Raw genomic sequence first — 113,183 nt, forward strand, 5'->3', positions numbered from 1 at the left:
GGGGGGGCAGGAGTAGTGCCACCCCCCCACACCCCCCCCCCCCCCCCCCCCCCCCCCCGCCCCCCCCCCCCCCCCCCCCCCCCCCCCACGCCGGCGGGTCAGAGCGTGCCGGGCCGGACCAGGCCGCTCTCGTACGCGTACACCGCAGCCTGGACCCGGTCACGCAGCTGGAGCTTGGTCAGCACATGGCCGACGTGGGTCTTCACGGTGGTCTCGCTGACGAACAGCTCGCCGGCGATCTCCGCGTTGGACAGTCCCCGGGCGACCAGCTTGAGCACCTCCACCTCGCGCTCGGTCAGCGCGGTCAGCGCCTGCGGCGGCGCCTCGTCGCCGGACGGCAGCTTGGTGGCGTACATGTCCAGCAGCCGGCGGGTGATGCTCGGGGCCAGCATCGCGGCACCGTCCGCGACCACCCGGATCGCCTGCACCAGCTCCTCGGCCGGGACGTCCTTGAGCAGGAAGCCGCTGGCCCCCGCGCGCAGTGCCTCGACCACGTACTCGTCCAGGTCGAAGGTGGTCAGCACCAGCACCTTGACCGGGCCGTCCCGGCCGGGGCCGGCGATCCGGCGGGTGGCCTCCACCCCGTCCATCCGGGGCATCCGGATGTCCATCAGCACCACGTCGGGCTGGAGCGCCCGTACCTGCTCCAGCGCCTGCTGACCGTCCCCCGCCTCGCCGACCACCACCAGGTCGGACTCGGCCTCCAGAATCATCCGGAAGCCGGTGCGCAGCAGCGGCTGGTCGTCCACCAGCAGGACTCGGATCGTCACCTACGACTCCTTGTTGCTTTCGTCGCTCTTGAGCTCGTTCGGTCTTGCCGGCTCGCCAGGGCCGGCCGGGTCCTCGGGGCCCGCCAGGACCGGCAGGGGGTACGGCGGGGGAGTGCCGCCGAACTCCGGGCAGCTTGCCCGATGGTCACACCAGTCGCACAGTCGATTTCGGGTGGCAGGGAAGCGGCCGGTGGCCACCGCGCTGGAGATCGCCTCCCAGAGCGCCTCCAACTTCCGTTCCACCGCCAGCAGATCGGCCTCGTCCGGGTCGTACGTGACCACGTCGCCCCCGCCGCCCAGGTACACCAGCTGGAGCCGCCTGGGGATGACGCCCTTCCAGCGCCACACCACCAGGGCGTAGAACTTCATCTGGAACATGGCCTTGCCCTCGAAGTCCCGCGAGGGCGCCCGGCCGGTCTTGTAGTCCACCAGTCGGACCTCGCCGGTCGGTGCCACGTCGACCCGGTCGATGTAGCCGCGCAGCAGCAGACCGGACCCCAGTACCGTCTCCACGTACAGCTCGCGCTCCACGGGGTGCAGCCGGGTCGGGTCCTCCAGTCGGAACCACTGGGTCAGCAGCTTCTCCGCGTCGCCCAGCCAGCGGGCCACCGCGTTGCCGTCCTCGTCCGGGAACAGCCCGGCGAGTTCCGGGCGCTCGGACAGCAGCCGCTGCCACTGCGGGCGCAGCAGACCCAGCGCACGCTCCGGGGTCCGCTCGGTCGGGGGGTGGTCGAAGAGGCGCTCGAGCACCGCGTGCACCACCGTGCCCCGGGTCGCCGCCGCGCTCGGCGGCTCGGGCAGGCGGTCGATCACCCGCAGCCGGTAGAGCAGCGGGCAGGTCATGAAGTCGCCCGCCCGGGACGGGGACAGCCCGGTCGGCGCCACGGCCTGCCGGGGCACGCCGGGCGCGGTGAGCTGAGCGGTGTCGGTCTGGTGCATGCCCCCGACCCTATTGCCCCGCGCTCACATCTCGCTGCCAAGCCGCTGACACGGGGCTCCCGCCCGGATGCCGGCGCTGCCGCGCCCGCCGCACCTCGTGCCCCGCACACCCGGCCGGTCGGGCGCGGCCCCGCGCCGCCGGGCGGTGCAAGCTTGCTGTGTGAGCAGGAGCGCCGACGGCGGGGTATGACCCTGGTAGCGAGGGGCGCACGGGGATTTCCGACGGAGATCACGTAGCGTGGGCGCACAGTGGGGGGACTCGAACGACCGACGAAGGGGCCACGGTGAGTGACATCAGGGGGCAGCAGACCTCCGCGCAACCGCCGACCGACGGGAAGGGGACGCCCGGCGGCCCCGGGCGGCCCGGCGGGATCCGGATGGGCCGTCCCTTCGGCGTGCCGATCTACGTCACGCCGTCCTGGTTCGTCATCGCCGCGCTGATCACCTGGATCTTCGGCAGCCAGCTGTCCACCGTCCTGCCCGAACTGGGTCGTGCCCGCTACCTGGTGTCGCTGTCCTTCGCGATCGCCTTCTACGGCTCGGTACTGGTCCACGAGTTGGCGCACACCCTGGTCGCGCTGCGGTACCGGCTCGGTGTCCGCCGGATCCAGCTCCAGTTCTTCGGCGGGGTCTCAGAGATCGAGAAGGAGGCCGAGACCCCGGCCCGCGAGTTCTGGCTGGCCTTCGTCGGACCGCTGCTCTCGCTGGCGCTCGGCGGGGTGTTCTACCTCGCCCTGCTCGCGGTCGAACCCGGCACCGTACCCAGCGTGCTGCTGGCGGGGCTGATGGTGAGCAACCTGGTGGTGGCCGCCTTCAACCTGCTGCCCGGGCTGCCGCTGGACGGCGGCCGGATGCTGCGCGCCGTGGTCTGGGGCATCACCGGCCGCCCGATGGCCGGGACGGTGGCCGCCGCCTGGGTCGGCCGGGGACTCGCCCTGCTGGTGCTCTTCGGCCTGCCGATGGTCGCCGCCTCGCGCGGGGTGGACCGCACCGCGACCGACAGCCTGATCGACGGCGCGCTCTCCGCCCTCCTCGCGGTGATCATCTGGAACGGTGCCAGCGGTGCCCTCCGCAACGCCCGGCTCAAGGAGGTGCTGCCGGGACTGCGGGTCAGCGAGCTGGCCCGCCGCGCGGTCGAGGTCGCCGCCGACACCCCGCTGGGCGAGGCGCTGCGCCGGGCCCGGGAGGTCGAGGCCGGCGCGGTCGTGGTGGTGGACGGCCGGGGCGAGCCCACCGCACTGGTCAAGGAGTCCGCGGTGCAGGCCGTCCCGGAGCACCGCCGCCCCTGGGTCGCGGTCGGCCCGCTCGCCCGCACCCTGGAGCCCGGCCTGTGCCTGAGCCTGGACCTGACCGGCGAGGAGCTGCTGGCCGCGCTGCGCCGCACCCCCGCCAGCGAGTACCTGGTGGTCCGCCCGGACGGCAGCCCGTACGGGGTGCTCGCCCTCGCCGACATCGAACGCCGCCTCACCGCCGCCGTCGCGGGGCGGCCGCTCTCTCCCTGAACCGACAGCCGGGAGCGCTCCCGAGGACGGCGGACGATCACGTGGTCGGCGGAGCGTTCCGATTCCCTTAGGATTGTCCGCATGTCCGAACCGACCGGTGCCACCCGCCGACGCGGGCCCTTCCAGGTCGGGGACCAGGTTCAGCTGACCGACCCCAAGGGTCGCCACTACACGTTCACGCTCCAGGCCGGGAACCAGTTCCACACCCACAAGGGTGCGTTCCCCCACGACGAGCTGATCGGCGCCCCCGAGGGCACTGTCGTGCGCACCACGGGCAACGTCCCGTACCTCGCGCTGCGCCCCCTGCTCCCCGACTACGTCCTGTCCATGCCGCGCGGCGCCGCCGTGATCTACCCCAAGGACGCGGGGCAGATCCTGGCGATGGCCGACATCTTCGCGGGAGCCCGCGTGGTCGAGGCCGGCGTCGGCTCCGGCGCGCTCTCCACGTACCTGCTGCGCGCGGTCGGCGACACCGGCATGCTCGCCTCCTACGAGCGCCGCCAGGACTTCGCCGACATCGCGCGCGGCAACGTCGAGCGCTACTTCGGCGGGCCGCACCCGGCCTGGAAGCTGACCGTCGGCGACCTCCAGGACAGCCTGGTGGAGACCGACGTCGACCGGGTCATCCTCGACATGCTCGCCCCCTGGGAGTGCCTGGACGTCGCCTCCAAGGCGCTCGTCCCCGGCGGTCTGATCTGCTGCTACGTGGCCACTACCACGCAGATGTCCAAGACCGTCGAGGCACTGCGCGAACACGGCACCTTCACCGAGCCGCAGGCCTGGGAGACCATGGTCCGCACCTGGCACCTGGAGGGCCTGGCCGTCCGCCCGGACCACCGGATGATCGGCCACACCGGCTTCCTGCTCACCGCTCGCCGGCTCGCGGACGGCGTCGAGCCGCCGCTACGCCGCCGCCGCCCGGCCAAGGGCGCCTACGGCGAGGACTACGACAGCGGGTCCCCGGAGCCGACCCTGCAGGAACGTGCCGCCGCCCGCCGAGCCACCCGCAACGCGGCCGAGGAGCCCGATCTCGGCTGAGAAGTGCTCCGACAGGGGCGCGGAGGAGTTTTCCAGGGGCGCGGGAAACCGCGCGAAATCGGAAGAAAACGGTCCGGTGCTTTTCCACCGGAAAGCAAGGTGCACCACCCGCCGAGAGGCCGGGGGTGCACCTTGCTCGTCTGTCCCGGCTGAACCGGGTCGTCCTCCGTAACGCGCGGTTCCCCGCGCCCCCGCGCCCCTCGTGCCCCTCGCGCTTCCCCGATTGCGACGGAGTGCGCCGGATGTGGGACGATGCTGCCTCACACCACCACCGTGGAGGGGACTGCCCGGTGCAGGAAGCGGACGAGACGGTGCACCAGATCCCGGCGAAGAATCAGTTCGACCAGAACGCGCAGGCCAGGCCCCGGCATTGGGCGCTGGTGGCCGTGGCCTGCGCCGTCGTCGTGGGCGGCACACTGGTCGCCACCCCGGCCCAGGGTCGGCCGACCCCGAGCCCGGCCGGCCAGTCGGCCGAGGCGCTGGCGGCGGCCGCGGCACCGGATCCGGCCAAGGCCCAACTGCCGCTGGACTGCGGCCCGTTCCCGGTCACCATCGCGCTGAGCTTCGGCGCCAGGTTGAACGGCGTGCCGAGCACGGTGGCCGCCGCCCACTGTGCGGCACCGAACGGCACCCCGAGCGATGCCGTCTTCCTGCTCACGGCGGGCCCCGACGGCCGCCCGACCGTCCGGGCGAGCCTGCTCACCGAGGCGGACCGGCTCACCGTCACCGCCCTCAAGGTGCGCAGTGACGGCACCATAACGGGCCACGCCAAGGGCTATTCCAGCGACGAGGTCCCGCGCTTCGCCCCCGACCTGGTCCTCAGCCTCAGCTGGACCCGGCACGGCACCGAGTGGACCCGTACCGAGACCAAGGCCCCCGCGAGCCAGGCCTGACGCTGCCCAGCCGCCAACCGGCCACGGCCGGTTGGCGGCTTCCAGGTGCAACTCCCGCCGCGATCGCGCCTGCTGGACGCCACGGCGGCGCCGACTACTCGGCGTCGGGCCCGTAGACCTCGACCCGGTCGGCGGTGCGGCGGACGTGGATGCAGTCACCGGGGCAGTCGCGGACGGAGTCGATCACGTCCTGAAGCAGCGTCAGCGGCACCGGAGCGCTCTCGCCCGGCTGTTGGCGGAGTTCGTCGTCCTCACCCTTCACATAGGCGAGACCGTCGATGTCCAGCTCGAAGACCTCCGGTGCGTACTGCGCGCAGATACCGTCGCCGGTGCACAGATCCTGATCGATCCAGACCTCTAGCGCTTCGCCGGTGCCCGACATGTCCCCTGCCGTTTCTGTCGCTGGTCGCCCTTGACGGGGCATTCCTGCCATTCGTACACCGATCCGAGCTCCGCCATGGGTCACGATCGGATATTGACCTGACCGACGATACATCTGGTCCGCTTTGGGCGGTGCGCGGTGGGTATCTCCCTAGCAGAGGGGAAGCGTGCAAGGGCGGAGATCGGACACGCCCGTTCCATCTTTCTGATCTAGGGGTTTAGGGACCCCTGGGTGCAGGTAGGGTCTGGAAGCGTCCAGCTCCCCCCGGAGGAGGTGAGGACCGTGGCAGCCCACGATGACGATTACAACCGCAGCGCCGGCCGTCCCGCTCGTGGTTCCGACGAGGCCGCTCAGGTCTCGTACCTCGAGCAGGAGATTGCCGTCCTGCGTCGCAAGCTCGCCGACTCGCCGCGCAACTCGAGAATCCTCGAGGAACGCATCGTCGAGCTCCAGACCAATCTGGCCGGAGTAACCGCCCAGAACGAACGGCTCGCTTCCACGCTGCGCGAGGCCCGCGACCAGATCGTGGCCCTCAAGGAGGAAGTCGACCGGCTCGCCCAGCCGCCCGCCGGATTCGGCACCTTCCTCGGCGCCAACGAGGACGCTACCGCCGACATCTTCACCGGTGGGCGCAAGCTCCGTGTCAACGTCAGCCCGAGTGTCGAGCTCGACGAGCTGCGGCGCGGCCAGGAAGTGATGCTGAACGAGGCCCTCAACATCGTGGACGCGATGGCCTTCGAGCGCATCGGCGACATCGTCACCCTCAAGGAGGTCCTGGAGGACGGCGAGCGCGCCCTGGTCATCGGCCACACCGACGAGGAGCGGGTGGTCCGGCTCGCCGAGCCGCTGCACGAGCTCACCCTGCGGGCCGGCGACGCCCTCCTGCTGGAGCCCCGCTCCGGCTACGTCTACGAGGTCGTTCCCAAGGCCGAGGTCGAGGAGCTCGTCCTCGAAGAGGTGCCGGACATCGACTACCGGCAGATCGGCGGTCTGGCCAACCAGATCGAACAGATCCGGGACGCGGTCGAGCTGCCCTACCTGCACGCCGACCTGTTCAAGGAGTACGAGCTGCGCCCGCCCAAGGGCGTGCTGCTCTACGGCCCGCCCGGCTGCGGCAAGACGCTGATCGCCAAGGCGGTGGCCAACTCCCTGGCCAAGAAGGTGGCGGAGGCCACCGGTCGCCCGCAGGGCAAGAGCTACTTCCTCAACATCAAGGGCCCCGAGCTGCTCAACAAGTACGTCGGCGAGACCGAGCGGCAGATCCGCCTGGTCTTCCAGCGGGCCCGGGAGAAGGCGAGCGAGGGCACGCCCGTCATCGTCTTCTTCGACGAGATGGAGTCGCTCTTCCGCACCCGCGGCTCGGGCGTCAGCTCGGACGTGGAGAACACCATCGTCCCGCAGCTGCTGGCCGAGATCGACGGTGTCGAGGGCCTGGAGAACGTCATCGTGATCGGCGCCTCCAACCGGGAGGACATGATCGACCCGGCCATCCTGCGACCGGGACGACTGGACGTGAAGATCAAGATCGAGCGTCCGGACGCCGAGGCGGCCAAGGACATCTTCTCCAAGTACCTCAAGGACTCGCTGCCGTTCCACCCGGACGACCTCAGGGAGCACGACGACTCGGTCCCGGCGACGGTGGCCGCGATGATCCAGTCGGTCGTGGAGCGGATGTACTCGGAGACCGAGGAGAACCGCTTCCTGGAGGTCACCTACGCCAACGGCGACAAAGAAGTCCTCTACTTCAAGGACTTCAACTCCGGCGCCATGATCCAGAACATCGTGGACCGGGCGAAGAAGATGGCGATCAAGGACTTCCTCGAGAACGGCCAGCGCGGACTTCGCGTCTCCCACCTGCTCGCCGCCTGCGTCGACGAGTTCAAGGAGAACGAGGACCTGCCCAACACCACCAACCCGGACGACTGGGCCAGGATCTCCGGAAAGAAGGGCGAGCGGATCGTCTTCATCCGCACCCTGGTCACCGGGAAGCAGGGCGCCGAGTCCGGCCGCTCCATCGACACTGTCGCCAACACGGGGCAGTACCTGTAACGGCTCGAACCCACCGTCCGGCTGCACCGCTTCGAACGGTCGCAGCCGGACGGTTCGTCTCAGGACTAGGCTCGACCCATCATCGGCGGGGGGTCCGCCGCGGGTGGTGTGTAGGCGGTACGTCAGTGCCAGGCCCGGCCGGGCAGGGCACCGGGCAAGGAGGGCCGCATGACCGTACGGCGCGTGATGGGGATCGAGACCGAGTACGGCATCTCGGTGCCGGGGCACCCCAACGCCAACGCCATGCTCACCTCGTCCCAGATCGTCAACGCGTACGCGGCGGCGATGCACCGGGCGCGGCGGGCTCGCTGGGACTTCGAGGAAGAGAATCCGCTGCGCGACGCCCGGGGCTTCGACCTCGCGCGGGAGGTCGCGGACGCCAGCCAGCTCACCGACGAGGACATCGGCCTCGCCAACGTCATCCTCACCAACGGCGCGCGGTTCTACGTCGACCACGCCCACCCCGAGTACAGCTCACCCGAAGTGACCAATCCGCGCGACGCGGTGCTCTGGGACAAGGCCGGGGAACGGATCATGGCCGCGGCCGCGCAGCGCGCCCTGGAACTGCCCAACGGGCAGAAGATCCACCTGTACAAGAACAACACGGACAACAAGGGCGCCTCCTACGGCACCCACGAGAACTACCTGATGAAGCGGGCGACCCCGTTCGCCGACATCGTCCGTCACCTCACCCCGTTCTTCGTCTCCCGCCAGGTGATCAGCGGCTCCGGCCGGGTGGGCCTGGGCCAGGACGGCTCGGCCGACGGCTTCCAGATCACCCAGCGGGCGGACTACTTCGAGGTGGAGGTCGGCCTGGAGACCACCCTCAAGCGTCCGATCATCAACACCAGGGACGAACCACACGCCGACGCGGAGAAGTACCGCCGGCTGCACGTGATCATCGGGGACGCCAACCTCTCCGAGATCTCCACCTACCTCAAGCTGGGCACCACCTCGCTGGTGCTGGCGATGATCGAGGATGCCTTCATCGCCGTCGACCTTGCGGTCGACCAGCCGGTCCGCACCCTGCACCGGGTCTCCCACGACCCCTCGCTGACCCACCTGATCACGCTGCGCAGCGGCCGGAAGCTCACCGCGGTCCAGCTCCAGATGGAGTACTGCGAGCTGGCCCGGAAGTACGTCGAGGACCGCTACGGCCAGGACGTCGACGAGCAGACCAAGGACGTCCTGGCCCGCTGGGAGGACGTGCTGGGCCGCCTGGAGCGCGATCCGATGAGCCTGTCGCGGCAGCTCGACTGGATCGCCAAGAAGGAGCTGCTGGAGGGCTATCGCCAGCGGGACGGCCTGGACTGGGACAGTCCCCGGCTGCACCTGGTCGACCTCCAGTACAGCGACGTGCGCCCCGACAAGGGCCTCTACAACCGCCTGGTGGCCCGCGGCCGGTTCGAGCGGCTGCTGACCGACGAGGAGATCGCCGAGGCCGTCACCAAGCCGCCGGAGGACACCCGGGCGTACTTCCGCGGCCGGTGTCTGGAGCAGTACGCCGAGCACGTGGCGGCGGCCTCCTGGGACTCGGTCATCTTCGACCTGCCGGGGCGCGACTCGCTCCAGCGGGTGCCCACCCTGGAGCCGCTGCGGGGCACCCGCAACCACGTCAAGGAACTGCTCGACCGCTGCCGCACCGCCGAGGACCTGCTCCGGGTGCTGGCGGGCGGCTGAGACGTCCGGTGACCTCCCGGCCACTACGGGTGAATGCTCCCCGGATGGGAATCATCCGGGGGAGCGCGGAGCGTTGAAGTAGCACCGGGCGCGGCACCCGCACCCGGTGGATAGGGTCTGACCAGCAACACCACAGACCAGCCGTGCGAGACGAATCGAGCGGGGTGAGGGAAATGGCGAGCAAGGACACCGGCGGCGGCCAGCAGCGGGCGAACCGCTCCTCCGAGGAGGTCGAGGAGCAGGCCGCCGAAGCGCAGCAGTCCGAGGACCTCAAGGAACGCCAGGAAAAGCTGAGCGATGACGTCGACGCGGTTCTGGACGAAATCGACGACGTCCTGGAGTCGAATGCCGAGGATTTCGTGCGGCAGTTTGTCCAGAAGGGTGGCCAGTGACGTCAAGGTCCGTCGTCGAATGGCGGGCCTGACGCGGTTTACCTGAGAGAGTCCGCATTCGCGCGTAATGGGCCACCGAGGCCCGTTGCGCGCGAATGCGCTGATAATCGGACGCACCCGGGATGTGGTTCGGCGCCACGGAACGGGTAAGGTCCGGGGCATCCGAAACGATCTACTTGGAAGGAATCGAGTGGAAGCCAACAGTGGTGGCACCGGGCGTCTACCGGCCGCCTTCCTCACCCCCGGGTCCTCGTCGTTCCTCGACTTCCTGGCACAGCACCAGCCCGAACTGCTCCCCGGGCGCCGAAACCTGCCCGAGGGCATCGTGGAAGCGCCGCACGGCACCACCATCGTCGCCGCGGTCTTCGAGGGCGGTGTGGTGATCGCCGGCGACCGCCGGGCCACCATGGGCAACGTGATCGCGCAGCGGGACATCGAGAAGGTCTTCCCGGCGGACGAGTACAGCGCGGTCGGCATCGCCGGCACCGCGGGCCTCGCGGTGGAGATGGTCCGGCTGTTCCAGCTGGAGCTGGAGCACTACGAGAAGATCGAGGGCACCGGCCTGTCCCTGGAGGGCAAGGCCAACCGCCTCACCACGATGATCCGGGGCAACCTCGGGATGGCCATGCAGGGCCTGGCCGTGGTCCCGATGTTCGCCGGCTACGACCTCGACCTCGGCCGGGGCCGGATCTTCAGCTACGACGTCACCGGCGGCCGCTCCGAGGAGCGCGGGTTCGCCGCCACGGGCTCGGGTTCGATGTTCGCCCGCGGCTCGATGAAGAAGCTCTACCGCGACGGAATGACGGCCGATCAGGCCGCCATCCTGGTGGTCCAGGCGCTGTACGACGCGGCCGACGACGACTCCGCGACCGGTGGCCCCGACCTCGCCCGCAAGATCTTCCCGATCGTCTCGCTGATCACCGAGGGCGGCTTCCGCAGGCTGTCCGAGGAGGAGGTCGCCGAGATCGCGGTCTCCATCACCGACCAGCGCCTGGAGCACCCCAACGGCCCGCAGGCCCCGCTCCTCTAGTCCGCCGAACCCTCCCTCCGGTCCGCCACGGGCCGGAGGGGCACACACCGAGAAGGGACGACCGCCGGTGTCAACGCCGTTCTACGTCTCCCCCCAGCAGGCCATGGCGGACCGCGCGGAGTACGCCCGCAAGGGCATCGCGCGCGGCCGCAGCGTGGTCGTGCTCACTTACGCCGACGGCATCCTCTTCGTCGCCGAGAACACCTCCCGGGCCCTGCACAAGGTCTCCGAGATCTACGACCAGATCGCCTTCGCCGCGGTCGGCCGCTACAACGAGTTCGAGAACCTGCGCATCGGCGGCGTCCGCTACGCCGACCTGCGCGGCTACTCCTACGACCGGGCCGACGTCACCGCGCGCGGTCTGGCCAACGTCTACGCCCAGACGCTGGGCACCATCTTCTCCTCGGTGGGCGAGAAGCCCTACGAGGTCGAGCTGATCGTCGCGGAGGTCGGCCGCACCGCCGACGAGGACCAGATCTACCGGCTCACCCCGGACGGCTCGGTGGTCGACGAGAAGAACTCCGTGGTGGTCGGCGGCAACGCCGACTCCATCGGCAACTACATCGGCCAGCGCCACCGCACCGGGATGACCCTCGCCGAGGCCCTCAAGGTGGCCGTCGAGGGCCTCGCCAGGGACCCCAACGGGGGCACCCCGCGCACCCTCACCACCGAGCAGCTGGAGGTCGCCGTGCTCGACCGCCAGCGCTTCCAGAAGCGCAAGTTCAAGCGCATCCTCGGCGGCCAGCTCAGCCGGCTGCTGAACGGCGACGAGAGCGCCGCCATGGAGGAGGACGCCGCCGGCGAAACGGCGGAGTGATCCGGCAGCGGGAGTCCCGTGCGGTCCGACGGCCGTGCGGGACTCCCGTGTGCCTGCGGCCAGTTGAAGGCTCCTCGTGGTCGGATCGCCGTCCCCGGCCTCCGGCCGGGGACGCCCCCTGTCCCGCAAGGGTTTCGGATGGCTCCCGGAAGAGAAAAGATGCCTCATGGACCGCCGAATTTTCGGGCTGGAGAACGAGTACGGTGTCACGTGTACGTTCCGGGGACAACGACGACTGTCTCCGGACGAGGTGGCCAGGTACCTCTTCCGCCGCGTAGTCTCCTGGGGCCGCAGCAGCAACGTCTTCCTGCGCAACGGCGCCCGCCTCTACCTCGACGTGGGATCGCATCCCGAGTACGCCACACCCGAGTGCGACGACGTCGTCGAGCTGGTCACCCATGACAAGGCGGGCGAACGCATCCTCGAAGGTCTCCTCGTGGACGCCGAGCGGCGGCTGCACGAGGAGGGCATCGCCGGGGACGTCTACCTCTTCAAGAACAACACCGACTCGGCCGGCAACTCCTACGGCTGCCACGAGAACTACCTGGTGGCCCGGCACGGCGAGTTCTCCCGGCTGGCCGACATCCTGATCCCGTTCCTGGTCACCCGCCAGCTGGTGTGCGGCGCGGGCAAGGTACTGCAGACCCCGCGCGGTGCGGTGTTCTGCGTCAGCCAGCGGGCCGAGCACATCTGGGAGGGCGTCAGCTCGGCGACCACCCGGTCCCGTCCGATCATCAACACCCGCGACGAGCCGCACGCCGACGCCGAGCGCTACCGCCGCCTGCACGTCATCGTCGGCGACTCCAACATGTCGGAGACCACCACCCTGCTCAAGGTCGGCGCCACCGATCTGGTGCTGCGCCTGATCGAGGCCGGGGTGGTGATGCGCGATCTGACCCTGGAGAACCCGATCCGGGCGATCCGCGAGGTCAGCCACGACCTCACCGGCACCCACCAGGTCCGGCTCGCCAACGGCCGGGAGGCCAGCGCGCTGGACATCCAGGAGGAGTACTTCACCAAGGCGCTGGACTTCGCCGACCGCAAGGGCATCAACACCGGCACGGTGGCCCGGGTGCTGGACCTGTGGGGCCGGACCCTGGAGGCGGTGCGCACCGAGGACCTGGCCAGGGTCTCCACCGAGATCGACTGGATCATGAAGTACAAGCTCATCGAGCGCTACCGCGAGAAGCACCAGATGACCATGTCCCACCCGAGGGTGGCCCAGATCGATCTGGCGTACCACGACATCCACCGCCGGCGCGGCCTGTTCTACCTGCTCCAGAACAAGGGGCAGGCGCAGCGGGTCACCAACGACCTGAAGACCTTCGAGGCCAAGTCGGTGCCGCCGCAGACCACCCGGGCCCGCCTGCGCGGCGACTTCATCCGGCGGGCGCAGGAGCAGCGCCGGGACTTCACGGTGGACTGGGTGCACCTGAAGCTGAACGACCAGGCGCAGCGCACGGTCCTGTGCAAGGACCCGTTCCGGTCGGTGGACGAGCGGGTGGAGAAGCTGATCGCGGGGATGTGAGCCGCGGCCTGCTGATGGCGGATCAGGGTGGCGACCGGACGGCCGGTCCGATCGCCATCCCCGAGTCAGTGCGCTGTGTCTGCGCGGTGCCGGACGGATCGGGCCATAGTCTGACCGTTATGCGTCGAATCGCCGGTTTGCTGGTAGTCCTTCCCCTTGCGCTGCTCGCCGCCTGCAGCGGTGGGACCTCCTCGTCGGGGGCCTCGCCCAGTGCCTCGGCCTCGGTGACCCCGGTGCCGAGCCCGGTCGCCTCCGCCTCCCCGATGCCGACGGTGGCCGGGGACTTCGGGAGCAAGGCGAACATCACCATCCCGCCGGGCCAGCCGAGCGGGCAGTTCGTGGTGAACACGCTGAGCGAGGGCGAGGGCGCGACGGTCGCCAAGGGCGACTGGGTGACGATCAACTACACCGCCAAGGACTGGACCTCCGGCAAGGACGTCGGCAGCTCCTACGACGCCAACCAGAAGCCGCAGCTGTTCCAGGCCGCCAGCGGCCAGCTGGTGCCGGCCTTCGACCAGGGGGTGCTCGGGCACAAGGTGGGCAGCCGGGTCCTGGTGGTGGCCCCGCCGGCGGCGGGGTTCGGGGCCAAGGGCAACCCGACGCTCGGGGTGAACGCCGGGGACACGGTGGTCTTCGTGCTGGACGTCATGCAGGCGGTCCCGCAGGACTCCACCATCACCGGGGCGATCACCGAGCCGCCGGCCGGCATGCCACAGGTCAAGGACAACGGGAAGGCCGCGCCGACGATCACGGTGCCGGCCGGCCAGGCGCCGCCGGCCGATCTGCAGAAGGCCGTCCTGGTCAAGGGCGACGGCAAGCAGGTCCAGGCCGGGCAGACCATCGTGGTCCAGTACACCGGGGTGCTGTGGAGCAACGGCCAGCAGTTCGACTCCTCGTGGAGCCACGGCGGTGCCCAGGCGCTGCAGGTGGGCACCGGGAGTCTGATCAAGGGCTGGGACCAGGGCCTGGTCGGGCAGGCGGTGGGCAGCCGGGTGCTGCTGGTGGTGCCCCCGGCGCTCGGCTACCAGAGCCAGTCGCAGGCCGCGGTGCCGCCGAACTCGACGCTGGTCTTCGTGATCGACATCCTGGAGGCGGTCTAGACCGCACTGGGCCCGTCAACCCGATGGCCGTAGCCTCGACGGGAGTGGGCAGCGGAACCACCCGACCTCATGGTCACCTGACATACTGCTGCCCTTCCGCATGTGGTGTGAGTCGTCAGGCCCTGGTGAGGGGGCGGCGCTGGGATGGACGGGGAGTCATGACTGAGAACACTTCGGGCCAGGGCACGGGCACGGCGAGCGGCGGTGCGGCCGGCGACCCGACCGCCTCGCGGCCCGGTGGACCGCTGCCGGGCAACGGTGAGTCGATCGTGGTGCCGCCGTCGGTCCTGGCGCAGCAGGCGGGCTGGGGCCAGGACGCGCCACGGCAGGCCCCGGGCGGGGGGCAGGGTGAGCAGGCGCCGCAGGTGTTCGCCTCCACCGTGCGCAAGAAGGAGATCGACGAGTCCGGGTACGACGAGAACCCGGGCTCGGCCGGCAAGCTCGGGGTGATCCTCGGCACGGTGCTCGCGGTGCTGCTGGTCGGCAGTGGTGTGACGCTGTACCTGACCGACAAGTCGGGCTCGTCCAGCAGCTCCAAGGCGGCCGACTCCACGCCCACCTCCGCCGCGCCGACGACCGACCCCGTCCCGCCGATCAAGGACAGCGCCAAGGTGCTGCCGACCGTCTCGGGCGACTTCGGCAAGAAGGCCACCATCGACCTGCCCACGGAGGCGGCCGACGGCAGCTTCGTGGCCAAGCAGCTCACCGAGGGCGACGGCCCGAAGGTCGAGAAGGGCAACTGGGTCTCGGTCGACTTCACGGCCAAGGACTGGACGACCGGCAAGGACATCCAGGGCACCTACGAGAAGGGCAAGCCGCAGCTCTACCAGGCCGGTGCGGGCCAGCTGATCCCGGCGCTGGACAGCGTGGTGGCCGGGCACAAGGTGGGCAGCCGGGTGCTGGTGGTGGCCCCGCCGGCCGCCGCGTTCGGCGCCCAGGGCAACAGCTCGATGGGTGTCGGCGCCAAGGACAACCTGGTCTTCGTACTGGACATCCGGCAGGCGAACGCCCCGGACGCCACGCTGAGCGGCGACATGGCCGAGCCGCCGGCCGGGATGCCCAAGGTGAAGGACAACGGCAAGAAGGCCGCCGACATCACCCCGGTGCCCGGCGTGCCGGACCCGACCGAGCTCAAGTCGGCGGTGCTGATCCAGGGCAAGGGCCACAAGATCGAGGCCGGTGAGAAGGTCCTGGTCCAGTACACCGGCGTGCTGTACAAGGACGGCAAGAAGTTCGACTCCTCGCTGGACCACGGCCAGGCGTTCAGCTTCGTCACCGGTGGCGGCAACGTCATCGAGGGCTGGGACAAGGGTGTGATCGGCCAGAACGTCGGCAGCCGGATCGAGCTGGTGATCCCGGCCTCGCTCGGCTACAAGGACAAGGCCATGCCCTCCATCCCGGCCAATTCGACACTGGTCTTCGTGATCGACATCCTGGATGCGGGTGTCGGCGCGGCCGACAACTAGACGACAATGGTCCGGTGACCCGCGCGGGGCGATCCGCCGCGGGTCCTGACCTTAGTGGGCGGTGGGAGCTCGTACGGTGGGTCCGTACGAGCGACTGCCGCTCATTCACGTACAGCACCGAACGAGAAGAGTCTGTTGTGAGCAAGCTCGAAAAGCCGGAGATCGACTTCCCGGGCGGCGAGGCGCCGACCGAACTGCAGATCCGGGACATCAAGGTCGGTGACGGCGCCGAGGCCAAGGCGGGCGCTATGGTCGAGGTCCACTACGTTGGTGTCACCTTCGAGACCGGCGAGGAGTTCGACGCCTCGTGGAACCGTAACCAGACCTTCCGCTTCCCGCTGGGTGCGGGCCGCGTCATCAAGGGCTGGGACCTCGGCGTCCAGGGCATGAAGGTCGGCGGCCGCCGCGAGCTGGTCATCCCGGCTCACCTGGCCTACGGCAACCAGTCGCCGAGCCCGCTCATCCCGGCGGGTTCGACCCTGATCTTCGTCGTCGACCTGCTCGGCGTCTGATCAGCTGAATCAGGGCCGCACCCCGGTTCGCGGGGTGCGGCCCTGAGCCGTTTTCGCGACCGGCTTTTGCGGTGAGTGCCCGGACCGGTACGGTCGGGTCGGCCAGATCTTGAATGTCGCCCAGGAAGGGTCAGCGATGGCGATCGCCAAGGCAGAGCGGCTGATGAACCTAGCCCTGTGCCTGATGAACACCAGACGTCCGCTCTCCAAGAAGGAGCTGCGGGAGTCCATCGAGGCCTACCGCGAAGCCTGGCATCAGGGCAGCGAGGACGCCTTCAACCGGATGTTCGAGCGGGACAAGGACGATCTGCGCGAGCTCGGCCTGGTCATCGACGTGGACGAGAGCGCCCTGGACGGCGAGATCGGCTACCTGGCCCGCCGCGACCGCAACCGGCTGCCCGAGATCGCGCTGGACGCCGAGGAGGCCGCCGCGCTGACGGTCGCCGCCCGGGTCTGGCAGCAGGCCAAGATGTCCGGCGCGGCCAGCGGTGCGCTGCAGAAGCTCCGCGCGGCCGGGGTGCCCTTCACCGAGGACACCGAGCCCGACACCCTGCAGCCGCGAATCCCGGCCCGCGAGGCGGCCTTCGAACCGCTGCTGGTCGCCGCACGCGACCGGCGGCCGGTGGTCTTCGAGTACCGCAAGGCCGGCGCGGCCGCCGCCGAGCAGCGCTCGGTCGAGCCCTGGGCGCTGGAGTGCTGGCGCGGCCACTGGTACCTGGCCGGCTGGGACCGGGACCGCGGCGCCGCCCGGGTCTTCCGGCTCAGCCGGATCACCGGCAAGGTCCGCTCCCGGGCGGGCTCCTTCACCGGCGCCGTCCCCGAGCACGTGGACGTCCGCGCCGTGGTCGCCTCCTTCGCAGGCGAGGGCGCCACCGCCACCGCCACCGTACGGCTGCGCCGCGGCGCGGGCTTCCCGCTGCGCACCAAGGCGCTGAACACCCGCCAGGTGGACGACGGCTGGGACGAGCTGGAGATCCCGTACGGCAATGGCCTGGGGGCCGACCTGGCTGAGTTCGGGCCCGACCTGGTGGTGCTCGGGCCGGAGGAGCTGCGGGCGGATGTAGTCGACCGGCTGCTGGCGGTGGCCGGTCTGAAGAGCCTCGACGAGGCGGGAGCGCACGCATGAGCGGGCGAGTCGGAGTGAGGTGCGCATTGAGCGAGGCGAGCGCCGGGTACGGCGAGGTGGACGTATGAGCAACGCGATCGACCAGACCCGGCGGATGCTCTCGCTGGTCACCTACCTGCGCGAGCGTCCCGGGGCCGAGGTGGCCGAGGTCGCCCGGGCCTTCGGGATCACCGAGCGCGAGCTGATCAACGACCTCAACGTGCTGCCGATGTGCGGCACCAGCTTCCGCGGCGGCGACCTGCTCGACATCGACACCGACGGCGAGCGGATCTGGTGGCACAACGTCGACGACGTCGCCCAGCCGCTGCGGCTGGCTGCCGACGAGGCGACCGCCCTGCTGGTCGCCGCCCGCGCGGTGGCCGGGCTGCCCGGACTGCGCGAGCGCGACCGGCAGGCCCTCACCAGGGCGGTGGCCAAGATCGAGGACGCCGCCGGGGAGAGTGCCGAGTCCAGCGCGCGGGTCGGCGTCACCTTCGAGGCCGAGGGCCGGGTCTTCGCCGACATCGACCGGGCGCTGAGCGAGGGTCGGCTGATCTGGCTGCGCTACTGGTCGCACGGCCGCGGCGGGATGACCGAGCGCGAGGTCGACCCTATCCGGCTCGTCACCGAGGGCCACACCTACCTGGAAGGCTGGTGCCGCACCTCCGAGGACCGGCGGGTCTTCCGGCTCGACCGGATCGCCGAGATCAGGGTCCTGGACGAGCCCGCGGACCCGCCCCGGCTGGAGCCCCGCGACCTGTCCGCCGGCCTGGTCAACCCCGCCGCCGACGACCCCGAGGTGGTGGTCGAGGTCGGCCCCGGCGGCCGCTGGGTCGCCGAGTACTACCCCCACGACGCCGCCGAGGAACTCGCGGACGGCGGGCTGCGGATCACCCTGCGCAGCGCCGACCCGGCCGGGCTGCGGCCGCTCGCCCTGCGACTGGGCCGCGAGGGCCGGATCGTCTCGCCGCCCGAGCTGGCCGAGCAGGCCAGGGGCGCGGCGCTGGCCGCGCTGAAGCTCTACCGGGAGGGGCAGGGCTGAGCGGTGGCGGACGGAGCGGTGGGAAACGCCGGCACCAGGTTCAAGGTCTACTGCTCGCACTGCCGGGAGAAGGTGGAGCTTCCGGCGGCGGATTTCCGGCTGGCGCTGGGTGCCAGCAAGGAGCGCACCTTCTACAGCTTCACCTGTCCCGAGTGCGGGACGGCGGTGCGGAAGCCCGCAGGGGAGAAGATCGTGGCCGCGCTGATGGGGGCCGGGGTCAGCACCATGCGGCTGCTCACGGTCGAGGGCTGAGGCTCGCAGGGGCACCCGGCCGGCCCTCCGTACGGCCGCCCGCTCGGGCGTACGGGACCCCGGAGCGCGGGGAGCCGCGTGGCGGCCCTCCGCACAGGCGTGGGGAGCGCGGCGCGGTTCCCCCGCGCCGCTTCCGGTGACACCGAGCGGGTAGAGTCGATCGGCGTGTCATGGACCATCGTCGCCGCCGTTTTCCTGGCCACCGCAGGCCTGCTCGTCCTCGGGGTGCTCGCCTCCCGGCTCTGGCTGGACGTACGGGCGCTCGCCCGGGAGGTGGACACCGCCTCGCGGACGCTGGCAGCGGCGGCCGGCGAGCTGGGCGGGCTGCCGCTCGGGGCGCCGGACGGGGCCGTGCAGCCCGCCGGGGAGCGGGGCTAGCCCGGGTTGCGGGTGGCCCGGACCGCGGTCGACACCGGACGGGTGGCGGGGTTTGTCCGGGCGACATCCGCAGGAGCTACCATCGCCCGGAGTGGGGGAGCGCTGCCCCCGCGGGAGAGGTGGTCGCACACATGAGGATCTCGCCGGTCGCGTTCCTGCTGCTCGTGGTCTTCGCCTTCGCCCTGTTCGGTGGCAAGCGGCTGCCGGACCTGGCGCGTGCGCTCGGCAGGTCGATGCGGATCCTGAAGAGCGAGACCAAGGCGATGTACCGGGAGGGCCAGGAGGCGCCGGCCGCGCAGCCCGCGGTGGAAGCGCCCCGGACGATCAAGGCCGCCCCGGGCGACTCCGTCGGCTCCCGGCCGGTCACCGGGCAGGGCCCCGACCGCCAGGACTGAGTGGACGGCACACTTAAGTAACCGGAGCCCGTCGCCCGGCGGGCTCCGTCGCACGAGTTGAGGACCGGGGTTGAGCAAGTCTTCGAAACCGCCCAAGGACCCCGAGGGCCGGATGGCCCTCGCCGATCACCTCCGTGAACTGCGGAACCGGGTGGTCAAGTCGGCCCTGGCCATCGTGCTGTTCACGATCATCGCCGCGATCTACCACCGGCAGCTCGAGTCGTTCCTGATGGAGCCGCTCCCGAGGTGCAACACCCCGGAGGAGGTGGCGCACTTCCACGGCAAGTGCGCCCAGATCTCCACCATCGGTCTGACCACGCCCATCGGCCTGGTCATCAAGGTCGCGCTCACCGCCGGTGTGGTGGCCGCCGTCCCGGTCTGGCTGTACCAGCTGTGGGCGTTCGTGGCTCCCGGCCTGCACCGGCACGAGCGGCGGTACGCGATCGGCTTCATGGCCGGTGGCGCCCCGCTGTTCCTCTCCGGTGTCGTCGTCGCCTACCTGCTGCTGCCGACCACCGTGCAGGTGCTGATCTCGTTCAGCCCCAACGGCACCACCCCGATCCTGCCACCGGAGAACTACTTCGACATCGCGCTGCGGATGGTGCTGGTCTTCGGTCTCGCCTTCGAGTTCCCGCTGCTGCTGGTGATGCTCAACTTCGGTGGTGTGGTCAGCGGCAAGCGCCTGCTCGGCTGGTGGCGCGGCATGGTGATGGCCATCACCGTCTTCGCCGCCTTCGCCACCCCCAGTGCCGACCCGGTCAGCATGCTGGTGCTGGCCGCGCCGATCTGGGGCCTGTACTTCCTGGCGGTGGGCATCGCCCTGCTCAACGACCGCCGCCGGGCCCGCCGCAACCCCGACGCCGACCTGGACGACGACGAGGCCGCGCAGCTGGACCTGACGGTCGCCCCGGTCGAGGTCGCGGAGTCGGTCGCCGCCTCGGCCACGCCCGCTCCGCCCGCACCCCTCCCCGCCGCGCGCGAGGAGCAGATGGACGACATCACCTGATCCCCGCGCCAACCGGGCACGCGTTTCAAGGCCCCGGACCGCCCACCTCGGCGGTCCGGGGCCTTCCGCTTGCCGCCGTGCCCGGCGGCCCGTCGTCCTTGCGCACCCTTGGCAGGGCGTACGCCATGTGACATATTACTGGCGTGCTCACCAGACACCCCCACGACGTCGTGGTGGTCGGCGCCGGAGTGGTCGGCGCCGCCTGCGCGTACTACGCCACGCTGGCCGGACTCTCCGTCGCCGTGGTCGACCGCGGCCCGGTCGCGGGCGGCACCACCGGCGCGGGCGAGGGCAATCTGCTGGTCTCCGACAAGGAGCCCGGGCCCGAACTCGACCTCGCTCTGCTCTCCGTCCGGCTCTGGCGCGAGCTCGCCGAGTCCGGGGACGGGCCGGGCGGGCCCGCCGGGAAGGACGGGACCCTGGGGGAGCGGATCGAGTACGAGCCCAAGGGCGGTCTCGTGGTCGCCTCGAACGAGTCCGGGATGGAGGCGCTGCGTGCCTTCGCCGCCGGGCAGCGGAAGGCCGGGGTGACGGCCGTCGAGATCGTGGGTGGGGAAGTGCGAGAGCTGGAGCCGCACCTGGCTCCCGGGCTGGCGGGCGGCTTCCACTACCCGCAGGACGCCCAGCTCCAACCCGCCCTGGCGGCGGCCCGGCTGCTGCGGGCGGCCCGGCGGGCCGGGGCCGAGGTGCGTCTGGGGGAGACGGTGACGGCCGTCCGGGCCGGCCGGGACGGATCGGTCCGCGGTGTCACCACCGACCGGGGCCGGATCGACGCCCCCGCCGTGGTGAACGCCGCCGGGACGTGGGGCGGCGAGGTCGCCGCGCTGGCCGGGGTGGCCCTCCCCGTCCTGCCCAGGCGCGGCTTCGTGCTGGTGACCGAGCCGCTGCCGAGGATCGTGCGGCACAAGGTGTACGCCGCCGACTACGTCGCGGACGTCGCCAGCGCGTCGGCCGCGCTGCAGACCTCCGCCGTGGTCGAGGGGACACCGGCCGGACCGGTGCTGATCGGCGCCAGCCGGGAGCGGGTGGGCTTCGACCGGACCCTCTCCGTCGAGGTGCTGCGGAGGCTGGCCGGCCAGGCCGCCGCGCTGTTCCCGGTGCTCGCCGGGGTCATGGTGCAGCGGGCCTACCGGGGCTTCCGCCCGTACCTGCCGGACCACCTTCCGGCGATCGGGGCCGACCCGAGGGTGCCCGGCCTCTACCACGCCTGCGGCCACGAGGGTGCGGGGATCGGGCTCGCGCCCGCCACCGGCCTGCTGATCAGTCGACAACTTGCCCAGGAGGAACCGGAGTTGGACATGAAGCCGTTCCGAGCCGACCGCTTCGCCGGGGAGTCCGGGGAGTCCGGGGAGTCCGGCGGGTCGGGGGCCTCCCATGGCTGAACCGGACCGCTCACCGAGGATCGGAGACAGCATGCGCCGGACCCCTGCCCGGCAGGCCGGGGCGCGGCCCGAGGCCGCGTACAGCATCGAGTTCGACGGCCGGGAGCTGCCCGCGCTGCCCGGCCAGAGCATCGCCGCCGTGCTCTGGGCGCAGAACATCCTGGCCTGGCGCACCACCAGGGCCGGCGGCCGCCCGCGGGGCGCGTTCTGCGGGATCGGGGTCTGCTTCGACTGCCTGGCCACCGTCAACGGCCGGCCCAACCAGCGGACCTGCCTGCTGCCCGCGCGGCCCGGCGACACCGTCACCACCCAGGAGGGCCACGGCCGTGCCGACCTCGCCGTCTGAGCCCCCGCACCCCCGGCGCCCGAGGTCCGAGGCGGCCGGCCGCGCCGGGGGCGAGGTCTACGACCTGGCCGTGATCGGGGCCGGGCCGGCCGGACTCGCCGCCGCCGTGACCGCCGCCGAGCTGGGGTTGCGCTGCGCGCTGGTGGACGCGGGCCCCCGGCCGGGCGGCCAGTACTACCGGCACCCGGCGCCCGGGCTCGGTGCCGCGCACCCCGAGCGGATGCACCACGGCTGGCCGGCCTTCGCCCGGCTGTCCGGCCGCCTGGCGGCGCACACCCGAGCCGGGCGCCTCGACTACCTGACGAACCATCAGATCTGGTTGCTCGAACGCGGTGAGACCTGGCGCCTGCACGCCACCCTCGGCCCCGAGCGGGTCGGGGCCGAGGGCCGGCCCGTGGTCGCGGCGCGTTCGGTGTTGCTCGCCACCGGTGCGTACGAGCGCCAACTGCCCTTCCCCGGATGGACGTTGCCGGGTGTGGTGACGGCGGGTGGTGCGCAGGCGATGCTGAAGTCCTCCCTGGTGCTGCCCGGCCGCCGGATCGTGGTGGCGGGCAGCGGTCCGCTGCTGCTCGCCGCCGCGTCCTCGCTGGTGAGTGCGGGAGCCGAAGTCCCCGCCGTGGTCGAGGCCACCGACTACCTGCACTACGCCCGAGGCCTGCGCACCCTCACCGCCAACCCGGCCAAGCTGGCCGAGGGCGCCGGGCACGGTGCGGCCCTGCTCCGGCACGGGGTACGGCTGCGGCGCGGCAGCGCGGTCGTCGAGGCGCACGGCACGGACCGGCTGACGGCCGTGACGGTGGCCCGGCTGGACCGCGACTGGCGGCCGATCCCCGGCACCGGTCGACGGATCCGCTGCGACGCGCTGGCGGTCGGCCACGGCCTGGTACCGCAGATCGAGCTCGCCACCGAACTCGGCGCCCGGACCCGGCTGGCCCCCGACGGCACCCTCGCGCTGGCCGTGGACGACGGGCTGCGTACCAGCCTGCCGGGGCTGTGGGCGGCCGGTGAGACCTGCGGTGTCGGCGGTGCCGATCTCGCCATCGCCGAGGGCGAGTCGGCGGCCCGGATGATCGCCGGCCGGCCGGTGCCGTCCGCGCTGCGGGCGTTCCGGCGGCGCCGGCGCGCCTTCGCGGAGCTGATGGCCGCGGCACACCGGCCGGGCCCCGGCTGGCCGGAGTGGCTGAGCCCGCAGACCGAGGTGTGCCGCTGCGAGGAGGTCCCGGCAGCGCGGATCCGGGAGGCGGTCGCGGAACTCGGCGCGGCGGACGCCCGTACCGTCAAGCTGCTCACCAGGGCCGGGATGGGGTGGTGCCAGGGGCGGATGTGCGGACCCGCGGTCGCCTGTCTGGCCGGGGGCGGTCCGGTGCGGGCCGACAGCCGACCGCTGGCCTGTCCGGTGCCGCTCGCCCGACTGGCCGAGCCCGACCCGCCCGGGTAGCGGTACGCACGTGCGGGGGCGGCGCCGCGGTGACCGAGCGGAGCCCCCGCACCCCAGGGCCTGACTGATCCTGCCTTGAAATGTCACATCTCACAAAGGGAGCTGTTGCCCCGTGTCCCTCACCACACACGAGCCCGCCCGTCCCTGGCGCGGCATCATGGTCGCCACCGCCCTGCCGCTGCGCGAAGACCTCTCGGTGGACTACGACGCGTACGCCGAGCACGTCCGCTGGCTGATCGACTCCGGCTGCGACGGCGTCGTCCCCAACGGCTCGCTCGGCGAGTACCAGACCCTCACCGACGAGGAGCGCGCCCGGGTGGTCACCACCGCCGTCGAGGCGGCGGGCGGCGGCGCGCGGGTGATGCCCGGGGTCGCCGCGTACGGCAGCGCCGAGTCGCGCCGCTGGGCGGAGCAGGCCGCCGAGGCGGGGGCAGGGTCGGTGCTGCTGCTGCCGCCGAACGCCTTCCGGGCCGACGCGGACGCCGTGAGCGCCCACTACGCCGAGGTGGCGCGGGTCGGGGTGCCGGTCGTCGCGTACAACAACCCGTACGACACCAAGGTGGACCTGGTGCCCGAGCTGCTCGCCCGGCTGCACGGGGAGGGGTCGATCGTGGCGGTCAAGGAGTTCAGCGGCGACGTCCGGCGAGCCTACGAGATCGCCGAACTGGCGCCCGGCCTGGACCTGTTGATCGGCGCCGACGACGTGCTGCTGGAGCTGGCGCTGGCGGGTGCCGTCGGCTGGATCGCCGGATACCCGAACGCGCTGCCGCAGGCTAGCGTCCGGCTGTTCAGGGCCGCCGTCGCCGGTGACCTGGAGACGGCCCGGCCGCTCTACCGGGTGCTGCACCCGCTGCTGCGCTGGGACTCCAGAACCGAGTTCGTCCAGGCCATCAAGTTGTCGATGGAGATCGTGGGACGTCCCGGCGGCCCGACCCGTCCGCCCCGGCTGCCGCTTGCGCCGAAGGCCGAGGCGGCGGTGCGGGCCGCGACCGAGAAAGCCGTCGCCGAGGGCCTGGACTGACCGGACGCCGATTCGAGCCAGAGGGGGTTGCATGCGCAGCCGTCATGTCTTCCACGCCGTCGACTCACACACCGAGGGCATGCCGACCAGGGTGATCACCGGTGGGTTCGGCACCATCCCGGGCGCCACCATGGCCGAGCGCCGGCTGCACTTCCAGCAGCACCTGGACCACTTCCGGACCCTGCTGATGTACGAACCGCGCGGCCACGCCGCGATGAGCGGGGCGATCCTGCAGCCGCCCACCCGTCCCGACGCCGACTTCGGGGTCCTCTACATCGAGGTCTCCGGACTGCTGCCGATGTGCGGGCACGGCACCATCGGAGTGGCCACCGTGCTGGTGGAGACCGGCATGGTGCCGGTGGTGGAGCCGGTCACCACGGTCCGGCTCGACACCCCGGCCGGTCTGGTGGTGGCCGAGGTGCGGGTGCGGGACGGCGCGGCGACGGCGGTCACCATCCGCAACGTGCCGTCGTTCTCGGTCGCGCTGGACCGGAAGGCGGAGGTGCCCGGCCACGGCACGGTGACGTACGACCTCGCGTACGGCGGCAACTTCTACGCGATCCTGCCGCTCGCCGAGTTCGGGCTGCCGTTCGAGCGGGCGCGAAAGCAGGAGATCCTGGAGGCCGGGCTGGCCCTGATGGCGGCGGTCAACGCGAGCGAGGACCGGCCGGTGCACCCCGAGGACCCGCGGATCCACGGCTGCCACCACGTCCAACTGCTCGCGCCCGGCTCCACCGCCGAGCGGTCGCGGCACGCGATGGCCATCCACCCCGGCTGGTTCGACCGGTCGCCCTGCGGCACGGGGACCTCCGCGCGGATGGCCCAGCTGCACTCGCGTGGCGAACTGCCGCTGGGGCGGGACTTCGTGAACGAGTCCTTCATCGGGACCGGCTTCACCGGACGGCTGGTCGAGGAGACCGAGGTGGCGGGGCTGCCCGCCGTCGTGCCCACGGTCACCGGGCGGGCCTGGATCACCGGGACGGCACAGTACTTCCTCGACCCGAGTGATCCGTTCCCGGCGGGCTTCCTGCTCTGACCCACCGCCCGGCGCTCCGACCTGGCGCCCGGCGACCGCGCGAGAGGCCCGCCGGCCCTCGCGCCGCCGGGCCGGCCACTACCGAAAGGCTGTTCTGTGACTGTCAGTTCGTACAACCCCGCCGACCCGGCCGACCTGGTGGCCTCCGTCGAGACCCCGGGTGCCGCGGGTGCGGCCGCCGCGGTGGGACGGGCGCGCGCCGCGCAGCCCGCGTGGTCGGCGGCCGGCGCCGCCGCGCGGTCCGCCGCCCTCACCCGCGCCGCCGAGGCGGTCGAGGCGCATGCCGGCGAGCTGGCCGCGCTGGCCGTACGGGAGGTGGGCAAGCCGCTGGCCGAGGCCCGCAGCGAGGTCGCCAGGACGGCCGCGATCTGGCGGTACTACGCGCAGGCTCCGTACGCGCCCTCGGGGGCCGTGCACGAACCGGCCGCCGGGGAGGGGCTGTTGCTCACCAGGCGCCGGCCGTACGGGGTCGCCGGGCTGATCACCCCGTGGAACTTCCCGCTGGCCGTTCCCAGTTGGAAGGCCGCGCCGGCGCTGGCCGTCGGCAACACGGTGGTGCTCAAGCCCGCGCCGGAGGGCACGGCCTGCGCGCTGCGGCTGGCCGAGCTGGCGGGCCTGCCGGAGGACGTCCTGACGGTGGTGCCCGGCGGTGCGGCGGAGGGCGCCGCGCTGGTCGGGGCGGCCGACGTGGTCTCCTTCACCGGATCGACCGCCGTCGGGCAGGCCGTGATCGCGGCCGGCGCCGCGCGAGGGGTGCCCGTCCAGGCCGAGCTGGGCGGGCTGAACGCGGCCATCGTGCTGCCCGACGCGGACTTCGGCCGAGCGGCGGCCGACCTCGCCGCCGCGATCGCCGGGTACGCGGGCCAGAAGTGCACCGCCACCAGCCGGGTGATCGCGGTCGGTGACGCGTACGGGCCACTGGTCGAGGCGCTGGTCAAGGCGCTGGCCGCCACGGTGGCCGGAGACCCGGGCGACCCGGGTACGGTCTGCGGGCCGGTGGTGAACGCCGCCGCGCTGGTCAGGCTGACCGGTGCGATCGACTCCGCGCGGGCGGCCGGGGCCGAGGTGCTCACCGGCGGCGGCCGGGTGGACCGGCCAGGATGGTTCGTCGAACCGACCCTGCTGGCCCAAGTGCCCGCCGGGCACCCGCTGTTGAGCGAGGAGTTCTTCGGGCCGGTGGCCGTCGTGCTGCCCGCCGCCGACCTGGACGAGGCGCTCGCCATCGCCAACAGCACCCCGCACACCCTGGCCGCCTCGGTGCACACCGGCGACCTGGACGCCGCCCTCGCCGCCGCCGACCGGCTGGACGCGGGCATGATCCGGGTCAACGCGCCGTCCACCGGGGTGGACTTCCATCTGCCGTTCGGCGGGACGAAGTCGGCCGGTTACGGGGCGCGGGAGCAGGGGCAGGCGGTGCTCGACTTCTTCACCGCGAGCCGGACGGTGACCCTCCTGCAGGCGGGGCCGGCGCGATGAGCACGCCGCACGGTCAGCCGGCACCCGGGGAGCGGGAAGCAGCCGGGCGGCGCCCCGGGGGTGCGGGGCTCCGCCGAGTCGAGGCCGTCGACTACCACACGGCCGGGGAGCCGTTCCGGATCGTCAGCAGCGGGCTGCCGCCCGTGCCCGGGGATTCGGTGGCCGAGCGGCGGGCGGTGCTGATCGGGGGAGGCGGTACGACCGCGCCTCGCCCGGGCGAGCTGGAGCGGATCAGGCAGCTGCTGAGCCGGGAACCGCGCGGCCACGCCGGGATGTACGGCGGCTTCGTGGTCCCGCCCGACGACGACGGGGCCCAGCTCGGGGTGCTGTTCTGGCACAAGGACGGCTATTCGACGGCCTGCGGCCACGGGACCATCGCGCTGGGCGCCTGGGCGGTGGACTCCGGGCTGGTCCCGGCACCCGAGGACGGCACGGCCCGGGTACGGATCGACGTCCCGTCCGGGCGGGTCGGCGCGGCAGTTCACCGCAGCGGCGGCCGGACCACCGCCGTGACCTTCCGCAACGTGCCGACCCGGATCACCGCCCGCGGCCTGCCGGTCGACACCTCGCGCGGCCGGGTCGCGGTCGACCTCGCGCACTCGGGCGCCTGCTACGCCTCCGTGCGCGTCGCCGACCTCGGGCTGGAGGTCGCCGCCGCCCGCCTGCCCGAACTCACCGCGATCGGACGGGAGATCCGCGCCGCCCTCGCCGAGGAGCCCGCCGCCCGGCACCCGGTGGACCCCAGGCTCTCGGGCGTCTACGGGGTGATCCTCCACGAGGAACTCGCCGACACCCCGGCGGGCCCGAGCCAGCGCAACGTCACCGTCTTCACCGACGGCCAGATCGACCGCTCCCCGTGCGGCTCCGGCACCTCGGCCCGGCTCGCGCTGCTCGCCGCCGAGGGACGGCTGGCGCACGGCGAGGAACTGCGCCACGAGTCGGTGATCGGCACGGTCTTCACCGGCCGCCTCGCGGGCAGTTGCCCGGACGGTGTGCTCACCGAGATCACCGGAACCGCCCACCGCACCGGCGAGCACCGCTTCCTGCTGGCGCCGGACGACGAACTCGGGACGGGATTCCTGCTGTGACCCGGCTGCTCCCCGTCGACCTGGCCCCCGTACAGGCCGTCGCCGCCCTGGAACGCGTCCTGCTGGACGGGGTGGATCCCGAGCGCTGCCCGCCCAGGTCCCATGTCCCGCTCCCGGCAGGCGAGTTGCTGTTGATGCCCGCCGCCGACGGCAGGTACGCGGGCGTGAAGATCGCCGGTGTCGCCCCGGCCAACCCCGGGCGCGGACTGCCCCGGATCACCGGCGGCTACCTGCTGCTGGACGGACCCACGCTGCAGCCGCTGGCGTACTTCGACGGCGCCGCCCTGACCGCCCTGCGGACGCCCGCCGTCACCGCGCTGGCCGTGCGGCGCCTCGCGGTACCGGACGCCGAGCACCTGGTGCTGTTCGGCGCCGGGCCGCAGGCGTACGGGCACCTGGACGCGCTGTGCGCCGTCCGCCCGCTGACCCGGCTCACCGTGGTCACCCGCAGCGCGGACTCGGCCGTGCCACTGGTCGGCCACGCCCGTGCTCTCGGGCTGGCCGCCGAGGCGGGGACTCCTGCTGCGGTGGCCGCGGCCGATCTGGTGGTCTGCTGCACCAGTGCGCGCGGCCCGCTCTTCGACGGGCGGCTGGTGCCCCCGCACGCGGCCGTGGCGGCCATCGGCTCGCACCAGCCCGACGCCCGTGAGGTGGACACCGCGCTCGTCGTCCGCTCCGCACGGTACGTGGAGGCGCGGGCCGTCGCGCTGCGCGCAGCGGGGGACCTGGTGATCCCGTTCGGCGAAGGCGCCATCGCGGCCGACGAGCCGCTTGCTAACCTGTCAGAACTGGTGTGCGGCAAGGCAGTTGTGCCGGAGGGGCGGCCGAGGTTCTTCAAGAGCATCGGGATGGCCTGGCAGGACCTGGCGGTCGCGGCGGCGCAGTACGAAGCGGTGCGGGCGCGGGAGACGGTTCCGCCGCCACCGTAACGTGACATTGTACAATGGTGTCCTGTTGAACCACCGGAGGAACACCATGGCCGACCTCAAGCCCCGCACCCTCATCTCCGTCCAGGAGCGGCTGCGCGACCAGGTCGCCCATGCGCTGCGGGCCGCGCTGATCTCCGGTGAGCTGCGTCCCGGCGTGGTCTACTCGGCCCCCGCGCTGGCCGCCGACTTCGGGGTCTCGGCGACGCCGGTCCGCGAGGCGATGCTGGACCTCGCGCGCGAGGGGCTGGTCGAGGCCGTCCGCAACAAGGGCTTCCGGGTCACCGAGCTGACCGAGCGCGACCTGGACGACTTCACCGAGATCCGCGCCCTGATCGAGGTCCCGACCGTGGGCCGGGTCACCCGCACCGCCACCGCCGAACAGCTGAAGGCCCTGCGGCCCGAGGCCGAGGCCATCGTCGCGGCGGCCCGGGCGCACGACCTGATCGGCTACCTGGAGGCCGACCGCCGCTTCCACCTCGGCCTGCTGGGTCTGGCCGGCAACGCCCGGCTGGTCGAGACGGTCGGCGAGCTGCGCAAGCGCTCCCGCCTCTACGGCCTCACCCGGCTCGACCAGCGCGGCGAGCTGGTCTCCTCCGCCGAGGAGCACCTGGAACTCCTCGACCTGATGATCTCCGGCGACGCCGAGGCCGCCGAGCAGTGCATGGCCCGCCACCTCGGCCACGTCCGGTCCCTGTGGGCGTCCGGCCAGGCGGAGGCGGCCGAGGAGCGCCCGGCGCTGCGGCTCGGGGCGCGCTGAGCCGGATCGGGTGAACCGTCGGGGATCGGGCCGGTCGGCCGGCCGCGGCCTACGATGATGGCACTCGACACAGGCAGCCAGGAGGAATCCCATGTCCGCCGCAGCAGTGGAGGAGCCGATCGAGCAACCGAGCCTGCTCGAAGTCGCCGACATGATCTCCGATCAGCTGGTGGGTCACCGAGTCGAGATCATCGGGAGCGAGATCACAGTGACGCCACCGGCCGACGGACCTCACGGCGACGCCCTGACCAACATCATGATCCCGTTCCTGGCGGCGGGGCTTCATGGCGAGCGAACCAGAGTGATCCAGGCCATCGGCATCTGGCTCCCGGACGGTCCGTCCGACTTCGCGATCCCTGATCTGGCCGTGGTCGATGCCGACTACCGTGACCACAAGGTCGAGTTCAACTGCTACGACCCCGCGGTCTTCCGGCTGGTGCTGGAGGTCACGTCCTCGAACCTGAGCAACGACCTCAAGAAGAAGCCCGCGGCGTATGCGCAGGCCGGCGTACCGGTGTACGTGATCGCGGATCGTAAGAACCGCAGGGTGCTGGTGCTCACCGATCCACGTGACGGCGAGTACCAGCTCCCGGCGATCTACCATCCAGGGCAGTCGTTCGAACTGCCCGAGTCGGTCGGGGCCAAGGTGACCCTGTCCGTGGACAGCGTCCTCGGCCCCGAGAAGTAGCCGCCCCTCAGCGCAGCCGCCCGTCCTGCATTTCCAGCACCCGGTCCACCCGGCCCAGCAGGTCGCGGTCGTGGGTGACCATCACGGTCGCGGTGCCGTGGGTACGGGTGACCTCGGCCAGCAGGTTGACGATCTGGGCGCCGCGCTCGTGGTCGAGTGCCGAGGTGGGCTCGTCCACCAGCAGGACGGACGGGCTGCCGAACAGGGCCCGGGCGATGTTGACGCGCTGGCGTTCGCCGCCGGAGAGCTGGTGCGGGCGGCGCCGCTGCTTGGCGCCGTCCAGGCCGACCGAGGCGAGTAGCTCCTCGGCGCGCCGGCGGGCGGCGCGCACCCGGCCGCCGCGTACCGACTCCAGGACCAGCAGCTGCTCCACCGCCGTCAGCGAGGCCAGCAGATTGGACTGCTGGAAGACGATGCCCAGCCGTTCGCGGCGCAGCGCCGTACGCGCGCCCGGGCTGAGCGCGCCCGCGTCCTGGCCGTCGACCAGGACCTGCCCGCTGTCCGGGCGCAGCAGGGTCGCCGCGACCGCCAGCAGGCTGGACTTGCCCGAGCCCGAGGGCCCGGCGATGGCGGTGAACTCGCCCGGGGCGACCTCGAGGTTCACCCGGTCGAGCGCGGTCAGGCGATTCTCGCCGTCGGGGTAGGTCAGGGTCACCTCGTGCAGGGCGAGGCCGGTGCGGGTCTTGACTTCGGAGACGGTCATCTCGGTTGGACTCCAGGGAAGTTGGGGTGGCTGGGCGTGCGGTGGGTTCGGCGCCGGCGGTTCAGCGGCTGGCACCGAGGGCGGCCAGCGGGTCGACGGCGGTGATCCGGCGGACGGCCAGGACCGCACCGAGGAGGCCGAGCAGCACCATCACCGCCACCGGTACGGCCACGCTCAGCACACCCACGTCGAACGGCACCGCCGAGGCCGCGAACACCCCGCCCACCGCTCCGGCGAGCCCGCCCAGCAGCGCCCCGCCGAACAGAACGGCCGCCGCCTGCGCCAGCGCGTCCCGGACCAGGTAGGCGCTGCTCGCGCCGACCGCCTTGAGCACGGCGATGTCCGGCTTGCGCTGCACCGTCCAGACCGTGAAGAAGGCCCCCACCACCAGTGCGCTCACCACGAACAGGAAGCCCTGGATCATCTGCAGGCTGCCCTGCTCGGCGTCGAAGCCGTTGATCCCGGAGAGCGAGTCCGCGAGGGGCACCGTCTTCGTCCCCTGGGCGGCGTCCAGTGCGCCGAGCCCTGCGCCGGAGGCGGTGCTCAGGGCGAGCGCGGTCGGCTGGTTCTGGCCGCTCAGCTGCTCCCAGGTGGACAGGGTGGTCCAGACCGTCGGCGCGTGCGAGAACGAGCGTTGCTCGGTGATGCCGGAGACGGTCAGCTTCTCCGGGCCGACCTGCACCTGCGCGCCGGGCGCCAGGTGGTACGCCGCCGCCGTGTCGCTGCCCACGGCCAGCTGGCCCGCAGCCGGGGCGCTGCCGGACTTCAGCGGCGGCAGCAGCGCGGCGTCCGTCCCCACCACGCTCACCGAGGTGGCGGCCTCGCTCGCCGTCAGCCTGGTCAGCGACAGCCCGAGCGGCTTGGCCGAGGACACGCCGGGTGCGCCGGCGAACGCGGCGGCCTGGGTGGGGGAGACGGTGCTGTTGCTGAACGAGACGGTGGGGGAGGCGCCGGCCGGGGCGCCGAACACGATCCGGTCGGCCCGCAGGCCGGTGATGGTGGAGGACGCGGCGGAGGCGAGGCCGCCGGTCAGTCCGTAGAGGAAGACGACCAGGGTGGTTATCAGGGTGACTACCGCGCCCATCAGGGCGAAGCGGCCCTTGGCGAAGCGGATGTCTCGCAGTGCGACGAACACGGGGACCTTCCCGGCTGGAGGTGAGTACTCCTCCACCTTGTCGGCGCGCCCCGCCCTTTCCATCAGGGAGAGGGACGGGAGTCAACCCCTGCGGGCGATGCATGCCGAAATACATCGAACGGTTGATGCCGTACCGGAAGGAGCACCGCGTCCGCGCCCGTACCCTCGGAAGGCGTGACCAGAGAAGCACCACCACCGGCACCCCAGGAGAGCGGCCACGCCGCCGTCACCCCCGCCCTGCGGCTGACGAACCTCGCCCTGCACGGTCTGTTCCTCGCCCTGCTGGGTGTCCTGGCCGTCCGGGGCGTGCTGACCGGCGGTCTCGGCACCGCAGGCCTGGCCACAGCCGTCCTGCTCACCGCGGTGTACCTGAGCGGCGGCGCCCTCGAACGCATCCGGCGGAGCCGGTGGTGGGCGACCGCCTGGATGGCCGCCGTGCTGGCGCTCTGGGTGGCGCTGACCCTGCTGCACCCCGAGTTCTGCTACCTGGCGTTCCCGCTCTACTTCGTCTGCCTGCACCTGATGCCCACGCGCTGGGGCCTGGCGGCCGTCGCCGCGCTCACCGGCATCGTGATCGGCGCCCAGGCCACCACGGAGGGCGGGCTGACCACCGCCAAGGTGCTCGGACCGCTCGCGGGCGCGGCCGTCGCGCTGCTCACCGCGTACGGGTACGCCGCGCTGTACCGGGAGAGCCGGGAGCGGCAGCGGCTGATCGACGACCTGGTCAGGGCCAGGGACGAACTCGCCGCCAGCCAGCGGGAGGCCGGGCGGCTCGCCGAGCGGCAGCGACTGGCCCGGGAGATCCACGACACCCTGGCCCAGGGCCTGTCCAGCATCGTGCTGCTGGCCCGTTCGGCGGAGTCGGCGCTGCCGCAGGACCCGGCCACGGCGGCGGAGCGGATCCGCGAGGTCGGGCAGACCGCCTCCGCCAACCTCTCCGAGGCCCGCCGGTTCGTCCACGCGCTCACCCCGCCCGCGCTGGACGACGCCACCCTCACCGAGGCGCTGCGCCGGCTGGCCGGCGGCGCCGGTGCGGAACTGCTGCTCGACGGCGATCCGTACCCGCTGCCGGTCGAGGCCGAGGTGGCGCTGCTGCGGCTCACCCAGGAGGCGCTGGCGAACGCCGTCCGGCACGCCCGGGCGGGGCGGATCGCGGTGACCCTCAGCTATCTCGACGACGAGGTGACCTTGGACGTCTTCGACGACGGTGTCGGCTTCGACCCGTACGCCCGGCCGGACTCCGGACGGCCGACCTTCGGCCTGCACGGCATGCGCGAGCGGATCGCGGCGCTCGGCGGCCGCCTCACGGTGGAGTCGGCGCCCGGAGAGGGCACCGCCGTCGCGGTCTCGCTTCCGCTGCGGGCGATCGGGACGGCGGAGAGCGTGCTGACGGAGGTGGCGCGGTGATCCGGGTCCTGCTGGTGGACGACCACCCGGTGGTCCGGCGCGGGCTGCGCGCCATGGTGGACGACCTGCCCGAGGTGACCGCCGTGGGCGAGGCGGCGGAGGGCGCGGAGGCGCTGCGGCTGCTGGAGTCGCTGCCGGTCCGTCCGGACGTGGTGCTGATGGACCTGCAGATGGGCAGCGGGATGCACGGCGTCGAGGCGACCCGGCGGATCACGGCGCTGCCCGATCCGCCGGCGGTGCTGATCCTCACCACCTACAGCACCGACGCCGACATCCTCGCCGCCGTCGAGGCAGGGGCGACCGGCTATCTGCTCAAGGACGCCCCGCCCGAGGAGGTGGCCGCCGCCGTGCACGCCGCCGCCCGGGGCGAGACCGTGCTCGCCCCGCCGGTCGCGGCCCGGCTGCTGGGTCGGGTCAGGGCGGGCCGGCCGACCCTCTCCCCGCGCGAGGCGGAGATCCTGCAACTGCTCGCCGAGGGCCTGGCCAACCGCCAGATCTCCAGGCGGCTGTTCATCAGCGAGGCCACGGTCAAGACGCATCTGGTGCACATCTACGACAAGTTGGGCGTCGACAGTCGGACGGGCGCGATCGCGGCCGGACTGGCGAGCGGACTGATCCGCCCGGCGTGAGCGGGGGCGGAGCGCGGACCGGCCGTGGCCCGGGGCAGCGGCGGGGGCCGTGCAGAGGCTCCGACAGTCCATCAGAAACAACGGGGATTAATGCTGCGAATGGTCGGATCGATGGACTGCGTCAGCGCGGTCGTCGTTGAGGATCACTGGATCCCGCTGAAGGTCGGGTGGGGCCCCGAGCCCCGGGGAATGCCTCTGTACCTCAGGATCTCCGGATCGCGTGGTGGCGAGGTGGAGATGAAGATCGATCCGCGCACCGGGATGCTGACGGCGGTGATCGTCATCCTTGCCCCGCCGCAGATCGAAGCAGCCGGGTTCGCCGTGCCGCTCGGGTCGGAGCGGACTCGGGCGCCGGTCGTCGACCGTTCCCCGTGGGCGGCGTACGGCCCGCTGGACGAGTTCGCCCCGGACCGGCCGGTCGTATCCGTGGTCGAGGACCTGGCGTTCGTACGGGAGCCCGATCGGATCGGACTCGTCGTACCCGGCCGTGAGCCGACCGAGTACGTCTGCTGCGGAGACGTGACGGTGGCTGTTTCCGGTGACGGTTGTCTGGCTGGGGTGTCTGTCGCGCTGTAGCCGTCCCGGGCCCTGTGCCCGGTGTCGCCGCAAGCGCGGTGGTAGCCGGCGCCGCGCCGCTCGGACGCCGGTTCACCGGGTCGGTCGAACCGCCGGAACCTGACGGTCCGCCAGCCCGCCCGGACATAGGGTGAGGTGGACCGAGATCGGGGGAGGGAGGCATGGCGGTGGCGGATGTGCTGAGGCGGCTCACGTTTTTTCCGGTGGTGGCCGCGCCGATGGCCGGCGGGGCGTCCACGCCCGCGCTGGTGGCTTCGGTGAACGGCGCGGGTGGTCTGGGGTTCCTGGCGGCCGGCTATCTGACGTCCCGTGCGATGACCGAACAGATCGCCCAGCTGCGGGAGTTGAGCGACCGGCCGTTCGGGCTGAACCTGTTCGTGCCCGCCGAGCCGTCCGACCAGGCGGAGGTGGCCGCCTACCGGGAGCGGCTGCGTCCGGAGGCCGAGCGGCTCGGTGTCGAGTTGCCCGAGCGGATCGCACCGGACCGGGACGACTGGGACGCCAAGGTCGAGGCGCTGCTGGTCGACCCGGTCCCGGTGGTCTCGTACACCTTCGGTCTGCCGAGTGCGGCGGAGGCGGCGGCGCTGCGGGCGGTGGGCAGTTGGCAGATCGGGACGGTGACCTCGGTCGAAGAGGCCCGCGCGGCAGCCGGGTTGGGGCTGGATGCGCTGGCGGTGCAGGGGCCGGAGGCGGGCGGCCACCGGGGCACCCACCGGGCCCAGGACCGACCGGGGGAGACGCCGCTGCTCGAACTGCTGGCGCAGGTGGGGAAGGAGACCTCGCTGCCGCTGATCGCGGCCGGCGGCCTGGGCGAGGGCGCGGCGATCGCCGCCGCACTGGCGGCCGGTGCGGCGGCGGTGCAACTGGGCACGGCGTTCCTGCGCAGCGAAGAGTCGGGCGCCAATGCGGCCTACCGGGCGGCGCTGGTGGACGAGCGCTTCGCCGAGACGGTGGTGACCAGGGCGTTCACCGGCCGTCCGGCACGCGGGCTGCGCAACGCCTTCATCGACCGCTACGAGTCGTACGCGCCTGCCGCCTACCCCGAGGTGCACCACCTGACCCGTCCGCTGCGGGCCGCGGCCGCGGCGCGGGGCGATGCGGACGGGATGCACCTGTGGGCCGGTACCGCCCACGCGCTGGCCCGGAGCGGCCCGGCGGCGGAGATCACCCGGCAGCTGTGGGCGGAGGCGGAGGCGGCCCGGTAGGGCCGGGGGGTGCCGCGCGGCAGCGCGGCGCGGTGGTGAAGGCCGGACGACGACCGGGCGGCCGGCGGACCGGTGGTCCGGCGGTCCGGCGGTCCGTCAGGAGAGCAGGGTGCCCATCCACTCCTCGATCGCGGGGACGGTGCGCGGCAGCGCTCCCGACATCAGACGGGCGCCGTCGGCGGTGATGACGAGGTCGTCCTCGATCCGCACGCCCATGCCGCGGAGTTCCAGGGGCAGGGTCTCGTCGTCCGGCTGGAGGTAGAGACCCGGCTCGACGGTGAGGACCATGCCCTCCTCCAGTACGCCGTCGAGGTAGGTCTCCCGCCGCGCCCTGGCGCAGTCGTGCACGTCCAGGCCGAGCATGTGGCCGCTGCTGCAGAGGGTGTAGCGGCGGTAGAGGCCGGAGTCCTCGCGCAGCGCCTCCTCGGCGGACACCCGCAGCACGCCCCACTCGGCCAGCCCCTCGGCGATCACCCGCATGCCGGCCCGGTGGAAGTCGCGGAAGCTCGCACCGGGCTTCAGGGTCGCGATCGCGGCGTCCTGGGCGGCCAGCACCAGCTGGTAGACGTCCCGTTGGACGGGCGAGAAGGTGCCGCCGAGCGGGAGGGTCCGGGTGATGTCGGCGGTGTACAGGGTGTCGGTCTCCACGCCCGCGTCCAGCAGCAGGAGTTGGGTGGGGTCGAGTGGGCCGTCGTTGCGGATCCAGTGCAGTACGCAGGCGTGCGCGCCGGAGGCGACGATGGTCTCGTAGCCGGTGCCGTTGCCCTCGGCGCGGGCGCGCAGGTTGAACGTACCCTCCAGCCAGCGTTCGCCGCGCCCGTGGCGCAGTGCGGTGGGCAGGGCGCGGACCACGTCCTCGAAGCCGGTAGTGGTGTGGTCGACGGAGAGCTGGAGCTGCTCCACCTCCCAATGCTCCTTGACCAGGCGCAGTTCGGAGAGGGTGGCGGCGAGGGCGGCGTCCTCGGGTCCGGTGGGCCGGCCGAGTGCGGAGTCCATTCGCGGGTCGACCCCGGCGAGCAGCCGGGTCGGCGGCTGATGCCCCGTCAGCAGATCTGCCAGGTCGTCCAGATGGACGGTGCGGATGCCGGCGAGCTGCTCGGTCTCGGCCAGGTCCGGCCGGCGGCCGACCCAGAACTCGCCGTAGCGGCGGTCGCGGTAGAACTCGTCCGCGTACCGGCCCGGGCCGCCGCGCGGTGAGCGCGGGCGGACATGGAGCACGGCCTCCCCGTCGGGTTCGATCACCAGGACGTGCCCGACCTGGTCCTCGCCGGTCAGCCCGGTGAGGTGGGCGTAGGCGCTGTGCGGGCGGAAGCGGTGGTCGCAGTCGTTGCTGCGGACCTTCAACTGCCCGGCCGGGATGACGAGTCGCTCGCCGGGGAAGGCGGCGGTGAGTCTGGCCCGGCGGGCCGGGGTGAACCGGTACGCCGCCGCCCGCTGGCCCGGTGGCAGGGGAGTGGCGGCCCAGTCGGTGCCCATGAAGGCGCTCAGGGCGGGGCTGACGGGAAGGTCATGGCTGCCGGTGTTGAGCCCGGGGTCGGTGGTCACCTCGGAGGTCCCTTCTGAGCTGCGGCTGTTTACCTTGCGTGAAAGGTGAGTTGACGACTTGTCAGGACACGGCTCGATAACGAGCCGGCCGCCCACTTGTCTGTGCAATTTCACATTACTATGTTACGGGTCACATCCCAGGGCGCCAGCCCCCCACAGGACCGGACTCTCCCGCCGCCGCACCGCCGCTGTGATCCCCTCTCCGACCGCGGCGCGGCCCCGGGTGTGTCCGACGGCGCACCGACGAACAGCCGCACCGCTCCATCCCCCACTACCTCCACTCCCACAGGAGCACAGGTGTCAACTACGCACACCACGCGTCGGGTTCTGCTCGCGGCGGCCATCGCGGCGTCCCTGACGCTGCCGGCCGTCCAGACCGCGCAGGCCCTCACCCCGGCGCCGACCGCCTCCACCACACACACGGCCGCCTCCGCCGCACGCACGGCCGCCTCCGCCGCACACACCGCGGCCACCGCGCCGAGGACCGCGCCGACGCCCGACCCCACCGCTTACGACGACGTGGACCACCTCGGCACCGCCGTCGCCAGGACCGGCACCGCCGCCCCCGCGCCCGGCGGTGGTTCGCTCGGAACCGCGCGGATCCCCGGCGCGCTCCCCGCCCGGGTCGGCCGACCGGCCCCCACCGCGGCCGATCTGACTCCCGCCCCGCACCGGACGGTTGCCCGTACGGCGGCCGGAGTGCCCTGCACCGTGGACGGCCTGACCGGCCTCGACCCGACGCAGCTGGTGGGCTTCCTCACCGACCCGGCGGTCACCGCCGACGGCTGCCTGAACGGCATCCTGTGGACCTGGGACGCCCGCTTCGCCAGCACCATGGACCAGGCGCACGTCCAGGCCGTCGCCAACCGCATCGCGCAGAGCGCCGGTTCGGACGACGGCACCGGCTCGGCCCACCTGTACGAGTTGTGGACCTTCCTGCACGCCGTGGTCTACCACGACTTCACCCATCCCGAGCTCGGCACCACCGACCCCGCCACCCTCGCCGCCATGCAGCGCGCCATCGACGCCCACACCGCAGGCCCGCACGCCTGGGACACCGCCGACGCGGCCGGCTACACCATGCGCGAACTCGGCATCGTCGCGGGCAGCAGCGGGATGCGCCAGAACAACCTCGGGCTGGTCAAGCGGATCCTCGGCAGGTTCGGCCCCGCTACCGCGCTGGCCGACAACGCCGCCTGGGGCGGTGCCGCGCTCTCCGCGCTGAACGTCAACTACCTCGGCATCTACAACCAGGACGCGGCCTTCACGGCCGCCGTCGCCGCCGACGCCGACTACCGCGCGGCCTTCCGCTCCTTCGCCAGCGCCGGCCACCTCAAGGGCACCGCCAACGCCTGGCTGGCCCGCGACGCCGTCGCCGAGTACGGCCGGTTCGGCCAGATAGCCTCGCTCAAGGCCGCGGTGACCGCCGACATCGGCCCGCTGCTCGACCTCACCAAGTCCGCCTTCGGGGAGTTCTCCGACCCCTGGGTCAAGGTGGTCGGCTGGGCCAACACCTACGGCGTGTGCGCCCAGTTCGGCGTCTGCACCGACCAGATCGAGGCCCGGATCTTCCCGTACACCTACAAGTACGACAACGGCGCGATCGAGGTGCACACCGCACTCGACAAGGCCACCGTCGACCAGATGTACTACGCCAGCAAGCAGGTGAAGACCCAGTTCTTCCGGGTGCTGGGCACCGACCAGCCGCTCGCCGGCGACGTCAACTCCACACTGCACATCCACCTGTACGCCTCGCGCGCCGACTACGAGGTCTACCACCCGCTGCTCACCGGGATGAGCACCAACAACGGCGGCATCTACATCGAGAACGGCGCCACCTTCTACACCTACCAGCGCCGGGTGCCGCAGGACTCCACCCTCACCCTGGAGGAGCTGTTCCGGCACGAGTACACCCACTACCTCAACGGCCGGTGGGCGGTGCCCGGTTACTTCGGCGACGACCGCTGGTACCACGACGACATGACCACCGCGATGGACGAGGGGACGGCCGAGTTCTTCGACGGCTCCACCCGGGACCAGGGCATCCTGGTGCGCAAGTCGCTGGTCGCCAAGCTCGCGCAGGACGAGGCGGCCGGCATCCCCCGGATGACGGTCAAGGAGCTCATCCACGCCAAGTACGGCGACACGCCGGCGTTCCACTTCTACAACTACGCCGGGACGTTCTTCGAGTTCCTGTGGCAGAAGCACCCCTCGCTGATCCGTGAGATGTACGGCTACCAGCGGGCCGACGACCCGGCCGGCTTCGAGGGCTGGCGGGACAAGGTCTCCGACGACGCCGCGCTGAACGCCGAGTACAGCGCCTTCCTGGACGAGCAGGTCAAGAAACTCGACGACCTGTACGTCCCCAGTACCAGTTACGTCGCCGACAACTCGCTGACCTTCGCGTACGCATCCTCGGTGCAGTCCGCCTTCGCGGCCGCGACCGGTGCCACGCCGGTCTGCAAGAACAACGGCGACTGGAACAACAAGCCGATGCGCTACATCTGCACCGGCAGGATCACCGCCAACCTGTCCGACTCCGCCGACGGCGACGCGGTGTTCAAGGACATGTCGGACACGGTCGACTACTTCCTGCTCAAGCGGACCAAGGGCAGCGTCAACAACTTCGACGACATGAACTGCTACTTCGGCAAGGTCGACCTCTGGCCGAACGGCAAGGCCGGTACCGCCGACTACACCTGTGAGGGCCCGCTGCGCCGTTGACCGAGCCCCGGTCGGGCGCGGCGGCCAGCCGCTCGGCATGCCGCGCCCGACCGGTTCGCAGCCGGCCGCGGGCTGGGCAGATCACCCTACCGATCGGGCACGACCGAGGTGGGCGTTGGTTCCTGCGGGCCGGTGCGCCCGGATGTCGGGAGTGCCGGGCTCCGGAGTCGGACACGTCGTGACCGGCTGAAGACGCCGGGGTGCCCCGTCGCTCACCAGGGCCGCCGCGGTGTGGACAGCGGACGGTGCCTGGTGAGCACCCTTGCCACCGGGCGGGGTCGGCGACCGAGGTCGCAGCAGCAGCGGGTCCGCCGCCCGGTGAGTGTGGGACCGGCCGTCCCCCGTGTCGGCCGATGCGTTGACTCTAGGACGGCTGCCCGTCCGGCGGTACCGCACCGGTGCACGGTTGACCGGGCCGCAACCGTCATCGGTGCACGGTCCGTTCCCCTGACCTGCGGTGACTCGGTGTCGCTGTCAGACCGGACTTGACGCCGGCCCGGTGGCCGGCTCGGTGAGGTCCAGTTCGCCCTGGACGGCGAAGGCGAGCGCCGTCTCGTACAACCCGCCGCCGCCCGCCAGCAGTTGGCGCTGGAGCAGCCGTTCGGCGCTGCGCAGGTGCTCCCGTACGGTCTGCGGGTGCAGCTCCAGCAGCCGGGCGGTCCGCTCGACGCCGGTGTCGACGGTCAGCCAGGTGAGCAGGGTGCCGCGAAGGTCGCGGGTGTCCTCAGTGAGGCGGCGCAGCAGGGCCTGGGCCCAGGCCCGGGCGCCCGCGCCGGCGAGGACGTCCGCCAGGGGTACCGGCCGCTCCGGATCCGGGCGGTGCGAGGAGCCGCGGAGCCGGTCCGGGCCGGCTGCCGAGCAGGCTTGCAGGGCCAGGTGCAGCACCGCCCGTCCGCGCAGCCCTGCGAGGTCCAGGCCGAGCAGGCCGGCCGCACGGTCGAGGCGGGCGCGGACGGTGTTCCGACTGACCCCGAGGATCTTGGCGGCGCTGGTGGCCGGGAACTCCAGGCCGAGGTGCAGCGTGCCGAGCATCTGGTCCTGGCTCACGTACGGCAGCGTGTGCAGCGGATGCAGCAGTCCGCCCGCCCAGCGGGCCGCGACCGCGGGGTCGAGGACCTGGGTGAGTCGGCTCTCCGCCGCGTACAGCGCCGAACGGCTCGGCTGCAGCCGAGCCACCGCCAGGGCGCGGGCGGCGTCGCCGTACGAGCCGGCGGTCTGGGCGAGCGGGAGCACCGCGCTGCCGCCCAGGTAGCGCCCGGGGTGCCGGGCGACGAGCGCGCGGAGCGCCGCACCGGCCTCGTCCCACCCGTCCGCGGGCTCCGGGCCGGGTGGACTCTTGAGTGGGGCGACGATGATCAGGTGCTGGTCGTAGGCCGGGCAGCGGACCACCAGTGCCCGGCCGCCGGTCGCCGCCACGCACTCCCGTGCCAGCCGGTCACGCTCGGCGGCTGGCCCTTCCAGGACGTACACCCGGGCGGTCTCCGCGTCCAGCAGGCCCGGGGAGAGGCCCTCGGCCGTCCGCTGGGCCAGCGTCACCTCACCGCCCATCAGCAGCTGGAACACCGCGACCCGCAGGGCCGCCGCCACCTCGTCGAGCCGTTCGCCGTCCGTCCTGGCCGCGCCGAGCTGCAGGATCGGTGCCAGCAGCGCGGCAGTGTGAGCGATCAGCGCCTGGCCGCGGGCGTCGAAGGGGGACGTCCGGCCGACCGCCAGCACCGAGAACGGGCGGCCGGGGCCGATCGCGGTGACCCGTACCCGCAGTTCGCCGTCGTCGATCGCGGCAGAGCCGAGCCGCCCCTCCGCCACCTCCCCGGCCAACTGCCGGGCGGCGTCCAGTACGCGGAACGCCGTGGCGGGGGCACCGAGCCGACCGAGGCCGGCGGGGCCGCCGGTCAGGGTGACCGCGCCGCCCACCGCCTGGGCCAGCCAGCCGACCAGCCGCTGCGCGCGCCGCTCCGGGGAGCCGTGTTCCCTTGCCAGGGCGAGGAGTTGCTCCAGCTCGGCGAGCCGCTCCCGGGCCTCGCGCAGCCGCTCATCACCGATCACCTGCGCGATCCGTACCCAGCACACCTCGGGGGCGACCGTCAGCAGGGCCACGCCGTGCCGTGCGGCCGCCTCGGCCAGGGCGGCCGGCGCCGCCCCGGGCTGCTCGGCGGGGACGGCCAGCGCCGCCACCCGGGCGGCCGCGAACCGTCCGACGACCCGGGCCGCCCGCCGACCGTCCTCGGCCCAGCCGCCGGGCGCGGGGTCGACCCGCACCAGCCGGTCCGCGAGCTCCGCGGAGTTGGCGAAGTCCATGACGTCCATGACGTCCGGGACGTCCGGGACGTCCGGGACGTCCGCGGAGTCCGGGATCTCCCGTGAGCCGCTCCCGAGCGGGTGGTGGCCGCCGCCCGGCGCGAGCGCCACGCCGACCACCTCCCGCCCCGCTCCGCGCTCGGCGGCACCCGCCGCGAACTCCAGCGACAGCTCCGCCATCGTGGTCAACGAACCGACCGTGGGCACTTGTCCCTCCCTGCTCACCGCAACTGTCCGCGAGATCTGTCCGCCCGCTGCTACCCGAACGACCCGGCCTCACGGTGACCTGTGCAGATGGTACGAAGGAGCACGGACGGTGGCGCCAGCTGACGGTCGGCCACCCACGGCTCGCCGGTCGCTCACGGCCGGCCGCCCACTCGCGGCTTCGCCGGCGTCAGAGTCCGCGCAGCCGGCTCAGATAGCCGCGGACCGCCTCCTCGCCGTCCGACCCGGCCGTCAGCGCGATGTGGTTGTCCGGACGGACCAGGACCAGCGCCGGGCCCGCGATCCCGTACGCACGGCGGGCGTGCCCGTCCTTGTCGTACAGCGGGTCCTCGCCCGCGTCGACGGTGAAGCCCCGCACCGGACCGTCGAGTCGCGGAGCCGGACAGCCGAACGCGAGAAGGGTGAAGTGGCTGCCCGCGAACAGCTCGAAGAGCTGGACGGTGCGGCCCTCGCCGTCCGTGAGCGGGGCGTCCGGCGCGCGGTCGCCGGCCTGGAGGACACCGTGGAGGCCGTCCGTCGCCAGGCTGCTCCAGCGGTAGCCGACGCTGAGGCCGGTGGTGTCGTGGGAGCGGATCACCTCGAGGCCGACGCCGGGCGTGCGGGAGCGCTCGGCGACGGTGGTCATCGCGGCCGTGGTGATGTCCAGGGTGCGGGCGGCGACCGGCCGGCGCTCCTCCTGGTAGGTGTCGATCAGCCCGGGACCGGCCTGGCCGGTGAGGACGTAGCCCAGCTTCCAGCCGAGGTTCCAGCCGTCCTGGATGCCGGTGTTCATGCCGAGACCGCCCGCGATCGGGTGGACGTGGGCGGCGTCCCCGGCGAGCAGCACCCGTCCGACCCGGTAGCGTTCCGCCAGCCGGACGTTGACCCGCCAGGTGGAGATCCAGCTCGTGCCGACCACCCGCACGTCGGTGCGGCCGGTGTGTTGCTCGATGATGCGCTGGAAGCCCTCCGGCGAGGGTTCCACCGGCCGCCCGTCCGCGTCCCGTTCGGGGTTCGCCTGGAACTGCCAGGTCGTGGTGGACTCGAACGGGTAGAGCAGCAGGGCGCCCTTCGCGCTGAACCACTGGTGCCAGTAGCCCGGTTCGAGCCCCTCCAGCTCGACGTCGCCGACCACCATCGCGGTCTCCCGGTCGCCGGACCCCTCGAAGGCGATGCCGAGCCGCTTGCGGACGGTGCTGCGCCCGCCGTCGCACCCCACCAGGTAGTCGGCGAGGATCTCCTCGCCGCTCGCCAGCCGGGCGGTGACACGCGTCTCGTCCTGCTCGAACCCGGCCAGCTCACAGCCGAGTTCGACCTCGACGCCGTACCCGGCCAGTACCTCCCGCAGCGCTTGCTCCACCCTGGTCTGCGGCAGGAACAGCCCGCGCGGGTAGGGGACGTCGGGGGTTTTGCGGATGCCCTCGTGCGGGTCGGTGTCGGTGATGAACTCCCCGTCGAAGTACTTGCGGAAGACCTCGCGCTCGCGCCCGGCGCCCCGCAGCCGCTCGGTGACGCCGAAGTCGGCCAGCACCTCCAGGCTGCGCGGATTGAGCCCCTTGCCGCGCGAGCCGGTCTGGAACCCGGGCGACCTCTCGATGATCCTGACGCCCACCCCCTGCCTGGCCAGACTGCACGCCAGCGTGAGGCCGGTCGGCCCGGCCCCCACGATCAGCACGGTCGATGACATGACTGCTGCTCCCTCCCTGGAACGTCGGTGCGGTGCGGTCATCAAATCGCAACCTGGTAAGAAGTGCAACCGAGTAACAAAAGTATCCGGGTTATGATTGCCGTATGAGCGAATCCGGAGGTCTGCGGACCCTCAAGAAGGAACGCACCCGCAACGCGATCGCCGACGCCGCGATCAGGCTCTTCCTGGCCAACGGGTTCGATCAGGTCTCGGTGGCCGAGATCGCGGCGGCGGCCGAGGTCTCCAAGCCGACCCTGTTCCGGTACTTCGCCAGCAAGGAGGAGCTGGTCCTGCACCAGATCGCGGACCACCAGGGCGAGTTCGGCCGAGTGGTCCGCTCCCGGGCGGCGGGTGAGACTCCGCTGGCGGCCCTGCGACGGCACTACCTGGCGCGGCTGGCCGAGCGCGATCCGATCACCGGCCTGTGCACCGCCCCCGAGGCGCTGGCCTTTCGCCGCCTGGTCTACGAGACGCCCAGCCTCTCCTCGCACCTGCTGGACTACATGGCCGCCGACTCCGACGCGCTGGCCCAGGCCCTGGCCGAAGCGGTCACCGGGGCCGGAGGTGCGGCGTCCGAGCTGACCGCCCGGCTGGTGGCGGCCCAGTGCCTCGGCATGCACCAGACCCTGGCGTTCACCAACTGGTCCCGCCTCGCCGCCGGTACGCCGCTGCCCGAGGCCGCCGACCAGGCGGTCGCCGACGCCGACACGGCATTCACCCTGCTGGGTTCGGGTGCGGCGGCGTACGGTTACTGATCCCTGCCGGGCCGTGCCCGGTCAGCGGTACAGCTCGAGCACAACGGCGAGGTAGTCCTCCAGGCGGCCCTGCAGCACCTCGGGGGTCAGGTCGGTGCGGCCGAGCTCGCGCCACGCAGCGGCCACCTTCTCCGCGTCCGGCGCGAAGGCCAGCGCGTCCAGCAGTCGCCAGTACCGCTGGTGCGGGCCCAGCCGCCCGCCCGCGGCCAGGTACTCCCGCTCCAGCTGCAGCGCGGCATCGACGCCGTGCAGCAGGGCGAGCGCGGCGGAGCAGTGGGCGAGGTCCAACTCGGCCGGGCCCCAGGAGGTTTCGACCCAGTCCACCACCCCGCCGATCCGCGGTGCGCCGCCGGTGCCGGCGTCGGTGAAGAGCACGTTCCCCGGGTGGAAGTCCCGGTGCAGGAAGCAGCCCCGGAACGGGGGAGCCGGCTGCCGGATCGCCTCGACGGCTTGCTGCCACAGCTCGGGCCGCCCGGTCTGCTCGGGTATCCGGACCGAGCCGGGGGCGGTCCAGGCCTGGTACGCGCGCGGCCGGTCCGCCCCGGCGGCCGGAGTGCGGTGGATCCGCGCCAACTGGTCGGCCAGCAAAGGGATCCGCGCACCCGCCGTCTCCTGGTCCAGTCGCACCGAACCCGGCAGCAGCGTCATCAGCAGCGAGGGATGGTCGCAGTGCTCTCCGCCGGGATCCACCGCCACCAGCCGCGCCGCCGGAACCGGCCGCCCGACGAGGCCGTCGAGCAGCCGGAGCACCCCGGCCTCCCGGCGCAGCAGCCCGTCCGCATGCCTGAGGTAGAACGGTCGGACGAACGAGCGCAGCACCAACCGCCTTTCGCCGTCCGGGCCCTGGACGTGCAGTCGGCGCATGGTCGAGGTCCAGCCGCCGGCCATCCGCTCGGCCCGCACGATCTCCTCACCCGGGGTCAGGTGCCGCCGCACCCAGGCGCGGGTCCGCTGCCAGTCTTCGGTCATCTGCGACTCTCCGGTACGGGAGGGCTGTTGGTGCTCCGTCTCCAGGACGGTACAGGGTGGCGCCCGCGGCCCGGCCTGGTCGGGGCGGCGGCGGGATCGGCGGGGACGGTGGGATCGGCACCGCACCCGGGTATGAGTACCGGGCTCGACCCGTGGAGACCGAGTACGCGAGGAGCACACGTGAATGACACATCGCCAGGTACCGGCGAGGCCTTGACCGGGTTACCGCCGCACTCCGTTCCGGGGGGCAAGGACCTGTTCAGTCTGGACCCCGCCGTCGCGCACCTCAACCACGGTTCGTACGGGGCCGTGCCGTTGCCCGTCCAGCGGGCGCAGGCGCTGCTGCGGGCCGAACTGGAGCGGGACCCGGACGGCTTCTTCGCCGACCTGCCCGAGCGGATCGGCCGTGCCCGCGTCCGGGTCGCCGCCGCGCTGGGCGGCCACCCGGACCGGCTGGCGCTGCTCACCAACGTGACCGAGGGCATCGCCGTGGTCCTCGACTCGATCCCGTTCGCCGAGGGGGACGAGATCCTGGTCACCGACCACGGCTACGGCGCGGTGGTCCGGGCGGTGGAACGCCGTGCCGCCGAGACCGGGGCCAAGGTGTGCACGGCCGCGATCCCGCTCGACACCGCGGATGAGGAGGGCGTGGCCGAACGGGTGCTGGCGGCGGTCGGCGAGCGCACCAAGGCCGCCGTACTCGACCTGGTCACCTCGCCCACCGCGCGCCAGGTCGCCACCCCGGGCCTGCTCGCCGCACTGGCCGAACGCGGCGTGGTCACCGTGGTCGACGCCGCGCACGCCCCCGGGCACCTGCCGGTGGACCTCGGCGGCGCGGCGGGCGGGGCGGACTTCTGGGTGGGCAACCTGCACAAGTGGGCCTTCGCCCCGCGCGCCACCGCGGTACTCGCGGTGGGCGGCCGGTGGCTGAGGCGAGTGCGCCCGCTGATGCTCTCCTGGGAGCACGACCGGGGCTTCCCCGGCCATGTCGAGTGGCGCGGCACCTGCGACTACACCCCCTGGCTGGCCGCACCCGCCGGGTTCGACCTGCTGGAACGGCTCGGCGCCGACCGGGTGCGCGCCCACAACGAGGCCCTCGCCACCTACGGCGGGCGGCTGCTGGCGCAGCGGGCCGGGCTGTGCGAACTGCCCGCCATGCCGGGCCTGGCCATGCGCGCGGTACGGCTGCCGGCCGGCCGAGCCGAGACCGAGCAGGACGTCCGGGCGCTGCGGGAGGAGATCCGGCGGCGGCTGGACACCCGGGTGGCGGTGACCCGCTGGCCGGGCGGCGGCGTGCTGCGGATCAGCGCCCAGGTGTACAACTCCGCCGGGGAGTACCTGCGGTTGGCGGAGGGGATCGGTGAACTGCTGCGCACCTGACGGCCGTTGCCGCCGGAGTGCCGGTGCCCGGGCTCGCGCCCGCCGCGGGCGGCGCCGGCCCCGTCCGGCCGTCCGGGCCCGTCGCCCGACGGACCCCAACGGCTGGACGGAGCCGGGGTCTATTGCCGGGCGGTCTCAGTCCGCCGCCCGGAGTTCGGCGAGCAGGGTGCCCTGGTCGGCGATCAGCTCGGTGAGGATCCGCCGGGCGGCCCGCAGCAGCTCGGCGACGTCCGCCCCGGCCAGGACGTAGACCACGGTGGAGCCCTCCCGGGTGGCCGTCACCAGTCCGTAGCGGCGCAGCTGGGCGAGTTGCTGGGAGAGGTTGGACGGTTCGATGTCCAGCGCTGCCAGCAGGTCGCGGACCGGGGTCGGACCGCTCTGGAGCAGTTCCAGCACCCGGATCCGGACCGGGTGGCCGAGCATCCGGAAGAACTCGGCCTTGGCTTGGTGCAGCGGTACCGGCACGCGGCGCTCCCTTCGGGTCGTGGGACCGGTCAGATCTCCAGGCCGGTCTCGATGCGCCGCAGCTGGTGCCGGGCCATCGCCAGGTTGGCCCGGCCCCGGTTGAGTGCGAGGTAGAGGAACAGGCCCTGGCTGCTCCTCGTGGTGAGCGGCCTGATCAGGTGGTACTGACTGGAGAGGGTGATGAGGATGTCCTCGATCTCGTTGTCGAGCAGCCCGAGCATCTCCATCGTGCGCATCTTGGCGCGGACCAGGTCGGTGTTGCCTGCGGCGGCGACGTTGATGTCGAGCTCGCTGTTGTCACCGAGCGTGCCGAGGGCCATGCCGCTGCTGTAGTCCACCAGCGCCACCCCGATCGCGCCGTCGATGCTCATCGCTTCCTTGAGCGCGGTCTCCAGGTTTGACATCGCGGTTCCTCCTGTTGCGGACGAGCCCGTTCCCCATCTGCCGGGCTCGGTGGTCCGACTGTAGGTAGCAGTCCGACGAAGCACGGCAGATGATCGAAACCGATCAAATCTGATCGAAGATCCTTGGGATCGTTGCGATGAATTGACCGATTGAAGACATCTGCAACTTCGAACCTGATTGATCGATGACTCTGCGAAGTGTCACGGTCGCGACAGGTAGCCCTGCGCTCCGCCGGGATCCCGCACCGGAAAACAGTGCTATCGATGTCACTTCCGGCGGGTAATCTCAGGCTGAGATGCTCGACCACCACATCACCCACACCCGCTGCGCCCCACCGTCGACCCGGTCCGGTCCGGCCCCGCAGCCGCAGGCGTCGCCGTCTGCACCCCTGTCCCGCCCGTACGGGCCCCGCCGGCCCCACGGGACGACGCAGTCCCACGGGAAGAAGAGGTGACGCCGATGAACAGCGCCATGCCCCCATGCCCGGAGACCCAGTCCTCCGAGACCGAGCAGCTCAGCCCCGCCGAGGCGTTCGCGGCCTCCCGCCGCCGCGCCAAGGAGCAGGCCACCGCCCTCCACGGGTTCAGGCAGCTGTACGACTTCCCGCTCGACCCCTTCCAGATCGAGGCCTGCCAGGCCCTGGAGGAGGGCACCGGGGTACTGGTCGCCGCCCCCACCGGCTCCGGCAAGACCATCGTCGGCGAGTTCGCCGTCCACCTGGCCCTCCAGGCCGGGCGCAAGTGCTTCTACACCACGCCGATCAAGGCCCTGTCGAACCAGAAGTTCACCGACCTGGTCAAGCGCTACGGCGCCGCCAAGGTCGGCCTGCTCACCGGGGACAACACCGTCAACGGCGACGCACCGATCGTGGTGATGACCACCGAGGTGCTGCGCAACATGCTCTACGCGGGCTCGCAGACCCTCGACGGCCTCGGCTACGTGGTCATGGACGAGGTCCACTACCTCGCCGACCGCTTCCGCGGCGCCGTCTGGGAAGAGGTGATCATCCACCTCCCCGAGTCCGTCACCCTGGTCTCCCTCTCGGCGACCGTCTCCAACGCCGAGGAGTTCGGCGACTGGCTGGACACCGTACGCGGCGGCACCAAGGTCATCGTCTCCGAGCACCGGCCGGTGCCGCTCTGGCAGCACGTGATGGCCGGCAACCGGATGTACGACCTGTTCGCCAGCCCCGACCGCGACGGCCGCCCCAAGGAGCACCTGCGCAACCCCGGCAAGGCCGTCAACCCCGAACTCGTCCGCCTCGCCCGCTCCGAACTGGAACGCAGCCCCCGCGACCGGTTCAGCAGGGGCCGCGGCCGCTCCATGCCGAACGGCCGCCCCGGCCGGGTCTGGACCCCGGGCCGGGTGGACGTCATCGACCGCCTGGACGCCGAGGGCCTGCTGCCCGCGATCACCTTCATCTTCAGCCGGGCCGGCTGCGAGGCCGCCGTCAGCCAGTGCCTCGCCTCCGGGCTGCGGCTCAACCGCGACAGCGAGCGGGCCCAGGTCCGCGAGATCGTCGAGGAGCGCTGCGCCGACATCCCCGACGAGGACCTGCACGTCCTCGGCTACTTCGAGTGGCTGGACGGCCTGGAGCGCGGCATCGCCGCCCACCACGCCGGCATGCTGCCGAGGTTCAAGGAGGTCGTCGAGGAGCTCTTCGTCAAGGGCCTGGTCAAGGCGGTCTTCGCCACCGAGACGCTGGCGCTGGGCATCAACATGCCCGCCCGCTCGGTGGTCATGGAGAAGCTGGTCAAGTGGAACGGCGAGACCCACGCCGACATCACCCCCGGCGAGTACACCCAGCTCACCGGCCGGGCCGGCCGCCGCGGCATCGACGTCGAGGGCCACGCGGTGGTGCTCTGGCAGCGCGGCCTCGACCCGGAGGCGCTCGCGGGCCTCGCGGGCACCCGCACCTACCCGCTGAAGTCCTCCTTCCGCCCCTCCTACAACATGGCCGTCAACCTGGTCGGCCAGTTCGGGCGGCACCGCTCGCGGGAACTCCTGGAGACCTCCTTCGCCCAGTTCCAGGCGGACCGCTCGGTGGTCGGCATCGCCCGCCAGGTCCAGCGCAACGAGGAGGGCCTGGACGGCTACCGCGAGGCGATGACCTGCCACCTCGGCGACTTCGAGGAGTACATGGGGCTGCGCCGCGCCCTCAAGGACCGGGAGAACGAACTCGCCCGCGAGGGCACCAGCCAGCGCCGCGCCGCCGCCATCGAGGCGATCGAGCAGCTCAGGCCGGGCGACGTCATCCACGTGCCCACCGGCAAGTTCGCCGGGCTCGCCCTGGTCATCGACCCCGGCCTGCCCCCGGTCAGCCGCTCGGCCCGGGTCAGCCGGCACCCCGACTACCAGGACGGCCCCCGGCCGGTGGTGCTCACCGCCGAACGCCAGGTGAAGCGGCTCGCCATGATCGACTTCCCGTACCCGGTGACCCCCGTCGAGCGGATGCGGATCCCCAAGTCGTTCAACCCGCGCAGCCCGCAGTCCCGCCGCGACCTCGCCTCCGCGCTGCGCACCAAGGCCGGCCACCTGGAGCCCGAGCGCCACCGCAGGGGCCGCGCCGCGGCCGCCGACGACCCCGAGATCACCCGCCTGCGGGCGGAGCTGCGCCGGCACCCCTGCCACGGCTGCGACGAGCGCGAGGACCACGCCCGCTGGTCCGAGCGCTACCACCGGCTGCACCGCGACACCGAGGTCCTGGAGCGCAAGATGCGCTCCCGCACCCACACCATCGCCCGCACCTTCGACCGGGTCTGCGGTCTGCTCACCGACCTCGGCTATCTGCACGGCGACACCGTCACCGAGGACGGCAAGCGCCTCGGCCGGCTCTACGGCGAACTCGACCTGCTCGCCTCCGAGTGCATCCGCGAGGGCGTCTGGAAGGACCTCGGCGCCGCCGAACTCGCCGCCTGCGCCTCGGCGTTGGTCTACGAGGCCAGGCAGTCCGACGACGCCATGGCCCCCCGCGTGCCCGAGGGCAGCGCCAAGGAGGCGCTCGGCCGGATGGTCCGCATCTGGGGCCACCTGGACGCGCTGGAGGAGCAGCACCGGATCAACACCACCGAGGGCGTCGGCCAGCGCGAACCCGACCTGGGCTTCGCCTGGGTCGCCTACCGCTGGGCACTCGGCCACGGCCTGGACTCGGTGCTCCGCGACGCCGACATGCCGGCCGGCGACTTCGTCCGCTGGACCAAGCAGCTGATCGACGTGCTCAGCCAGATCCAGGACGCGGCGGGCGAGGACGTCGAGCTGCGGTCCACCGCCCGCAAGGCGGTGGACGGGCTGCGCCGCGGCATCATCGCCTACTCGTCGGTGGGGTAACGGCCGGAGCTGAAAAGCGACTTCAGGGGTGCGGGGAACCGCACCCCTGAAGTCGCTTCCAGCGAGGGCGTTCTCGCTGAGGTCGCTGCGCGGTACCGGCCGCCGGTCGGTTCGTCAGTTCAGCTGGAAGGCGGCCTCGACCGGGTAGTGGTCGCTCGGAGCGTTGGTGTCCAGCTGGCCGGCGCTCCAGCCGGCCTGCGGGTCGAAGTCCACCCGGACGTCCGGCAGGGCGAGCGGGACCGGGCGGCCGGGCGCGTTCAGGTAGCCGAGGTAGTCCAGGTCGTCCCGGTAGTCCTTCGGGAAGGTCTCCACGCCCGCCATGTACTGGCACCAGGCGGAGACCGAGCAGTCCATGGTGTTCCAGGTCCGGCCGGGGTCGGTGGCCGGGGTGCCGAGGACGCCGTTCACCGCGTTCTGGGCGTTCGCGAAGTCCCCGCGCGACTGGCCGTGGTAGTACTCGACGTTGAGGTCCCCGCCGATCAGCACGGGCGCGGAGCTGCCCGCGATGCCGTCCACCCAGGCCCGGATCTCGGCGAGCTGGCCGAGCCGGGTGGACTGCGTGGTGTCGGTGGAGACGTCCGACTCGTCCGCCTGCAGGTGGGTGCCGACCACCCAGCTCTTGGTCCCGCCCTTGTCGATCTGGACCAGCGCCGCGCCCTTGTCGGCGTGGTAGTCCCAGGTGCCGTAGGTGGAGTTGCTGAAGACGTGCGCGTACTGGGCGGTGATCGGGTACTTGGACAGGATCATCGTCCCGCCGTTGATCACGAACCAGGAGCTGGAGCAGTTCCCGCTGATCCCGTTCCAGCCGCCGCCCGAACAGGTCTGGCCGACCACCGGGGTGCGGTACGGGTAGAGGTCGGCCAGCTTGCTGTTGATGTCGGCGGTCGAGGTGTTGTTGAAGTTCTCGTCCAGGATCACCACGTCGGCGTTGTGCTGGCGGATGATCGACTCGATCACCGGAGTCCGCTTGGCCGCCTGCTCGTTCTGCGTGCTGTCGACGATCGCGGTGCCGAGGTCGACGTTCCAGGCGAAGACCGACAGGGTGTTGCCGGTGGCGGCGGCCGCCGACGGGGCGGAGGCGGTGCTGCCGAACAGCGTGGCCGCTGCCGCGACAGAGGTGAGGGCGGCAGCCGAACGACGCGAGATCATGCGTTCTCCTGAGCGTGGGAAAACCCCGGGCCCGCGGCCGTCGAAGCGGCCGGGGCATGACAGGGGGAGACCCTAGCTACCCGCCGGTACGCCTTTCAGTACCTTCGGGGGAACGCCAACGGATCATTCTGTGGCGGAAACGTGTATGACCAACTCCCGTTGTCCCGTGGCGAGGCCGGGCGTTCGCGGGGACGGGGCGGCCCGTCCTGGGCCGCCCCTGCCCTCCCGCGCCACGGCTGCGCGGCCGGCCTACGCGCCGGCGAGCACGTCGAGCAGCCGCTCCAGCGAGCCGCCCAGCCCCCAGCGGGCCGACAGCTCCTCCAGCGTCATCGGGTCCAGCGGCTCGCGCGGCAGCGTGGCGTCCACCGCGGGCAGCGGTACGTCGACCGCCACCCGGACCACCTTCGGCGCGACGTCGAGATAGGCCGAGCCCTCCAGCAGGTTCTTCCGCCGGGCCGGGGTGAGCCGCGAGGCCGGGTCCAGCGCCGCCGCGCGGACGGCGGCCAAGTCGCCGTACTCCCGCAGCAGTTGCGAAGCCGTCTTCTCGCCGACCCCCTTCACCCCCGGCAGCCCGTCGCTCGGGTCCCCCCGCAGCGCGGCGAGATCGGCGTACGAGGCGCCGGTGACGCCGTACTTCTCCAGCAGTACCGCGTCGTCGGTGCGCTGTGCGGAGCCGACCCCCTTCACCGGGTAGAGGACGGTGATCTCCCTTGCGTCGTCCACCAGTTGGAAGAGGTCACGGTCGCCGGTGACGATCTCCACCGGGCCGGTGGCACGGGCGGTGAGGGAGCCGATCACGTCGTCGGCCTCGTAACCGGGGACGCCGATCCTGGCGATGCCGAGGGCGTCGAGCACCTGCTCGATCACCGGTACCTGGGGTGCGAGGGAGTCCGGGATCTCCTCCTCGCCCTCGGTGGACTCCTCGGCCACCCGGTGGGTCTTGTAGGACGGGATGAGGTCCACCCGCCACTGCGGGCGCCAGTCGGCGTCCATGCAGGCGACCAACTGGTCGGGGCGGTGGTCCTGGACCAGGCGGGCGATGAAGTCGAGCAGCCCGCGAACGGCGTTCACGGGCTGCCCGTCCGGGGACTTCACCGACTCCGGTACGCCGAAGTAGGCACGGAAGTAGAGGCTCGCGGTGTCGAGCAGCATCAGTCGCGGTGCGGTCACCCTCCAGATGATGCCGTACCGCCGCGGCTGCAACTCGCCCGCTCGCCTCCGGGCGCTCTGACCCGGTGCCGACCGGTCGTCGCTCCCGCGCTCCCTCCTCCGTCGGTCGCTCCCGCGCTCCTCCCTTGCGGCACCGGCGCGCCCTTCAGCTCGGGGCGGGACTCGCCCGCTCGCCTCCGGGCGCTCCCCGCGGCGGAGCCGCCAATCAGCAGGGTCGGCGGACCGGCCGCTCAGTGCTCGTGCGGACCGCTGCGGTGGACCGGGCCGTGCGAGTCGGCGCAGTGGTCGGCCAGGTCGGCACCGGGGGCCTGGGAGATCTGCAGCAGTTCCTGCGAGGCGTCCTCGCCGACGTGGTCGACCTGCAGGGTGGCGTGGGTGATCCGGTAGTCCTCGCGCAGCCGGCGCTGGAGCTCGCGGCGCACGGCGTGGCAGTCGCCGCCCGGGGTGACCAGGATGTGCGCGGAGAGGGCCGGCTGCCCGGAGGTGATCTCCCAGATGTGCAGGTCGTGGATCTCCTCGACCTGGGGGGAGGCCACCAGTTGGTCGGCGATCGCATCCGGGTCGATGCCGGCGGGCGCGGCCTCCAGGAAGATCCGGCCGGAGTCGCGGACCAGGCCCACTCCCGCCTTCAGCATCAGCGCGACCACGATCAGCGAGGCGATGGCGTCCGCCTGGTGGAAGCCGGTGGTCAGTACCACGGCACCGGAGATCGCGGTGGCGATGAACGCGTAGAGGTCGGTGAGCACGTGCTGGAAGGCGCCCTCGACGTTCAGCGAGGAGCGGTTGGCCTTCGACATGCACCAGGCCGCCGCGATGTTGACCACGATTCCGACCAGGGCGGTGACCAGCACCAGCGAGCCGGTCACCTCCGGTGGCGAGATCAGCCGCCGGATCGCCTCGTACCCGAGCCAGGTCGACAGCAGCAGCAGGGTGATGCCGTTGGCCTGGGCCGAGAGGATCTCGGCGCGCTTGAGCCCGTAGGTGAACCCGCCCCGGGCGGGGCGCGCGGCGAGCCGCATGGCGACCAGGGCCAGCACGATCGATGCCGCGTCGGTCAGCATGTGGGCGGCGTCCGAGATCAGTGCCAGCGACCTGGCGGCGAAGCCGACCACCACCTCGCCCGCCATGAAGACGACGATCAGGGTCAGAGCGCTGACCAGCCAGCGGCGGTCGGCGTCCGCGGCCACCCCGTGCGAGTGGCCGTGGCCGTCATGCGCATGGTCGTGATCGTGGTCGTGCGCGGCCATCGATAGTCCTCTCCCGAGCGCTGGTGCACCACGGGCTGCCGGTCAGCCCGCACACGAAGTGAACCCCAGATCGTAGGAAGATCCAAAGGCTGCACTGGTGACCGTTGTCGTTCCCGTTGGCCTCGCCGTCTGTGCAGGTCAGCGGCTTGATGGGGACCGGTGGCCGAGATCACTCCAGGATCGGCAGCAACCCGGCGGACCGCCCCTGGGCCCGGGCCACCACCGCGGCGCCGACCAGTGCCTGCAGCACCCGCAGGTCCTCGCCCTGCTCGGGGTGCCACTGCACCCCGAGGGTGAACCCGCCGCCCTCGACGGCCTCGACGGTGCCGTCCTCGGCGTACGCGGAGACGGTCAGCCCGGTGCCGAGCCGGTCCACCGCCTGGTGGTGGTAGGTCGGGACGGACACCTCCGTCTCCGGCAGCAGCCCGGCCAGCAGCGTCCCCGGTACCGGCCGGACGGTGTGGCGTCCGTACCCCTTGGGAGAGCCCAGGTGTGCCTCGCCGTGCTCCAGGTGCTGGATCAGCGTGCCGCCGAGGACCACGTTGAGCAGCTGCATGCCCCGGCAGATGCCCAGCAGCGGCAGTCCGGTGGCCAGCGCCGCGCGCAGCAGGGCGAGCTCCCAGGCGTCGCGCTCCGGGGTGACCGCGCGGGTCCTCGGGTGCGGCTCGGCGTCGTAGTAGGCGGGATGGAGATCCGGTCCACCGGAGACCACCAGCGCGTCCAGGTGGGTCAGCGCCTGGGGGGCGCGCTGCGGCGAGTCGGGTGGGAGCAGGAAGGCGATTCCCCCGGCGGCCTGGACCATCGCGGGGTAGCGGGCGGAGAGCAGGACGGCGCGCTGCCGGTCCCAGCTGTCCCAGATCGCCTCGGTGAGGTGGGTGCTGATGCCGATCACGGGTCTGGTCGTCATGTCCGGATTCTCCCGTTCCGGATGCTGACCCGCAGTCAATATGCGGCTGTCCGGGCGTGCCTGGCGGTGGGGTCCGGATTTGCCGTTCGTGGCGATCCGTCGACTTCTCATTGGAATCTCATCGGAAAAGCGCGGAATGGTCGGCCTGCTGATATCGCACTTATCCGGAACCGTTTAGATTCTTCAGGGTGAGCGAGCAGATCCCCGCCGGGTGGTACCCGGACCCGCAGGACACCATCAGTGAGCCCCGCCCCGAGCGGTGGTGGGACGGAAGGGGTTGGACGGCCACCACCCGCCCGGCGCCCGCCACCCAGCCGGGGCCGCGGCCCGAGTTCACGGCGGATCAGCAGGTGCTGGTCGGCGAGGTGCTGTCCGGTGGTCCGACGGTCCGCTATCCCGAGCTGTCGGTGGCCGACGCCGGGACCGGGTACGGACCGGGTGTCCCGCGCACCCGCAGGAAGCCGCCGAAGACGGTGGCGATCGCCGCTACCGTGGCCGCGCTCGCCGGTCTGGCCGTCGGCTCGGGCATCACCTATCTGGCCATGGACCACAAGTCGAACCCGACCGCGGCGGCGTACCCCAACCGGGCCAAGCACGGCAACGGCTTCGGCGGCCCCGGGCTCAACGGTGGGGGTCCCGGGCTCAACGGCGGCGGCTCGAACGGCGGGAGCCCCGGTCTCGGCGGCGGTCTCGGTGGCGGCGGCTCCAACGGCGGCGGTCTCGGTGGCGGCGGCTCCAACGGCGGCGGTCTCGGCGGCGGCCTCGGTGGGGGTTCGACCGGCAAGGTCGCCGTGGACATCGTCAACGGAATCAGCCTCCCGGTCCCGTCCGGCTGGAAGGGCGGCACCACCGACAACGGCTTCGCCGGGCTCAGCATCGGCTCGTACACCTGCGCCGACGGGCAGAACACCTGCACCCTCGGCGGGGTGACGACCGGCCGGCTGGACGGCACCGACCCCAAGGCGGCCGCCGAGCAGGACATCGCCGCCGCCGCCAAGGAGTCGTACGGCACGATCAAGGGGCACCAGGAACTGAAGTCCGAGGCCGTCACGGTGAACGGGAGCAGCGGCTACCTGGTCCGCTGGAAGGTCTCCGCGCAGCAGGGCAACGACGGTTACGTGGAGACCGTGGTCTTCCCCGGCGGCAACGGCAAGTCCCTGGCCTCGGTCCACCTCGGCTTCGACATCGCCGACAAGGCCCCGTCCGTGGACCAGATGGACTCCATCGTCAACGGCATCACCGCCTTCACCGGCGGCCGCGGCAACGGCGGACCGGCCGCCGGAACCAGCGCCTGATCCGAGCCGGCGGTCGGGAGGTCCCGCAGTGACGGGGCCACCCGGCCGCCAGGGGCGCGCTTTCGGATGTTGAGACCGACCGGCAACAGGGCCCGCGGCGTCGCGTGCCGGTAGCTCGCTCTCCCCAGCCCGCCATCGGCCGGGGAACCTACGGGTCGGAAGCTGGGGTGAGGGGCCCTCGGACGCGCATCCCCCATCGCGCGCAGCGCCGCTGTGCTCTCCCCACGGTGCTGGCGCTGCTGGCGCACCACCTCGGCAGGGTCCTGGCCGGACGGCACCGCCACCAAGGGGCCCTCGCCGAACTCGCCGAGGGGCAGGCGGCGTTGGCCGCTCTCCGGAACTGGCGGCCGAGTCACGCGGCGGGGCCGCCGCTCAAAGGAAGGTCTGCCCCTCGCCGCGGTAGGTCGGTACGGTGCGCACCACCCGGTCGCCCTCGACCAGGTGCAACTGGTCGAAGCGTTCGCACAGTTCGCCGGCCTTGGCGTGCCGGAACCAGACCCGGTCGCCGATCAGCAGATCGTCCGCCGCTGGACCCAGCAGCGGGGTCTGCACCTCGCCTGCGCCCTCCTGCGGGTCGTACTCGAGACCCTCGGGCAGGTAGGGGACGGGGGAGCGGTCCGCCCCCGCCGGGCCGGAGGCCGGGTAGCCGCCGCCGAGCACCGTCACCACGCCGACCCCGGGCCGGCGGACCACCGGCTGGGCGAACAGTGCGGCCGGACGACCCTGGAAGGAACGGTAGTTGTCGAAGAGTCGGGGAAGGTACAGCCCGGACCCGGCGGCCACCTCGGTGACCGCCCGTTCGGCTGCCGTGGACTCCACGCTGCCGGTGCCGCCGCCGTTGACGAACTCCAGCTCCGCGACCCGGCGCAGCGCGCGCACCGTCGCGGCCCGGCGCTCGGCCAGCTCGGTCCTGGCCTTCGCCTGCATCAGCTGAACGGCCTTGGAGCGTACCGGCCGACCCGGGATCCGGTCGCCGACGCCCGCGACATGCCCCTCGTACGCCATCAGCCCCACCACCCGGAATCCCGGGCGGCGCTGGACCAGTTCGGCGAAGGCGCCCAGGGCCTCCGGGGTGCGCAGCGGGGAGCGCCGGGCGCCGATCCGGATCCGGCCGCCCAGCAGGTGCAGCGAGGCGTCCAGCTCCAGGCAGACCCGCACCTCCTCGCTGCCCTCGCGGGCGGCCTCCACCAGATCCAGCTGCGCGGGATCGTCGACGACCACGGTCACGGCGGAGGCCAGCTCGGGATCGCTGGTCAGCAGGCCGAAGTTGGCGCGGTCCGCCGAGGGGTACGCGAGCAGGACGTCGGTGAAACCGGAGCGGGCCAGCCAGATCGACTCGGCCAGCGTGTAGCTCATGATCCCGGCGAAGCCCTGCACGGCCAGCACCCGCTCCAGCAGGGCCCGGCAGCGCACGGACTTGCTCGCCACCCGGATCGGCTTCCCGGCCGCGCGGCGCACCAGGTCGGCGGCGTTGGCGTCGAAGGCGGCCAGATCGACGATGGCCAGCGGCGCGTCGAGGTGCGCGGTGGCCCGGTCGTAACGGGCCCGGTCAGAGGCCGTCCCGGCGGTGGGCCCGGCGGCGAGGAGGGTGACCATGCGCGGCAGCGTCCCACACCGCCCCCGCCACTGGGTAGAGGTCGGTCGCGTTCCGGGTGGCCGTTCAAGGCCCGGGCGGTGCCTCCGCTCGGGCGGGGCCGTGGCCGGGCGGGGCCGGCCCATAAGGTGGCATAGGCTCGGTGGGTGGACCGCAAGAACATCCCGAACCCCGGATTCGCCGACGACGACGGCACCGCCGACCCCCGCCTCAGTGCGGCGCTGGCCGCTTGGGCCGAGGACCGGGCCGCCGAACCCGGCCTGCTCGAAGCCCTGACGCCGAGTCGGCTGATGGTCCCGATCGTCGCGCTGCTCGGCGAGGTGGAGACCGATGCCAATGGGCTCAAGCACGAGAAGACCAGCGACATGGCGGTACCGGTGATCGAGGCCGCCGACGGCCGCCGCGCCCTGCCCGCCTTCACGTCGCTGGAGACGATGGCCCGCTGGCGCGCGGACGCCCGCCCGGCTCCGGTCGCCGCCCCGCAGGCCGCGATGGTGGCGTTCTCCGAGCGCGCCGACACCCTCTTGATCGACCCGGCGGGGCCGGTCAGCTACCCGCTCAGCGGTGCCCGGCTGCGGGCCGTCGCGGAGAACCGTCCCTACCTGCCGCCCGCGCGGGACCCGGAGGTCCGGCAGGCGGTCCGGGCACTGCTCGCCGCCGAGCCGGCCGTCCTGCGGGCCGAGCTGCGCGGCTCGGGCCCGTCCTCCGGGACCGACGCGGTGCTGGCGCTCGCCCTCGAACCGGACGCGCCGGTACAGGAACTGGCCCAGCGGCTGGCCGCCGCCCTGGTCGGTGACGCGCTGCTCCGGGTCAGGCTCGACCACGGGCTCGACCTGGCGCTCCTCCCGCCCACCGGCGCCCCCGCCGGGGAGTCGCTGTACGAGCGCGAATGATCGGGCGTGAGCCGCGCGGCATCCCGGGCACGGGCCACTGAGCCGCTTCGCACCTTCGCGCCGGGCGGACCGGGGCAGAAGCCGGCGCAGTCGGCTCATTCGCGCTCTCCGTTGCCGGTCGGCCTCGACGCAGGCCGGCCGGCACCCCGTGCCCCGGGACACCGGCCGGCCCAAACGGGTTCCGTCAGCTGTAGACGGGCCCGGTGAACTTCTCGCCGGGACCGGCACCCGGGGCGTCCGGGACCAGGGAAGCCTCGCGGAAGGCCAACTGCAGCGAGCGCAGTCCGTCACGCAGCGGCGCGGCGTGGAAGTTGCTGATCTCGGGAGCCCCGGCGGTGACCAGGCCGGCCAGCGCGGTGATCAGCTTGCGTGCCTCGTCCAGGTCCTTGTCCTTCTCGCCGCCCTCGGCGAGGCCGCACTTGACGGCGGCCGCACTCATCAGGTGCACCGCGACGGTGGTGATCACCTCGACCGCCGGGACCTCGGCGATGTCGCGGGTGAGGTCGTCGAAGCCGACGGTCTCGTCATCGTGCTCGTGGGGCTGGCTGCTCAAGGGGACTCACTCCGTGGTGGGAAAGGCCGTGCGGTGACCGGTCGGGGCACTCGGGGGTACAGAGGGAGCGTACAAGGGGTCGTGGAGGCGCTGACCAGCGCAATGGACTCGGCCCTTGACCGGGCCCGGAATACCTGCCGGGCTCCGAACGCTGGTATGCTTCGAGACTGACCGGCCAGGCAGCCCCACGGATTGCCCGGCCAGCAAGTGGAGGCTCCACTTCAGGAGGCCCGAGAGGGCAACCGCGAAAGTCTCCCACCTGTCCGACTCAAGGGTCGGAGGGTCCGGTCCGCGACATCGGCCGCAAGGTCCGGTGCTCGCCGCAGTGTCCGTCCAGAAGACGGGCACCGCCCCCGGTTGTGTGGAGCCCCGCCTGTGTACCGAGCGGGGCTTTTTTCGTGCCGCGGTGCCTGCACCACAGAGCAGCGCAGCACGAATGAAGCCCCGCCCAGTGGTCGAGTCCACTACGTGCGACCGCCGTCCGACGGCCGCATCGCAGAAGGTGCAACCGAGGAGGCCCCATCAGCACCGAGCCCCGCATCAACGACCGGATTCGCGTCCCCGAGGTGCGACTCGTCGGTCCCAGCGGCGAGCAGGTCGGCATCGTGCCGCTTGCCAAGGCGCTGGAGCTTGCGCAGGAGTACGACCTTGACCTGGTTGAGGTCGCGGCGACCGCTCGGCCGCCGGTGTGCAAGCTCATGGACTACGGCAAGTTCAAGTACGAGTCGGCCATGAAGGCCCGTGAGGCGCGCAAGAACCAGGCGCACACGGTCATCAAGGAGATGAAGCTCCGGCCGAAGATCGACCCGCACGACTACGACACCAAGAAGGGTCACGTCGTCCGGTTCCTCAAGCAGGGCGACAAGGTCAAGATCACGATCATGTTCCGCGGTCGTGAGCAGTCCCGCCCCGAGCTGGGCTTCCGACTGCTGCAGCGGCTCGCGAACGACGTCCAGGACCTGGGATTCGTCGAGTCCTCGGCCAAGCAGGACGGCCGTAACATGATCATGGTTCTTGGCCCGCACAAGAAGAAGACCGAGGCGATGGCCGAGGCCCGCGCCGCAGCGGACGCCCGCAAGGCCGAGCGTCAGGGCCGGAACATCGGTCCCAACGACGCCGACGCGGCTGACGACGTCGACGTCGACGTCGACGTCGACGCCGACACCGCTGACGACGTCGTGGTCGAGGCTGAGGAAGCCGCCGCCGAGGTCGAGCAGCCGGCCGAGGCCGCCAAGGACGCCTGAGCCCCCTCCAGGGCTGTACGGCGGTCCGGGCGGACCGGCCACCGAGGTACCGGGGCAGCCTGCCCTGCGTACCAGTGATCCATCCAGTTCACCGCCCGCGTTCCCCGGAACGCGGGCGGTGGGCGGACCGACGAGGAGATACGGCGACATGCCGAAGCAAAAGACCCACAGCGGCGCCAGCAAGCGCTTCAAGATCAGCGGCTCCGGCAAGGTGCTGCGCGAGCGTGCCGGCCGTCGCCACCTGCTCGAGCACAAGCCCTCGACGCTGACCCGCAAGCTGGCCGGCACGGTCGAGATGGCCCCGGCCGACGCCAAGAAGATCAAGAAGCTTCTGGGCAAGTGATCGCCCTCCTGCCGGGCCGCGACCGCGGACCGGTGGGGCCAGCTGATCCTTCCCGACCCATTCGAATGACGGACCACGTGAAGTAGTCCGTGGTCCAACCCAAGGAGTAATGAAGTGGCACGCGTCAAGCGGGCAGTCAACGCCCACAAGAAGCGCCGGGTCATCCTGGAGCGCGCCAGCGGCTACCGTGGCCAGCGCTCGCGCCTGTACCGCAAGGCCAAGGAGCAGGTCACCCACTCGCTGGTCTACAACTTCAACGACCGTAAGAAGCGTAAGGGCGACTTCCGTCAGCTGTGGATCCAGCGCATCAACGCTGCGGCCCGTGCCAACGGCATCACCTACAACCGCTTCGTTCAGGGTCTGAAGGCCGCCGGCGTCGAGATCGACCGCAAGATGCTGGCCGAGCTGGCCGTCAACGACCAGGTCGCGTTCGTCGCCCTGGTCGAGGTCGCCAAGAAGGCGCTGCCGGAGGACGTCAACGCCCCCAAGGTCGCCGCCTGATCAAGGCCGGAGCTTCGGCACCGTAGCTGATCCGCTCAGACCCGCAGGCCCGCTGCCTGCGGGTCTGAGTGCTTCCCGGGTCCCCCGCAGAGCCGCACCGGCCGCTGACGCCGCCCGCGGCTGCCCACAGAGAACGAGAGCATGCAGAGCACCGACATCCCCCTGCTCACCTCCCTGCGCTCCCCGCGCGTCGTCGCCGCCCGCAAGCTGGCCCGGCGCAACCAGCGCAGCAAGGAGCGCCGCTTCCTGGCCGAGGGCCCGCAGGCGGTCCGGGAGGCCGTCGCGTACGGGCGGCTGGCGGGCTCGGACGAGCACGCCGTGGTCGAGATCTACCTCACGCCGCAGGCCCTGGAACGGCACGCCGACATCGTCTCCGCGGCCCGGGAGGCCGGCCTGCCGGTGCTCACCGCCACCGACGAGGTGATCGCGGAGATCTGCGACACGGTCACCCCGCAGGGCATCGTCGCGCTCTGCCGCTTCATCGACACCCCGTTCGAGGATGTGCTCAGGGCCCGCCCGCAGCTGGTCGCCGTACTGGCGCACGTGCGCGACCCCGGGAACGCGGGCACCGTGCTGCGCACCGCCGACGCCGCCGGGGCCGACGCGGTGATCCTCACCGACGCCTCGGTGGACCCGTACAACCCGAAGGCCGTCCGGGCCTCGGTGGGCAGCTTGTTCCACCTGCCGGTGGCCACCGGTGTGCCGATCGAGGAGGCCGTCGAGCGGCTGCGCGAGGCGGGCGTACGGGTGCTGGCCGCCGACGGGGCGGGGGAGCGCGACCTCGACCAGGAGCTGGACGAGGGCACCCTGGGCGCACCCGGTGCCTGGGTGTTCGGCAACGAGGCCTGGGGTCTGCCCGAGGAGACCCGCGCACTCGCCGACGAGGTGGTGCGCGTCCCCATTCACGGGCACGCCGAGAGCCTCAACCTCGCCACCGCCGCCGCCGTGTGCCTCTATGCCTCCGCTCGTGCGCAGCGCTCGCCCGGAGGGTGTCGCGCACAGGGGTAGTGGCGCTAGGGTCTGGCCGTGGGGGAACGGACACGGTGGGTAGTGCCACCGACACCAGCGCACGGTGGGCCGGGGGCAGGGGCCGGGCAGGCGATGGCGGCCGTCGGCGCAGGAGGCTCTGAGCGGGGAGGACACCCATGGACGGCAGCGGGTCCCAGGTGAACCCGGACGACCTGCCGGACGGACTGGTGATCGCCGACGCGGCGGGCGAGGTGGTCTGCTTCAACCGTGCCGCCGTCCGACTCACCGGGATCCGGGCCGCCCTCGGCACCCCGCTGGAGCAGGCGCTCCCGCTGGAGGACCTGGACGGCCGCCGCTGGTGGCAGCTGACCGACCCGTACGGGGGGCTGGCCATCCGCACCGGCCAGCCCGAGCGGAACCTGCTGCTGCCCGGCGGCCGCGAGGTGCTGGTCTCCGCCCGCTACGTGCGCGAGCGGCCCTGCGGCCCGGTCCGACGGGTGGTGGTGGCGCTGCGCGGCACCGAGGCGCGCCGCCGTACCGAGCGCAGCCACGCCGAGCTGATCGCCACCGTGGCGCACGAGCTGCGCTCCCCGCTCACCAGCGTCAAGGGCTTCACCGCCACGCTGCTGGCCAAGTGGGAGCGGTTCACCGACGGGCAGAAGCGGGTGATGCTGGAGACCGTCGACGCCGACGCGGACCGGGTCACCCGCCTGATCGCCGAACTCCTGGACATCTCCCGGATCGACGCCGGCCGGCTGGAGATCCACAAGCAGGTGGTGGACCTGGCGGCGGCGGTGCGGCGGCACGTGGACGGCAAGGTCGCCGCCGGGATCCCGGCCGACCGCTTCGACATCAGGGTCACCGAGCCGCTCACCCAGCTCTGGGCCGATCCCGACAAGATCGACCAGGTGCTGGCCAACCTGCTGGAAAATGCGGTGCGGCACGGCGAGGGAACTGTCACGATCGAGGTGGCGCCCGCCAAGGAACTGGTCGAGGCGACAGGCCGGGAGCGTCCCGGCACCCCGCCCAGGGCCCCCGGGGGCCGAGTCATCGAAGGGACCGCAGTCACCGTGAGCGACGAAGGCACCGGCATTCCGGAGGAGTCCATGCCGCGCGTCTTCACCCGCTTCTGGCGCGGCTCCAAGCGCGGCGGCACCGGCCTCGGCCTCTACATCGTCAAGGGCATCGTCGAGGCCCACGGCGGCACCATCAGGATCAGCCGCGCGCCCGGCGGCGGCGCCCGGTTCCGATTTATCCTGCCCGCCGGAGTGCCGGACTTCATGCTCTGAAGTCCCGCCCGGCGGGCGGCGAAGGCAGGCGGGCGTGCCCATCGGGGCGGTGCGCGAGCGGCCGAGCACCTTCGTACCGGTCTTCCGGACGGTTCCCCGCGCCCACCGATCGGTGCCGGCGCGCGGGTGTCCGGGGCCCGCGCGACGGTGCCCGGCGCCTCCCGCGCCCCTGGGGCGCTACGCGCTGCGACTACACTCGACCTTTGGCGTTGTGGGACGCCCTGCGCGGCCGCGCCGCGGACACCCTTCCTGACAGGTGCGGGAGCGGCTGCCCGTGCCCCGGCCACGCCGGGCGTAGCGCAAGGGCGAGACGGACCCCTTCACTTCACGAGCAGGAGCACGGGAAAGATAGCGATGTCGGCACCCAACAAGTCGTACGACCCGGTAGAGGTCGAGGCATTGAAGCCCGAGGTGGTGGAGCAGGCCAGGGACGGGGCGATCGCCGCGTTCGCCGCGGCCGGCGACCTGGCGCAGCTCAAGGAGGCGAAGGTCGCGCACACCGGCGACCGCTCGCCGCTCTCGCTCGCCAACCGTGAGATCGGCGCGCTGCCGCCGCACGCCAAGGCCGCCGCGGGCAAGCTGATCGGCCAGGCCCGTGGCGCCGTCAACCAGGCCCTGGCCAGGCGCCAGGCCGAGCTGGAGGCGGAGCGCGACGCCCGGGTACTGGTCGAGGAGGCGGTGGACGTCACCCTGCCGTACGCCCGCGACCCGCGCGGCGCCCGCCACCCGCTGACCACCCTCGCCGAGCGGGTCGAGGACACCTTCGTGGCCATGGGCTACGAGGTCGCCTCCGGCCCCGAGGTCGAGGCCGAGTGGCTCAACTTCGACGCCCTCAACCTGCACGAGGACCACCCGGCCCGCTCGATGCAGGACACCTTCTTCGTCCAGGCCCCGGACGGCTCGGCGGACTCCGGTGTGGTCCTGCGCACCCAGACCTCCCCGGTGCAGATCCGCACCATGCTCGACCGCGAGCCCCCGCTGTACGCGATCAGCCCCGGCCGCGTCTACCGCACCGACGAGCTGGACGCCACCCACACCCCGGTCTTCCGCCAGGTCGAGGGCCTCGCGGTGGACGAGGGCATCACCTTCGCCGACCTCAAGGGCACCATCGAGCACCTGGTCGCGACGCTCATCGGCGGCGACCTCCAGCTGCGCTGGCGGCCGTCGTACTTCCCGTTCACCGAGCCGAGCGCCGAGGTGGACCTGCAGTGCTTCGTCTGCCTGGGTGCCAGCGTCGGCAACCCGGAGCGGCCCTGCCGCACCTGCTCCTCCGAGGGCTGGATCGAACTCGGCGGCTGCGGCGTGGTAAATCCGCGCGTCCTGGTCGCCTGCGGTGTCGACCCGGACCGCTACAGCGGGTTCGCCTTCGGCCTGGGCCTGGAGCGAATCCTGATGAATCGTCACAACGTCGCCGACATGCGCGACATGGTCGAGGGTGACGTCCGCTTCACCCTCCCGTTCGGGATGGAGATCTGATGCGCGTCCCGCTTTCCTGGCTGCGCGAGTACGTCGACCTTCCGGCGGGTGAGACCGGCCGCGACGTCGCGGCCCGACTGGTCCGTGCCGGCCTCGAGGTCGAGACCGTCGAACAGATCGGCGCCGACCTCAAGGGCCCGATCGTGGTCGGCGAGGTGCTCTCGATCGAGGAGCTGGCCGGCTTCAAGAAGCCGATCCGGCACTGCTTCGTCAACGTCGGCGACGCCAACGGCACCGGCGAGCCGCAGGAGATCGTCTGCGGTGCGACCAACTTCGCCGTCGGCGACAAGGTCGTGGTCGTGCTCCCGGGCGCGGTGCTGCCCGGCCCGTTCCCGATCGCCGCGCGGCAGACCTACGGCCACACCTCGGCCGGCATGATCTGCTCCACCCGCGAACTGGGCATGGGCGACGACCACGGCGGCATCCTGGTGCTGGAGTCGCACCTCGAGCCCGGCACCGACGCCATCGAGCTGCTCCAGCTGGTCGACGAGGTGCTGGACATCGCCGTCACCCCGGACCGCGGCTACTGCCTGTCCATGCGCGGCGTGGCCCGCGAGGCCGCCGCCGCGTACGGGCTGCCGCTGGCCGACCCGGCGCTGCTGGACGTGCCCCCGGCCAACGCCGACGGCTACCCGGTCAAGGTCGCCGACCCGGCCGGCTGCGACCGCTTCGTCGCCCGTACCGTCACCGGCGTCGACCCGAGCGCGCAGTCGCCGATCTGGCTGCAGCGCCGCCTGCAGAAGGCGGGCATCCGCCCGATCTCGCTGACCGTCGACATCACCAACTACGTGATGCTGGAGGTCGGCCAGCCGCTGCACGCCTATGACCGCGAGCGGGTGAACGGGCCGATCCTGGTCCGCCGCGCGGAGGAGGGCGAGAAGCTCACCACGCTGGACGGCGTCGAGCGCAAGCTCTCCGTCGAGGACCTGCTGATCTGCGACAACTCCGGGCCGATCGGCCTGGCCGGGGTCATGGGCGGCGCTTCCACCGAGATCCTCGACCCGGCCGCGGGCCCGGGCACCACCGAGGTGATCATCGAGGCGGCGCACTTCGACCCGATCTCGGTCGCCCGTACCGCCAAGCGGCACAAGCTGCCTTCCGAGGCGTCCAAGCGCTTCGAGCGCGGTGTCGACCCGGAGGCCGCCCGCGCCGCCGCCCAGCGCGCGGTGGACCTGCTGGTCCTGATCGCCGGCGGCACCGCCGAGGCCGGTGTCACCGACATCGCCGCCCCGCACCCCCTGCGCACCATCCAGATCGCCGCCGACCTGCCGGACCGGGTCGCGGGCACCGAGTACGGCCGCGAGACCGTCACCCGGCGCCTGCAGGAGATCGGCTGCACCGTGATCGGCGCGGACGTCCTGGAGGTCACCCCGCCGACCTGGCGCCCCGACCTCACCGACCCGTACGACCTCGCGGAGGAGGTCATCCGGCTCGAGGGCTACGACAACGTACCCACCCGGATGCCCACCGTCCCGCCGGGCCGCGGGCTGACCGAGGTGCAGCGCTTCCACCGCCGCGTCGGCGTGGCGCTGGCCGGGGCCGGCTACGTGGAGGTGATCAACTACCCGTTCATCGGCGAGAGCCTGCTGGACGCGCTCGGCCTGGAGGCGGACGACGAGCGCCGCCGCACGGTCAAGCTGGTCAACCCGCTCAACGACGAGGAGCCGTCGCTGCGGACCTCGTTGGTGCCGGGCCTGCTCGGCGCGCTGCGCCGCAACGTCGGCCGGGGCAACACCGACCTGGCGCTGTTCGAGACGGGCACGGTCTTCCTGCCCAAGGCTGAGCAGAAGGTCGCCCCGCGCCTGCCGGTCGACCGCCGTCCGGTCGAGGAGGAGCTGGCGGCGCTGGACGCCGCGCTGCCGAACCAGCCGCGCCGGGTCGCGGTCGCCCTCGCGGGCGAGCGGCTGCCGTCCGGCTGGTGGGGCAGGGGCGGTGCCTCCTGCTGGGCGGACGCGATCGAGGCCGCTCGCACGGTGGCCCGCGCGGCCAACGTCGAGTTGACGGTCCGTCAGTCCCAGCTCGCCCCGTGGCACCCTGGCCGCTGCGCCGAACTCGCGGTCGGCGACCGGGTGGTGGGCTACGCGGGTGAGCTGCACCCGAGGGTCATCAAGGCGCTGAACCTGCCCGAGCGCACCAGCGTGATGGAGCTCGACCTGGACCTGCTGTTCGCCGACGGCGCGCAGCGGGTGAGCGGCCCGACCGTGTCCTCGTACCCGGTGGCCACCCAGGACGTCGCCCTGATCGTGGACTCCGCCGTCCCGGCCGCCGAGGTGGAGGCCGCGCTGCGCGAGGGCGCGGGTGAACTGCTGGAGTCCATCCGGCTGTTCGACGTCTTCACCGGCGAGCAGGCGGGCGAGGGCAAGAAGTCGCTGGCGTACTCGCTGCGCTTCCGTGCCGCCGACCGTACGCTGACCGCCGACGAGGCCTCGGCCGTGCGCGAGTCCGCCGTGGCGGCCGCCGCGGCCCGCACCGGCGCGGTGCTGCGCGGCGCGTGACGTACTGACGGCAGCCCGAAGGGTCCCGGAGCTCCGGCTCCGGGGCCCTTCGGCGTTCCCGGGGGTGGCTCGCGCGCTCCCGGGCCCGCTCTGCCGGTGATCCGGCCGAAGTGGATGTGACCTGCGAACTCCTCGTGCGGTGTTGGTAGTTGGGGCGGGCCGCGGGTGGCGCCACGCCCGAACCGGATGCGCCGAGCCTCTTGCGGTGTCCATGTCGGTCTGCGTTAATCGACTGCGTCAAGGACAGTTAGGAAAGTTTCCTAACTCTCTACTCCTCGGGCATCCCTGTGCCCGGCGACAGAAGACGGAGCGTCATATGCACTCGAAGCACCGGGTCGGCCGCATCGCCCTCGCAGTCGCGCTCGCCGTGATACCCGCATCGCTCGCCACCGCCGGAGTCGGACACGCGGCCACCCCCGTGGCCGCCTCCGCCGTGAAGGCCGGGGCCGGCCTGGACGACCCGCACAAGAAGGACATCGCCATGCAGCTGGTGTCCAGTGCCGAGAACTCCTCGCTGGACTGGAAGGCCCAGTACAAGTACATCGAGGACATCCACGACGGTCGCGGCTACACCGCGGGGATCATCGGCTTCTGCTCCGGGACCGGTGACATGCTCGAACTGGTCCAGCACTACACGGACCTGAAGCACGACAACGTCCTGGCCAAGTACCTGCCCGCGCTGAAGAAGGTCAACGGCTCGGAATCGCACGCCGGCCTCGGCACCCCGTTCACCAAGGACTGGGCCACCGCCGCCAAGGACCCGGTCTTCCAGCAGGCGCAGAACGACGAGCGCGACCGGGTCTACTTCAACCCCGCGGTCAACCAGGCCAAGTCCGACGGGCTGCGCGCGCTCGGCCAGTTCATCTACTACGACGCCATCGTGATGCACGGTCCGGGCACCGACTCGGACAGCTTCGGCGGCATCCGTGCCGCCGCCATGAAGAAGGCCAGGACGCCCGCCCAGGGCGGCGACGAGGCCACCTACCTCAACGCCTTCCTGGACGTCCGCAAGGCCGTCATGAAGAAGGAGGAGGCGCACAGTGACACCAGCCGGGTCGACACCGAACAGCGGGTCTTCCTGAACGCCAGGAACTTCGACCTCAACCCGCCGCTGAAGTGGAAGGTCTACGGCGACCCGTACAGCATCAACAGCTGAGCGGCACCGGGGCGAAGAGGCGCATGAGCCGGGTGGGTTGATGATGATTCATCAGCCCACCCGGGTTCTGTTGAGGCGGGGCGGTGTTCAACGCGCCAAACACTCGGAGCAATGGCCGTCGTGCTGCCCCTCCTCGTGTTCTCCGATCCGGAGGAGAGGGAGCGAGACCGGTCGTGGACCGGACGCCCCGGTCGGCCTGCCTAGTAAGGCGTGCCGTCGGCGAAGTCGGTCGCGAAGGTGTTCTCGATGCCGTCGAGCACGGCCGGGGCGTCGACGATCAGGCCGAGTTCGCGGTTGCTGTTGAGCGAGTTGTCGGAGAGGTTCTCCGAACCGGCGAAGACCTCGGACGTGTTGGTTCCGTAGTCCGCGACGATGGCCTTGGCGTGGATGTACAGACCGGTGGTGGAGGAGTAGGTGACCACCGAGCCACCGGCCGCCGTCACCTGGTCGAAGTTGCTGCCGTAGCTGCTCGGGTCCATGCCGACCACCCGTACGGTCACCCCGCGCTGCTCGGCCGCCACGATCGCGTTCACCAGGTCGGTGTCGCCGAACTCCAGCTCCTCGACGTCCAGGGAGTGCTGGGCGCCGTTGATCAGGTCGAGCAGCCGGCTCTCCGAGTCGGTGGGGGACCAGACCAGGTCGTCGCCGTCGGCCGGGGTGACGGAGGTCTTGGCGTAGTCCGCGTCGAAGACCTGCTCGATCGCCGCGACATCGGCCGAGTCGCTGTCGAAGACGCCGTAGTCACGGCTGGAGGAGTAGTAGGTGGAGTCCAGGTTCCCGGTCAGGATCAGGGACTTGGCGTGGTCCACCGTGACCGTCTTCTGGTGCGTGTAGACGTACGCCGAGGAGGAGTACGTCACGCCGACGCCCGCGGCCTTGAGCGCGGAGTAGGCCGAGCCGTTCACCGAGGTGTGCTTGGCGTCCAGGATCACCCGGACCTTCACCCCGGCCTTCTTCCGGTTCACCAGCGCGGTCACCGCGGCGGTGTCGCGCAGCTCGTACATGGTCACGTCGACCGAGGTGGTTGCCGAGTTGATGAAGCTGTAGACCGCGCTGTGGTCCTGGTCCGGGAAGGTGAGCAGCGAGTGCGTGCCCGTCGCCGCGGGTGGCTGGCCGACGCCCGTGAGCAGGGCCATCGCGGACAGCAGTGCGGTACCGGCAACGGCGCGGGACCGCCGGGCGAGACCGAATCTGGACATGGTGAACTCCGGCTCCGGGGAAGGGGGATGAGCCCCTGACGGTGGGGGTGGGGGGCCTTTGATGGTGCTCAGCCAATGGTGGGGGCGCCGGAGTTTACGCGGGTAGATGTGGGAGGTTAATTTCTGACGGCGCGACAGAGCCGCGCTTTGGGGATTCCTTTAGCGAGTGGTCCCGCCGGGCTCCCGGCTCATCGGTTCCCCAAAGCCGCTGACGACCACCCGAGTTGGCTCCGGGTGGCCGTCAGGAGGGTTGGAATTCAGGTCACTTGCGCAGCAGGAGGACGATCACCGCGGTGACCAGGCCGAGCACCACGGCGGCGGCGCCGTACGCCAGCCGGTGCGAGCGCACCACCGGCAGGAACCGGTCGAGGGCGATCCGGCCGGGGCCGGTCAGGGCTATTCCGGCAGCGGCGGCCGTCAGCAGCAGCTCGTACTCGACGCCCTTCGGTGCGAAGAACCCGCCGCCCCAGATGACCGCGAGCGCGTTGACCATCGTGCCGACCAGTGCCGCGCCCGCGAGCGGGGTGAGCAGGCCCACGGCCAGGCCGAGCCCGCCGAGGGTCTCGGTGAGGCCGGCCACCGCGGCCATCGCCTTGCCGGCCGGGTAGCCACTCGCGGTGAAGAAGGCGGCAGTGCCGTCGATACCGCCGCCACCGAACCAGCCGAGCAACTTCTGGCTGCCGTGCGCCGCCATGGTCAGGCCCAGGGCGAGCCGGATCAGTAGCAGTCCGATGTCGTGTGCGTGCGGGGAGGTGGGCGACCTCCAGTCGGTCTCCCGGTCGGTGCGGGCGGCGGAAGCGGGGGCAGTCGGGTTCGGCATGCGTGTCTCCAGCGCTCGGGGAGTGATTCAAATTTGAACCGAGTAGAGCTTTGACCGTACCCGATGATTCAAATTCGAACAAATCCCTCGTGGTGCGGGCCCCCCAGGCTGGCGGTCTGTCAGATCTCCTGTTGCGCAAGATCTTTATCTGGTCCCTATGCCCAGGGTGGGGCTGAAGCGCCGCCGCCCCGGGCCGGGATCACCGCCGACCGGCGACGGAAACACCGCTGCTAGAAGCTCGCTTCCGGTCGCGTGGCGGACGCGGCCGCAACGGCCGTAGCCAGTGGGTCGCGACCCGGGCGGCCGAGAAGGTCCGTGAGGTCGGGGGTGGTGCCGTCCAGGAAGCCGTGTCGGATGCCGGTGGCAATCGAGGCGAGCATGGGCGACTGGAACGGCAGGAGCCCCGGCGTCCCGTGGAGGAGCCTGCGCCGGTACTCGTCCAGGCCGATGGCGCGGTGCGGAACCCCGAGCCGGTCGGCCACCTGGCCCGCGGTGATCGGCGTGCCGACGAGGTCGTAGACGCGCCCGCCGTGCCCTGCGGGATCCGCCGCAACGATCGCCGCGGAATCGGCGAGATCCCCCCGTGCGACCGCCGCCAGGGCGCCGTCCCCGAACGCGGACTCCACGCCGTCTTCGGCCCACATCAGCAGGCCGCCGAAGAGTTCGGCGTACAGGCCGTTGCGCAGGATCGTCCATGGCAATCCGCTCGCCCGCACGAGGCGTTCGGTGGCACGGTGCGCAAGTGCGAATCCGAGATGGTCGCCGGCAGTGGTCAGGCTCGTGTAGACGACATGGCGGACGCCATCGCGGACGGCGGCGTCCAGGACCGCCGCGTGCCGTCCGACGACCTGGTCGTCCTCGGCATAGCCGGCGGAGATCAGTACCAGGGTCGACACCCCGGAGAGATCGAGGCTCACGTGGTCATCGAAGTCGAGGCGCCGCATCCCCTCGCGTGGCGTGCGGCTGCCGCCCGTCGCGGCGACGCCGCGGGCGCGCAGCGCCGCAAGGGTGGCAGAGCCGAGGTTCCCGCTTGCTCCGGTCACCAAGATCATGTCAGTCGCAGTCTTCCGTCGTGGTTCTCATCGGTAACTACGCTTGATCCTCGATCGCCCGCACACCGGCCACAAGAAGGCAGTTCGATGTCACTCACGCACACCGGGGTAACCGCCCCCGCCGACCTCGACCCCTGCGGACGCGAGGACCATCCCGACTGCGGCATTCGCGACGTCCTGGACCGCATCGGGGACAAATGGTCGGTGCTGGTGATCGTCGAACTCGCGAGCGGCCCGCGTCGGTTCCGCGAACTGCAACGCGCCATCGACGGCATCTCCCAGCGCATGCTCACCCTCACCGTGCGCAGGCTCGAACGCGACGGCCTCGTGCTGCGCACCGTGTACCCGACCGTTCCGGCCCAGGTCGACTACCGTCTGACCGAGACCGGAGCCGGCCTGACCCACCTGGTCAAGGCGCTCGCCGACTGGTCGCTCGCCCACCGCGTCGTCATCGCCGAGGCACGGAGCGCATACGACCAGACCCACCCAGACCACGACATCCGCTGAGGAGGACCGCTACGCCCCGTACCGGTAACCTGCACGGCCGCGCCGTCAACAACGCCGTGACTTGCGACAGTTAGCGCCGCCGCACCTGATCTCGCCCCGGGCCCGGCCGGTGTGGTCATCTCGGAGGGCGGATCGATCGGCATCGCCGCCCTGCCTCGATGTTCTTGCCGTACGCGGCTTAGGAATTCTCGGGCTTCGAGACTTCTTCGCCCGCATCTTGATCGGGACTGTGATCAGCCACCAAGGCTTCGAGTCCTTCTGCTTGATCCGGAATCGTCGGCTGTTGCCTGTCGGGCGAGCGAGATCGGGGAGTCTGCTGAGTCACTGGCCAGTGGCATCCGCCTCGCTGAGGCTCGGCTGCGTGAACTCGCTACAGAAGGGGAAGTTGAGGTCTACCGGTATCGGACCCTGCCGGTATGGCGGATCATCAGGCTTGATACCACACTGTACGTCGGCGCGTTCGATTCCGACTGGGAGGGGCACGAGTCCGCCACCTACAAGATCCTGCGCACTCCCCGTGGGCCCTTGCACCGGGGGTTCCGCAGGCTGTTTGATGCCATGGTCGAAGATGCTCGCCGGGTAATCTGACGGAGGGACGAAGTGGCGATCGAGGCCGAGCTGAAGGCGCGCGTACGAGACCCGGAGGGTGTCATGGCACGTCTTGAAGATGCTTACGGCCCTGGGCGGCCCGAGGTGTATCAAGACACGTACTACGACGATCCTGCGGGCGCCCTTATGAGCGGCGACCGAGAGCTTCGGATCAGGACGGTGCACAGCGCCGACGACACCCGTACCGTGATGACCTACAAGGGCGCCAGGGTAGATGAGGCGTCCGGCTCGAAGCCCGAGGCAGAGACCTGCGTTGACGACGCCAGCGCCGCGCATGCCATCGTGCGCGGCCTGGGTTTCATACCGGCGATCTCATTCGAGAAGAGGTGCCGGAACTACACCATCCGAGCCGACGGACGTGACCTCCTGGCCACGCTCGTCCGGGTGCCGGAGATCGACGGTACCTTCATCGAGGTGGAGACGTTGGCAGCCACAGCGGACGATCTTCCCGCATCCCTCGCTGTCGTTCGGTCGGTGCTCGTCACCCTCGGAATCACCGACGATGATCTGACCACTGAGCAGTACACGGATGCCGTTTCCGCTGTCCGCTGAACACCCGCGAACGACGAAGCGCCCCCGCCCGGCCGAAGCCGGGCGGGGGTGGCGTATTCAGGGACGCATGAGGGCGATGACGGCGACCACGGTCCCGGCGAGTCCTCCGAGGACGCCGATCGTCGGCAGCGGCCACCGGGCGCTCTCCAGACGGCGGATGCGCTGCTCGTGGTCGGCGATGGTCTCCCGGTGCTCGCGCTGGTCGCCAAGGATGGCGTCCAGTTTGGCCTCCATGCGGATCTGTCCGTCGGCGATGCGCCTTACCTCCGCGTGAGTCTGGGCAGGCGAGATGTACACGCCGTCCGGCGGGGTAGCGGTCGTCACGGGGCCTCCGGCGGGGCGGCCGGGGCGGTCGGTGCGGGCGGGGCCTGGACGACCGGCTCGGCCGGGGCCGGCGGTGTGGTCGGTGCGGCCGGGGCGGGGGCCGGGCGGATCGCGTCGAGGACGTGCAGGCGCTGGGCCATCTCGGCCCACGGCACCACCGGCGCCCACTGCCGGTATGCGGCCTCGACCGCACCAACTGCGGCGCCGATCAGCGCGTCCCTGCCGAGGTGGTCGGTGCCGAGCGCGGCGAGCTGGGCGCCAAACGCGACGGCGGTGAGCCGCGCGAACCGGCCGGCCTGCTGGCGGAGGTGGGCCGAGGCGAGCTCGGCCCGGATCTGGTCAGCGAGAGACATGTGAACTCCTATCGGGTCGAGGTCAGTTGGTGACGTTGTCGGTGCGGAACGCGCACGCCCAGGTGGCGGGGCCGACGATGCCGTCCACGGTCAGCCCCTTCTCGGCCTGGAACTGGCGGCAGATCGCCACTGACGCGGGCCCTTACCAGCCGTCCACGGTGATCCGCCAGCCGCGGTCACTCATGCGCTGCTGCCAGGCCCGCACCGTGGCGTCGTGCTCCATCGGGGACTGCAGGCGGAGGTACTCACCGGGCCACGCCGGGCCCGAGTCGGCCGGGGGCTGCGGCGCGGGGGTGGTGGGCTGGCCGGCTATCTGCTGGGCGCGGGCCAGGATCTGGCCGCGCTGCGCGAGGACGGCGTCACCGGGGCAGTCGTAGTGGCCACCCCACGCAGCGCCGCCCATGCCGTGCCAGCCGAGGCCGCTTCCGTTCGGGTCGTCGGTGGCCTGCAGCGGGACGTCGTACTCGCTGTGCAGCCACGCCAGCAGCTGGGCGCAGTTCTCGATCTGGGAGTCGGTGAGCGCGTCGCCGCCGAGTCCCTCGTTCTCGACCGAGACCCAGTAGGCGTTGCCGGCGGCCTCGGTCCACGCGCGGTCGTCGGTGTCGACCATCTGTCGCAGGCTGCCCGACTTCGGGTTGAGGAAGTGCGCGGATGCCTGCGAGTCGGGGTTCATGAACCACGCCTCGCTGCCGGACTCGTTGCCGTCCTGGATGTGCAGGACGAGGCCGCGGTGGTCGTGCGTGCGGTCGTAGCCGCGGGCCCGCGCGCTGCCGCGTCGCTGTTCGGCTTCGCGCCGGTGGTCTTCGCACCGGCCGCCGGTCGTGTACTCGGGGCAGCCTGGGACGGTGCAGATGGTGTATGCGCGATGTCTGGCCACGTGATCACCTCGCCTCTACCCTTGGCCTTTTGCCAACCGTTGGGGGGTTGTTGTGGATCGAGTTGGTAGGGCACTGGCCGCCGCTGGTCTGACGCTGGCTGGTCTGGGTGTTGTGTTCGGGCTGTGGCCGACTGATGGCGGCTGTGGCAGTGGGCTGGCGCCGAAGGATGGAGACTTTCAGACGTCGGCGGAGGCGTGTTCGGTGAAGCTGGCCGGCCGGGCGAACTCGGCGTGGCTGCTGATCATCCCGGGTATCGCGGTGACGGTCGGCGGCGGTGTGCTGACCTACGAGGGGCAGCGGTCGCAGCCCAAGGTCGAGACGGAGCCCGCCGAGCAGGCGTGACCGGTTGAGTGAAGCGGGCCGCCTCCCGGGGGCGGGGCGGCGGCCCGCTGGTCTACGAGGCTGCGGCGAGCCGTTCGCGGGCGACAGTCGCGTAGGTCTGGGTGATCTCGCAGCCGATGAACTGGCGCCCTTCGGTGAGGGCGGCGACGCCGGGTGTGCCGGATCCGGTGAACGGGTCGAGTACGGTCCCGCCGGGTGGCACGATGCGGACGAGCTGGCGCATGAGGTCGAGCGGCTTCTGGGTGATGTGCTGCCGCTCGGCTCCTCGAGGTTGCGATCCTTCGAAGTGGCCAGGCAGGTAGACGGGGTTGCTGTCGGCGTTCATGGGGCCGTTGCTGCCCCAGACGATGAACTCGCAGTCCTGCTTGAGCCTGCCCTTCTGTGGGCGGGCGATGGGCTTGTGCCAGACGGCGATGCCACGCCAGGTCCAACCGGCGGCTTGCAGCGCGTCTGTGGTGGTGGGCAGTTGCCGCCAGTCGGTGAAGACGAGCGCGGCGCCGCCGGGCCGGGTCGCGTGCAGCCCCTTGGCCAGGACCAAGGTGAGCCATGCGAGGTAGCCGCGCTGGTCCCGGTTGTCGCCGGCGAAGTCCGGTAGATCGTGCTTGGCCATATCCGGGGTGCTGACGTACTTCTGGCGTGACGTCTGCGAGGTGCGTTCGTTTGGGGTTCGACCGCCGCTGTTGTAGGGCGGGTCGGCGATCACGGCGTCGACGCTGGCGCGCGGGATCTGGTCGAGAACGGTTAGGGCGTCTCCTTCATGCAGGGTCCAGCTCATGGGTTTCTCCCGGGGTGCGGTCGCTGGCGCCACGGTTGGTGGCGAGCGAGTCGGTGCACACCGCTCCGGTTGGGCGGTACATCTTGGGCGGGAGTTGGTGATGAGCTGGTCTATGCGGCGCGCTGCCCGTAGGTCCGGCGCGCGCGGTCGCGGGTGGAGCGTTCGGCGAGGGCGACGTCCAGGCGCCGGTACATCGGGCGTCCCTGCTCGTCCAGGCCGGCCGGGATGAGCTTTCCGCGCCGCTTCCACTGGCGGATGGTCGAGACGTCGACCCGGCAAAGCTCGGCGGCCTGAGGGCCGGTCAGTAGCTCGTCCATGTCGACCTCCTCGGGAATGCCGAAGGGCCCGACCGGAGTTGGTCGGGCCCTTCGCGATGATGGCGCACGTGTGGTGCTGGCAGCAGCGTGACATAACTGCTGATCTTGCGCAACTACCTGTGCCGGTGCTGTCAGCCGTGATGGTGGTCGCAGTGCGGCCACTTGCCGTGGTCACAGTGGTGCCAGTGACCGGGGCCGGGGTCGATGACGGTGGGGTCGGTGGCGGTAGCGGTGCCGTTGCCGCCTCCGCTGACGGTGGCGGTGTTGGTGACCGTGCCGGTGGCGGTGCGTGAGACGCGGACTCGCAGCGTGATGGTCGGATAGGTGTTCCCGGGGGTGAGGACGTCGCTGCGGGTGCAGGTGAGGGTCCTTGTGGTGCAGCGCCATCCCGTGCCGCTGATGTTGACGGCGGTGAGTCCGGCCGGAAGGGTGTCCTGGACGGTAACGGTGGTGCTGTTGGTCGGGGCGGTCCCGTTGTTGCCGACGGTGATGGTGTAGATGCCCTGTCTGCCCGGGATGAAGCTGCCGGCGTGGGTCTTGGTGATGGTCAGTGTCGGCGCCGGAGGGGCCGGGGTGATCGCGACACCGAGCGGGTTGGAGCCGACGCCGACGGTGGTACTGACCGTGTTGGTGGCGGTGTCGATCACCGACACGTCGTTCGAGTTGAAATTGGTGACGTAGGCGTGCGCGCCGTCCGGGGTGATCGCCACCCCTGCCGGGTTGGTGCCGACGCCGACGGTGGCGGTGACCGTGTTGGTGGCGGTGTCGATGACTGACACGGTGCCCGCGGTCGTGTTGTTGGCGACGTAGGCGTGCGCGCCGTCCGGGGCGATCGCGACGGCGAACGGACTAGTGCCGACGCCGATGGTGGTGGTGACGGTGTTGGTGGTGGTGTCGATCACCGACACGTTGTTCGAATTGTCGTTGGCGACGTAGACGTGCAGGCTGTCCGGGGTGGCCGCCACGCCGATCGGGTTGGTGCCGACGCCGATGGTGGCGGTGACGGTGTTGGTGGTGGTATCGATCACCGACACACTGTTCGCGAGATCGTTGGTGACGTAGACGTGCAGGCCGTCCGGGGTGATCGCGATGGCGGACGGGTCGGCTTGGACGGTAACGGTGGTGGTGACCGTGTTGGTGGCGGTGTCGATCACCGACACGGTGCCCGCGCCCGCGTTGGTGACATAGCCATGCAGGCCGTCCGGGGTGATCACCACCCCTCTCGGGATGTTGCCGACGGGAATGGTGGTGGTGACTGTGTTGGTGGCGGCGTCGATCACCGACAGAGTGTTCGAGTTTTCGTTGGTGACGTAGACGTGCGTGCCGTCCGGGGTGACTGCGGCACCCCATGGGCCGCCGCCGACGCCGATGGTGGCGGTGACCGTGTTGGTGGTGGCATCGATCACCGACACAGTGTTCGAGCTGAGGTTGGTGACGTAGACGTTCGTGGCTGGGGCGGCCCAGGCAGGGGACGAGGCGGCGGCCGGCAAGGCCAGTCCTGCCAGCACGGCCAGCCCCGCCATGCAGATCCGCACCCACGCCGATGGCGTTCGCCACGGTCGACGCGCCCTCTCCTCGGGCCCCGTATCGCGATGCGAGCCGGCCTGCTGTCTCCCATGCCTGACCACTGGTTACCTCCGCCTCACGTAAGGGCGGCCTCCGCCGGCCGCATCGGTGGCGGCGGCGACAGGCCATAGATCACTTAGTGTGATAACGGAATCACTTTATGTAGGACATGGCGGTTCTGGTGATCTCGACACGCTTCTGCTTGCACAGGTCAATCCCCTGATTTCGTAGAGGCCTTCGTTATGCGGCCAGGTCCTTCTGAGGATGGCTGGCGCGTGCTTCCCTGATGATCCGTTCGAACTCCACCGGCGGTAGTCCGCCGGCCGCGCTGTGCCTCCGACGGGTGTTGTAGAAGTCGGCGATCCAGGTCGCTATTCGGATGCGGGCCTCGGCCCGGGTGGCGAACGTATGGCGGTGGATGTACTCGACCTTGATCAGCGAGTTGAAGCTCTCCGCGGCGGCGTTGTCCAGAGCCGACCCCACGCGCCCCATGGACTGCACGACGCCCAGCCGGTCGCACAGGGTGTTGTACGCCTCGCTGGTGTACTCGCTGCCGCGATCAGAGTGGAAGATCACCCCGTCGACTTGCCCGCCCCGGGTGGCGGCGGCCATCTTCAGCGAAGCGGTGACCAAGCCGGCGTCGTGGTGGGCGCCCATCGCGTAGCCGAGCAGGCGACGCGAGAACATGTCGATGACTGTGGCCAGGTACAACTTGCCTTCCCCAGTGTCGATCTCGGTCATATCGCCCACCCACAGCACGTTCGGAGCGACCGCGTCGAAGTGCCGGCCGACCAGGTCCCGGGCCGCTTTGCGCTTGCCCTGCCGGGTCAGCGACCGGCGCCGCCGCGGCGGCTTGCGGCCCTGGAGTCCGAGATCGGCCATGACCTCGGCGACGGTGTTCACCGAGACTTTCCAGCCCTCGGCCCACAGATCGAGCGTGATCCTCGGCGAGCCGTAGGTCTCACCCGAGCGGTGGAAGAAGTGCTTGATCCTCTCCTCCAGCCGCGTGCGCCTGACCTCGCGGTTTGTCGGCGAGCTCGGCCTGCGGCGCCACTTGTAGTACCACGCCTCGGAGACGCCGAGCGCGCGGCAGGAGACGGAGTGCGGGATGTTGTACTCGGTCCTCTGGTCGCTGATCACCCCGACGAGCGCCGCCGGGTCCGCCACAGCTATTTCACCCACAGGACCATGCAGCGTTTGAGGACATCACGCTCCATGGCAAGTTCCTTGTTCTCCCTGGTCAGCTCGGCGTTGCGCCGGCGCAGCCGCTCCAGTTCCTCCTGGACGCTCTCGCCCCGCCCGCCCGGGGCCGCGCCGGACCCCCGGGCCCGGGAGACCCAGCTGCCCAGCGTGGTGTCGTTGATCCCCAACTCCCTCGCGACCTGCGCAACCGGCTTGCCGGTCTCGGTCACGATCCGCAAAGCCCCCTCACGGAACTCCGCGTCGAACTTCCGCCTCTTCTCCGCCATGACTCCCAACTTCCCCTGCAGTCACGGCCTCTACGCTACGGGGGGAGGCGCTCTTCGGATCTATGCGCACTTCATGCCGGACGACGGGCGCAGGGGACGAACCGCAGTCGACGAGTGGCTAGGCGCGGAGTGACGCTGAAACTCCCCAGATTCTCCCCAGAGCGACTTGAGCCGCCGGAGAGCTGACGCCCCGTCGACAGACCGCAAGCCGCCGGTCGGCTGGTCCGATGACGGGCCGACCGGCGAACTCGCAGATCAGGCGCTAGCGGTGTAGTCGTAGAAGCCGCGGCCGGACTTGCGGCCGAGCAGGCCGGCGTCGACCATCCGGGAGAGCAGCGGGGGAGCGGCGTACAGCGGCTCCTTGTACTCGTCGTACATCGACTCGGCGATCGAGACGATGGTGTCCAGGCCGATCAGGTCGCACAGGCGCAGCGGGCCCATCGGGTGGGCGCAGCCGGCCTCCATGCCCTTGTCGATGTCGGAGGCGGTGGCCACCCCCGACTCGAACATCCGGACCGCCGACAGCAGGTACGGGACCAGCAGTGCGTTGACCACGAAACCGGCCCGGTCGCGGGCCCGGATCGGCTCCTTGCCGAGCACCTGCACGGCGAAGGACTCGACCCGAGAGGTGGTCTCGGCGGAGGTGGTGAGGGTCGGGATGACCTCGACCAGCTTCTGCACCGGGGCCGGGTTGAAGAAGTGCAGGCCGATCACCTGCTCCGGACGGGAGGTCGCGGCGGCGAGCTTGACGATCGGGATCGAGGAGGTGTTGGAGGCCAGGATGGCGTCCCGGCGCTCGATGACCCGGTCCAGGGTCTGGAAGATCTGGATCTTGATGTCCTCGCGCTCGGCGACCGCCTCGACCACCAGGTCGCGGTCGGCGAAGTCGGTGAGGTCGGTGGTGAAGGAGAGCCGGGCGAGCGCCTCGTCGCGCTGCTCCTCGGTCAGCTTGCCACGCCGGACGGCGGTCTCCAGGGAGTTGGTCAGCCGGGTGCGGCCCAGTTCCAGGGCTTCGCCGTTGGCCTCGGAGACCAGGACGTCCAGGCCCGAGCGGGCGAAGACCTCAGCGATGCCCGACCCCATGAGGCCGCAGCCGATCACTCCGACGCGCGCGATGTCACTCACTCACTTGCCCTTCAGGTGACGCTGGGGGCGACCCAGCGAGGTGCTGTGTCTCAGCCGGCGACACATCCGGCCTGGTGGGCCGACCGCATCGCCGTGACGACGGTACTACCTGTGCTAACGCCCGTTCGCATCCGGTCGGTGCTGACGGAGGCTGCTCGGTCCTGAGGGCTGCTGCGCCAATCGGATGAGTTGCGTCACGTTCACCGGTGCGCTGCCGCCGGGCCGAGTCGCCCGGCCGTCGTCCGGCCGCCAGAATCCAGGGGTCGGATCAGCCGGGGCGAGAGCGGGGAGCAGTGATGTCGACGGGATCGCTCACAGGACAGGTCGGCCTGATCACCGGGGCGGGGCGCGGGATCGGCCGGGAGGTCGCGATCGGCCTGGCCGCCGAGGGGATGGCGGTGGCCCTGATCGGCCGCACCCACGAGACCCTGATCGGAACGCTCAAGGAGTGCGTTCGCCACGGCGCGCGCGGCATCGCGGTGACCGCCGACGTGTGCCACCCGGGCGCCGTCCGCGAAGCCGTCCGGACGGTGCGACGGGACCTCGGACCGGTCGACTTCCTGGTCAACAACGCCGGCCAGGTGGACCAGGCCGAGGTCCCGCTGTGGGAGGCGGACGGCAACCAGTGGTGGAAGGTGGTGGAGACCAACCTGCGCGGCCCGTTCAACCTGATGCGCTGCGTGCTCCCCGAGATGGTCGAGCGCCGCCAAGGCCGGGTGCTCAACCTCAACTCCGGCTTCGCGCTGCGCCCGGACGGCCGCTACACCGCGTACGCCACCTCCAAGGGCGCCCTGCTCCAGCTCTCCGACAACATCGCCGACTCGCTCGCCGCCCACCAGGTCGTGATCCTCGACATCAGCCCCGGCGCGGTGGCCACCGACATGACCGCCGGGCTGCCGATGTTCGCCGACATGACCGAGTGGGGCAGCATCCCGTACATGGTCGCCATGGCGGTGGACGTGGCCCGTGGGCGCTTCGACCCGCTGCACGGCCGGTTCATCCACGCGGGGCGGGACAACCTGGAGGAACTGCTCTCCCGTGCCGAGGCGATCCGCGAGGCGGACGCCCGCACGCTGCGGCTGCGCCCGTACGGGCCGGGGGATCCGATGGCCTGAGGACGGGCCGGGCGGCGAGGAGGCGGGGCGGAGGAGGCGGCGCGGAGAGCTGAGCGCGCCGGACGCGGTGGACCCGGGGCGGGGGCAGCCGTGCGTGAGACCCGCCGCGGACGGTGTGGCCTCCCGCACGGCGCCCGTGCCGGGGAAGGTCAGCAGAGGGCGGCGAGTTCCTCCGGGGTGAGGCTGCCGGCCGGACGGCCGGTACGGGCGAACTCCCCGGCGAGGCGCTGCAGGGCCTCGTTGACCGGGGTCGGCACGCCGTGCAGGCGGCCGAGGAGCACCACCTCGCCGTTCAGGTAGTCCGTCTCGATGCTGCCGGTGCCGCGGACCAGGCTCTGGGCCGAGGAGCCGCCGATCCGCTCCTCGCCCTCCAGCGGCTGCAGTTCGACCCGGTCGCCGCGGTCCGCCGCCTGCTCGTCGGCGGTCGCGTAGGGGATGCCTGCGGCGTGCAGCACCGCCTCGTACTCCTGCTGCGCCCGCCGCAGCACCGTCAGGAGCGGCTCGCCGCGGATCGGACCGGCGACCGCCTCCAGCGCGTTGGCGACGTTGCCGAGGAGCTTGCCGTACTTCCAGCGCATCACCTCCTCGCTGACGGGTGCGGCGAAGAACGACTTCTCCAGGTCGGCCGAGACCTGTCGGGCCGTGTCGTCGCTGCCCGACGGGTAGCGGCCGAGGCGCAGGATCCCGCTGAGCGGGGCGCCGGAGGCGGAGACCCGGCCCGGCTCCAGGTGGGAGGTGGGCATCCAGAGGCACATCCCGTACACACGGCGGAAGTGGCGCAGGGCGAGGCGTTCGTTCTCCACGCCGTTCTGGGCGCAGACGATGGGAAGCACCTCGCCCGCCGTGCGGGGGCCGTCCGTGGCGCCGGTGACCGGGCGGGGCGCCCACTCGGCCAGGACTCCCTCGGTGTGCTGGGACTTCACCGCCAGGACCAGGACGTCGCCGGACCTCAGCTCGATCTCGGCCGGACCCGGGACCGTGGGGATGGGCAGCGCCCGTACGCCCTCCGGGGTGGAGAACCGCAGCCCGCCCGTGCGCAGTGCGGCGCCGTGCGCGCCCCGCGCGACCAGCACCACCTCGAACCCGCCCTCGTACAGTCGTCCGCCGATCGTGCCGCCGATGGCCCCGGCGCCGATGATGATGTAGCGCATGGCCAGCAGCCAAGCACAGATGCCCAGTTGGTGACAGGAGCTACGCGCGGAGAGGTTCGCCGTTACGCGCACAGCTGACTTGCGGTGACGGCGGTCAGACCGGCTTCGGCGAGGCCGTCGAGGATCCCCGGCATGGCTTCCACGGTGCCCCGGTGGCCCATGTGCAGGGCGATCACCGAGCCGCCGATGGCGGCCTTGAGCAACCGGCGCCGCACCACCTCGGCACCCGGGTCGGTGTAGTCGCGCGGGTCCACATCGAAGGAGAGGCAGTGCTCGTACCCCACCAACCTGGCCTGTTCGCGGACCATCGGGGTGGCGTACTGGGCGGCGGAGGGCCGGAACCAGCGACCGATCGAGCCGGTGAGCCGCAGCAGCCGGTCGGCACACTCCTGCACCTCGGCCCGGGCCTGGGCGACCGGCATCCGGGAGATGTCCCGGTGGTTCTGGGTGTGGTTGCCGAGCTCGTGGCCGCCGTCCAGGATCCGGCGGGCCATCTGCGGCTGCTGGTCCAGCCAGCTGCCGACGACCAGGACGGTGAGCCGGGCACCGTGCTGCTCGGCGGCGGTGAGCAGTGCCAGCGCGAGGGCCGGGTCGCCCTGGCCGTGGAAGGTGAGCGCGACCTGGCGTCGGTCGCGCGGGCCGTTGACGACCTCGGGCGGGGTGTCGGGCGCGAGCGGCGGCAGATGTGGCGGGCTCGGGCTGGTGGTGGCCGGCGCCGGGCTGCTCGCGGGGGCGGCCGGTGTGCTACTGGCGGCGGGCGACGGCTTCGCGCTCGGCTCGGCCCGTGCCGCCGGGTCACCACCGTCGTCACACGCGGCGGTGACCCCGGTGGCGGCGGTCAGAGCGGCCAGCCGGGCCGTGGAACGCAGCACAGTGCGGCGGTCGACAGTCATCGCGGGCCAGCCTAAGCAGAGCCGAATGGCTCTGCGACTGTGACGCGCTGGGGCCGCGGGTGGAATCCCGGTGGACGAGGTTGACCAAGACACCCTCGGCGAATGGGAGTTGGACGGATCGGTCGGCGGCGCATGCCGCTCTGTGGGACGCGCGGGCCGCCGGCGCCGCGGCCGGTGGCCCGCCAGGCGACCGCGAAGGAGAGGAGCCGGCCGTGACACCTGCGGGGCGGGGCCGCCCGGACGTCCCGCTGCGTGGCCGGCCCCGTGCCCGCGTCAGGACTCCGCAGCGATCACGGCCCGGGCCAGGGCATCCGGGTTGTCGAGCATGAGGTTGTGCCCGCTGTCGGGCACCGCGACGACCGAGACCCCACCCTCGGCGAGCTCGGCGGCGCCGGGCAGCGGCCCGTCGTCGGCCGGGTACAGGAAGGTGCGCGGGATCCTCAGATCGAGCAGCTGACGGCGCATCATCGGCTCACTGCCCCGGCACAGCTGCACCGAGCTGCGGTGCAGCGCCTCGCGCCCGGCCAGCCGCATGGTCGACCACCAGTGCGGGCCGACCACCCGCTCGGTCTCCGCCCAGCCGGAAGCCAGGAACTCCTCCTCGGAGTACCAGGCGATCCATCCGCCGCCCATCCACTGCGGGCCCGGCGTGACGGCGTCCAGGTTGGCGTCCAGCAGGACCAGGCTGCGCACCAGGTGCGGGTGGCGCGCGGCCAACACGATCGCCACCGAACCGCCCATGCTGTGCGCGACCAGCTGGGCCCGCTCGACCCCGGCCGCCTCGATCGCCGCCGCCAGGGCATCGGCGTGCGACTTGAGCGAGTAGTCGAAGTCGGTCGGCCGGTCGCTGATCCCGAAGCCGAGCAGGTCGACCAGCAGCGAGCGGCGCCCGGCCAGCAGCGGGTGCAGCGCGGCCTCGGTGAAGTAGGGGAGCGAGCTGGCACCCAGCCCGTGGACGTACACCCGGGCCGGCTCGGCACCGGGCAGCTCGACCCAGCGGATCAGGTCTCCGCCGGGGGTGACGGGGGCACTACGCATGCTCGGCCGTCCTTTCCTTCCAGTTCTGGTGGACCGCGAAGACCTGCTGCCAGAGCGCCTCGCGCTCGGCGGGACCCAGCTCGGTGAGGGGCAGACCGAAGCGGTCGGCCAGCGTGGCGTACCACTCGCCGGGGTCGGCTATCTCGTGGCGGTGCCGCCCGGTGGCGTCGACCCGGACCAGCATGCAGCCGCGCAGTGCGTCCGTGCCCTCGGCGTCCCGGCGGATGGCGCAGGCCGCGCGGGCGAACGGGGACTCGGGCGAGGTCGAGAGCCATCGGTGCTTGGCCTCGAAATCCACCTGCCGGGCGGGCTCGGCGAGGAAGTCCATCCCGAGCAGCGAGCCCTGCGGGTCGTGCTCGAAGCGCCAGTCGCCGACCTCGGCCTTCGAAGTCGTGAGTCGGTAGGTGAACGGGCCCTGCCGGTACTCGCCCTCGCGCAGCGGCAGCGGTTCGTACAGGCCGTCACCGAGCCCGACGTCGACCATCCAGCGCTCGCCCCCGCAGTCCACCGTCAGCACCAGGTGGTCTCCGGTGGCCCCGGCCCCGGCCCCGGCCCCGGGGGAGCGGTCCTGCACGCCGCCGACGTGCCACCGCGTCCGGAAGCCGAGCGCTGCCAGCAACGTGCCGAAGGCGCCGTTCAGGTGGAAGCAGTACCCACCCCGGCCGCGGAGGATCCGTGCTATGGAATCCGCCGGGTCGATCGTGGTCGTGCGGCCCAACTGGATGTCCAGCGTCTCGTACGGCACCCGCTCCACATGGGCACGGTGCAGTGCGAAGAGCGCTTCGACCGACGGCTCGGCGGGCTCGGGCAGGCCGAGATGGCCCAGGTACTCGTCGATCACCGTGCGGTTCAGCATCCGGCCACCCTAGACCCGGCCACTGACGGCGCATTGACCACCGGTCAGGTTGCTGCCGCTGACGCGGTCCCGGCAGCGGACAGCGGCGGGCAGGACGCCGGGCCGGTGGTGCACCGGCAGCCCGGGACAGCCGACGGGCCCCGCCCGGCCGACCTGGTCAGGGAGCGGTCGGCCCCGCCAGCAGGGCCGGTCCGGCGGGGCGGTGGTCGCCCTCTCGGAGGGGGCCGCCGGCGCGCTCCAGGACGGCGGCCACCGCGTCCGAGAACGGCGCGTGCGGCCCGCCGGTCAGTACCGTCCGACAACCCGTCAGCAGCGCGTCGGCGAGGACCGGGTCGGCCGCCCGGAGCCAGCGCGGCAGCCACTTGCCCGTGCCCCGCCAGGCTCCGGCGCTCGCCGTGAGCAGTTCGGCGGCCGCCTCCAGCAGTGCGGTGACGATGCCCAGCAACTCGTCGGGGTCGGTGCAGCCGAGCAGATCGTCATACAGGTCGGTGACCGCGTACCGCTTCGCGGCCAGGGCCGCCGGAGGGGGCGGGACCGGTCCCTCCGCGATGGTCCGCTCGGCGAGGGCGCGGACCCGCGCCGCCGTGCCGTCCAGGTCCAGCAGGACGACACCGCGCGCGCACATGAACGACATGATCGGCGCGCCGTTGGCACGGTCCCAGGCGAACATCGTGCGGACGGAGGTGGCGGTGTGCACGAACAGCTCAGCCGGGCGGCCGGCCCAGGCCACGGTCTCCCGGTACACCGCGGCGGTCTCCGGCAGGATCACCACGATGTCCAGGTCCGAGGTCGCGGTTCCTTCTCCCCGCGCGGTCGACCCCCCGAGGAAGGCGGCCACCGCCTCGGGGAATCGTTCCCGCACCAGTGCGTGCGCGGCCTCGGCGTGATCATCCATGTGGCGATCATGCCGGATCGCCCGTCCGCTCGCGGCCCGTTTGCACCGCCCGCGTCGGCGCTCAGCGGCAGAGTGCGTCCTGTCCCGGCCGGCGGCCGTCGGCCAGGAAGCCGGTGAGAGGCGGCTGACCACCGCCGCCGAACTCCTGGCCGAGGCCGTCACCGCGCGGTGGCGGCCGGGCTCCCCCGGGGCGTGAGGATGCGCACGACCCGCTCCGCCGCGCCCGAGCTGTCGGCCGGCCGTGAGCAGTCGACCGGGCAGAGCCCGGCGCCCTGGGGTTGCCCGAGGGCCCCGGGGCTCTCCGCCGCCGGTACGCGCCCCGGCTCGCCGCGGTCGCCCGCCCGCGACCTGCCTTGATCGGCGGGCGCGATTGCCGGGCACCTGGGACGCTCCGATAGCCTGAGGGCACGTCGATCTCCTCCCCCTCGTGAACGAGGGGGAGTCCCCTCAGCCTCGCGGCTGAGCCGCTGCGCGTCGGCGTGGCGGTTGGGAGGTTTCCTGCTTCGTCGGGTGGTGGGCGCCGGTCCGCCTTGACGGCGAAGCGGCTACCCCCTCCCCCGCTACGCGGGCAGCCCGTTTCCTCCCCGGTCTGAAGGCCGGGGTATCTACAGAGGTATCCCGATGAACTGCTTCACAACGCCATGGGGCGAGTTCGAGCTCACCCGTTTCCCCGAGGACCCCCGCGAGCGGCTGCGAGCCTGGGACGCCGCCGACGAGTACCTGTTGCGGCACCTCAAGGGGATCGATGGCGAACCCGTCGAGCTGGCGGGCACGGTCGTCGCGGTCGGCGACCGCTGGGGCGCGCTGGTCACCGCGCTCGCCGCGCACCGACCGGTGCAGATCACCGACTCCTACCTCGGCCAGCGGGCGACCTCGGCCAACCTCGCCCGCAACGGGATCGACGCGGATGCCGTACGCCTGCTGTCGACCAGGGACACCCCGCCGGACCGGATCGACGTGCTGCTGGTCCGCGTCCCCAAGAGCCTCGCGCTCCTGGAGGACCAGCTGCACCGCCTCGCCCCGGGCATCCACCCGGGCACGATCGTGGTGGGCACCGGCATGGTGACCGAGATCCACACCTCCACCCTCAAGCTGTTCGAGCGGATCATCGGCCCGACCCGCACCTCGCTCGCGGTGAAGAAGGCGCGCCTCATCTTCTGCGCGCCGGACCCCGCTCTCGCCCCCTCCGCCAGCCCCTGGCCGACCAGTTACGCACTGCCCGGCGACCTCGGTGCGGCCTCCGGGCTGACCGTCACCAACCACGCGGGCGTCTTCTGCGCCGAGCGCCTCGACATCGGAACCAGGTTCTTCCTGCGCAACCTGCCGCGGCGCCACGGCCGGGAGCACGTCGTGGACCTCGGCTGCGGCAACGGCGTGGTCGGTACGGCGGCCGCGCTGGCCAACCCGCAGGCCGAACTCACCTTCATCGACGAGTCGTTCCAGGCCGTGGCCTCGGCCGAGGCCACCTTCCGGGCCAATGTCCACGGTGACACCAAGGCCGAGTTCCTGGCCGGCGACGCCCTCTCCGCGGTTCCGCCGGGCACGGTCGACCTGGTGCTGAACAACCCGCCCTTCCACTCCCACCAGGCGACCACGGACGCCACCGCCTGGCGGATGTTCACCGGTTCCCGCCGGGCGCTCCGCCCCGGCGGCGAACTCTGGGTCATCGGCAACCGCCACCTCGGGTACCACGTCAAGCTCCGTCGGCTGTTCGGCAACTGCCAGACCGTCACCAGCGATCCGAAGTTCGTCATCCTGCGCGCGGTCAGGAACTGACCGCAGCCCGTCGCCGGCCAGCCCGCTCCGGTCAGGGCACGCGGGTGAACACCAGCGAGGCGTTGTGGCCGCCGAAGCCGAAGGAGTTCGTCAGCGCGGCCGTCAGCTCGCCGTGCCGGGGCTCGCCGGTGACCACGTCCAGCTTCACCTGCGGGTCGAGGGAGTCGAGGTTCAGCGTCGCGGGGATGACGCCGTCGCGGAGCGACAGGATCGCGGAGAGCGCCCCCATCGCCCCGGCCGCGCCGAAGAGGTGACCGGTCATCGACTTGGTGGCGGTCACGGCCGGGTGGGTGCCGATGGCCTCGGTGATCGACTCGGCCTCGGTGAGGTCGCCCTTGGGGGTGGAGGTGGCGTGGGCGTGGATGTGGTCGACCGCCAGCGGGGACAGACCCGCCGAGGCCAGCGCCAGCCGCATGGCGCGGATCTGGCCCTCGGGATGCGCGGCGGTGATGTGGTGCGCGTCCGAGGTCACGCCGGCACCGGCGAGCGCCGCGTGGGCACGGGCGCTACGCGCTGCGGCGAACCCGGCGCGCTCCAGGACGACCACCGCGGCACCCTCGCCGATGACGAAGCCGTCGCGGTCGACGTCGAACGGACGGGACGCCTGCTGCGGCGCGTCGTTCCGGGTCGAATGGGCCTTGGCCTGGGCGAAGCCGGCCAGCGGCAGCGGGCAGATGCAGGCTTCGGTGCCACCCGCCACCACCACGTCCGCCCGTCCGAGCCGGATCAGGTCCAGGCCCATCGCGATCGCCTCCGCGCCCGACGCGCAGGCGCTGACCGGGGTGTGCGCGCCGCCGCGGGCGCCGAGCTCGATGCTGACCCAGGCCGCAGGCCCGTTCGCCATCAGCATCGGGACGGTGTGCGGGGACACCCGCCGCACACCGGAGGACTCCAGGACGTCGTCCTGGCCGAGCATGGTCAGCGCGCCCCCGGTGCCGGTACCGATCACCACGGCCAGCCGCTCCGGATCGACCTCGGGCGAACCGGCGTCCGCCCAGGCCTCACGGGCGGCGATCAGCGCGATCTGTTCGCAGCGGTCCATCCGACGGGCCTGCACCCGGTCCAGCACCTCGCCCGGGTCGACTTTGAGTCGCCCGGCGATCCGCACCGGCAGGTCCGCCGCCCACTCCTCCTCGATCACGCTGATCCCCGACTGCCCGGCCAGCAGCGCGGACCAGGTCGAGGCGACGTCCCCGCCGAGCGGCGTGGTGGCCCCGAGGCCGGTGGCCACCACGTCGAGGTTGTTGATATCGGTACTCACTGGTGAACCACCTTTGTATGAGAGATACAACTCCCCGGGTGGATGGCTTTGCGGGGAGTCCGACTCGAATGCCACTCTGTCAGGGGTTTGACGGGTGATCAGGTGCAGGGATCCACGGAGTCTGGCGCTCAGGGTTTGTAGGGTTTGGTTATTTGCTGCCGTCCTCCGCTGGCTGCTGGCTGCCTCTGCGGTGCCGGTGCCCGCCGCGCCGTTGCGGGACTCAGGCCGGTGTCGCCTCGTCGCGCAGCACGCTGTAGCGCACGACCTTCGAGTGTCGGCGGGTCGTCCTCGCGTACCGGACGCAGGATCACGCGGTCATCGCTCATCTGAGTCGCCGTGGTTGTCAACTTTCCTGCCGAGAACAGCTTTTGGCGACCGGTGCGGTCACTCGCCCGGCGTCCGCATCGATCCGTCGAAGCTGGTAGACAGTGTCTACCAGAGCCTGGTAGACACTGTCTATGTCCATCGAACGCGAGAACTCCCTCCGTGAACGGCTGGTCGACGTCGGTGTCGAGCTGGTGCTGACCGAAGGCGTCGCCTCCCTCGGCCTGCGCGAGATCGCCCGCCGGGCGGGCGTGTCGCACGGCGCCCCGCGCCGCTACTTCCCCACCCATCACGCCCTGCTCTCCGCCATCGCCCACCGCGGCTTCGCGGACCTCGGGGCCCGTTTCGCCGCGGCCGTCGCCGGCGCGGTCTCGCCGCGCGACCAACTGCGGGCACTCGGGCGGGCGTACGTCGGCTACGCGCTGGAGCACCGCGGCATGTTCGAGCTGATGTTCCGGCACGACCTGCTCGACAGCGAGCGGCAGGGACGAGAGCGGCAGGGGTCGGAGCGCGCGACGGAGCAGCCGCGCCTGCGGGAGTCGACGCTCCCGCTGTTCGAACGGATCGTGGACCTCGTCGCCCGGCAACGGCACCACGGGCCGGGCGGGCAGCCGCCGGCCGTGACGGCAGCCGCCCTCTGGGCCAACCTGCACGGCATCGCCCAGCTGTGGAGCTGGGGAAGCCTGGGGCTCGCCCTCGGCGCCGCCCCGCCGGAGCAGCAACTCGACCGGCTCGTCGGTGCGGCCCTGGACGCCCACCTCGGCCCGGCGGACGCGGCCTCGTGACGACTCCCGCACACCGCCGCCTCGCCCTCGTGGTCAGCGTGGCCGGCGCGATGATCGTCGCGCTGGACGGCACGGTGCTGACCGTGGCCCAGCCCAGCCTCGGCCGCGACCTCGGCGCGAGCACCGCCCAGGTCCAGTGGACCAGTACCGCCTACCTGCTCGCGGTGGCCGCGTTGCTGGTCGTCGCCGGACGCCTCGGCGACCGGTACGGCCACCGCAGGATGCTGTTCACCGGACTGCTCGGCTTCGCCGCAGCCTCGGCCGGTATCGCGCTCGCGCCCGGCGTCGGCTGGGCGATCGCCCTGCGGGCCGTCCAGGGCGTGTTCGGTGCGCTGCTGCAGCCCGCGACGCTCGCGCTGCTGCGGCTCACTCACCCGGCGGACCGGCTCGGCACGCCCGTCGCCATCCGCACCAGCGCGATCGGCGTGGCCGCGGCGGCCGGTCCGGTCCTCGGGGGCGCCCTCGTCGCACACCTGGGCTGGCGGGCCGTGTTCACGGTCAACGTCCCGGCCGCGCTGGTGATCGCGGTACTCGCCCTCGCCGTCCGGGTGACGGCCCCGCCGCGTACCGGATCCGGCCGGCTCGACCTGGCGGGCGCGGCGCTGCTGGCCGGTGCGCTCGCGGTCCTGGTGCACACCCTGGCCGGGGTGCCGGCGCACGGATGGAGCTCCGCGCCGACGCTGTTCGGCCTCGCCGCGGCCGCCGGCGCCGCGGTGGCACTCATCGCCCACGAGCGCCGCGCCGCGGACCCGATCGTGCCCTCGGCCGTGGCCCGGTCCGTACCGGTGGCGGCGTCGATGGCGCTCCTGCTGGTCACCTCCGGGGGCATGTCCGGCGCGCTGTTCACGGCCACCTTCCTGCTCCAGGACGTCCTCCGGCTCGATCCGCTCGCCGCCGGTCTGCGGGTGCTGCCGCTGACGGTGCTGATGGTCCTCGGCGCGCCCGTGGCCGGCACCGCGCTGCGCCGGTACGGCCCGCGCCGCACCGCGCTCACGGGCACGCTCCTCGTCGCCCTCGGCATCGCGGGCCTGTCCCGGCTCGGCCAGGGCTCCTGGACGGAGCTCGGCGCGGCCTTCGCCGCGCTGGGCGCGGGGTTCGCCACCGTGATGGTCACCGCCACCGGGACCGTCGTCGGTGACGCGCCGCCCGGGTACGCCGGGGTCATCGGCGGTCTCAAGCAGACCGCCGTGAACGTCGGCCCGACCCTCGGCGTGGCCGTCGCCGCCGGTACGGCGCTGCCGACCGGTCCGGGGACGGGGGCCGGCCTGCTGGTACCGGCCTGCCTCGCGGCGACCGGCCTGCTGCCGGCCGCGCTGCTGCCGCCAGCCAGGCCCGCCGTACCCGTCGAGTCCGGGACGGCGGCTCCGGCTGCCTGACGGTCGCGGCTTCGAAATGCCTGGCGGGAGGGCGGGCTTTCGGGCAGGCTCCGCCACGATGACCAGGGGACGAGTGGGAGTACGCTCCGGCCGGCACGCTCCGGGGCATGCTGCAGCGCGGGCGAGGGCTGGGCGCGCTCCGGGCGAGGGAGGAGCCGGCGACGGCCGGCGAGTTGGTGTACGAGTGTGTCCTGCGGGACTTGCGGTGGGACGTGGTGGACCACGGGGGAGGAGCGGCTGCTCTGGCGCTCCGAGCCCTGGATCCGCTGGCGGCCGCTGCTGGGGATCGCCGAACCGCCCCGACGGCCGGGGGTGCGCGACGTCGAGGTGGGCGCGAGCAGCCGTCAGCTGCACAGCGGCCGCGCGGCGCCCGCGCTACGACCGGCGGCGAGGCTTGCCGTGCTTGGCGCCCTTGGACGAGCCGGACCCGCGCTGCGCGCTCCGGCCGGCCGACTTGCCGGCCGCCGGCTTCCGGGGCGCACCGCGTCCGTCGGGGCGCTTCGCCTTCGGCTGCGCCGCGGTTTTCGGCTGTGGGGTGGTCTTCTGCTGCGCGGCGGCGGAGAGTCCTCGCGAGCTGTTGACGGTCCGCCCGCGGACGATCCCGATGAACTCCTCCACCAGGTCGGTGGTCTGCTCCTCGGGCCACGACAGCGCGACCCGGGACTGGGGCGCGTCGGCGACCGGCCGGTAGGTGAGGTCCCGGCGGTGGTGCAGGCGGGCGAGCGACTGCGGGACGACGAGCACCCCCACCCCGGCCGCCACCAGTTCGATCGCGTCCGCCGTCGTGGCGGGGCGCTCGATCGCGGGCAGCCCAGGAAGGTCCTCCCAGCCGAGGGTGTCGTCCAGGGGGTGGAAGACGACGTCGTCGGCCAGGTCCCCGCAGGTAACCTCGTCGACCGCCGCCACGATGTGGTCCTTCGGGACCACGACCACCGTGGTCTCGGTGTAGAGCGGGATCGCGCTGAGTTCCGTCCGGTCGACCGGCAACCGTACGAGACCGGCGTCGACGTCACCGCGGCGCAGCGCGTCCGGCGCCTCGCCGGCGGTCACCTGGAGGAGTTCCAGCGGGATGCCGGGCAGCCGCTCCTGCCAGATCCGCACCCACTTGGTGGGTGTCACGCCCGGGACATACGCGAGCCTGAACGAACGGGGTACTTCCGAGCCTGTCACCTGGCCAGGTTACCGGGCGTGGTCAGAGTCGGCGCACACGCTCGATATCCTTGACGCCATGAAGTCGCAGCAGAACTCCCAGACCATGAAGCCCGCGACCGCGGCGAAGAAGCTGGGCGTGTACCTCGAGGCCACTCCCGCCGAGTTCCGGGAGGGCGTCGTCTCGCGCGACGAACTCAACGCGCTCCAGGCCGACCCGCCCCAGTGGCTGCAGGACCTGCGCCGCAACGGCCCGCACCCCCGGCCGGTGGTCGCGGCGAAGCTGGGCGTCTCCATCTCGGGCCTCGCGCGCGGCGGAGTGACCGAGCCGCTCACCACGGAGCAGATCGAGGCGCTCAAGCAGGAGTGCCCCGATTGGCTGCGGAAGGAGCGCGCCACCCAGGCCGAGGTGCGCAAGGAAGCGGAGCGCATCAAGGAGAAGAACCGGGAGAAGCAGGCGGCGCAGGGCGAGTAGTCCCGCCACCCGCGCGCCTGACCTCCCTGCCCGATCCGCGTCGGCGGCGAGTTCAGCCGAGTCGACCCGAACGCCCGGTCACACCTGTTGTGACCGGGCGTTCCGTGTCGGTCGGCCTCGGTCGGACGGAGGGCCACCGCCCTACCTGGCCGTACCGGATCCGGTGGACCCCGGGCCCGGGATCAACGGGGGCTCAGGTCGCGTCGGGGTGCGAACGCGCGTCATCGGCCGCGTCCCGGGGCTCGGGTCCCGCGCCCGTGCTCCGGTCGTCCCGGACGAACAGCCCGTCCAGGTACCGGTCGACAGCGGTGAGTACGTCCTGGGGCCCGACCACGTCGAGTTCGAGGAGGGTGGTGAAGCCGGTGAGCGCGAGGAGCAGATTGGTCTCGGCCACCGGATCGCGGTCGCGGCCGATGTACCCGTCGGCGATCGCCTGACGGACCAACTGCTCGACGAGGACGCGCCCTTGGAGCATCCCGCCGCGCACCTTGGCGTGGAAGTTCTCGTTGTGCAGCGCCTCCAGGACGAAGGCGGCGCTCATCCGGCTGGTCGCGCGGGCGTCAGCGTGCAGCGGCAGCATCTCCGTGATCATCAAGCGGAGCACGTCGCGGGGGTGCGGCCGGTCGCCGAGCTCCTCCAGGCCCCGGCCGACGCGCAGCGAGGCCTGCTCGGACGCGAAGTCCATGGCGAAGGAGAGCATCGCCTCGCGGGAGGTGAAGTAGTGCTGCAGCTGCCCCAGGGAGATGCCCGCCTCCTGTGCGACCTCGCGCATGCTCAGATGCGCCACGCCGCGCTGTTCCACCACCCGCCACAGTGCCCGGGCGATCGTTTCGCGGCGTTCCCGGTGGTCGACCTGTTTCGGCATCGTCGGTTGCTCCATGTCCGCTTTCCAATACGGTTGACATAATACACGTGACCTATAAACCTGGAGGCCTACCTAGGAGGGGAACGACATGTCTGAACGGCCGAGGGTGCGTACCGCGGAGGGCGTGCTGGAGGGGCGCTGGCGGCGGGGGCACGCGGTGTTCCGCGGCATCCCCTACGCGCAGCCGCCGGTCGGGGCGCTCCGCTTCGCCGCCCCGGCCCCGCCCCGGCATTGGGACGGGACGCGGCAGGCGGCGGAGTTCGGACCCGTGGTGCCGCAGTCCGGTCCGGTTGCCGCGAGCCGGACGGAGGGGGCGGACTGGTTGACGCTGAACGTCTGCACTCCGGATCCGGGCGCGGCCCGTCTGCCAGTGCTGGTGTGGGTCCCCGGAGGCGGCTACATGGCGGCCGACTCGAGTGACCCGGCGTACGACCCGGCGGCACTGGCCGCGGCGGGACTCGTGGTGGTGAGCATCAACTACCGGGTGGGCGCCGAGGGTTTCGCGCTGCTCGAAGGCGCGCCGGCCAACCGAGGGTTCCTCGACCAGGTCGCGGCACTGCACTGGGTGCGGCGCAACATCGCCTCCTTCGGCGGCGACCCCGACCGGGTCACCGTGGCCGGACAGTCCGCCGGGGCGGGGTCGATCGCCGCCATGCTGGCGATGAAGCCGGTGCGCGGCCTGTTCCGGCGGGCCATCACCCACTCGGTGCCGGGCCTCCACTCCACCCGCGCACTGGCGGAACAGGTCGCGGCCGTGCTCGCGGAGCGGCTCGGTGCCCGGCCGACCGTCGAAGGCCTCTCCGGCGTCGATCCCTGGCGCCTGGCCGAGGAGGTCACCTCGCTCAGTGCCGGCCTGAACGGCCACCGCGAGCGGTGGGGGCGGCTCTCGCACGCGGGTGTCGCCCTGTGCCCCGTCGTCGACGGCGAGGTCCTCCCCGAAACGCCCTGGCCGGCCCTGGCCGGTGGTCGCGCGGCCGGGACGGAACTCCTCGTCGGCCATGCCCGCGACGAGTTCCGGCTGTTCGGCTTCATGATGGGACGGCTGGGCCGGTTCACCGAAGAGGACGCCCGAATCGCCCTGGACGTCCTCGCTCCGGCGCCGGACGGGGCGGCCGCCTACCGTGCCGCCCACCCGGGGGCCACTCCGGAGGAACTGGTGGAGTCGGTGTACTCCGACGCCGTCTTCCGGATGCCGTCACTGCACCTGGCACAGGCGAACGCCGCGGCCGGAGGCACCTCGTACCTGTTCGAGCTGCGGCTGGCCTCCCCGGGCCTCGGCGGGGTCCTGGGTGCCTGCCACGGCCTTGACGTCCCGCTGGCGTTCGGCACACTGGGCAGCCCCACCGGTAAAAGCCTCCTCGGCGACCCGCCCGGCCCCGAGGCCGTCGCGGTGTCCCGGGAACTCCAGCGGGCGTGGGTCCGGTTCGCCACCACCGGTGACCCCGGATGGCCCGCCCACCGCCCCGACCGGCAGCTCGCCCGCGTCCTGGATGCCGAGTCGCAGACCGTGCGCTACCCCGAACAGGCCTCCAGCCGGATCTGGGAGGGGCACACCCCGGCCGCTTTCGATCTGGGCTAGCGCGGTCCGCGGCGTCGGCGGCCGAACCGGCTGGTTGTTGCATGAATGTTCCGTCCTGCGTATATTCATGCCAAGCTGCTGAGGAGGAACGTCATGGCTTTGCGCGTCGCCGTCGCCGGCGCCAGTGGGTACGCGGGTGGTGAGGTGCTGCGCCTTCTGCTCGGGCACCCGGAGGTGGAGATCGGTGCGCTGACCGGCGGGTCGAACGCCGGCACCCGGTTCGGCGAACTGCAGCCGCACCTGCTGCCGCTGGCCGACCGGGTGCTGGAGCCGACCACGCCCGAGGTGCTGGCCGGGCACGACGTGGTGTTCCTGGGGCTGCCGCACGGGCAGTCCGCGGCGGTCGCCGAATCGCTCGGCGAGGACGTCCTGGTGGTGGACTGCGGTGCGGACTTCCGGCTGAAGGACGCGGCCGTCTGGGAGAAGTTCTACGGCTCCCCGCACGCGGGCACGTGGCCGTACGGCCTGCCCGAGCTGCCGGGCCACCGGGCCGCGCTCAAGGGCACCAGGCGGATCGCCGTCCCGGGCTGCTACCCGACGGCCGTATCGCTGGCGCTGTTCCCGGCGTACGCTGCGAGGTTGGCGGAGCCGGAGGCGGTGGTCGTGGCGGCCTCGGGCACGTCCGGCGCGGGCAAGGCGGTCAAGGCGCACCTGCTCGGCAGCGAGGTGATGGGGTCGATGAGCCCGTACGGCGTCGGCGGCGGGCACCGGCACACACCGGAGATGGCGCAGAACCTGGCCCCGGTCGCGGGGGAGCCGGTCACCGTCTCGTTCACCCCGACCCTGGCCCCGATGCCGCGCGGCATCCTCGCCACCTGCTCGGCCAAGGCCAAGCAGGGCACCACCGCCGAACAGCTGCGCGAGGCGTACGCGGCGGCCTTCGCGGGCGAGCCCTTCGTCCGTCTGCTGCCCGAGGGGCAGTGGCCGCAGACCAGCGCGGTCTACGGCTCCAACGCCGCGCTGATCCAGGTCGCCCTGGACGAGCACGCCGGGAGGATCATCGCGATCAGCGCGATCGACAACCTGGTGAAGGGCACCGCCGGTGGCGCGGTGCAGAGCATGAACATCGCCCTCGGCCTGCCGGAAGAGCTGGGCCTGCCCGTGAACGGAGTTGCACCGTGACAAGCAGTCGGAACGTGGGCGTGACCGCGGCGAAGGGCTTCCGCGCCGCCGGTGTCACCGCCGGGATCAAGGCCTCCGGCACCCCCGACCTGGCCCTGGTGGTCAACGACGGGCCGTTGCTCGCCGCCGCCGGCGTCTTCACCTCCAACCGGGTCAAGGCGGCCCCCGTCCTGTGGTCCGAGCAGGTGCTGGGGGCCGGCCGGGTCTCCGCCGTCATCCTCAACTCCGGTGGCGCCAACGCGTGTACGGGACCGCTCGGGTTCCAGGACACCCATGCGACGGCCGAGAAGGTGGCCGAGGAACTGAAGCTCAACGCGGCCGAGGTAGCCGTCGCCTCGACCGGTCTGATCGGCGTCCGGCTGCCGATGGACGTCCTGCTGCCCGGCGTCGAACTGGCCGTGCGGGCGCTCGGGGAGGACGGCGGCGAGGCGGCCGCGATCGCCATCAAGACCACCGACACCGTGCACAAGACGGCTCAGGTGACCGGGGACGGCTGGACGGTCGGCGGGATGGCCAAGGGCGCAGGCATGCTCGCGCCGGGCCTGGCCACCATGCTGGTGGTGCTCACCACCGACGCCGCGGTGGACAGCGAGGGCCTCGACGGGGCACTGCGCGCCGCGACCCGCACCACCTTCGACCGGGTGGACTCCGACGGCTGCATGTCCACCAACGACACCGTGCTGCTGCTGGCCTCCGGCGCCTCCCGAATCACGCCGGACGCGGGCGAGTTCGCCGAGGCGGTGCGCACTGTCTGCGATGACCTGGCCCGGCAGTTGATCGGCGACGCCGAGGGGGCCAGCAAGGACATCCGGATCGACGTGGTCAACGCCGCCACCGAGCAGGAGGCGGTGGACGTCGCCCGGACCATCGCCCGCAACAACCTGCTCAAGTGCGCCATCCACGGCGAGGACCCGAACTGGGGCCGGGTGCTGGCCGCGATCGGCACCACCTCCGCCGCCTTCGACCCGGACGCCCTGGACGTCGCCATCAACGGCGTCTGGGTCTGCCGCGGAGGCAGCGTCGGCGAGGACCGCGACCTGGTGAGCATGAAGGACCGGGAAGTGGTCATCACCGCCGACCTGAACGCCGGTCAGGCCGCCGCCACCGTGTGGACCAACGACCTCACCGCCGACTACGTGCACGAGAACAGCGCCTACTCCACCTGAGCCGGGGGACACCACCGTGCAGATCGCACCCAAGGGCGAACAGGCCCGCAACAACACCGCACTTCCCAAGGCGATGACGCTGATCGAGGCGCTGCCCTGGCTGGAGCGCTTCCACGGCAAGACCGTAGTGATCAAGTTCGGCGGCAACGCCATGGTGGACGAGGAGCTCAAGGCGGCCTTCGCCCAGGACGTGGTCTTCCTGCGCTACGCCGGGCTGCACCCGGTCGTGGTGCACGGCGGCGGCCCGCAGATCAGCGCGCAGCTGGACCGGTTGGGCCTGGAGTCCTCCTTCACCAACGGCCTGCGGGTCACCACCCCGGAGACCATGGACGTGGTGCGGATGGTGCTGGCCGGCCAGGTGCAGCGCGAGCTGGTCGGGCTGCTGAACGAGCACGGCCCGTTCGCGGTCGGCCTGACCGGCGAGGACGCGCACACCATGACCGCCGTCAAGCGGTACGCGGTGGTGGACGGCGAGCAGGTGGACATCGGCCTGGTCGGGGACATCGTCAACATCGAGGCCGGCGCGGTGAAGGCGCTGATCGCGGACGGCCGGATCCCGGTCATCTCCAGCATCGCGCGCGGCGCCGACGGCCACGTCTACAACATCAACGCAGACACCGCCGCCGCCGCGCTCGCGGCCGCGCTCGGTGCGGAGATGCTGGTGGTCCTCACCGACGTCGAGGGGCTGTACGCGGACTGGCCGAACTCGGACGACGTGATCAGCCAGCTCAGCGCGAGCGAGCTGGAGAAGATGCTGCCGGACCTCGCCAGCGGGATGCTCCCCAAGATGGAGGGCTGTCTGCGGGCGGTGCGCTCGGGCGTGGGCACCGCGCGGGTACTGGACGGGCGGGTGCAGCACTCGCTGCTCCTGGAGATCTTCACCGACGAGGGCATCGGCACCATGGTCGTCCCGGACGACGAGGCGACCGTCCTCGGGGGACTGGCATGACGAGCAACTCCGAACTCACCCGGCGCTGGCAGCACGCGCTGATGAACAACTACGGCACCCCCAGGATCCCGCTGGTGCGCGGCGCCGGCGCCAAGGTCTGGGACGCCGACGGCAAGGAGTACTTGGACCTGGTCGGCGGGATCGCGGTGAACGCGCTCGGCACCGGACACGCGGCCGTGGTCGAGGCGGTCACCCGGCAGATCGGGCAGCTCGGCCACATCTCCAACCTGTTCCTGGCCGAGCCGACGGTGCGGCTGGCCGAGCGGCTGATCGGGCTGTTCGGGCGCGAGGGCCGGGTGTTCTTCTGCAACTCGGGCGCCGAGGCCAACGAGGCCGCCTTCAAGATCAGCCGGCTCACCGGCCGCACCCACCTGGTCTCCGCCCAGGGCGCCTTCCACGGCCGGACCATGGGCGCGCTGGCACTCACCGCGCAGCCCGCCAAACAGGACCCGTTCCGCCCGCTGCCCGGGGACGTCACCCACGTGCCCTTCGGCGACACCGAGGCGCTGCGCGCGGCCGTCACCTCCGACACCGCCGCCGTCTTCCTGGAGCCGATCCAGGGCGAGAACGGCGCGATCCCGCTGCCGGCCGGCTATCTGAGGGCGGCTCGCGAGATCACCAGGGCGAGTGGGACCCTGCTGGTGCTGGACGAGGTGCAGACCGGCGTCGGACGCACCGGCCACTGGTTCGCCCACCAGGCCGAGGAGGGCGTCGACCCGGACATCGTCACCCTCGCCAAGGGCCTCGGCGGCGGGCTGCCGATCGGCGCGACCGTCGCGTTCGGCGAGGCGGCCGAACTGCTCCAGCCGGGCCAGCACGGCACCACCTTCGGTGGGAACCCGGTGGCCGCGGCCGCGGGCCTCGCGGTGCTGGACACCATCGAGGCCGAGGGCCTGCTGGAGCACGTCCGGAAGATCGGCGAACGGCTGCGCGCCGGGGTCGAGGCGATCGGCGATCCGCTCGTCTCGCACGTCAGGGGTGCCGGGCTGCTGCTGGGTATCGTGCTGACCGAGCCGGTCGCCGCACAGGTCCAAGCGGCGGCGCAGCAGGCCGGGTTCCTGGTGAACGCGGCGGTGGCGGACGCGGTACGGCTGGTTCCGCCACTGGTGCTGACCGAGCAGGAGGCGGACGACTTCCTCGCCGCCCTGCCGGAGATCCTGCGCACCGTGCGAGTCGCCGCCCCCGACGCGAAGCACGGCGCGTAGTCCGGGAGAATTATCAGTATGACCGTATCCCGACCCGACCAGCCCGCCGCCGGTCCGACGCCGCAGGTCCCGCAGACCCGTACGGCCAGGCACCGCCGGATCGTGGACCTGTTGACCCGTCAGCCCGTCCGCTCGCAGAGCCAGCTGGCCAAACTGCTGGCCGACGACGGACTCGTGGTCACCCAGGCCACCCTCTCCCGGGACCTGGACGAGCTGGGTGCGGTGAAGATCCGCAACCGGGACGGCGCGCTCATCTACGCCGTCCCGGCCGAGGGCGGTGACCGTACGCCGCGCGCGCCGATGGGGGAGTCCGCCAGCGAGGGCCGGATGGCCCGGCTGGCCGGCGAACTGATGGTGTCCGCGACGGCCTCCGGCAACCTGGTCGTACTGCGCACTCCGCCGGGCGCGGCGCAGTTCCTGGCCTCGGCGATCGACCAGGCGGAGGTGTTCGAGATCATCGGCACCATCGCGGGTGACGACACCGTGCTGCTGATCAGCCGTGACCCTTCCGGCGGCCAGGCCCTGGCCGACCACCTGATGCAGCTGGCCCAGGCCAAGGCCCAGTAGCGGCCGCGCCGGCCGACCCCGGACCGCCCAGGAGCCCTGTTGCTCCTGGGCGGTCCGCGTTTTCGGCCCACCACTCGGACGGGCGGACGAATAGTTTTGATTTCCATACGAGGTCATGCATACTTATGCCCATCACCGTATGGGACGCGCACCTGCCGCCGACCCACCCGTTCGCACTGTTGTGAAGGAGAAAGCCGTGACCGAGCGCGTCGTACTCGCCTACTCGGGCGGTCTGGACACGTCCGTCTGCATCGGCTGGATCGCCGAGGAGACGGGCGCCGAGGTCATCGCCGTCGCCGTCGACGTCGGCCAGGGTGGCGAGGACCTCGAGGTCATCCGTCAGCGCGCGCTGGACTGCGGCGCGGTCGAGGCCGAGGTCGCGGACGCCCGCGAGGAGTTCGCCGACGAGTACTGCCTGCCGGCGCTCAAGGCCAACGCCCTCTACCAGGGCCAGTACCCGCTGGTCTCCGCGCTCTCCCGGCCGGTGATCGTCAAGCACCTGGTCGCCGCCGCGCAGAAGCACGGCGCCACCACCGTCGCCCACGGCTGCACCGGCAAGGGCAACGACCAGGTCCGCTTCGAGGTCGGCATCAACTCCCTCGCCCCCGGCCTGAAGTGCATCGCCCCGGTGCGCGACTACGCGATGACCCGGGACAAGGCGATCGCCTTCGCCGAGTCCAAGGGCCTGCCGATCGCGACCACCAAGAAGTCCCCGTACTCGATCGACCAGAACGTCTTCGGGCGGGCCGTCGAGACCGGCTTCCTGGAGGACATCTGGAACGCCCCGATCGAGGACGTCTACGAGTACACCCAGAACCCGGCCACCGCGCGCGAGGCCGACGAGGTCGTCATCACCTTCGAGGCGGGCGTCCCGGTCGCGATCGACGGCAGGAAGGTGACCGTCCTCCAGGCGATCGAGGAGCTCAACAAGCGGGCCGGCGCCCAGGGCATCGGCCGCCTCGACATGGTCGAGGACCGGCTGGTCGGCATCAAGTCCCGCGAGATCTACGAGGCTCCCGGCGCGATCGCCCTGATCACCGCTCACCAGGCGCTGGAGAACGTCACGGTCGAGCGCGAACTCGCCCGCTACAAGCGGCAGGTGGAGCAGCGCTGGGCCGAACTCGTCTACGACGGCCTGTGGTTCTCCCCGCTCAAGCGCGCCCTGGACGGCTTCGTCAACGAGGCCAACCAGCACGTCAGCGGCGAGATCCGGATGGTGCTGCACGGCGGCCGCGCGGTGGTCGACGGCCGCAAGTCGGACCAGTCGCTGTACGACTTCAACCTCGCCACCTACGACACCGGCGACACCTTCGACCAGTCGATGTCCAAGGGCTTCATCGAGATCTTCGGGATGTCCTCGAAGATCGCCGCCCGCCGCGACCTGGCCTGATCCCTCCCCCTCACCCGGTCCCGGCTGCACCCCCACGCAGCCGGGGCCGCCCCCTACCCCGTAGAAGGAGCCCCGCGATGCCGTCCGACCTCTCCTACTCGGGAGCCACTGATGTCCGTCTCTGGGGCGCGCGCTTCGCCGACGGCCCCTCCGAGGCGCTGGCCAAGCTCTCCGCCTCCGTCCACTTCGACTGGCGGCTCGCGCCGTACGACATCGCGGGCTCCAGGGCGCACGCCCGGGTGCTGCACAAGGCCGGGCTGCTGAGCGAGGACGAGCTGGCCGCCATGCTGGCCGGTCTGGACCAGCTGCTCGCCGATGTCACCTCGGGCGCCTTCACCGGCACCGTCGCCGACGAGGACGTGCACACCGCCCTGGAACGCGGCCTGCTGGAGCGGCTCGGCGCCGAACTGGGCGGCAAGCTCCGCGCAGGCCGCTCGCGCAACGACCAGATCGCCACCCTGTTCCGGATGTACCTGCGGGACCATGCGAAGGTCATCGGCGGGCTGGTGCTGGACCTCCAGTACGCCCTGGTGAACCTCGCAGAGGCGCACCCCGACACCGCGATGCCGGGCCGCACCCACCTCCAGCACGCCCAGCCGGTGCTCTTCGCCCACCACGTCCTCGCGCACGCGCAGGCCCTCGGCCGGGACGCCGAGCGGCTGCGCCAGTGGGACGCCCGCACGGCCGTCTCCCCGTACGGCTCCGGCGCGCTGGCCGGCTCCTCACTCGGCCTGGACCCGCAGGCGGTCGCCGCCGACCTCGGCTTCGAGGGCGGCTCGGTGGCGAACTCCATCGACGGGACCGCCTCGCGCGACTTCGTCGCCGAGTTCGCCTTCATCACGGCCATGATCGGGATCAACCTCTCCCGGATCGCCGAGGAGGTGATCATCTGGAACACCAAGGAGTTCGGCTTCGTCACGCTGCACGACGCCTTCTCCACGGGCTCCTCGATCATGCCGCAGAAGAAGAACCCGGACATCGCCGAGCTGGCCCGGGGCAAGTCCGGCCGGCTGATCGGCAACCTGACCGGCCTGCTGGCCACCCTGAAGGCACTGCCGCTCGCCTACAACCGGGACCTCCAGGAGGACAAGGAGCCGGTCTTCGACTCCTGCGACACCCTCGAGGTCCTGCTGCCCGCCTTCACCGGCATGATGGCCACCCTCACCGTGCACCGCGAGCGCCTGGAGGAGCTGGCGCCGGCCGGGTTCTCGCTGGCCACCGACATCGCCGAGTGGCTGGTCCGGCAAGGTGTGCCGTTCCGGGTGGCGCACGAGGTGGCCGGGGCCTGCGTGAAGGTCTGCGAGTCCCAGGGCATCGAGCTCGCCGACCTGACGGACGCCCAGTTCGCCGAGATCTCCCCCCACCTCACGCCCGATGTCCGCTCGGTCCTCACCGTCCACGGCGCCATCGCCTCGCGCAACGCCCGCGGCGGCACCTCGCCCTCCGCGGTGGCTGCCCAGCTGGCCGAGCTCAAGGCCGACCTCGCCGTGCAGGCCGCCTGGCTCAAGGGCTGACCCGCACGGACCAGTACCCGCCGGGAACACCGGCCCGCCGAGGCGGGAGGGGCTCCCCGGGCGGCGCGGGGAACCGCGCGAAGGGAGTCCTCTCCCCGGCCTCCGGCCGGGGTGCCCCCTTCGCACCGCTCCCCGGGCCCCGGGCTGCGCTCCGAGCCGTTCCCCCCTAATGGGTTTTCCCGAGCAGCCGAGCGTCCCGCCGCATCCGATACTCGACCCATGGGTGCCAGAGCCGTCGCAGCACTCCGCAGAGGGTTCCGAGGCCAGCTGATCACCCCGGACGACCCGGAGTACGACACGGCCCGAGCCGTGTGGAACGGCGCGATCGACCGGTACCCCGCACTGATCGCCCGCTGCACCGGCACCCCGGACGTGCTGCTGGCCGTCGAGGTGGCCCGCGAGTACGGGCTGTGGCCGACGGTCCGGGGTGGCGGCCACAGCGTCGCCGGCCTCGCGGTCTGCGAAGGCGGCCTCTTGATCGACCTCTCGCGGATGCGCGGCGTCCGTGTGGACTCCGGCCGCCGGATCGCGCACGCCGGTCCGGGCGCCACCTGGGCCGAGTTCGACCAGGAGACCCAGCGCCACGCCCTGGCGACCCCGGGCGGGCGGGTGTCCGGCAGCGGGATCGCCGGCACGACCCTCGGCGGAGGCTTCGGCTGGCTCAGCCGGGCCTACGGGCTGACCTGCGACAACCTGTTGGAGGCCGAGTTGGTGACCGCCGACGGACGGGTGGTCACGGCGAGCGCGGCGCTGCACCCGGACCTGTTCCGGGGCATCCGGGGCGGCGGCGGCAACTTCGGCGTCGTCACCTCCCTGTCCTACCGGCTGCACCCGGTCGGCCCGCAGGTGCTCTGCGGCGAGTTGTACTTCGCGGCCGACGAGGCTCCGCAGGTGCTCCGTGCCGTCCGCACCCAGCTGCGTGGTGCCCCCGACCAGCTGTCCGCCGTCTGCCTGCTCGGCACCGCACCGGCCGCACCCCACCTGCCCGCCCGACTGGCCGGCACGCCGGTCGTCCGGCTCGGGCTGTGCCACGCCGGCCGGCCCGAACGCGCGCGGGGCGCGGTGGCACCGCTGCGCGCCCTGCCCGGCGTACTCGCGGACACGATCCAGCTGCGCCCCTACACCGTGTGGCAGCGGGCGCTCGACGCGGGGCGCGGCCCGGGCGCCCGCAACTACTGGAAGTCCGAGTACCTCTCCACCCTGGACGACCGCGCGATCGCCACCCTCACCGAGCACTTCGCGCGGATCACCTCACCGTCCTCCGAGATCCAGCTCGTCCTCCTCGGCGGCGCCATCGCCCGGGTCGGCCCCGACGACACCGCCTACACCCACCGCTCGGCGCCCTACCTGCTCAGCATCAACTCCCGCTGGGAGCACTCCGAGGAGGACACCGGGCACACCGCCTGGACCAGAGGGCTGTGGAGCGCGATGCGGGCCTTCTCCTCCGGCGGAGGGTATGTGAACTTCCTCGGCCAGGAGGGCCCGGCACGGGTCCTGGAGGCGTACGGACCGGTGAAGTACCGGCAGCTCACCGCGCTCAAGGACATCTGGGACCCGGGCAACCTGTTCCGCGTCAACCAGAACATCCCGCCCAGCTCCTGACCGGGTGACCCGCCGTCACCGGCCGGGCCGGCGGTCGGTCATACCGGGTGTGATTCCCGTCGCCGAGCTGCACCCTGCCTTCGCCCCGCTCGCCGCCGTGCTGGCACACCGGCACCGCCTCGACCCGCAGGACCTGGAACAGGAGGTCTGGCTGCGGGTGCTGGAGCGGGCCGCCGACGGCACCCTACCCCGTGACCGCGTCTCCTGGGTCCGGGCTCTCACCGTCCAGCTGACCGTCCAGCACACCGCCCGGTCGCCGCAGCCCCACCGGAGCGTGCTGCCGGTGCCCTCCGCCGAGGAGCAGCTGCTGACCGCCTACCGCCACCGCGCCGTACGGCGGGCGCTGGCCCGGCTGCCCGGACGCTGCCCCCAACTGCTCACCGCACTGTCCGAGTCACCCGAACTGACGTACCGGCAGCTGGCGGAACGGCTGCGCCTGCCGAGGGGCAGCATCGGGCCGATCCGGTCGCGCTGCCTGGGGTGCCTGCGGGCGCTGCTGTACAGCCACCGGCCGGAACGGCCGTCGGAGACCGGCTGGTGACACCTGAGTGACGCTCACCACGTCGGGCATCCGGAAGGTTGAGATCCGGGGACGGCTGGGTAGAGCCGTGGCTAACGTCCTCCTTGACGGTGGCCGAGGCGGCCGGATACTGAGCGTGAGCGAGGGCCGGGCTCCGGAGACCGCGGGGTGCGGCGCTGCGCGACCCCCGGTCAGGGCCGATCCCCGTCCGGGGCACACCTCCGGCAGAGCACCGGGTGCCGCATCCACATCCGGCACCCGGGAACCAACGATGGGGAGGCCCCCGCACATGGGCATGAGCGTGATCATTTCGGTGGCGACCGAGGACGACGCGGAGCAGATCCTCAAGCTCCAGTACCTCGGCTACCAGAGCGAGGCCGAGCTGTACGGAGACTGGGGCATCGAGCCGCTGACGCAGACGCTGGACAGCCTGCGGGCCGAACTCTCCGATCGGCACGTGCTGGTGGCCAAGCTGGGCGACGAGGTCGTCGGCACCGTCCGCGGCCGGGTGGATGGGAACGGGGTCGCCCGGGTCGCCCGCCTGGTGGTCCACCCCCGGATGCAGCGCCACGGCCTCGGTGGCCGCCTGCTGGACGCCGTCGAACGGCAGCTGCTGGACCGGCACGACGTACGCTCCTTCGAACTGTTCACCGGCCACCGCAGCCTCGCCAACCTCCGCCTCTACGCCCGGCACGGCTACCACCAGCGGGAGGTCACCGAGGTGAGCCGCCGGCTGAGCGTGGTCGCCCTGGAGAAGCCGGTGCACTCGGAGTACGCCGCCACCGCCTGAACGCCGGCGGCCGACGGCGTTCAGGCGGTGGCGCCCACACGGACCGCCCGACCGTGCCTTCTGAGACAGTTCCCGGCAGCGCCCGGTCCCTGCGGACCGGGCGCTTCGGCTTGTGCCGCAAGGATCCTTCGCCTTGCAACCATTGGGTCGTGTCCGCAATTCGGACAGCTGGTCCTGGTAATTGGGACCCGGTTCATATGTCTGATTTACTAGCACCCATGACTGCGACAACGACCTGCACCCCCTCCGGCACCGTGCCGGCAGGTGAGCGCTGCATGTGCTGTCGAATGTGTCACTGCTGAGGGTCACCGCCCCTGCTCGCGCCCCGAAGCGAGCCCCGCTGAAGCGGCTCCACGCGCCCGTACCGCGGCGCTGCCGCACACCTTTTGGATCCGGACCCGTAAGGGCCACGTCCACGCGCGTCCCCGCCTCCCGGCGGCCACGATCGAGGTGTGGCAGCGGGACCTCCCACCCCCCTCACAGGCGTGCCCGAGGCATGCCGCTCACCGCCACCGGTGCGCCGGCCATCAGCCGTGCGCCCCCGACCAACGGAAGCAGCTGTGATCACCACCAAGGACCTGACGAAGGTCTACCGCTCCAGGGGCCGCGAGGTCACCGCCCTCGACGGGGTCGACCTGCACGTGAGGGAGGGCGAGGTCTACGGCGTCGTCGGTACCAGCGGCGCGGGCAAGAGCACCCTCATCCGCTGCGTGAACATGCTGGAGCGCCCGAGCTCGGGCAGCGTCACCGTGGACGGCGTCGAGCTCACCGCGCTGCCCGGCCAGGAGCACCGGGCCGGCCGCGACCTGCGCGAGGCCCGCCGCCGGATCGGCATGGTGTTCCAGCACTTCAACCTGCTCTCCTCGCGGACCGTCCAGCAGAACGTCGAACTCCCGCTGGAGATCATCGGGCTGGACCGCACCCAGCGCCGCCGCAAGGCCGCCGAACTGCTCGACCTGGTCGGCCTCGCCGACAAGGCCCGCACCTACCCCGGCCAGCTCTCCGGCGGTCAGAAACAGCGCGTCGGCATCGCCCGCGCACTTGCCGGCGACCCCAAGGTGCTGCTCTCCGACGAGGCCACCTCCGCGCTCGACCCGGAGACCACCCGCTCCATCCTGTCCCTGCTGCGCGACCTCAACCGACAGCTCGGCCTCACCGTCCTGCTGATCACCCATGAGATGGACGTGATCAAGTCCGTCTGCGACTCCGCCGCCCTGATGCGCGGCGGCAAGGTGATCGAGTCCGGCGGGCTCACCGAGTTGCTCGCCACCCGGAACTCCGAACTTGCCCGCGAGCTCTTCCCGCTCGGCGAGTTCGGCCACGGGCAGCCCGGAAACACCGTGGTGGAGATCACCTTCCAGGGCGACACCTCCGCTCAGCCCTTCGTCTCCCAGCTAGCCCGCACCTACCAGATCGACATCAACATCCTCGGCGCCGCCGTGGAGCACATCGGCGGCCGGATGGTCGGCCGGATGAGGGTCGAACTGCCCGGCGGCCACCAGGAGAACGTGGTGCCGATCGGCTTCCTGCGCGAGCAGGGCCTGCAGGTGGAGACCGTGAACGAGGCGAACGGAGCCGTGGCATGACCTGGGACCAGATGCAGGAACTGATGTGGCCCGCCACCGCCGAGACCTTCCAGATGGTCGGCGTCGCCGCCCTCGCCACCATCCTTCTCGGGCTGCCGCTGGGCCTGCTGCTGGTGCTCACCGACAAGGGCGGCGCGCTGCAGAACGGCCCGGTCAACCGGGTGATCGGCGCGGCCGTCAACGTCGGCCGCTCGCTGCCGTTCATCATCCTGATGGTCGCTCTGCAGCCCTTCACCAGGGGAGCGACCGGCACCACCATCGGCTGGCAGGCCGCGTCCGTGCCGCTGACCGTCGGCGCCATCCCGTTCTTCGCCCGCCTGGTCGAGACCGCCGTCCGCGAGGTGGACAAGGGCTTGCTGGAGGCCGTCCACGCGATGGGCGGCGGTACCTGGACCGCGATCCGCAAGGTGCTGCTCCCCGAGTCGCTGCCCGCGCTGGTCTCCTCCGCCACCACCACGATCATCGCGCTGATCGGATTCTCCGCGATGGCCGGCACGGTCGGCGGCGGGGGACTCGGCACCCTCGCCGTCAACTACGGCTACCAGCGCTTCGAGACCGCCTTCATGTGGGTCATCGTCGCCGAGCTGGTGGTGATCGTGATGGCGATCCAGCTGATCAGCGACCTCATCGTGCGGCGGCTGGCCGACCGCGGCGGCATCGGCACCACCCGCCTGCTGCGCTCGCGCCGCACCGAGCTCACCGAGGAAGAGGAAGAGCTCGCCCTGCCCCACTGACCACGCCGTCTGCCCTCCGGGGCAGGCCGCGCGTCCCAGGCCACCGGGCCATCCCCCGGTGGGCCGCCCGCTCCATGGAGAAAGGCACTTTTCGTGCGTAACGTCCTGAAGTCCACCACCGTCATCGCCACCGCGGGCCTCGCCCTCACGCTGACCGCCTGCAGCAGCGGCTCCTCGTCCGCCGGCTCCTCGCCGGACCAGCCGCTCACCGTGATCGCCAGCCCCACCCCGCACGCCCAGATCCTGGACTACGTGAAGAAGAACCTGGCCGACAAGGCCGGGCTGAAGCTGGACGTCAAGGTGGTCACCGACTACGTGACCCCGAACACGGCCGTCCAGGACGGCTCGGCCGACGCCAACTACTTCCAGCACGTCCCGTACCTGGAGGACTTCAACAAGAAGCACGGCACCGACATCGTCTCCGTCGAGCCGGTGCACCTGGAGCCGCTCGGCCTGTACTCCAAGAAGGCCAAGTCCGTCGCCGACCTGCCAGGCGGCGCCACCGTCGGCCTGCCCAACGACGCCACCAACGAGGGCCGCGCGCTCAAGCTGCTCGCCGCCGAGAACGTCATCAAGCTGAAGGACGGCGCCGGCACCTCCGCCACCCCGGCCGACATCGCCGACAACCCGAAGAACCTGAAGTGGAAGGAACTGGACGCCGCCCAGCTGCCCCGCTCCCTCCGCGACCTGGACGCCGCGGTCATCAACGGCAACTACGCGATCGACTCCGGCCTGACCCCCGCCAAGGACGCCATCCTGCTGGAGAAGGCCGAGGGCAACCCGTACGCCAACATCCTCGCGGTGAAGAAGGGTCATGAGAACGACCCCCGGGTGGTGAAGCTGGCCCAGCTGCTGCACTCCGCCGAGGTCAAGAAGTACATCGACGACACCTTCAAGGGCTCGGTCATCCCCGCCTTCTGATAGTTCGTATCAACTGACCCCACTGCGGTAGTTTGCCCACGGCCGACAGGCTTGCCGCGTCGGCGCCGATGCGCCGGCAGGCGGGTCGGGCAGCCGGGCCCCCACGGACCACGTGCGGGGCCCGGTCGGGCAATATGCAGGTGGGACGGCCGCAGGACACCGGAACTGACGGGCCGTCGCCGGATTTGCCGGTACGCTGACCTGGCCGAGTGCGGCTGGGGCGTACGGTGTGTCCACGACCCGGCGAGGAGAGACGGCATGGCAGCGAGCTTCCCCGAGACCGCCATCAGCACCGAGAGGCTGCTGTTGCGCCCCCTTGCGGACGAAGACGCCCCGGGCCTGGTCGCGATGATGGACGACGAGCCGGTGCACACCTGGACCGCCATCCCGCAGCCGTTCACCGAGGCCCACGCCGCGGAGTGGATCCGCACGCTCGCCCCCGCCCGCCGGGTCGAAGGCCGCGGAATCTCCTTCGCCGTCGCCGAGCACCTGACCCAGCGCCTGGTCGGCGTGGTCGAACTGCGCGGCACCGACTGGCGGCTGCGCTCCACCGAGGCCGGCTGCGTCATCGCCGCCTGGGCCCGAGGCGAGGGCTACGCCCCCGAGGCCCTGCTCGGCGTGGCCCAGTGGCTCTTCGAGGACCGCGGGTTCCTCCGCCTGGAACTGCGCACCGCCGCCGGCAACACCGCCGCCCAGCAGGCCGCCCAGAAGATGGGCTGCATCAGCGAGGGCGTACTCCGCAGCGCCTGGATAGTCCGCGGCGGCGACTGGACCGCCTCGGCCAGGCCGCCGGCCGGCCCGGCCCCCGAGGACGAGAGCCGCAGCGACCTGATCCTGTGGAGCCTGCTGCCCGAGGACTTGGAGAGCGCCCAGGACGACAGCTGGGCCCAGCAGCGGTACGTGCTCCGCGACTGAACCGACGGTCGGGAGCGGATCGACGGTCGGGAGCGAACCAACCGTTCACCGTCCGGACGCGCACAGGTGTGCAGGTTGGCGACAGCGGACGGAGCGCACCCGGTAGCCTCTGAACCGGGACGGAGCGCAGATGGTCCGGACCAGTGACGGACCAGTGTGCGTGGGGCGGACAGCGCCTCGGGGCGGAACAGGCGAGGGAGAAAAGCCGCAGATGGCTGACCGGATCACGGTCATCGGGTGGGACGGCACGCCGCTGACGGAGGCGGCCGCCTCGGCACTGGCGGGGGCGACCCTGGTCGCCGGCGCCCCGTATCAACTGGCAGCGCTGCCGGTACCGGCGGACGCCGAGCGGATCGTGCTCGGCAGCATCGCGGCCGCCGCCCGGAAGATCGCCGAACACCGCGGCACCGCCGTGGTGGTCGCCGAGGGCGATCCCGGGTACTTCGGCGTGGTCCGCGCCCTGCGCAGCCCCGAGTACGGCCTGGAACTCGAGGTGCTGCCCGCCGTCTCCTCGGTGGCCGCCGCCTTCGCCAGGGCCGGGATGCCCTGGGAGGACGCCCAGGTGGTCTCCGCCCACGGCGGACGGCTTCGCCGCGCGGCCAACGTCTGCCGGGCCAACCCCAAGGTCGCCGTGCTCACCACCT

Annotated in this window: 108 protein-coding genes (1 of these 108 running past the window's edge); 70 read left to right on the plus strand and 38 right to left on the minus strand. The window is 72.0% G+C overall.

Going from position 1 to position 113,183, the window contains the following annotated elements; genetic code table 11:
• Positions 1-98: 98 nt before the first annotated feature.
• Both ACZ5ON_RS03290 and ACZ5ON_RS03295 read right to left on the minus strand, forming a co-directional pair.
• Entirely contained in the window at positions 99-770 is a 672-nt protein-coding gene (locus ACZ5ON_RS03290; RefSeq protein WP_465584646.1) for a response regulator, read from the minus strand.
• Positions 771-1,709 carry a RecB family exonuclease gene (locus ACZ5ON_RS03295; protein ID WP_465584650.1) on the minus strand — a complete coding sequence of 313 codons (939 nt, stop codon included), beginning with the start codon at positions 1,707-1,709 and terminating at the stop codon, positions 771-773. It abuts the gene before it with no gap.
• A gap of 377 nt (positions 1,710-2,086) precedes the next feature.
• On the opposite strand from ACZ5ON_RS03295, the gene ACZ5ON_RS03300 reads away from it, so the two are divergent.
• The 3 genes from ACZ5ON_RS03300 (at position 2,087) to ACZ5ON_RS03310 (ending at position 5,142) form a co-directional block, all read left to right on the plus strand.
• Positions 2,087-3,211 carry a site-2 protease family protein gene (locus ACZ5ON_RS03300; RefSeq protein ID WP_465585318.1) on the plus strand — a complete coding sequence of 375 codons (1,125 nt, stop codon included), beginning with the start codon at positions 2,087-2,089 and terminating at the stop codon, positions 3,209-3,211.
• 81 nt (positions 3,212-3,292) lie between these two features.
• Positions 3,293-4,249: a tRNA (adenine-N1)-methyltransferase gene (locus tag ACZ5ON_RS03305; RefSeq protein ID WP_465584655.1), complete on the plus strand. Its 957-nt coding sequence runs from the start codon at positions 3,293-3,295 to the stop codon at positions 4,247-4,249.
• Between the two features lie 290 nt (positions 4,250-4,539).
• Positions 4,540-5,142 carry a hypothetical protein gene (locus ACZ5ON_RS03310; RefSeq protein WP_465584660.1) on the plus strand — a complete coding sequence of 201 codons (603 nt, stop codon included), beginning with the start codon at positions 4,540-4,542 and terminating at the stop codon, positions 5,140-5,142.
• A 94-nt stretch (positions 5,143-5,236) separates the two neighbouring features.
• On the opposite strand, the gene ACZ5ON_RS03315 is transcribed toward ACZ5ON_RS03310, so the two are convergent.
• Positions 5,237-5,524, minus strand: coding sequence for a ferredoxin (locus ACZ5ON_RS03315; protein ID WP_465584663.1), 288 nt, complete (start codon positions 5,522-5,524; stop codon positions 5,237-5,239).
• 282 nt (positions 5,525-5,806) lie between these two features.
• Here ACZ5ON_RS03315 and arc point away from each other — a divergent pair, with 282 nt between their 5' ends.
• The 25 genes from arc (at position 5,807) to ACZ5ON_RS03440 (ending at position 30,437) form a co-directional block, all read left to right on the plus strand.
• Entirely contained in the window at positions 5,807-7,573 is a 1,767-nt protein-coding gene (gene arc, locus ACZ5ON_RS03320) for a proteasome ATPase (protein WP_465584666.1), read from the plus strand.
• A gap of 168 nt (positions 7,574-7,741) precedes the next feature.
• Positions 7,742-9,253: a depupylase/deamidase Dop gene (gene dop, locus ACZ5ON_RS03325; protein WP_465584669.1), complete on the plus strand. Its 1,512-nt coding sequence runs from the start codon at positions 7,742-7,744 to the stop codon at positions 9,251-9,253.
• A gap of 173 nt (positions 9,254-9,426) precedes the next feature.
• Positions 9,427-9,645, plus strand: coding sequence for a ubiquitin-like protein Pup (locus tag ACZ5ON_RS03330; RefSeq protein WP_280699658.1), 219 nt, complete (start codon positions 9,427-9,429; stop codon positions 9,643-9,645).
• Positions 9,646-9,835: 190 nt separating this feature from the next.
• Positions 9,836-10,675 carry a proteasome subunit beta gene (gene prcB, locus ACZ5ON_RS03335; protein WP_465584674.1) on the plus strand — a complete coding sequence of 280 codons (840 nt, stop codon included), beginning with the start codon at positions 9,836-9,838 and terminating at the stop codon, positions 10,673-10,675.
• Between the two features lie 67 nt (positions 10,676-10,742).
• Positions 10,743-11,492 (plus strand): proteasome subunit alpha, encoded by a 750-nt coding sequence (gene prcA / locus ACZ5ON_RS03340; RefSeq protein WP_465584677.1) that lies wholly within the window; start codon positions 10,743-10,745, stop codon positions 11,490-11,492.
• 166 nt (positions 11,493-11,658) lie between these two features.
• Positions 11,659-13,020 carry a Pup--protein ligase gene (pafA, locus tag ACZ5ON_RS03345; RefSeq protein ID WP_465584680.1) on the plus strand — a complete coding sequence of 454 codons (1,362 nt, stop codon included), beginning with the start codon at positions 11,659-11,661 and terminating at the stop codon, positions 13,018-13,020.
• A gap of 137 nt (positions 13,021-13,157) precedes the next feature.
• Positions 13,158-14,120 carry an FKBP-type peptidyl-prolyl cis-trans isomerase gene (locus tag ACZ5ON_RS03350; protein ID WP_465584683.1) on the plus strand — a complete coding sequence of 321 codons (963 nt, stop codon included), beginning with the start codon at positions 13,158-13,160 and terminating at the stop codon, positions 14,118-14,120.
• A gap of 158 nt (positions 14,121-14,278) precedes the next feature.
• A complete protein-coding gene (locus ACZ5ON_RS03355) occupies positions 14,279-15,586 on the plus strand; it encodes an FKBP-type peptidyl-prolyl cis-trans isomerase (protein WP_465584686.1) in 1,308 nt (435 codons plus the stop codon).
• A gap of 137 nt (positions 15,587-15,723) precedes the next feature.
• Positions 15,724-16,098 (plus strand): FKBP-type peptidyl-prolyl cis-trans isomerase, encoded by a 375-nt coding sequence (locus ACZ5ON_RS03360; protein ID WP_344635492.1) that lies wholly within the window; start codon positions 15,724-15,726, stop codon positions 16,096-16,098.
• 136 nt (positions 16,099-16,234) lie between these two features.
• On the plus strand, positions 16,235-17,224 hold the full coding sequence (locus tag ACZ5ON_RS03365) for a helix-turn-helix transcriptional regulator (protein ID WP_465584691.1): 990 nt from the start codon (positions 16,235-16,237) through the stop codon (positions 17,222-17,224).
• Positions 17,225-17,288: 64 nt separating this feature from the next.
• The gene (locus tag ACZ5ON_RS03370) at positions 17,289-18,245 is read left to right on the plus strand and encodes a helix-turn-helix transcriptional regulator (RefSeq protein WP_344635490.1); all 957 of its coding nucleotides are present in this window, start codon (positions 17,289-17,291) and stop codon (positions 18,243-18,245) included.
• An 18-nt stretch (positions 18,246-18,263) separates the two neighbouring features.
• The gene (locus ACZ5ON_RS03375; RefSeq protein WP_344635489.1) at positions 18,264-18,497 is read left to right on the plus strand and encodes a hypothetical protein; all 234 of its coding nucleotides are present in this window, start codon (positions 18,264-18,266) and stop codon (positions 18,495-18,497) included.
• Between the two features lie 165 nt (positions 18,498-18,662).
• A complete protein-coding gene (locus ACZ5ON_RS03380; protein ID WP_465584696.1) occupies positions 18,663-18,875 on the plus strand; it encodes a hypothetical protein in 213 nt (70 codons plus the stop codon).
• A 131-nt stretch (positions 18,876-19,006) separates the two neighbouring features.
• Entirely contained in the window at positions 19,007-19,270 is a 264-nt protein-coding gene (locus tag ACZ5ON_RS03385; RefSeq protein WP_465584699.1) for a Sec-independent protein translocase subunit TatA, read from the plus strand.
• Positions 19,271-19,340: 70 nt separating this feature from the next.
• Complete coding sequence (tatC, locus tag ACZ5ON_RS03390) at positions 19,341-20,276, plus strand: twin-arginine translocase subunit TatC (protein ID WP_465584701.1); 936 nt, start codon at positions 19,341-19,343, stop codon at positions 20,274-20,276.
• A gap of 143 nt (positions 20,277-20,419) precedes the next feature.
• Positions 20,420-21,658: an NAD(P)/FAD-dependent oxidoreductase gene (locus ACZ5ON_RS03395; RefSeq protein WP_465584703.1), complete on the plus strand. Its 1,239-nt coding sequence runs from the start codon at positions 20,420-20,422 to the stop codon at positions 21,656-21,658.
• A gap of 31 nt (positions 21,659-21,689) precedes the next feature.
• Positions 21,690-22,004: a (2Fe-2S)-binding protein gene (locus ACZ5ON_RS03400; RefSeq protein WP_465584706.1), complete on the plus strand. Its 315-nt coding sequence runs from the start codon at positions 21,690-21,692 to the stop codon at positions 22,002-22,004.
• Positions 21,985-23,442 (plus strand): FAD/NAD(P)-dependent oxidoreductase, encoded by a 1,458-nt coding sequence (locus tag ACZ5ON_RS03405; RefSeq protein WP_465584710.1) that lies wholly within the window; start codon positions 21,985-21,987, stop codon positions 23,440-23,442. The genes ACZ5ON_RS03400 and ACZ5ON_RS03405 overlap by 20 nt, the downstream gene beginning before the upstream one ends.
• A 157-nt stretch (positions 23,443-23,599) precedes the next feature.
• A complete protein-coding gene (locus ACZ5ON_RS03410) occupies positions 23,600-24,463 on the plus strand; it encodes a dihydrodipicolinate synthase family protein (RefSeq protein ID WP_465585320.1) in 864 nt (287 codons plus the stop codon).
• 31 nt (positions 24,464-24,494) lie between these two features.
• Positions 24,495-25,499, plus strand: coding sequence for a proline racemase family protein (locus tag ACZ5ON_RS03415; RefSeq protein ID WP_465584715.1), 1,005 nt, complete (start codon positions 24,495-24,497; stop codon positions 25,497-25,499).
• Positions 25,500-25,595: 96 nt separating this feature from the next.
• On the plus strand, positions 25,596-26,975 hold the full coding sequence (locus tag ACZ5ON_RS03420; RefSeq protein WP_465584718.1) for an aldehyde dehydrogenase family protein: 1,380 nt from the start codon (positions 25,596-25,598) through the stop codon (positions 26,973-26,975).
• A complete protein-coding gene (locus ACZ5ON_RS03425) occupies positions 26,972-28,063 on the plus strand; it encodes a proline racemase family protein (protein WP_465584723.1) in 1,092 nt (363 codons plus the stop codon). Before ACZ5ON_RS03420 ends, ACZ5ON_RS03425 begins: the two co-directional genes overlap by 4 nt.
• On the plus strand, positions 28,060-28,992 hold the full coding sequence (locus tag ACZ5ON_RS03430) for an ornithine cyclodeaminase family protein (RefSeq protein WP_465584726.1): 933 nt from the start codon (positions 28,060-28,062) through the stop codon (positions 28,990-28,992). Before ACZ5ON_RS03425 ends, ACZ5ON_RS03430 begins: the two co-directional genes overlap by 4 nt.
• A 46-nt stretch (positions 28,993-29,038) precedes the next feature.
• A complete protein-coding gene (locus ACZ5ON_RS03435) occupies positions 29,039-29,749 on the plus strand; it encodes a GntR family transcriptional regulator (RefSeq protein WP_465585322.1) in 711 nt (236 codons plus the stop codon).
• A 91-nt stretch (positions 29,750-29,840) separates the two neighbouring features.
• The gene (locus ACZ5ON_RS03440; protein WP_465584729.1) at positions 29,841-30,437 is read left to right on the plus strand and encodes a Uma2 family endonuclease; all 597 of its coding nucleotides are present in this window, start codon (positions 29,841-29,843) and stop codon (positions 30,435-30,437) included.
• A 7-nt stretch (positions 30,438-30,444) separates the two neighbouring features.
• Here ACZ5ON_RS03440 and ACZ5ON_RS03445 read toward each other — a convergent pair whose 3' ends face one another.
• Both ACZ5ON_RS03445 and ACZ5ON_RS03450 read right to left on the minus strand, forming a co-directional pair.
• On the minus strand, positions 30,445-31,140 hold the full coding sequence (locus ACZ5ON_RS03445) for an ABC transporter ATP-binding protein (RefSeq protein ID WP_465584733.1): 696 nt from the start codon (positions 31,138-31,140) through the stop codon (positions 30,445-30,447).
• A gap of 61 nt (positions 31,141-31,201) precedes the next feature.
• Positions 31,202-32,275 carry an ABC transporter permease gene (locus ACZ5ON_RS03450; protein ID WP_465584737.1) on the minus strand — a complete coding sequence of 358 codons (1,074 nt, stop codon included), beginning with the start codon at positions 32,273-32,275 and terminating at the stop codon, positions 31,202-31,204.
• Positions 32,276-32,449: 174 nt separating this feature from the next.
• On the opposite strand from ACZ5ON_RS03450, the gene ACZ5ON_RS03455 reads away from it, so the two are divergent.
• The 4 genes from ACZ5ON_RS03455 (at position 32,450) to ACZ5ON_RS03470 (ending at position 36,092) form a co-directional block, all read left to right on the plus strand.
• Complete coding sequence (locus ACZ5ON_RS03455; protein WP_465584740.1) at positions 32,450-33,682, plus strand: sensor histidine kinase; 1,233 nt, start codon at positions 32,450-32,452, stop codon at positions 33,680-33,682.
• Entirely contained in the window at positions 33,679-34,311 is a 633-nt protein-coding gene (locus tag ACZ5ON_RS03460) for a response regulator transcription factor (protein ID WP_344635475.1), read from the plus strand. Before ACZ5ON_RS03455 ends, ACZ5ON_RS03460 begins: the two co-directional genes overlap by 4 nt.
• A 189-nt stretch (positions 34,312-34,500) precedes the next feature.
• A complete protein-coding gene (locus ACZ5ON_RS03465) occupies positions 34,501-34,887 on the plus strand; it encodes a hypothetical protein (RefSeq protein WP_465584744.1) in 387 nt (128 codons plus the stop codon).
• Positions 34,888-35,048: 161 nt separating this feature from the next.
• Positions 35,049-36,092 carry a nitronate monooxygenase gene (locus tag ACZ5ON_RS03470; protein ID WP_465584747.1) on the plus strand — a complete coding sequence of 348 codons (1,044 nt, stop codon included), beginning with the start codon at positions 35,049-35,051 and terminating at the stop codon, positions 36,090-36,092.
• Between the two features lie 96 nt (positions 36,093-36,188).
• Here ACZ5ON_RS03470 and ACZ5ON_RS03475 read toward each other — a convergent pair whose 3' ends face one another.
• Entirely contained in the window at positions 36,189-37,568 is a 1,380-nt protein-coding gene (locus tag ACZ5ON_RS03475) for an aminopeptidase P family protein (RefSeq protein ID WP_465585326.1), read from the minus strand.
• Positions 37,569-37,934: 366 nt separating this feature from the next.
• Between ACZ5ON_RS03475 and ACZ5ON_RS03480 the strand changes: the two genes are divergently transcribed.
• Positions 37,935-40,361 carry a collagenase gene (locus ACZ5ON_RS03480; protein ID WP_465584750.1) on the plus strand — a complete coding sequence of 809 codons (2,427 nt, stop codon included), beginning with the start codon at positions 37,935-37,937 and terminating at the stop codon, positions 40,359-40,361.
• A 474-nt stretch (positions 40,362-40,835) separates the two neighbouring features.
• Here the strand turns inward: ACZ5ON_RS03480 and ACZ5ON_RS03485 are convergent, their stop codons facing one another.
• On the minus strand, positions 40,836-42,866 hold the full coding sequence (locus tag ACZ5ON_RS03485) for a helix-turn-helix domain-containing protein (RefSeq protein WP_465584757.1): 2,031 nt from the start codon (positions 42,864-42,866) through the stop codon (positions 40,836-40,838).
• Between the two features lie 187 nt (positions 42,867-43,053).
• Complete coding sequence (locus tag ACZ5ON_RS03490; protein ID WP_465584761.1) at positions 43,054-44,550, minus strand: FAD-dependent monooxygenase; 1,497 nt, start codon at positions 44,548-44,550, stop codon at positions 43,054-43,056.
• Positions 44,551-44,654: 104 nt separating this feature from the next.
• Here ACZ5ON_RS03490 and ACZ5ON_RS03495 point away from each other — a divergent pair, with 104 nt between their 5' ends.
• Positions 44,655-45,305 (plus strand): TetR/AcrR family transcriptional regulator, encoded by a 651-nt coding sequence (locus tag ACZ5ON_RS03495; RefSeq protein ID WP_465584766.1) that lies wholly within the window; start codon positions 44,655-44,657, stop codon positions 45,303-45,305.
• Between the two features lie 21 nt (positions 45,306-45,326).
• On the opposite strand, the gene ACZ5ON_RS03500 is transcribed toward ACZ5ON_RS03495, so the two are convergent.
• The gene (locus tag ACZ5ON_RS03500; RefSeq protein WP_465584771.1) at positions 45,327-46,274 is read right to left on the minus strand and encodes a phosphotransferase family protein; all 948 of its coding nucleotides are present in this window, start codon (positions 46,272-46,274) and stop codon (positions 45,327-45,329) included.
• A gap of 180 nt (positions 46,275-46,454) precedes the next feature.
• Between ACZ5ON_RS03500 and ACZ5ON_RS03505 the strand changes: the two genes are divergently transcribed.
• On the plus strand, positions 46,455-47,654 hold the full coding sequence (locus ACZ5ON_RS03505) for an aminotransferase class V-fold PLP-dependent enzyme (RefSeq protein WP_465584776.1): 1,200 nt from the start codon (positions 46,455-46,457) through the stop codon (positions 47,652-47,654).
• Between the two features lie 135 nt (positions 47,655-47,789).
• Here the strand turns inward: ACZ5ON_RS03505 and ACZ5ON_RS03510 are convergent, their stop codons facing one another.
• Both ACZ5ON_RS03510 and ACZ5ON_RS03515 read right to left on the minus strand, forming a co-directional pair.
• The gene (locus ACZ5ON_RS03510) at positions 47,790-48,119 is read right to left on the minus strand and encodes an ArsR/SmtB family transcription factor (RefSeq protein ID WP_465584779.1); all 330 of its coding nucleotides are present in this window, start codon (positions 48,117-48,119) and stop codon (positions 47,790-47,792) included.
• Between the two features lie 29 nt (positions 48,120-48,148).
• Entirely contained in the window at positions 48,149-48,523 is a 375-nt protein-coding gene (locus ACZ5ON_RS03515; protein ID WP_465584783.1) for a hypothetical protein, read from the minus strand.
• Positions 48,524-48,983: 460 nt separating this feature from the next.
• Between ACZ5ON_RS03515 and ACZ5ON_RS03520 the strand changes: the two genes are divergently transcribed.
• On the plus strand, positions 48,984-51,851 hold the full coding sequence (locus tag ACZ5ON_RS03520; RefSeq protein WP_465584790.1) for a DEAD/DEAH box helicase: 2,868 nt from the start codon (positions 48,984-48,986) through the stop codon (positions 51,849-51,851).
• A 114-nt stretch (positions 51,852-51,965) separates the two neighbouring features.
• On the opposite strand, the gene ACZ5ON_RS03525 is transcribed toward ACZ5ON_RS03520, so the two are convergent.
• The 4 genes from ACZ5ON_RS03525 to ACZ5ON_RS03540 form a co-directional block, all read right to left on the minus strand.
• The gene (locus ACZ5ON_RS03525; protein ID WP_465584799.1) at positions 51,966-53,000 is read right to left on the minus strand and encodes a sphingomyelin phosphodiesterase; all 1,035 of its coding nucleotides are present in this window, start codon (positions 52,998-53,000) and stop codon (positions 51,966-51,968) included.
• Positions 53,001-53,249: 249 nt separating this feature from the next.
• Positions 53,250-54,152: a 5'-3' exonuclease gene (locus ACZ5ON_RS03530; RefSeq protein ID WP_465585329.1), complete on the minus strand. Its 903-nt coding sequence runs from the start codon at positions 54,150-54,152 to the stop codon at positions 53,250-53,252.
• A gap of 248 nt (positions 54,153-54,400) precedes the next feature.
• On the minus strand, positions 54,401-55,417 hold the full coding sequence (locus tag ACZ5ON_RS03535; RefSeq protein ID WP_465584804.1) for a cation diffusion facilitator family transporter: 1,017 nt from the start codon (positions 55,415-55,417) through the stop codon (positions 54,401-54,403).
• Positions 55,418-55,586: 169 nt separating this feature from the next.
• Positions 55,587-56,324, minus strand: a complete 738-nt coding sequence (locus ACZ5ON_RS03540; RefSeq protein WP_465584811.1) for a gamma-glutamyl-gamma-aminobutyrate hydrolase family protein — start codon at positions 56,322-56,324, stop codon at positions 55,587-55,589.
• Between the two features lie 188 nt (positions 56,325-56,512).
• On the opposite strand from ACZ5ON_RS03540, the gene ACZ5ON_RS03545 reads away from it, so the two are divergent.
• Positions 56,513-57,619 carry a DUF2510 domain-containing protein gene (locus ACZ5ON_RS03545; RefSeq protein ID WP_465584814.1) on the plus strand — a complete coding sequence of 369 codons (1,107 nt, stop codon included), beginning with the start codon at positions 56,513-56,515 and terminating at the stop codon, positions 57,617-57,619.
• Positions 57,620-57,991: 372 nt separating this feature from the next.
• On the opposite strand, the gene ACZ5ON_RS03550 is transcribed toward ACZ5ON_RS03545, so the two are convergent.
• On the minus strand, positions 57,992-59,215 hold the full coding sequence (locus ACZ5ON_RS03550; RefSeq protein ID WP_465584817.1) for an amino acid deaminase/aldolase: 1,224 nt from the start codon (positions 59,213-59,215) through the stop codon (positions 57,992-57,994).
• 144 nt (positions 59,216-59,359) lie between these two features.
• On the opposite strand from ACZ5ON_RS03550, the gene ACZ5ON_RS03555 reads away from it, so the two are divergent.
• Positions 59,360-60,106 carry an SseB family protein gene (locus tag ACZ5ON_RS03555; RefSeq protein ID WP_465584820.1) on the plus strand — a complete coding sequence of 249 codons (747 nt, stop codon included), beginning with the start codon at positions 59,360-59,362 and terminating at the stop codon, positions 60,104-60,106.
• A gap of 184 nt (positions 60,107-60,290) precedes the next feature.
• Here the strand turns inward: ACZ5ON_RS03555 and ACZ5ON_RS03560 are convergent, their stop codons facing one another.
• Positions 60,291-60,659, minus strand: a complete 369-nt coding sequence (locus tag ACZ5ON_RS03560; RefSeq protein ID WP_465584825.1) for a DUF1844 domain-containing protein — start codon at positions 60,657-60,659, stop codon at positions 60,291-60,293.
• Positions 60,660-61,180: 521 nt separating this feature from the next.
• On the opposite strand from ACZ5ON_RS03560, the gene infC reads away from it, so the two are divergent.
• The 8 genes from infC to ACZ5ON_RS03600 all read left to right on the plus strand — a co-directional run bounded on the left by infC (position 61,181) and on the right by ACZ5ON_RS03600 (position 70,132).
• A complete protein-coding gene (gene infC, locus ACZ5ON_RS03565) occupies positions 61,181-61,903 on the plus strand; it encodes a translation initiation factor IF-3 (protein ID WP_465585332.1) in 723 nt (240 codons plus the stop codon).
• A gap of 148 nt (positions 61,904-62,051) precedes the next feature.
• Positions 62,052-62,246, plus strand: coding sequence for a 50S ribosomal protein L35 (gene rpmI, locus ACZ5ON_RS03570; protein WP_030286227.1), 195 nt, complete (start codon positions 62,052-62,054; stop codon positions 62,244-62,246).
• Between the two features lie 114 nt (positions 62,247-62,360).
• A complete protein-coding gene (rplT, locus tag ACZ5ON_RS03575) occupies positions 62,361-62,747 on the plus strand; it encodes a 50S ribosomal protein L20 (RefSeq protein ID WP_344635457.1) in 387 nt (128 codons plus the stop codon).
• A 141-nt stretch (positions 62,748-62,888) separates the two neighbouring features.
• Positions 62,889-63,755 (plus strand): TrmH family RNA methyltransferase, encoded by an 867-nt coding sequence (locus ACZ5ON_RS03580; protein ID WP_465584832.1) that lies wholly within the window; start codon positions 62,889-62,891, stop codon positions 63,753-63,755.
• Between the two features lie 137 nt (positions 63,756-63,892).
• The gene (locus ACZ5ON_RS03585) at positions 63,893-65,005 is read left to right on the plus strand and encodes a sensor histidine kinase (protein WP_465584837.1); all 1,113 of its coding nucleotides are present in this window, start codon (positions 63,893-63,895) and stop codon (positions 65,003-65,005) included.
• Positions 65,006-65,359: 354 nt separating this feature from the next.
• Entirely contained in the window at positions 65,360-66,481 is a 1,122-nt protein-coding gene (gene pheS, locus ACZ5ON_RS03590; RefSeq protein ID WP_465584842.1) for a phenylalanine--tRNA ligase subunit alpha, read from the plus strand.
• Positions 66,481-68,976 carry a phenylalanine--tRNA ligase subunit beta gene (gene pheT / locus ACZ5ON_RS03595; protein WP_465584847.1) on the plus strand — a complete coding sequence of 832 codons (2,496 nt, stop codon included), beginning with the start codon at positions 66,481-66,483 and terminating at the stop codon, positions 68,974-68,976. Before pheS ends, pheT begins: the two co-directional genes overlap by 1 nt.
• Positions 68,977-69,292: 316 nt before the next feature.
• Positions 69,293-70,132 (plus strand): chitosanase, encoded by an 840-nt coding sequence (locus ACZ5ON_RS03600; RefSeq protein WP_465584850.1) that lies wholly within the window; start codon positions 69,293-69,295, stop codon positions 70,130-70,132.
• Positions 70,133-70,332: 200 nt separating this feature from the next.
• On the opposite strand, the gene ACZ5ON_RS03605 is transcribed toward ACZ5ON_RS03600, so the two are convergent.
• The 3 genes from ACZ5ON_RS03605 to ACZ5ON_RS03615 form a co-directional block, all read right to left on the minus strand.
• Entirely contained in the window at positions 70,333-71,331 is a 999-nt protein-coding gene (locus tag ACZ5ON_RS03605; protein ID WP_465584855.1) for a phospholipase D-like domain-containing protein, read from the minus strand.
• Between the two features lie 262 nt (positions 71,332-71,593).
• Positions 71,594-72,151, minus strand: coding sequence for a DoxX family protein (locus ACZ5ON_RS03610; RefSeq protein ID WP_465584861.1), 558 nt, complete (start codon positions 72,149-72,151; stop codon positions 71,594-71,596).
• 230 nt (positions 72,152-72,381) lie between these two features.
• The gene (locus tag ACZ5ON_RS03615) at positions 72,382-73,203 is read right to left on the minus strand and encodes an NAD(P)H-binding protein (RefSeq protein WP_465584865.1); all 822 of its coding nucleotides are present in this window, start codon (positions 73,201-73,203) and stop codon (positions 72,382-72,384) included.
• A gap of 87 nt (positions 73,204-73,290) precedes the next feature.
• Between ACZ5ON_RS03615 and ACZ5ON_RS03620 the strand changes: the two genes are divergently transcribed.
• Together ACZ5ON_RS03620 and cyaB are read left to right on the plus strand one after the other, a co-directional pair.
• Positions 73,291-73,710, plus strand: a complete 420-nt coding sequence (locus ACZ5ON_RS03620) for a winged helix-turn-helix transcriptional regulator (protein ID WP_465584868.1) — start codon at positions 73,291-73,293, stop codon at positions 73,708-73,710.
• 600 nt (positions 73,711-74,310) lie between these two features.
• A complete protein-coding gene (cyaB, locus tag ACZ5ON_RS03625; protein ID WP_465584874.1) occupies positions 74,311-74,871 on the plus strand; it encodes a class IV adenylate cyclase in 561 nt (186 codons plus the stop codon).
• A gap of 57 nt (positions 74,872-74,928) precedes the next feature.
• Here cyaB and ACZ5ON_RS03630 read toward each other — a convergent pair whose 3' ends face one another.
• The 4 genes from ACZ5ON_RS03630 to ACZ5ON_RS03645 are packed head-to-tail and all read right to left on the minus strand — an operon-like array spanning position 74,929 to position 76,425.
• Entirely contained in the window at positions 74,929-75,195 is a 267-nt protein-coding gene (locus ACZ5ON_RS03630; RefSeq protein WP_427392931.1) for a hypothetical protein, read from the minus strand.
• A complete protein-coding gene (locus ACZ5ON_RS03635; RefSeq protein ID WP_465584885.1) occupies positions 75,192-75,548 on the minus strand; it encodes a hypothetical protein in 357 nt (118 codons plus the stop codon). The genes ACZ5ON_RS03630 and ACZ5ON_RS03635 overlap by 4 nt, the downstream gene beginning before the upstream one ends.
• A gap of 22 nt (positions 75,549-75,570) precedes the next feature.
• Positions 75,571-75,678, minus strand: coding sequence for a peptidoglycan-binding domain-containing protein (locus tag ACZ5ON_RS03640; protein ID WP_465584889.1), 108 nt, complete (start codon positions 75,676-75,678; stop codon positions 75,571-75,573).
• Between the two features lie 12 nt (positions 75,679-75,690).
• Positions 75,691-76,425 (minus strand): N-acetylmuramoyl-L-alanine amidase, encoded by a 735-nt coding sequence (locus tag ACZ5ON_RS03645; protein WP_465584894.1) that lies wholly within the window; start codon positions 76,423-76,425, stop codon positions 75,691-75,693.
• Between the two features lie 202 nt (positions 76,426-76,627).
• On the opposite strand from ACZ5ON_RS03645, the gene ACZ5ON_RS03650 reads away from it, so the two are divergent.
• On the plus strand, positions 76,628-76,768 hold the full coding sequence (locus ACZ5ON_RS03650) for a hypothetical protein (protein WP_465584899.1): 141 nt from the start codon (positions 76,628-76,630) through the stop codon (positions 76,766-76,768).
• 52 nt (positions 76,769-76,820) lie between these two features.
• Here the strand turns inward: ACZ5ON_RS03650 and ACZ5ON_RS03655 are convergent, their stop codons facing one another.
• The 6 genes from ACZ5ON_RS03655 to ACZ5ON_RS03680 form a co-directional block, all read right to left on the minus strand.
• Positions 76,821-77,543: a DNA-methyltransferase gene (locus tag ACZ5ON_RS03655; protein ID WP_465584902.1), complete on the minus strand. Its 723-nt coding sequence runs from the start codon at positions 77,541-77,543 to the stop codon at positions 76,821-76,823.
• A 110-nt stretch (positions 77,544-77,653) separates the two neighbouring features.
• The gene (locus tag ACZ5ON_RS03660) at positions 77,654-77,860 is read right to left on the minus strand and encodes a MerR family transcriptional regulator (RefSeq protein WP_465584905.1); all 207 of its coding nucleotides are present in this window, start codon (positions 77,858-77,860) and stop codon (positions 77,654-77,656) included.
• A gap of 131 nt (positions 77,861-77,991) precedes the next feature.
• Positions 77,992-79,488, minus strand: a complete 1,497-nt coding sequence (locus tag ACZ5ON_RS03665) for a YVTN family beta-propeller repeat protein (RefSeq protein ID WP_465584910.1) — start codon at positions 79,486-79,488, stop codon at positions 77,992-77,994.
• 178 nt (positions 79,489-79,666) lie between these two features.
• Complete coding sequence (locus tag ACZ5ON_RS03670; protein ID WP_465584914.1) at positions 79,667-80,608, minus strand: IS3 family transposase; 942 nt, start codon at positions 80,606-80,608, stop codon at positions 79,667-79,669.
• Positions 80,596-80,895 carry a transposase gene (locus ACZ5ON_RS03675; RefSeq protein WP_465584918.1) on the minus strand — a complete coding sequence of 100 codons (300 nt, stop codon included), beginning with the start codon at positions 80,893-80,895 and terminating at the stop codon, positions 80,596-80,598. Before ACZ5ON_RS03675 ends, ACZ5ON_RS03670 begins: the two co-directional genes overlap by 13 nt.
• Positions 80,896-81,150: 255 nt before the next feature.
• Positions 81,151-82,020, minus strand: coding sequence for a 3-hydroxybutyryl-CoA dehydrogenase (locus tag ACZ5ON_RS03680; protein WP_465584921.1), 870 nt, complete (start codon positions 82,018-82,020; stop codon positions 81,151-81,153).
• Between the two features lie 296 nt (positions 82,021-82,316).
• Here ACZ5ON_RS03680 and ACZ5ON_RS03685 point away from each other — a divergent pair, with 296 nt between their 5' ends.
• Complete coding sequence (locus tag ACZ5ON_RS03685) at positions 82,317-83,135, plus strand: SDR family NAD(P)-dependent oxidoreductase (protein ID WP_465584927.1); 819 nt, start codon at positions 82,317-82,319, stop codon at positions 83,133-83,135.
• Between the two features lie 149 nt (positions 83,136-83,284).
• On the opposite strand, the gene ACZ5ON_RS03690 is transcribed toward ACZ5ON_RS03685, so the two are convergent.
• The 5 genes from ACZ5ON_RS03690 to ACZ5ON_RS03710 form a co-directional block, all read right to left on the minus strand.
• Positions 83,285-84,286 (minus strand): ketopantoate reductase family protein, encoded by a 1,002-nt coding sequence (locus ACZ5ON_RS03690; protein WP_465584931.1) that lies wholly within the window; start codon positions 84,284-84,286, stop codon positions 83,285-83,287.
• Between the two features lie 62 nt (positions 84,287-84,348).
• The gene (locus tag ACZ5ON_RS03695; protein ID WP_465584934.1) at positions 84,349-85,179 is read right to left on the minus strand and encodes a polysaccharide deacetylase family protein; all 831 of its coding nucleotides are present in this window, start codon (positions 85,177-85,179) and stop codon (positions 84,349-84,351) included.
• Between the two features lie 273 nt (positions 85,180-85,452).
• On the minus strand, positions 85,453-86,217 hold the full coding sequence (locus ACZ5ON_RS03700) for an alpha/beta fold hydrolase (protein WP_465584938.1): 765 nt from the start codon (positions 86,215-86,217) through the stop codon (positions 85,453-85,455).
• Positions 86,210-87,073: an arylamine N-acetyltransferase family protein gene (locus ACZ5ON_RS03705; protein WP_465584941.1), complete on the minus strand. Its 864-nt coding sequence runs from the start codon at positions 87,071-87,073 to the stop codon at positions 86,210-86,212. Before ACZ5ON_RS03705 ends, ACZ5ON_RS03700 begins: the two co-directional genes overlap by 8 nt.
• A gap of 157 nt (positions 87,074-87,230) precedes the next feature.
• Positions 87,231-87,968: a nucleotidyltransferase domain-containing protein gene (locus ACZ5ON_RS03710; RefSeq protein ID WP_465584944.1), complete on the minus strand. Its 738-nt coding sequence runs from the start codon at positions 87,966-87,968 to the stop codon at positions 87,231-87,233.
• Between the two features lie 621 nt (positions 87,969-88,589).
• Between ACZ5ON_RS03710 and ACZ5ON_RS03715 the strand changes: the two genes are divergently transcribed.
• Complete coding sequence (locus tag ACZ5ON_RS03715; protein WP_465584949.1) at positions 88,590-89,744, plus strand: methyltransferase; 1,155 nt, start codon at positions 88,590-88,592, stop codon at positions 89,742-89,744.
• A gap of 31 nt (positions 89,745-89,775) precedes the next feature.
• Here the strand turns inward: ACZ5ON_RS03715 and ACZ5ON_RS03720 are convergent, their stop codons facing one another.
• Positions 89,776-91,005, minus strand: coding sequence for a beta-ketoacyl-[acyl-carrier-protein] synthase family protein (locus ACZ5ON_RS03720; RefSeq protein WP_465584956.1), 1,230 nt, complete (start codon positions 91,003-91,005; stop codon positions 89,776-89,778).
• A gap of 464 nt (positions 91,006-91,469) precedes the next feature.
• On the opposite strand from ACZ5ON_RS03720, the gene ACZ5ON_RS03725 reads away from it, so the two are divergent.
• Entirely contained in the window at positions 91,470-92,114 is a 645-nt protein-coding gene (locus tag ACZ5ON_RS03725) for a TetR/AcrR family transcriptional regulator (RefSeq protein ID WP_465585335.1), read from the plus strand.
• A 50-nt stretch (positions 92,115-92,164) separates the two neighbouring features.
• Positions 92,165-93,490 carry an MFS transporter gene (locus ACZ5ON_RS03730; RefSeq protein WP_465585337.1) on the plus strand — a complete coding sequence of 442 codons (1,326 nt, stop codon included), beginning with the start codon at positions 92,165-92,167 and terminating at the stop codon, positions 93,488-93,490.
• A 375-nt stretch (positions 93,491-93,865) separates the two neighbouring features.
• Here the strand turns inward: ACZ5ON_RS03730 and ACZ5ON_RS03735 are convergent, their stop codons facing one another.
• Positions 93,866-94,660 (minus strand): LysR substrate-binding domain-containing protein, encoded by a 795-nt coding sequence (locus ACZ5ON_RS03735; RefSeq protein ID WP_465584962.1) that lies wholly within the window; start codon positions 94,658-94,660, stop codon positions 93,866-93,868.
• 58 nt (positions 94,661-94,718) lie between these two features.
• On the opposite strand from ACZ5ON_RS03735, the gene ACZ5ON_RS03740 reads away from it, so the two are divergent.
• Positions 94,719-95,114 carry a DUF5997 family protein gene (locus tag ACZ5ON_RS03740; RefSeq protein WP_465584965.1) on the plus strand — a complete coding sequence of 132 codons (396 nt, stop codon included), beginning with the start codon at positions 94,719-94,721 and terminating at the stop codon, positions 95,112-95,114.
• A 193-nt stretch (positions 95,115-95,307) separates the two neighbouring features.
• Here ACZ5ON_RS03740 and ACZ5ON_RS03745 read toward each other — a convergent pair whose 3' ends face one another.
• Positions 95,308-95,979: a TetR/AcrR family transcriptional regulator gene (locus ACZ5ON_RS03745; RefSeq protein ID WP_465584968.1), complete on the minus strand. Its 672-nt coding sequence runs from the start codon at positions 95,977-95,979 to the stop codon at positions 95,308-95,310.
• Between the two features lie 88 nt (positions 95,980-96,067).
• Here ACZ5ON_RS03745 and ACZ5ON_RS03750 point away from each other — a divergent pair, with 88 nt between their 5' ends.
• The 16 genes from ACZ5ON_RS03750 to cbiE all read left to right on the plus strand — a co-directional run.
• On the plus strand, positions 96,068-97,558 hold the full coding sequence (locus ACZ5ON_RS03750; protein ID WP_465584972.1) for a carboxylesterase/lipase family protein: 1,491 nt from the start codon (positions 96,068-96,070) through the stop codon (positions 97,556-97,558).
• A 93-nt stretch (positions 97,559-97,651) separates the two neighbouring features.
• A complete protein-coding gene (argC, locus tag ACZ5ON_RS03755) occupies positions 97,652-98,680 on the plus strand; it encodes an N-acetyl-gamma-glutamyl-phosphate reductase (RefSeq protein ID WP_465584975.1) in 1,029 nt (342 codons plus the stop codon).
• A gap of 14 nt (positions 98,681-98,694) precedes the next feature.
• The gene (gene argJ / locus ACZ5ON_RS03760) at positions 98,695-99,846 is read left to right on the plus strand and encodes a bifunctional glutamate N-acetyltransferase/amino-acid acetyltransferase ArgJ (RefSeq protein WP_465585339.1); all 1,152 of its coding nucleotides are present in this window, start codon (positions 98,695-98,697) and stop codon (positions 99,844-99,846) included.
• A gap of 73 nt (positions 99,847-99,919) precedes the next feature.
• Positions 99,920-100,795, plus strand: coding sequence for an acetylglutamate kinase (argB, locus tag ACZ5ON_RS03765; RefSeq protein WP_465585341.1), 876 nt, complete (start codon positions 99,920-99,922; stop codon positions 100,793-100,795).
• Positions 100,792-102,000, plus strand: coding sequence for an acetylornithine transaminase (locus tag ACZ5ON_RS03770; RefSeq protein ID WP_465584978.1), 1,209 nt, complete (start codon positions 100,792-100,794; stop codon positions 101,998-102,000). Before argB ends, ACZ5ON_RS03770 begins: the two co-directional genes overlap by 4 nt.
• 18 nt (positions 102,001-102,018) lie before the next feature.
• Positions 102,019-102,567 (plus strand): arginine repressor, encoded by a 549-nt coding sequence (locus ACZ5ON_RS03775; protein ID WP_465584981.1) that lies wholly within the window; start codon positions 102,019-102,021, stop codon positions 102,565-102,567.
• Positions 102,568-102,763: 196 nt separating this feature from the next.
• On the plus strand, positions 102,764-103,957 hold the full coding sequence (locus ACZ5ON_RS03780; RefSeq protein WP_465584984.1) for an argininosuccinate synthase: 1,194 nt from the start codon (positions 102,764-102,766) through the stop codon (positions 103,955-103,957).
• A 77-nt stretch (positions 103,958-104,034) separates the two neighbouring features.
• Positions 104,035-105,471, plus strand: a complete 1,437-nt coding sequence (argH, locus tag ACZ5ON_RS03785) for an argininosuccinate lyase (protein ID WP_465584990.1) — start codon at positions 104,035-104,037, stop codon at positions 105,469-105,471.
• A 219-nt stretch (positions 105,472-105,690) separates the two neighbouring features.
• Positions 105,691-107,073 (plus strand): FAD-binding oxidoreductase, encoded by a 1,383-nt coding sequence (locus tag ACZ5ON_RS03790; protein ID WP_465584993.1) that lies wholly within the window; start codon positions 105,691-105,693, stop codon positions 107,071-107,073.
• A 49-nt stretch (positions 107,074-107,122) separates the two neighbouring features.
• Positions 107,123-107,614 (plus strand): RNA polymerase sigma factor, encoded by a 492-nt coding sequence (locus ACZ5ON_RS03795; RefSeq protein WP_465584997.1) that lies wholly within the window; start codon positions 107,123-107,125, stop codon positions 107,612-107,614.
• A 268-nt stretch (positions 107,615-107,882) separates the two neighbouring features.
• Complete coding sequence (locus ACZ5ON_RS03800) at positions 107,883-108,383, plus strand: GNAT family N-acetyltransferase (protein ID WP_465585001.1); 501 nt, start codon at positions 107,883-107,885, stop codon at positions 108,381-108,383.
• Positions 108,384-108,943: 560 nt separating this feature from the next.
• The gene (locus ACZ5ON_RS03805) at positions 108,944-109,969 is read left to right on the plus strand and encodes a methionine ABC transporter ATP-binding protein (RefSeq protein WP_465585004.1); all 1,026 of its coding nucleotides are present in this window, start codon (positions 108,944-108,946) and stop codon (positions 109,967-109,969) included.
• Positions 109,966-110,703 (plus strand): methionine ABC transporter permease, encoded by a 738-nt coding sequence (locus tag ACZ5ON_RS03810; protein WP_465585011.1) that lies wholly within the window; start codon positions 109,966-109,968, stop codon positions 110,701-110,703. Before ACZ5ON_RS03805 ends, ACZ5ON_RS03810 begins: the two co-directional genes overlap by 4 nt.
• Positions 110,704-110,796: 93 nt before the next feature.
• Positions 110,797-111,624 (plus strand): MetQ/NlpA family ABC transporter substrate-binding protein, encoded by an 828-nt coding sequence (locus tag ACZ5ON_RS03815; protein WP_465585016.1) that lies wholly within the window; start codon positions 110,797-110,799, stop codon positions 111,622-111,624.
• Between the two features lie 258 nt (positions 111,625-111,882).
• Positions 111,883-112,539 (plus strand): GNAT family N-acetyltransferase, encoded by a 657-nt coding sequence (locus tag ACZ5ON_RS03820; protein WP_465585019.1) that lies wholly within the window; start codon positions 111,883-111,885, stop codon positions 112,537-112,539.
• A 211-nt stretch (positions 112,540-112,750) separates the two neighbouring features.
• Positions 112,751-113,183, plus strand: the 5' end (the start) of a protein-coding gene (gene cbiE, locus ACZ5ON_RS03825) for a precorrin-6y C5,15-methyltransferase (decarboxylating) subunit CbiE (protein WP_465585022.1). The gene runs 827 nt beyond the window's last position; the window shows 433 of its 1,260 coding nt (coding positions 1-433); the start codon lies at positions 112,751-112,753; the stop codon falls past the right edge of the window.

It is taken from the genome of Kitasatospora sp. NPDC032150, assembly GCF_055579945.1.

Excerpts from the sequence above, each read along its gene's own strand:
- ACZ5ON_RS03635 (WP_465584885.1), bottom strand. The coding sequence starts at position 75,548 with ATGTCTCTCGCTGACCAGATCCGGGCCGAGCTCGCCTCGGCCCACCTC.
- pheT (WP_465584847.1), top strand. The coding sequence starts at position 66,481 with ATGCGCGTCCCGCTTTCCTGGCTGCGCGAGTACGTCGACCTTCCGGCG.
- ACZ5ON_RS03305 (WP_465584655.1), top strand. The coding sequence starts at position 3,293 with ATGTCCGAACCGACCGGTGCCACCCGCCGACGCGGGCCCTTCCAGGTC.
- ACZ5ON_RS03410 (WP_465585320.1), top strand. The coding sequence starts at position 23,600 with ATGGTCGCCACCGCCCTGCCGCTGCGCGAAGACCTCTCGGTGGACTAC.
- ACZ5ON_RS03530 (WP_465585329.1), bottom strand. The coding sequence starts at position 54,152 with ATGCTGCTCGACACCGCGAGCCTCTACTTCCGTGCCTACTTCGGCGTA.
- argH (WP_465584990.1), top strand. The coding sequence starts at position 104,035 with ATGCCGTCCGACCTCTCCTACTCGGGAGCCACTGATGTCCGTCTCTGG.
- ACZ5ON_RS03715 (WP_465584949.1), top strand. The coding sequence starts at position 88,590 with ATGAACTGCTTCACAACGCCATGGGGCGAGTTCGAGCTCACCCGTTTC.
- ACZ5ON_RS03585 (WP_465584837.1), top strand. The coding sequence starts at position 63,893 with ATGGACGGCAGCGGGTCCCAGGTGAACCCGGACGACCTGCCGGACGGA.
- ACZ5ON_RS03425 (WP_465584723.1), top strand. The coding sequence starts at position 26,972 with ATGAGCACGCCGCACGGTCAGCCGGCACCCGGGGAGCGGGAAGCAGCC.
- ACZ5ON_RS03605 (WP_465584855.1), bottom strand. The coding sequence starts at position 71,331 with ATGTCCAGATTCGGTCTCGCCCGGCGGTCCCGCGCCGTTGCCGGTACC.
- ACZ5ON_RS03355 (WP_465584686.1), top strand. The coding sequence starts at position 14,279 with ATGACTGAGAACACTTCGGGCCAGGGCACGGGCACGGCGAGCGGCGGT.
- ACZ5ON_RS03300 (WP_465585318.1), top strand. The coding sequence starts at position 2,087 with ATGGGCCGTCCCTTCGGCGTGCCGATCTACGTCACGCCGTCCTGGTTC.
- ACZ5ON_RS03615 (WP_465584865.1), bottom strand. The coding sequence starts at position 73,203 with ATGATCTTGGTGACCGGAGCAAGCGGGAACCTCGGCTCTGCCACCCTT.
- ACZ5ON_RS03690 (WP_465584931.1), bottom strand. The coding sequence starts at position 84,286 with ATGCGCTACATCATCATCGGCGCCGGGGCCATCGGCGGCACGATCGGC.
- rpmI (WP_030286227.1), top strand. The coding sequence starts at position 62,052 with ATGCCGAAGCAAAAGACCCACAGCGGCGCCAGCAAGCGCTTCAAGATC.
- ACZ5ON_RS03400 (WP_465584706.1), top strand. The coding sequence starts at position 21,690 with ATGCGCCGGACCCCTGCCCGGCAGGCCGGGGCGCGGCCCGAGGCCGCG.
- ACZ5ON_RS03525 (WP_465584799.1), bottom strand. The coding sequence starts at position 53,000 with ATGATCTCGCGTCGTTCGGCTGCCGCCCTCACCTCTGTCGCGGCAGCG.
- ACZ5ON_RS03330 (WP_280699658.1), top strand. The coding sequence starts at position 9,427 with ATGGCGAGCAAGGACACCGGCGGCGGCCAGCAGCGGGCGAACCGCTCC.
- ACZ5ON_RS03705 (WP_465584941.1), bottom strand. The coding sequence starts at position 87,073 with ATGCTGAACCGCACGGTGATCGACGAGTACCTGGGCCATCTCGGCCTG.
- ACZ5ON_RS03465 (WP_465584744.1), top strand. The coding sequence starts at position 34,501 with ATGCCTCTGTACCTCAGGATCTCCGGATCGCGTGGTGGCGAGGTGGAG.
- ACZ5ON_RS03440 (WP_465584729.1), top strand. The coding sequence starts at position 29,841 with ATGTCCGCCGCAGCAGTGGAGGAGCCGATCGAGCAACCGAGCCTGCTC.
- ACZ5ON_RS03675 (WP_465584918.1), bottom strand. The coding sequence starts at position 80,895 with ATGGCGGAGAAGAGGCGGAAGTTCGACGCGGAGTTCCGTGAGGGGGCT.
- ACZ5ON_RS03370 (WP_344635490.1), top strand. The coding sequence starts at position 17,289 with ATGAGCAACGCGATCGACCAGACCCGGCGGATGCTCTCGCTGGTCACC.
- ACZ5ON_RS03470 (WP_465584747.1), top strand. The coding sequence starts at position 35,049 with ATGGCGGTGGCGGATGTGCTGAGGCGGCTCACGTTTTTTCCGGTGGTG.
- ACZ5ON_RS03820 (WP_465585019.1), top strand. The coding sequence starts at position 111,883 with ATGGCAGCGAGCTTCCCCGAGACCGCCATCAGCACCGAGAGGCTGCTG.
- argB (WP_465585341.1), top strand. The coding sequence starts at position 99,920 with ATGACGCTGATCGAGGCGCTGCCCTGGCTGGAGCGCTTCCACGGCAAG.
- ACZ5ON_RS03550 (WP_465584817.1), bottom strand. The coding sequence starts at position 59,215 with ATGGTCACCCTCCTCGCCGCCGGGCCCACCGCCGGGACGGCCTCTGAC.
- pafA (WP_465584680.1), top strand. The coding sequence starts at position 11,659 with ATGGACCGCCGAATTTTCGGGCTGGAGAACGAGTACGGTGTCACGTGT.
- ACZ5ON_RS03730 (WP_465585337.1), top strand. The coding sequence starts at position 92,165 with ATGATCGTCGCGCTGGACGGCACGGTGCTGACCGTGGCCCAGCCCAGC.
- ACZ5ON_RS03610 (WP_465584861.1), bottom strand. The coding sequence starts at position 72,151 with ATGCCGAACCCGACTGCCCCCGCTTCCGCCGCCCGCACCGACCGGGAG.
- ACZ5ON_RS03500 (WP_465584771.1), bottom strand. The coding sequence starts at position 46,274 with ATGACCGAAGACTGGCAGCGGACCCGCGCCTGGGTGCGGCGGCACCTG.
- pheS (WP_465584842.1), top strand. The coding sequence starts at position 65,360 with ATGTCGGCACCCAACAAGTCGTACGACCCGGTAGAGGTCGAGGCATTG.
- ACZ5ON_RS03475 (WP_465585326.1), bottom strand. The coding sequence starts at position 37,568 with ATGGGCACCGACTGGGCCGCCACTCCCCTGCCACCGGGCCAGCGGGCG.
- ACZ5ON_RS03710 (WP_465584944.1), bottom strand. The coding sequence starts at position 87,968 with ATGGATGATCACGCCGAGGCCGCGCACGCACTGGTGCGGGAACGATTC.
- ACZ5ON_RS03600 (WP_465584850.1), top strand. The coding sequence starts at position 69,293 with ATGCACTCGAAGCACCGGGTCGGCCGCATCGCCCTCGCAGTCGCGCTC.
- ACZ5ON_RS03700 (WP_465584938.1), bottom strand. The coding sequence starts at position 86,217 with ATGCGTAGTGCCCCCGTCACCCCCGGCGGAGACCTGATCCGCTGGGTC.
- ACZ5ON_RS03385 (WP_465584699.1), top strand. The coding sequence starts at position 19,007 with ATGAGGATCTCGCCGGTCGCGTTCCTGCTGCTCGTGGTCTTCGCCTTC.
- ACZ5ON_RS03810 (WP_465585011.1), top strand. The coding sequence starts at position 109,966 with ATGACCTGGGACCAGATGCAGGAACTGATGTGGCCCGCCACCGCCGAG.
- ACZ5ON_RS03750 (WP_465584972.1), top strand. The coding sequence starts at position 96,068 with ATGTCTGAACGGCCGAGGGTGCGTACCGCGGAGGGCGTGCTGGAGGGG.
- ACZ5ON_RS03740 (WP_465584965.1), top strand. The coding sequence starts at position 94,719 with ATGAAGTCGCAGCAGAACTCCCAGACCATGAAGCCCGCGACCGCGGCG.
- ACZ5ON_RS03540 (WP_465584811.1), bottom strand. The coding sequence starts at position 56,324 with ATGACGACCAGACCCGTGATCGGCATCAGCACCCACCTCACCGAGGCG.
- argC (WP_465584975.1), top strand. The coding sequence starts at position 97,652 with ATGGCTTTGCGCGTCGCCGTCGCCGGCGCCAGTGGGTACGCGGGTGGT.
- ACZ5ON_RS03800 (WP_465585001.1), top strand. The coding sequence starts at position 107,883 with ATGGGCATGAGCGTGATCATTTCGGTGGCGACCGAGGACGACGCGGAG.
- ACZ5ON_RS03655 (WP_465584902.1), bottom strand. The coding sequence starts at position 77,543 with ATGAGCTGGACCCTGCATGAAGGAGACGCCCTAACCGTTCTCGACCAG.
- ACZ5ON_RS03770 (WP_465584978.1), top strand. The coding sequence starts at position 100,792 with ATGACGAGCAACTCCGAACTCACCCGGCGCTGGCAGCACGCGCTGATG.
- ACZ5ON_RS03490 (WP_465584761.1), bottom strand. The coding sequence starts at position 44,550 with ATGTCATCGACCGTGCTGATCGTGGGGGCCGGGCCGACCGGCCTCACG.
- dop (WP_465584669.1), top strand. The coding sequence starts at position 7,742 with ATGACCGTACGGCGCGTGATGGGGATCGAGACCGAGTACGGCATCTCG.
- ACZ5ON_RS03695 (WP_465584934.1), bottom strand. The coding sequence starts at position 85,179 with ATGACTGTCGACCGCCGCACTGTGCTGCGTTCCACGGCCCGGCTGGCC.
- ACZ5ON_RS03535 (WP_465584804.1), bottom strand. The coding sequence starts at position 55,417 with ATGGCCGCGCACGACCACGATCACGACCATGCGCATGACGGCCACGGC.
- ACZ5ON_RS03685 (WP_465584927.1), top strand. The coding sequence starts at position 82,317 with ATGTCGACGGGATCGCTCACAGGACAGGTCGGCCTGATCACCGGGGCG.
- ACZ5ON_RS03745 (WP_465584968.1), bottom strand. The coding sequence starts at position 95,979 with ATGCCGAAACAGGTCGACCACCGGGAACGCCGCGAAACGATCGCCCGG.
- ACZ5ON_RS03295 (WP_465584650.1), bottom strand. The coding sequence starts at position 1,709 with ATGCACCAGACCGACACCGCTCAGCTCACCGCGCCCGGCGTGCCCCGG.
- ACZ5ON_RS03580 (WP_465584832.1), top strand. The coding sequence starts at position 62,889 with ATGCAGAGCACCGACATCCCCCTGCTCACCTCCCTGCGCTCCCCGCGC.
- ACZ5ON_RS03315 (WP_465584663.1), bottom strand. The coding sequence starts at position 5,524 with ATGTCGGGCACCGGCGAAGCGCTAGAGGTCTGGATCGATCAGGATCTG.
- ACZ5ON_RS03660 (WP_465584905.1), bottom strand. The coding sequence starts at position 77,860 with ATGGACGAGCTACTGACCGGCCCTCAGGCCGCCGAGCTTTGCCGGGTC.
- ACZ5ON_RS03415 (WP_465584715.1), top strand. The coding sequence starts at position 24,495 with ATGCGCAGCCGTCATGTCTTCCACGCCGTCGACTCACACACCGAGGGC.
- ACZ5ON_RS03495 (WP_465584766.1), top strand. The coding sequence starts at position 44,655 with ATGAGCGAATCCGGAGGTCTGCGGACCCTCAAGAAGGAACGCACCCGC.
- ACZ5ON_RS03445 (WP_465584733.1), bottom strand. The coding sequence starts at position 31,140 with ATGACCGTCTCCGAAGTCAAGACCCGCACCGGCCTCGCCCTGCACGAG.
- ACZ5ON_RS03515 (WP_465584783.1), bottom strand. The coding sequence starts at position 48,523 with ATGTCAAACCTGGAGACCGCGCTCAAGGAAGCGATGAGCATCGACGGC.
- ACZ5ON_RS03620 (WP_465584868.1), top strand. The coding sequence starts at position 73,291 with ATGTCACTCACGCACACCGGGGTAACCGCCCCCGCCGACCTCGACCCC.
- ACZ5ON_RS03775 (WP_465584981.1), top strand. The coding sequence starts at position 102,019 with ATGACCGTATCCCGACCCGACCAGCCCGCCGCCGGTCCGACGCCGCAG.
- ACZ5ON_RS03365 (WP_465584691.1), top strand. The coding sequence starts at position 16,235 with ATGGCGATCGCCAAGGCAGAGCGGCTGATGAACCTAGCCCTGTGCCTG.
- ACZ5ON_RS03790 (WP_465584993.1), top strand. The coding sequence starts at position 105,691 with ATGGGTGCCAGAGCCGTCGCAGCACTCCGCAGAGGGTTCCGAGGCCAG.
- ACZ5ON_RS03435 (WP_465585322.1), top strand. The coding sequence starts at position 29,039 with ATGGCCGACCTCAAGCCCCGCACCCTCATCTCCGTCCAGGAGCGGCTG.
- ACZ5ON_RS03520 (WP_465584790.1), top strand. The coding sequence starts at position 48,984 with ATGAACAGCGCCATGCCCCCATGCCCGGAGACCCAGTCCTCCGAGACC.